Below are 115,343 nucleotides of genomic sequence, written 5' to 3' on the forward strand. Positions count from 1 at the left end.
GCGCTCGACCTGCTCGCCCTTGATGAACTTGGTGTCCCCGGGGTCCAGCACATTTACCCGGCGCAGCATCTGGCGAACGATCACTTCGATGTGTTTGTCGTTGATCTTGACGCCCTGCAGGCGGTACACGTCCTGAACCTCGTCAGTGATGTAGACCGCCAGCGCCTCAACGCCGAGCAAACGCAGAATGTCGTGCGGGTCGGGCGCACCATCGACGATCGACTCACCTTTATTTACCACCTGTCCATCATGAACCAGAACGTGCTTGTCTTTCAGAATCAGGTACTCGTGGGTGTCACCGTCAAGATCGGTAATCACCAGGCGCTGCTTGCCCTTGGTGTCCTTGCCAAAGGACATGGTGCCGGTAAACTCGGCCAGCATGCCGGCATCCTTCGGCGTGCGCGCCTCGAACAGTTCCGCTACGCGCGGCAAGCCGCCGGTAATGTCCCTTGTCTTCGCCGACTCCTGGGGAAGGCGAGCGAGCACGTCGCCCACCGAAATCGTTTGTCCGTCGAAAACATTGATGATCGCCCCCACCTGGAAGGTGATGGTCACCGCCTGATCGCTGCCGTGCATCTTCACTTCCTCGCCGCTCGGCTCGAACAGCCTGACCTGCGGGCGCAGCCCTTTGCTCGGCACCTTGCCACCGCGTTTTGGATCGATAACCACCAGCGTAGACAGGCCGGTGACTTCGTCGATCTGCTTGGCGACGGTGACGCCTTCGTCGACGTTCTCGAACTTCACCAGGCCGGAGTACTCGGCGATGATCGGCCGTGTATGGGGATCCCACGCCGCCAGGCGAGTACCGGCCTTGACCGCCTCGCCGTCGACGACGCGCAGCGTCGCCCCGTAGGGAACCTTGTGCTTTTCACGTTCGCGCCCGCTGTCATCGGTAATCAGAATCTCGCCGGAACGCGTGATGACGATTTTCTCGCCCTTGGCGCTGGTTACGTAGCGCATGGTCGACGTGAAGCGCACGACGCCGATGCTGTGCGTCTCGACATGGCTGGCGACGGCCGCACGCGAGGCGGCGCCGCCGACGTGAAACGTACGCATGGTCAGCTGCGTTCCCGGCTCGCCAATCGACTGTGCGGCCATGACCCCCACCGCTTCGCCGACGTTGACGGGTGAACCGCGACCGAGGTCTCGACCGTAGCACATGGCACACAGACCATAGCGCGTATCGCAGGTCAGCGGCGTACGCACCTTGACCTCGTCGATTCCCAGACGGTCGATCAGATCGCAATGATCCTCGCAGATCAGCGTTCCCTGCTCGATGATGGTTTCTTCCGAATCAGGGTCGATCACGTCGGCAGCGGTCACGCGGCCAAGAACGCGCTCACGAATCGCCTCGATCACCTCACCGCCTTCGATCAGCGCTTTCCTGGTCACGCCGTTGCTCGTCCCGCAATCATCCTCAATAACCACCAGATCCTGCGTCACGTCGACCAGTCGCCGCGTCAGGTAGCCCGAGTTGGCGGTCTTCAAAGCCGTATCGGCAAGACCCTTGCGGGCACCGTGCGTGGAGATGAAGTACTGGAGAACGTTCAGACCCTCGCGGAAGTTCGTGGTAATCGGCGTTTCGATGATCGAGCCATCCGGCTTGGCCATCAGACCACGCATGCCGGCCAGCTGACGAATCTGGGCGGCAGAACCGCGCGCGCCGGAATCGGCCATCATGAAGATCGAGTTGAACGATTCCTGCCGTTCCGTAACGCCCTGGCGGTTGACGACTTCCTCGTGACCGAGTTGATCCATCATCACCTTGGCCACCTGATCGCCGGTTCGTCCCCAGATATCGACAACCTTGTTGTAGCGCTCGCCGTTGGTGACCAGTCCATTGGTGTACTGGTTCTCGATTTCCTTGACCTCCTCTTCGGCAGCAGCGATGATCTCGCGCTTCTGTGACGGTACCAACATGTCGTCGGAGCAGATCGAAATGCCCGCACGGGTCGCCAGGCGATAGCCATTTTGCATCAGCTTGTCGGCAAAAACGACGGTTTCCTTGAGACCACAGCGGCGGAACGCGGCGTTGATCAGCTTCGAGATTTCCTTCTTCTTGAGCGTCTTGTCGATCAGGCTGTAGGGCAGGCCTTTGGGCAGGATCTCGGAGAGCAGCGCGCGACCGGCGGTGGTCTTGTAGCGCGTGACCTTTTCCTGCCAGCCGTTCTCGCCGTCACTCTCGTACTCGGTGATGCGCACGGAAACACGCGCGTGCAGATCGAGTTCGCCGGCCTGCATGGCGCGCGTCACTTCGGCGAGATCGGGGAAGATCATTCCCTCGCCCTTGGCGTTGATATCCTCGCGGGTGGCATAGTAGAGGCCGAGAACGATGTCCTGCGAAGGAACGATGATCGGCTCGCCGTTGGCCGGCGACAGGACGTTGTTCGAGGCCAGCATCAAGGTCCGCGCTTCCATCTGCGCTTCCAGCGACAGAGGCACGTGAACGGCCATCTGGTCGCCGTCGAAGTCGGCGTTGAAGGCTGCGCAAACCAGCGGGTGCAGCTGGATCGCCTTGCCTTCGATCAGCGTCGGCTCGAAAGCCTGAATACCCAGACGGTGCAGCGTCGGCGCACGGTTGAGCATGATCGGATGCTCGCGGATCACCTCTTCCAGGATGTCCCAGACGACGGCTTCCTGGGTCTCGACCATTTTCTTCGCCTGCTTGATGGTCGTCGCCAGACCCATGCCTTCGAGGCGGTTGAAGATAAAGGGCTTGAACAACTCGAGAGCCATCAGCTTCGGCAGACCGCACTGATGCAGCTTGAGCTGCGGACCGACGACGATGACCGAACGACCCGAGTAGTCGACACGTTTGCCGAGCAGGTTCTGGCGAAAACGACCGCCCTTGCCCTTGATCATGTCGGCCAGCGACTTCAGCGGACGCTTGTTGGCGCCGGTCATTGCCTTGCCACGGCGACCGTTGTCGAGCAGGGAGTCAACAGCCTCCTGGAGCATGCGCTTTTCGTTGCGCACGATGATCTCCGGCGCCTTCAATTCGAGCAGGCGCTTCAGGCGGTTGTTACGGTTGATGACGCGGCGATAGAGATCGTTGAGGTCCGAGGTGGCGAAGCGGCCACCGTCCAGCGGCACCAGCGGACGCAGATCGGGCGGGAGGACTGGCAAGACTTCGAGCACCATCCACTCGGGCTTGATGCCCGACTTCTGGAAGCCCTCGAGAATTTTCAGGCGCTTGGAGAACTTCTTGCTCTTGGTCTCCGAAGTGGTGGTCTCGAGTTCGGAGCGCAGAGTCTCGACTTCGCGGGCGAGATCGATGGAACGTAGCAGTTCGCGGATGCCTTCGGCACCCATCGCCGCGTAGAAGTCGTCGCCATACTCTTCGACTTTCGCCAGGTAGTCGTCCTCGGTCAACAGCTGCGCACGTGCGAGCGGCGTCATGCCCGGATCGTAGACCACGAAGGCCTCGAAGTAGAGCACGCGCTCGATGTCACGCAGGGTCATGTCAAGAACCATGCCCAGACGGCTGGGCAGGCTTTTCAGGAACCAGATATGGGCAACCGGGCTGGCCAGGTCGATGTGTGCCATGCGCTCACGGCGAACCTTGGCCAGCGTGACCTCGACACCGCACTTCTCGCAGATCACGCCACGATGCTTGAGCCGCTTGTACTTGCCGCAAAGGCACTCGTAGTCCTTGATCGGGCCGAAGATCTTGGCGCAGAACAGGCCATCACGCTCCGGCTTGAAGGTACGATAGTTGATCGTCTCTGGTTTCTTCACTTCGCCGTAGGACCAGGAGCGGATCTTGTCCGGCGAGGCGAGACCAATGGTGATCGCATCGAACTGCTCTTCCTGCGTCACCTGCCTAAACAAATCAAGCAGTGCTTTCATCTTTTGCTCCAGTGAGGAGTGGGGTGTCAGGGGCCGGGAGCGCAACGGTCGGCAAACCGACCGCGACGCTCACCCCTCGGCAAACAATCAGAAACGTTCGAGATCGATGTCAATCGCCAACGAACGGATTTCCTTGACCAGGACGTTGAAAGATTCGGGCATCCCGGCCTCGATCTTGTGGTCACCCTTGACGATGTTCTCGTACACCTTGGTCCGGCCATTCACATCGTCGGACTTGACGGTCAGCATTTCCTGCAGCACGTACGAAGCACCGTAGGCTTCAAGGGCCCACACTTCCATTTCTCCGAAACGCTGGCCACCAAACTGGGCCTTGCCGCCCAGTGGCTGCTGGGTAACCAGCGAGTACGGGCCCGTCGAACGCGCGTGCATCTTGTCATCAACCAGGTGGTGCAGCTTCAATACGTGCATGTAGCCGACCGTCACCTGACGCTCGAAGCGCTCGCCGGTGCGACCATCGTACAAGGTCATTTGCCCGGACTCCGGCATCCCGGCCAGCGCCAGCATGCCCTTGATCTCGGATTCCTTGGCGCCGTCGAAAACCGGCGTCGCAAACGGCACGCCTGCCTCGAGGTTGCCGGCCATTTCCAGAACCTCACCGTCGCTCAGCTGATCGATATCCTCGGATTTTCCGGTACTGTTGTAGATCTGATCAAGGAAGCCGCGCACCTCCGTTGCCGTCGCCTGGCGACGCAACATTTCGCCAATTCGGAAACCCAGGCCTTTGGCGGCCAGCCCGAGGTGGACCTCGAGAATCTGTCCAACGTTCATCCGCGACGGAACGCCAAGCGGGTTGAGGACGATATCGACCGGGTGACCGTCGGCCATGTAGGGCATGTCTTCGACGGGAACGATGCGGGAAACGACGCCCTTGTTGCCGTGCCGGCCGGCCATCTTGTCGCCCGCCTGCAGGCGACGCTTGACGGCGACGTAGACCTTGACCATTTTCTGCACACCCGGCGGCAATTCGTCGCCCTGGGTAAGCTTCTTGCGCTTTTCTTCGAACGCGACGTCGAAGCCCTTGCGCGTCTGCTCGAGGCCATCGCGGAGCGACTCCAGCTGATGCGCGACTTCGTCGTCGGCCATGCGGATGTCGAACCAGTGATGGGGCTCGATACCGTCCAGGTACTCCTGAGTTACCGCCGATCCCTTGGCCAGCCGCTTCGGACCGCCGTTGGCAGGCTTGCCAACGATCATCCTCTCGACCCGGGCAAATGCGTCGCGTTCGACAATGCGCAGCTGGTCGGCAAGGTCCAGTTTGTAGCTGCGCAGATGATCGTCGATGATCGACTGCGCACGCCGGTCACGCTCGATTCCCTCACGGGTAAACACCTGCACATCGATGACCGTGCCGGCAATTCCCGACTGCACGCGCAGCGACGTATCTTTCACGTCGGACGCTTTTTCACCAAAGATCGCGCGCAACAGCTTCTCTTCCGGGGTCAGCTGGGTCTCGCCTTTCGGCGTCACCTTGCCGACCAGGACGTCGCCGGCTTCGACCTCGGCACCGATGTAGACAATCCCCGATTCGTCGAGGCGCGCCAGTTGCGACTCACCGAGCGACGCAATATCGCGGGTGATTTCCTCGGGACCTAGCTTGGTATCGCGGGCAACGACCGTCAGCTCCTCGATGTGGATCGAAGTGAAACGGTCCTCGGCAACCACCCGCTCCGAGATCAGGATCGAATCCTCGAAGTTATAGCCGTTCCACGGCATGAACGCGACCAGCATGTTCTGGCCAAGCGCCAGCTCGCCCTTGTCGGTCGACGCCCCATCGGCGACCACATCGCCCCTGGCGATCACATCTCCGACGCGCACCAGCGGCCGCTGGTTGATGTTGGTGTTCTGGTTGGAACGGATGTATTTCACCAGGTTGTAGATATCGACGCCCACTTCACCGGGCCCGGTTTCGTTGTCGTTGACGCGCACCACGACCCGCGAGGCGTCGACGTAGTCGACCACCCCACCGCGCAGGGCCTGCACTGCGGTTCCCGAGTCCACCGCCACCGTGCGCTCGATGCCGGTACCGACCAGCGGCTTTTCCGGTCGCAGGCAAGGAACCGCCTGCCGTTGCATGTTGGCGCCCATCAAGGCGCGGTTGGCGTCGTCGTGCTCAAGGAAGGGAATCAGCGAAGCCGCCACCGAAACGATCTGGCTCGGCGCAACGTCCATGTACTGCACACGCGCCGGCTCGGCGAGAATCGTTTCGCCTTTCTCGCGACAGGTCACCAGTTCGTCGGTGAGCACGCCCGCCTCGCCAAGCTCGGAGTTGGCCTGGGCAATGATGTACGCCCCCTCTTCGATCGCCGAGAGGTACTCGATCTGATTGGTCACCTTGCCGTCGACCACCGTGCGGTAAGGCGTTTCGAGAAAGCCGTACTCGTTGGTCCGGGCATAGAGCGCCAGCGAGTTGATCAGACCGATGTTCGGACCTTCCGGTGTTTCGATCGGACAGACCCGGCCGTAGTGCGTGGGATGCACGTCGCGCACTTCGAAACCGGCACGCTCGCGCGTCAGGCCGCCCGGGCCAAGGGCCGAAACACGGCGCTTGTGGGTGATCTCGGAGAGCGGGTTGGTCTGATCCATGAACTGCGACAGTTGGCTGGAACCGAAGAACTCCCTGACCGCGGCGCTGATCGGCTTGGCGTTGATCAGGTCGTGCGGCATCAGATTGTCCGACTCAGCCTGCGACAAGCGCTCCTTGACGGCACGCTCGACGCGTACCAGGCCAGCCCGGAACTGGTTCTCGGCCAACTCGCCGACCGAGCGAACACGGCGATTACCCAGATGGTCGATGTCATCGACTTCGCCACGACCATTGCGCAACTCGACCAGCAACTTGATCACTTCGACGATATCGCGCGGTGACAAGGTCAATTGCTCGCGCACTTCACCGCTGGCACCGGCAGCCTTGAGCTGCTCGAACAAGGCCAGCGCCGCCGTTTCGGTCATGTTCTCGGCGATCGCCCGCGCCCCGTGGTTCAACTCGCCGAGAAGCTCGATACCTGGCGCCGCTGCACCCAGGGCCTCGGTGAGCAGATTGACGATAGCTTCACGCTTGGAAGGCACATGCTTGAGCATGATCTTGTGTTCGACGACGTCCTTGCGGGCCACACGCCGGTTGAACTTCATGCGACCGACGGCGGAAAGATCGTAACGGTCGTCCGAGTAGAACAGACCGTTGAACAGAATCTCAACCGCTTCTTCCGTGGGCGGCTCGCCAGGGCGCATCATGCGGTAGATGGCAACGCGTGCTGCCTGCCTGGATATCGTATCGTCTGCGCGCAGGGTCTGCGAGATGAAGCCACCGCGGTCGAGGTCGTTGATATACAGGGTGTGCAGCGACTCGATACCGGACTCGACGAGCTTCGCCAGCAGCGACTCGGTAATCTCGTCGTTGGCATTGGCGAGAATTTCGCCGCTGCTCTGGTCGATGACGTCCTCGGCGACAACCCGTCCAATCAGGAAGTCGTCCGGAACGGCGACCTGCTGGATTCCGGCGGCGTCGAGTTCGCGGATGTGCTTGGCCGTGATGCGCTTGTCCTTGGCGATGATCAGCGCCCCGGAGGAATCGTTGAAGTCGAAGCGTGCCACTTCGCCGCGCAAGCGCTCGGGAACCAGCGCGAATTCAATCACGCTCTTGCCGAGAATGAAGGTGTCAAAGTCGAAGAACTCGCGCAGAATCATCTGCGGCGTCAGTCCGATGGCCTTCAGCAAGGTCGTCACCGGCATCTTGCGACGTCGGTCTACGCGGAAGAAGAGCAGATCCTTGGGATCGAACTCGAAGTCCAGCCATGAACCGCGGTAGGGAATCACCCGCGCCGAAAAGAGCAGTTTCCCGGAACTATGGGTCTTGCCGCGATCATGCTCGAAGAACACCCCGGGCGAGCGGTGAAGCTGCGAGACGATGACCCGCTCGGTACCGTTGATGACGAAGGAGCCGGTTGTCGTCATCAAGGGGATTTCACCCATGTAGACTTCCTGCTCCTTGACCTCCTTGATCGTATCGGGAGTCTCGCGATCGAGGATGACCAGGCGCACCTTTGCGCGCAGGGCCGAGGCAAAGGTCAGACCACGCTGGTGGCATTCCTTGACGTCGAAAGCCGGCTCCGAAAGCGCAAAGCTGACGAACTCCAGGCGCGCATTGCCACTATGGCTGACGATTGGAAAAATAGAGGAAAACGCAGCCTGCAAACCCTGATTCTTGCGTTGCGCTACGGGCGTCGTCTTCTGCAGGAAAGCAGAAAAAGACTCCAACTGGGTAGCCAGCAAGTACGGCACTTCAAGCACGCTGGCGCGCTTGGCGAAGCTCTTGCGGATACGCTTTTTCTCGGTGTAGGAGTAGTTCATGGTCGCTCCGAACTCAGACGGCAAAACCTCTAGCGCGCACCGGCGAGAGTCGCAAGACCCGCCAGTCCGCAACGGACAAAAGCAATTCGATTAGCAGCACAACGAGTACTCGGGCACTCATTTCTCTGTCGCTACTCGGCATTGCGTTTGCACGCTGCACCGCCCTGCGCCCGCGGCGCAAAGCCGTTTCCAGAAAAGCACAAAAGGGCTGACAGCCGAAAAGCTGCCAGCCCAGGCGCAGGGTCGAAATTACTTGACCTCGACCTTGGCTCCCGCATCCTCAAGAAGCTTCCTGAGAGCGTCGGCGTCGGCTTTGGAAACGCCTTCCTTGATCGCCTTCGGCGCGCCATCAACGAGGTCCTTGGCCTCCTTCAGGCCCAGGCCGGTCGCTGCACGAACAACCTTGATCGTCTCGACCTTCTTCTCGCCGCTGGCCATCAGCATGACCGTAAACTCGGTCTGCTCTTCAACCACCGCCGCGGCTGCCCCAGGCGCAGCAACCGCCATGGAAGCGGCCGAGACGCCAAACTTCTCTTCGAACGCCTTGACCAGGTCGTTCAGGTCCATCACCGTCATCGTGCCAACGGCTTCCAGGATGTCTTCTTTGCTAATCGCCATAATCAATAAACTCCTAAATCTGAATACTTGTAAAAGCTGACAGCGCGGTCAGGCAACCGCATCTTCACGTTGTTTAGCCAAGGCAGCGAGCGCACAGGCAAAGCCGGTCACCGGCGCCTGCATCATGCCCAGCAACTGGGCGAGCAGTTCGTCGCGACTCGGAATCGCGGCAAGCCTCTGTACGCCAGCGACGTCGAGAAGCTCACCCGCGTAGCTGCCAGCCTTCACGACCAGTTTGTCGTTGGTCTTCGCGAAGTCATGCAGCACTTTGGCCGCTGCTACCGGATCCTCCGAGATGCTGTAAATCAGGGGCCCGGTCAATTGCCCGGACAACTCGGCAAACGCACTACCCTGCACCGCCCGACGCACCAAGGTGTTTTTCAGTACGCGCAGATAAACACCGGCAGCACGCGCCTGCGCCCGCAAGCGCGTCAGGTGAGCCACCTGCAAACCGCTGTACTCGGCGACGACTATCGTCTGTGCACCAGCCACCTTGGCCGACACCTCGGCCACGACAGCTTTCTTTTCATCAAGATTAAGACCCACAGGCCCTTCCTCCCTTCAAGTCAACAAACGGCGCCTCAATCAGCCTGCGCCGCACCCACGGCGACCTTGGATCAGGGGTGGCAACGACGGCCTTGGCGGGTCGCTGCGAATTCCTTTTCTGGGCACACCATCTCTGCAGGCTGCTTGCACACTTAAGCTTCCGGCGAAAAGCCCTCGGCACCTGCGGTCTTTGACGATCCATCGACGGCGCCAGCACGGCACCGCAAACGGCCCAACAAAGTTCCTGGCCGGAGCACGTCACGAAGCGACGTACGCCGGCTCTCTATATCGCTTGTTTCGATTCTCTACAGCGTCGTAGCATCGACGCGAATACCCGGTCCCATGGTGCTGGAGACGGCAATGCGCAGCAGATACTGCCCTTTGGAGGTGGCCGGCTTGGCCTTGATCAGCGCATCGACCAGCGCCTTGAGGTTGAGCAGCAATTTGTCCGCGTCAAACGACGCTCGCCCGATCGTGCTGTGGATGATGCCGGCCTTGTCGGTGCGATACTGAACCTGCCCGGCCTTGGCGTTCCTGACCGCCGTCGCCACGTCCATGGTCACCGTGCCGACCTTGGGGTTTGGCATCAGCCCGCGCGGCCCCAGGATCTGACCCAGTTGGCCAACGACGCGCATCGCGTCGGGCGTGGCAATCACGCGGTCAAAGTTCATCACTCCGGACTTGATCTCTGCGGCCAGGTCTTCAAAACCGACGATGTCGGCACCGGCTTCGAGGGCCGCCGCCGCCTTGTCACCCTGCGCGAAGACAGCAACCCGGATCGTCTTGCCGGTACCGGCGGGCAAAACGACCGAGCCGCGGACGATCTGGTCAGACTTGCGAGGATCGACCCCAAGACCTACGGCAACATCGATCGATTCGTCGAATTTGGCTGTGGCAAACTCCTTGGCCAGCTTCAGCGCTTCGCCAACCGCCAGGCTGGCCGTGCGATCGACCTTGCCCTTGACCGCTTTTTGACGCTTGCTCAACTTCGCCATCTCAAACACCCTCCACCGTGACGCCCATCGCTCGGGCACTGCCGGCGATCGTGCGAACTGCTGCATCCATGTCGGCCGCCGTCAGGTCAGGCATTTTCTGCGTGGCAATGGCCTCGCATTGTGCCCGGGTCAGCGTGCCAACCTTGTTGGTCAATGGCTTGGGACTACCCTTCTGCAGGCCAATGGCCTTCTTGATCAGAATGGTCGCCGGCGGCGTCTTCATGATGAAGGTGAAGCTCTTGTCGGCAAAGGCGGTGATCACCACCGGAATCGGCAGGCCCGGCTCCATGCCCTGCGTCTGGGCATTGAACGCCTTGCAGAACTCCATGATATTCAGGCCGCGTTGTCCAAGCGCCGGTCCAATGGGAGGCGATGGATTCGCCTTACCCGCAGGCACCTGCAGTTTGATGTAGCCAGTGATTTTTTTTGCCACGGTAGGAATCTCCTTTAGACGGGTTCAAACGCGCTCGTGACAGCGCTCCCCAAACGACAAAGGCGGCCCGGGAGCCGCACTACTGCGGCGCGCCAGGAAACTCACGCACCGCGACTCAACTGCAGGATCAGGCTTTCTCGACTTGAGCGAACTCGAGTTCGACCGGCGTCGGACGGCCGAAGATGGTCACCGAGACGCGAAGACGGTTCTTCTCGTAATTCACCTGCTCGACCGCGCCGTGAAAATCGGTAAAAGGACCGTCCTTGACGCGAACGACTTCGCCCGGCTCAAAAAGCACTTTGGGGCGCGGCTTTTCAACGCCTTCCTGGATTTGCTGCATAATCTTGTCGACCTCCTTTTCGGAGATCGGCGTCGGCTTGTTGGCCGTGCCACCGACAAAACCGGTGACCTTTGGCGTGCTCTTGACGAGGTGCCAGGAATCGTCGTTCATTTCCATTTCCACCAGCACGTAGCCGGGGAAGAACTTTCGCTCGGAAATGCTCTTCTGACCCATCTTGAGCTCAACCACCTCCTCGACCGGCACCAGAATCCGGCCAAAGGAATGCTCCATCGCCTGTCGCTGGATGCGTTCGAGCAGTGCGCGCTGCACACTCTTCTCGAAGCCTGAATAGGCGTGTACAACGTACCAGCGCATGCTCATGATTGCCTCCAGCCAAGAACCAAGTCGTAGAGAACCCACTCAAGGCCCTTGTCGGTCAACCAGAGAAAGATCGCCATCACCACCACAAACGCGAACACCAGACCAGTGGTCTGGACGGTTTCTTTGCGCGACGGCCAGACTACCTTTTTCGCCTCGGTGGTGGCATCCTTGGCAAAACCAAAAAACTGACGCCCGGGCTCGGTCTGCCAGGCGACGACGACAGCCAGCGCCGCCCCGGCCAAGACGGCAAGGACACGCAGGATCATCGCCTGCTCGACGAGCAGGTAGAAGCCAGCGATGCCGGCGACGAGCAGCAATACCGCCAACGCAAACTTTAACTTATCGGCCATGTGGTCCGCTTTGTTTACTTCTTTGATTACTGGTTGGCAGGGGCAGAGGGAATCGAACCCCCAACCTTCGGTTTTGGAGACCGACGCTCTGCCAGTTGAGCTATGCCCCTGCGGCAGAGACCGGGGGCGCCCCGCGATGGAGCAACCCCTTGTCTTTACTGAACCTACTCGATGATTTTTGCGACAACGCCGGCGCCGACGGTACGGCCGCCTTCGCGAATGGCGAAGCGCAGACCTTCCTCCATGGCGATCGGCGCGATCAGCTTGACCGTCATCTGGATGTTGTCACCCGGCATGACCATTTCAACGCCTTCAGGCATCGAGATGGCACCGGTAACGTCCGTCGTGCGGAAGTAGAACTGCGGCCGGTAGTTGTTGAAGAACGGCGTGTGACGACCCCCCTCTTCTTTCGACAGCACATACACCTCACCCGAAAAGTGGGTGTGCGGCTTGATCGAACCCGGCTTGGCCAGCACCTGACCACGCTCGACGTCTTCACGCTTGACGCCGCGCAGGAGAACACCGACATTGTCGCCCGCCTGACCCTGGTCGAGCAGCTTGCGGAACATCTCGACACCGGTGCAGATGGTCTTCACGGTCGGCTTGATACCGACAATCTCGACTTCCTCACCCACCTTGACAATGCCGCGCTCAACACGACCGGTGACCACCGTACCGCGACCGGAAATCGAGAAAACGTCCTCGATCGGCAGCAGGAAGGGCTTGTCAATGGCACGCTCCGGCGTCGGAATGTAGGAATCCAGCGCATCCGCCAGCGCCATCACCGAAGCCTCACCCTGCTCGCCCAGGTCGCCCTCGAGCGCCTTCAGGGCAGAACCCTGAATGATCGGCACGTCGTCGCCAGGAAAATCGTACTTGGAAAGCAGCTCGCGTACTTCCATATCCACCAGCTCGAGCAGTTCGGCGTCGTCAACCATGTCGCACTTGTTCAGATAGACGATGATGTACGGAACACCCACCTGGCGGGCGAGCAGGATGTGCTCGCGCGTCTGCGGCATCGGACCGTCGGCGGCAGAGACCACCAGAATGGCGCCGTCCATCTGCGCCGCACCGGTAATCATGTTCTTCACGTAGTCGGCGTGACCCGGGCAGTCGACATGCGCGTAGTGGCGCTTGGACGTCTCGTACTCGACGTGCGCGGTATTGATCGTGATCCCGCGCGCCTTTTCTTCCGGCGCTGCGTCAATCTGGTCGTAGGCCTTGGCGGTACCGCCAAACTTCTTCGACAGAATGGTCGTGATCGCCGCCGTCAGCGTTGTCTTGCCGTGGTCAACGTGCCCAATCGTGCCAACGTTGACGTGCGGCTTCGTACGTTCAAATTTTCCCTTGGCCATTACCGGTACCTCAAGACGTTAAAAATTAGTGAATCTATGGCACCAAACAGTGGTGCCCATGGACAGAATTGAACTGTCGACCTCTCCCTTACCAAGGGAGTGCTCTACCGCTGAGCTACATGGGCGGCGTGCGCGATGCCTGAAGCTGTTCTGCGACCGCAACGTGGAGCGGGTGAAGGGAATCGAACCCTCGTCATAAGCTTGGAAGGCTTCAGCTCTACCATTGAGCTACACCCGCAAAACCATTACCCGAAGCACGCTAAAGCTAGGCCACCAACAGCGGCATTTTGGTGGAGGGAGAAGGATTCGAACCTTCGAAGGCAGAGCCGTCAGATTTACAGTCTGATCCCGTTGGCCACTTGGGTATCCCTCCAGCTCAGAACCCAGGATTTTGACACCTGAGCAATACACTGTCAAATTGTTTTTCGAGCAGCGCGAGAGTATATACCATAAGGCAGGCCTTCGCACGCCTCTTTCGACACTTTCGCGCGCTGGAGGGCGTAAAATCGCTGCGTCACGGTCCTTGGCGCTAGCGAAGGGATCCTTTCGGCGCGACGCCCCCCTGATGAGCCACCCGATGAGTAGCTTCTACCGGAACCACCCGCCGCTGGCGGACGATCTCGTTGCCGCCCTCAAGAACCGCGTTGGCGCGCGCTCCTCAAATTCCACGGCAGCCCCGTGGCGGGCAGGGAGCAAGCGCAGATCGTGCAGGGAATTGCTGCCAGTTTCGGCGGCCAGGAGGTTCGCTTGGGCGACACGCAACGAGGACCGCTCGCGCCTCCCGCTAGCGCGCCACGACGCCTATTTTGCCTGCCTGCCACTCAAACCGGGGAAGGTTCTCCCACCAGGCGCAGGCACCTGAGCCGGCAAAGCAGCCGGCAGCGCACTGAACCGCCAGCAGCCCGACACCCCTGCCCTTTCAACCCGGCGCTCGATCCTCTGGAGCAAGGCCTTGTCTTTACCCCCGCCCGAAAGCGCTGACGCCGCAGCACCCGTGGTCGGGTCGCAGCGTCGTCAGCTTGCCCTGCAGCTCGCCGCGACGCTCGCCGTACTGTCGCTGGCCTGGCCGTACTACGGCCTGCGTAATGAGCAGCTGCCGTGGCCGCAGACCGCCCTGGCGATTGGCGCCGTCGCCCTGCTCTTCGCCAGCATCACGCGACAGGCCTGGTGGTGGCGGCTGATGCACGCGCTCTTCGTACCGCTGGCATGGGCCGCTTCGACGCTCGCCATCGACCCGGGCTGGTACCTTCTGCTGTTCATCTTGCTGCTGCTCGTCTATCGCGGCGCACTTGGTGGACAGGTACCGCTCTACCTGTCCAACAGAGCTAGCGCCGCAGCCCTCGCCGAACTGACCAGCGACCTCCCCGCAATGCGCTTTCTCGACCTTGGTGCCGGCGTCGGCAGCGTGCTCGGTCCGCTGGCCAGGCAGCGGCCGGAGGCGCGCTTCACCGGCGTCGAAAACGCGCCGGCGACCTGGGCCGTCGGACGCCTGCGCACGGTTGGCCTGGCCAACTGCGACTGGCGCTGGGGTGACATCTGGCATACCGAACTGAGCGCTTACGACGTCGTCTATGCCTTTCTGTCGCCGGCCCCGATGGCTGCCCTCTGGGAAAAGGCGCAGCGCGAGATGCGACCGGGAGCGCTGTTCATCAGCAACAGTTTTGCCGTGCCCGACGTCGCTGCCGAGCGGATCGTCGAAGTCAACGACGTGCGCCAGACGCGCCTGTTCTGCTACCGCCTGTGAGTGGTGAACGCGCCTCATGCGCCCGCCCTGCCTGGCCACCACGCCCGCCAGCGGCAAGTGATTCCAATAATCGGCGCCCTGCCCCGAAGAGCGCCAAACTTTGCTAACATGGCCGATTCCACCACCACCGGAGCCGCAAAATGTCCAGTAACGATTCTCTAACCGATCCGATGAGCTTTGCCAAGAAAATGTGGGGCAACATGGGCTTTTCGTTGCCAGGCATGGTCACCCCTACGCTGGACGTCGAGGAAATCGAGAAGAAGGTCAGGGATCTCAAAGCGGTCGAGAGCTGGCTGAAAATGAACCTGTCGATGCTGCAGATGACCATCCAGGGCCTGGAGATGCAATGTGTGACACTCAACGCCGTGCGCGCGATGGGGCACATGGGCAGCAATCTCACAACGGCTGCCAGCGGCGGCAACGACGACACGCAGACCAATGCGCTTGGCATTCCAGGCGGCGCCGATGCGCTCAAGCAGGCGACGATGTGGCCCTGGACGATGATGCAGCAGATGCAGGAACAGATGAAGCAGGCCGCAGCCGCAGCGCAACAGGCCGCTCCAAGCGACGACGAGCCCAAGAAGAAGCCCTGAGCCGGGTCACGCCGGCCACCCGCCAGCGTGCCCTGCGCGCGGCGTCAGATGACCGACGCCGCGCGCAGGGCGGCGATCTCGTCGGCTGAGAATCCCGCCTCAAGCAGAACCTCCTCACCGTGCTCGCCGGCGGCGGGTGCCGCGCGCTCGACGGCAAAAACCCAGCCCGAGAGTTTCACCGGTGGCGCGTACTGGGTGACCCCGTCGGCGTGCACGGCCATCTCTCGAGCGACGAACTGCGCGTGTTCAAGCGCCTCTGCGACGCCGAGCACAGGCGTAACGCAACAATCGATAGCGGCAAAGAAAGCACACCAGTCGGCCTGCTTGCGGCTGACAAAGAGGCTTTCAATCTCCCGCCGCAAGGCGACGGCAGCCGCCCCGCGCGCACCATGCAGTGGCTTCCAGTCGGGGCGCTGCAGGGCAGCGCAGAAGACGTCCCAGAACTTCTTCTCGAGCGGTGCGACGGCCATGTAGCGTCCATCCGCGGTGGCATAGACGCCATAGCCAGGATCGCCGCCGGTGGGCACGTCGCACCCGCGCTCTGCAACGCCGGCGGAACTGTGCAGCGCAAACAGGGGAAAAAGATTGTGCGCCAGAACCGCGTCGCTCATGGCCACGTCGACCAGGCGGCCCTGGCTGGTGCGTTGCGCATCGAACAAGGCAGCAAGGATTCCCATCACCGCACTCATCGCACCGCCCAGCAAGTCGCCGATCTGCAGATTCGGAATCGCCGGTGGCCCACCATCGACGCCGATCTGGTCGAGGACTCCGGCCAGGCCTATGTAGTTGAGATCATGTCCTGCGGCCATCGCCAGCGGACCACTCTGTCCGTAACCGGTGATCGCGCAATAGACGAGCTTTGCGTTGATGGCACGCAGCGCCTGATAGCCAATGCCGAGCCGGTCGCTGACACCGGGCCGGAAGCTCTCGACCAACACGTCGGCAGTGGCCACCAGGCGCAGGAACGCCGCCCGCCCTTGCGGCTGCTTGAGGTCGAGGCGCAAGCCACACTTGTTGCGATTGACACTGCGATAGAAAGCGCTGACACCGCCCGGGCCCTCGCCGAGCGGGCGCGCGTAGTCGCCAGCACCCCGATCTTCGATCTTGATCACATCGGCGCCCAGATCGGCCAGATGCAGGGTAGCGACCGGACCGGGAAGCAGCCGGCTGAGGTCGAGAACGCGAACCCCGTGCAACGGCGCGCCGCTCACCGCTCGGCCTCACAACGCTCGAGCCAGGCGGCGTCCATGTCGATCACCGCTCCCTTCGCCAGGATCTGCTCGAGGAAGCGACCGCGGAACAGCCATCCTGTCGTGCCGTGCTGGTGCGACCATGGCGTTTCCCAATCAGCGACCGCCACCTGTACACGCGTCACCTCCACCTCGCGAGGTAGAGTGGCCAAAGCGCTTGCCGAAGTCTGCTCCACGCAAGGCATCGCCGCCGCCAGCCGCGCCTGGTCGGCTGGCGTAAAGGCGGATGAGGGTTTGCCGATGTGCGGACAGCGATCAAGCTGCCGCCGCTGCCGGGAGAGCGCGGCGATCGAGCCTTTCAGCCAATAGGTCGGCGCCGTCAGGAGCCGGCCCGCGCCGCCCTCACGAAAAATTACGCAGTCGCCGACTTGCGGCCCGGAAGCGCGCGCCGAACTCGCCGTGCCCGGCGCGGCGTCGTCGGCGCAAAGCGAAGCAGCCAGCAGGGAGGCGACGATCGCGGCAAGCGCGTGCCTCACGCGTAGCTGCGCCGGTCTTCGATCACCGTGCCGTCGTTGGCCAAGGTCCCCGCAGGCAGGAAAGCCACTTCACCACGCAGCTTGGTGAACTCGCGCATGCTGGCCACCACGGCCGCCTGCAGCGCGGCCGAGGGATCAGCGACCTCGCAGTGCAAGGTCATCCGATCGTGGCCACTGGCATCGTCGACCACCAGCCGCGCGCGGCCGATTTCGCCGTGCCGCGCGACAAGCGCAGCGACCTGCGAGGGGTGTACGAACATCCCCTTGACCTTGGTCGTCTGATCCGCGCGTCCCAGCCAGCCCCTGATACGGACGTTGGTCCGCCCGCAGGGGCTGATCCCCGGCAGCAGTGCCGACAGGTCGCCGGTGGCAAAGCGAATCAGCGGGTAATCGGCATTGAAACTGGTCACCACCACTTCGCCAACCTCGCCTTCGGCAACCGGATCACCGGTCCCCGGGCGAACGATTTCGAGCAGCACGTCTTCCTCGACGACCAGGCCCCCCTCGCTCGGCGTTTCATAGGCGATCAAGCCCAGGTCGGCAGACGCATACGCCTGGCGAACGACGACGCCGCGGTCGCTGAGCAGCTTGCGCAGAGTCACCGGCAGGGCCTCTCCCGAAACAACTGCCTTGCGCAGCGAGCTGACGTCGGCACCGAGTTCGTCCGCTTTCTCGAGGATGATGCGCAGAAACGACGGCGTGCCGACGTAGGCTGCCGGCTTGAGGTGGGCAATCGCCTGCACCTGCATGTCGGTCTGTCCGACGCCGGCCGGAAACACCGGACAACCGAGCTTGTGTGCCGCGCCTTCAAGCATGAAGCCGGCCGGCGTGAAATGGTACGAGAAAGTGTTGTGCACCAGGTCGCCGGCGCGGAAACCGGCGGCGAACAGGGCGCGTGCAAAGCGCCACCAGTCCTGCCCCCGCCCTTCGGGATCGTAGATCGGGCCAGGCGAGGCAAAGACGCGCGACAGGCCGCCCATCGGCGTCGCCGTCAGACCCCCGAAAGGCGGCGCAGCGCATTGCAGTTCGCCAAGCTCGCTCTTGCGAATCAGTGGCAGCGTCGCCAGTGCTGCGCGCGAGGCGATGCTGTTGACCGCCACGTCGGCCAGCCGCTGGCGCCAATACGCCGACTTCCTCCTGGCCAGGGCGAGTTGCTGCGGCAAGCGCGCCATCAGCCACGCTTCGCGCTCGGCCGGCGAACGCGTTTCCAAAGAATCGTAATAGGTCATGGGTGGTCACTCACACGGTAAGTCGGTTCGCGCCAGACAGCGAAGACACTCCGTCAGTGCGAGAGAAGAGATGGCCGCCCCGGCAGCCGGCGAGGGCCGGCAGGGCGCGGGCAGCCCCGGACCGGCTCAGGACAGCCAGCGCTTGCGACGACGATAGTGCTTGACGTCCTTGAAGCTCTTGCGCCCGGCGGAAGACAGGCCGAGATAGAACTCCTTGACGTCTTCGTTGGCCGCCAGATCCCTGGCCGCACCCTCCATCACCACACGACCGTTTTCGAGGATGTAGCCGAAGTCTGCATAGCGCAGCGCCATATTGGTGTTCTGTTCGGCGAGCAGGAAGGTGACGCCTTCCTTCTGATTGAGATCCTTGACGATGCCGAATACCTCGTCGACGATCTGTGGAGCGAGGCCCATCGACGGTTCGTCGAGCAGCACCATGCGCGGACTGGCCATCAGCGCCCGCCCGACGGCACACATCTGTTGTTCGCCGCCCGAGGTGTAAGCCGCCTGGCTGCTGCGGCGGGTTTTCAACCTTGGAAAATACGCATAGACCTTCTCCAGCGTCTCGTTGATCGCTGCTTTTCCATCGCTGCGCGTGTACGCACCGGTGAGCAGGTTTTCTTCGATACTCAGGTGACCAAAGCAGTGCCGCCCCTCCATCACCTGAATGACGCCACGTTTGACCAGTTCGGCCGGTGTCAGCGCCTCGATGCGCTCGTCGCGCAACTCGATGGTGCCCTTGGTGACTTCACCGCGTTCACCGTGCAGCAGATTACTGACCGCGCGCAGGGTCGTCGTCTTGCCAGCGCCGTTGCCGCCGAGAAGCGCCACGACGCCTCCTTCAGGAACGCTGAAGGAAACGCCCTTGAGAACCAGGATCACATGGTTGTAGATCACCTCGATGCTATTGACTCGGAGAAGGATGTTGGCAGTGCTCATGGCGTCTCTTCGCTAAGCGGGTCGCCCTCCCGCAAGCGGGAGGGCTGACAAAGGACTCGCGGTGACGAGTCCGCGGGACCTTACTTGTTGCACTCCTCAGGCGTGCGCGGCTTCAGCTTCTTTTCTTCCGCGTACTTGCCGGAGGCGAGCATGACCATCGGACGCAAGGTGTTGGCATCGGCCTGGTACCAGTCTGGGGAAGAAAACTCCCAGTTCTTGCCGTTCCAGGTGTGAACGCGAACCCATGACGAGCCCATATGGTCCAGGCAGGAAGTCTGCACCGGACGCATCACGCCAGCAAAGCCCATTCCATCGAGCGTCTTCTGGTCGAGATCAAGGTTCTCCAGCCCCCAGCGCACCTGCTCGCCGGTCATCACCTTGCCCTTGCCATAGCGCTCCTGCGCCTTGCGAACGCCTTCGATGCCGAGCATCGCCGACAGCACACCGCGCATGTAGAGCACGCTGCCAACGTCCTCTTTCGGCCCAGTGCCCTGACCCTTGGCATACAGCGCAGCGAGGATGTCCTTGACCACCTTCGAATTGCGCTCGGCGCCATGCTGCAAGGTCAGCGCGCTGTAGCCCTTTGCACCTTCACCGACATCGGCGACATCGGGTTCGGCGCCTGACCACCAGTTGCCCAGCATCTTGTCGCGCGGGTACCCGGTGGCCTGTGCCTCGCGCAGCGCGGTCAGGTTCATCACCCCCCAACCGGAGAGCAGAACGAAGTCTGGCCTGTTCTGGCGGATCTGTAACCAGGTCGCTTTCTGTTCAACGCCTGGTGCGGCGACAGGCAGGAGCTGCACGCTGTAACCGTATTTCTTGCTCAACTCCTCGAGCACCGGGATGGCCTCTTTCCCGTACGGGCTGTCGTGGTACACCAGCGCGATCTTCTTGCCTTTCAGGTTGGCGACACCCCCCAGTTTCTTGGCGATGTACTGGATGGCCACATCGGAGCCAACCCAGTAGGTTCCGAGCAGGGGAAAGTTCCAGGTGAATACTGCACCGTTCTGCGATTCGCTACGACCATAACCAGCCGTAATCAAGGGAATCTTGTCGATCGGCGCTTTTTCCGTGAGAGCAAACGTCCCGCCAGTCGACAGAGGCTGGAACGCTGTCGCACCGCCATGCATGCCTTTCAGGCGCTCGTAGCATTCGACGATTCGGTCGGTGAGGTAACCCGTCTCGCATTCCTCGAAAACGGTCTTGACGCCGTTGATCCCCCCCTTGGCGTTCACCAGTTTCAGATAATCGATAAAGCCGTTGGCCCAAGGTGTCGCATTGGGAGCAATGGGGCCGGTACGAGTAACCAGGACCGGAAAGAACTGCTCCTTGGCGGTCGCTGCGACCGCCGACGTCGACGCTATCGCCGACAGCATGACGGCGCCGAGTGAAGCAGTTAATGCAAGCTTGCGTAAGTTCATTAATGTCTCCTCTTATTAAAATGGCAACACCACTGCAACTACAACTGCGACTCAGAAAAACTCCGCTACGAGCGTGAAACGATCCCCACCACCCGAGTCAGTGCGGGAATGGCCAGAGCCGAAGCTTCTCCTTGCCGGTCGACCACAGGCGGGCAAGGCCGTGCGGCTCCTTGATCAGGAAGAAGATGATCAGCCCCCCGAAAATGATCAACTCGGCGTGCGAGATCCCGGCAGTCGATATCTCGACCCCGACCAGGTCACCAATTTCCGGCAGCAGGCGATTCAGTACGATCGGCAGGATGACGATGAAGGCCGCGCCGAAGAAACTGCCCATGACCGAACCGAGGCCGCCAATGATGACCATGAACAGGAGCTGGAACGAACGGTCGACCGAGAAAGCCGCCGGCTCCCACGACGCCAGATGAACGAACGCCCACAAGGCGCCCGCCGTCCCGACGAAAAACGAACTGACGGCAAACGCCGAGAGTTTGGCAAACAGCGGCCGGATTCCGATCACCTCGGCAGCCACATCCATGTCACGGATCGCCATCCACTGCCGGCCGATGGCGCTACGCGTCATGTTCTTCGCCAGCAACGCGAAGACCGTCAGGAACGCCAGGCAGAACAGATACTTGTTGAGCGGGTTGTTAACCTGCCAGCCCATCACCTGCAGGTTGGAAACCGAAACGTTGCCCGACAGGGAGTTGTCGGTAAACCAGGGGATGCGCAGAAACACCCAGTCGGTGAAGAACTGCGCTGCCAGGGTTGCAACCGCCAGGTAGAGGCCGCGCACGCGCAAGCTCGGTATTCCGAAAACGATCCCGACAAGGGCCGAAGTGAAGCCGCCGAGCAGCAAAGAGAGCAGTAGCGGCATGCCTTCGACACGGATGTGGAAGTTGTACGCGGCGTACGCCCCGACAGCCATGAATGCGCCGGCGCCAAGCGTGATCTGCCCGCAGTAGCCGACCAGAATATTGACGCCGAGAGCGGCCAGCGAGAGGATCAAAAAGGGGATGAGGATGGCGCGGAACATGTATTCGTCGACCAGCAGAGGGACAGCGACGAAAGCAAACACCAGGATCCCGACAACCGCCCAGCGGTCCTGGGCAATCGGAAAAACCTGCTGATCGGCGGCGTAGGAAGTCTTGAATTGACCGTTTTCTCTATAGAGCATTTGCCCTCTCCCCGATCAGACGCGGTCGATGATCTTCTCGCCGAACAGGCCTTGCGGCCTGAACAGGAGAACGACCAGCGCCAGTACGTAGGCAAACCAGATCTCGATGCCGCCGCCGACCATCGGCCCGAGATAGACTTCCGACAGCTTCTCGCCGACGCCGATGATCAGGCCGCCGAGGATGGCACCAGGAACCGAAGTCAGCCCGCCAAGGATGACGACCGGCAATGCGCGCAGCGCCACCGTCGACAAGGAAAACTGGACGCCGAGCTTGGAACCCCAGATCACACCGGCGACCAGCGCGACCAGGCCGGCGACGCACCAGACGATTACCCAGATACGATTCAGCGGGATGCCGATCGACTGCGCCGCCTGATGGTCGTCGGCCACTGCCCGCAGCGCCCGCCCGGTTGTCGTCTTCTGGAAGAAAAGAGTCAACAGGCCGACCAGCACGGCCGCAATCAAGGCGGCGATGAAGTCTTCCTTGTTGATCAGCAGCCCACCCGGAAACACCTCCTCGAAGAGAAACACCGGGTCCTTGGGCATACCCACGTCAATCTTGTAGATGTCATTGCCAAAAAGGGTTGAACCGATGCCTTCAAGGACATAGGCAATGCCCAGCGTGGCCATCAGAAGCGTCGCGCCCTCCTGGTTGACCAGATGGCGCAGGACCAAGCGCTCGATCAGCCAGGCGACGACGAACATCAGCGCGCCCGCCACGACGAAGGCAGCAGCGGTCCCGAGATAGGAACCCTCGAGGCCGAACCAGCCCGGAATCCACTCGGAAAAACGGGCCATCGCCAGAGCGGCGAAAAGCACCATCGCTCCCTGTGCGAAGTTGAATACGCCGGAGGCCTTGAAGATCAGCACGAAACCAAGCGCCACCAGCGAATAGAGCATGCCGGCCATCAGCCCGCCGATCAATGTTTCCAGGAAGAAACCCATCGCCTCACTCCTCAGTGACTGGCGCCAAGATAGGCGCTGATGACGTCCGGATTGGCGCGCACCGCGTCCGGGTCGCCGTCGCCGATCTTCTTGCCATAATCGAGAACGACGACACGGTCGGAGATATCCATGACCACCGCCATGTCGTGCTCGATCAGGACGATGGTCGTCCCGAACTGGTCATTGACGTCGAGAATGAAGCGGCACATGTCCTGCTTTTCCTCGACATTCATCCCGGCCATCGGCTCGTCGAGCAGCAGGATGCTCGGCTCCATGGCCAGCGCCCGGCCGAGGTCTACGCGCTTCTGCAAACCGTAAGGCAGGCGCCCGACCGGTGTCTTGCGAATGTGCTGGATTTCGAGAAAGTCGATCACCTCCTCAACCTTGGCGCGATGTTCGAGTTCCTCGCGTCGCGCCGGCCCCCACCAGAAGGCCTGCTGAATCAGGTTGCTTCTGATTTTCATGTTGCGCCCGGTCATCAGGTTGTCGATCACGTTCATCCCCTTGAACAGGGCAATGTTCTGGAAAGTCCGCGAGATCCCGGCCCGCGCAGCTTTGTAGGGGCTCATTTTCGTGAAGTGCTGACCGCGCAGAATGATCTCTCCCTCCTGCGGCCGATAGACGCCGTTGATGACATTGAGCATCGAGCTCTTGCCGGCACCGTTCGGGCCGATGATCGCCCGAATCTCGTGCTCGCGAACGTCGAACGAGATGTCGGTCAGTGCCTTGACGCCGCCGAAGGACAGGGAAACCTTCTTCAGGTCGAGGATGACCTCGCCGATCTTCCGACTCATGACGCCTCCCTCCCGGCGGCGCCGAAAACCTTCAGGTTCCGGATGGCCAGATCGGCCGTCACCTTGCCTTGCCGTCCGTCCTCGAACTTCACCGCCGTCTCGATGAACTGGCTGTCCCTGCCGCTGTACAGCGCGTCGATCAATACCGCGTATTTCTCGGCGACGAAGCCGCGACGCACCTTGCGTGTGCGCGTCAACTCGTCGTCATCGGGATCGAGTTCCTTGTGCAGGATCAGGAAACGATGAATCTGCGAATCGGCCAGCACGCCTTCGCCACGGAGTTCGGAATTCACCTGTTCGATCGACTCCTGGATCAGACCATAGACCTCCCCTTTGGCGGCCAGATCGGTATAGCCCGAGTAGGCGATGCCGCGCCGCTCGGCCCAGTTGCCCACCGCACCGATGTCGATGTTGATGAACGCGCAGACCATCTCGCGACCATCGCCGAAAGCCACCGCCTCCTTGACGAAGGGGAAGAACTTGAGCTTGTTCTCGATGAAATTGGGCGCAAACATCGCACCATTGACCAGCTTGCCGACGTCCTTGGCGCGATCGATGATCTTGAGATGCCCCTCGTCGTCGAACAGACCCGCGTCGCCGGTCATGAAATAGCCGTCGGCGTTGATCGCTTCGGCGGTGGCGTCGGGTCGCTTGTAATACTCCCTGAGCAGCATCGGCCCCTTGACCAGAATTTCGCCGTTGTCGGCGATCTTCACCTCGACGCCCGGCGCCGGCTTGCCGACGCTGTCAAACTTGATTTCACCATCGGGCTGCAGGCAGACATAGGCGCAGGTTTCGGTCTGACCGTAGAGCTGCTTCAGATTGATGCCGATCGAGCGGTAGAAACGGAAGAGATCGGGACCGATCGCCGCGCCGGCGGTGTAGGCGACGCGCACCCGGCTCAGGCCGAGGACGTTCTTCAGCGGCCCGAAAACAAAGAAATTGCCCAGGGCATAGAGCACGCGATCACCGAGCGCAACGGCCTTGCCATCGAGAATCTCGGCGCCGCTGCGCCGCGCCACAGCCATGAAGAAGTGAAACATCTTCTGTTTGATGGCGCTGGCGTCCTCCATGCGAATCATCACCTGCGTCAGCAGGTTCTCGAAAACACGCGGTGGCGCAAAATAATAGGTCGGCCCGATTTCGCGCAAATCGTTCATCACCGTCTCGGCCGACTCGGGGCAGTTGATCGTGAACCCGGTCAGCATCGCCTGCGCAAAAGAGAAGAGATGGTCGCCCACCCAGGCCATCGGCAAATACGAGAGGATGTTTTCGTCGGCAGTCAGACGATCGAAATCGACGCCGCCGCGGGCGGCGCTGATGAAGGCGTTGTGCGTCAGGCACACCCCTTTTGGCTTGCCGGTCGTCCCCGAGGTATACAGCATGACGCTGACGTCGTCGGCGTTGCCGGCGGCGACCTTGCGGATGAGCAGATCGGGATGGTTGCGGTTGTGAATCCGCCCCATTTCCATCAGCTCGCGAACATCGTGAATAAACGGCTGCGTGTAGTGACGCATGCCGTGCGGATCGTCGTAGAAGAGGTGCCGCAGCTGCGGCAACTGCGCCTGCAGTTCGAGCACCTTGTCGACCTGCTCCTGATCTTCGACGAACAGGAAGCGGATTTCGGCGTCGACCAGAACGAAAAGCATCTCGTTGGCCACCGCATCCTGGTAGAGCGGCACGGGCACCCCGCCGAGACACTGTACGGCGCTCATCATCATGTACATGCGCGGACGATTGTCGCCGACGATGGCCACGTTCTCGCCGCGCTTGAAACCCATCTCGGCAAGGCCGCAGGCCAGTGCGCGCACCTCGTCGGCAACATCCTGCCAGGTCCAGCACTGCCAGATCCCCAGGTCCTTTTCGCGCATTGCCGGCTTGTCACCGCGAACCCGAGCGTGGTTCAAGAGCAGGCGTGGAAAGGTATCCAGCGCTTGCGACGACGCAGTTTCCGGCATCTCGTCTCCTCCGGTGCATTAAGCGCCGTTATCGTGACGGCAGGCTCTTATTTATGTTGTGTTGCGCGATTCTATTCTTTTTCTTCTGCCAGCCATTGTGCAACGCAGTATCGGAAGCAGAACCACGATCGACTGCGTGGAGGCGGCAGGACAGTGCTTGGCGGCAGTCTATTCGCCGTGGGCAAGGAGAATTGTCGTCCGTGCGACAATTCTCCATCTTTTCTGATCGCGGGTTCACGGATGCACGAACTGGACGCCATGCTGCACGCTTCCTGCTGGGCACGGAAGCTGAGCGCCGACGAGCTGGAACAGGTCAAGCGCGACATCGTCGTACGCACCGTTCCCGCCGGAGGATACGTGTGCATGAAGGGAGAAACCGTCGGGCACTGGTTGGGGGTGGTCAATGGGCTGGTCAAGATGGCCAGCAACCGGAGTACCGGCAAGGCCACCAGCTTCGTTGGCCTGTCCGATGGCAGCTGGTTCGGTGAGGGCTCCCTGCTCAAGGATGAAGCACGCCGTTATGACGTCATCGCGCTGCGCGACTCGCGCATCGCCTACATGAAGCGCAGCCGATTTCAGAATCTGCTCGACAACAGCATTCCTTTCAACCGTTTCCTGCTCATCCAGATCAACGAACGCCTTGGCCAGTTCATCGGCATGATCGAACACGAACGTCTGCTCGATACCGACGCCCGCCTCGCTCGCTGCCTGGCGTCGATGTTCAATCCGCTGCTCTACCCGGGCAGCAGTCTCGAACTGCGCATTTCGCAGGAAGAGATCGGATTGCTCGCCGGCGTCTCGCGCCAGCGCGTCAATCAGGCGTTGCAGACCCTCGAACAGGGCGGACTGTTACGTGCCGATTACGGCACCCTGACCATCCTCGACCTCGACGGGCTACGCAATTTCGGCGCCTAGCGTAAGGCACCGGACTACGCGGCGTCGTCAGCCGAGCCCCTGCACCGGCAAAAAACGCGAAAAAACACTGCATTGAACGATGAATCGATCTGGGTTAGTATTCAACGCCCCGAGGGGAGTGGTCTTGTCAATTCTTGAAAAATTGGTCTCACAATTCTTTCGCAAGACAAATCAGGAGGAAAAGAAAAATGAGTAGTGTTATCTACGAGCGACTTCGGCGCAATCCGAAGTTCGACGAACTGGTGCAGAAGCGAGGAAGCTTCGCCTGGACCTTGTCGGCCATTGTGCTGATTCTGTTCTACGGCTTCTTCATGCTGATCGCCTTCAACCCCAAGATGCTCGGGCAACCGATCGCCGAGGGATCGATGTGGGCCATCGGCTACACCATTGAATTGGTCCTCTTCGTCTTCTTCTGGCTGCTGACAGTGGTTTACGTCCGTCGTGCCAACGGCGAGTTTGACGACCTGACGGCAGAAATCATCAAAGAAGCTCAGAAGGAGACGAAATGATCAAGCGATTTACAACGGCACTCGCACTGCTAGCGTTCTCCGGCATGGCTACTGCCGCTGGGCCGGCACTGCAAGGTAACATCCAGACGCAGCCCACCAACTGGCACGCGATCATCATGTTCATGATCTTCGTGACCATGACCATGGGCATCACCTACTGGGCGGCTGGGCGCACCAAGTCCACCGCCGACTTCTATACCGCCGGCGGTGGCATAACCGGCTTCCAGAACGGTCTGGCAATCGCCGGCGACTACATGTCGGCGGCAACCCTGCTCGGTCTCACGGCGATGACCTTCAGCCGCGGCTACGATGCCTACATCTACATGATGGCATTCTTCGCCGGCTGGCCGATCATCCTCTTCCTGATGGCTGAGCGGCTGCGTAACCTGGGCCGGTTCACCTTCTCGGACATCACCTCGTATCGCCTCGACCCCAGCGTGCGCACCATGGCGGCACTTTCATCGCTGGTCGTCGTGGTCTTCTACCTGATCGCCCAGATGGTCGGCGCCGGGCAGTTGATCAAGCTGCTCTTCGGCCTCGAGTACAACGTCGCGATCTTCGCCGTTGGCGTTCTGATGATGGTCTATGTGACCGTCGGCGGAATGGTCGCCACGACCTGGGTGCAGATCATCAAGGCCTGCCTGCTGCTCTTCGGCGGGACGCTGGTGCTGATCCTCGGCTTCTCGCAGTTCGGCTTTTCGCTGACCACCCTGCTCGAAAAGGCGCAGGCGGTTCATAAGCAGGGTACCTCGCTGATGGCGCCGGGCAGCCTGCTCTCCGATCCGGTCACGGCGCTCTCCCTCGGCCTAGGCCTGATGTTCGGTACCGCCGGTCTGCCGCACATCCTGATGCGCTTCTTTACCGTCGGTAACGCCAAGGAAGCCCGCAAGTCGGTGCTCTACGCGTCCGGTTTCGTCGGTTTCTTCTTCAACGTCATCTTCCTGATGGGCCTGGTTGCGATCCTGCTGGTCGGTCAGAACCCCGAGTACTTCGAGGGCGGTGACATCAACGGAGCGCTGATCGGTGGTGGCAACATGGTCGCCATGCACCTGGCACACGCGGTCGGCGGCAACATGCTGCTCGGCTTCCTGGCGGCGGTCGCTTTCGCCACCATCCTGGCTGTCGTCTCGGGCCTGGCGCTGGCCGGCGCTTCGGCGATTGCGCACGACATCTACGCACGCGTGATCCGCAAGGGTGAATGCACCGACAAGGAAGAGATCAAGGTTTCCCGGATGGCGACCATCGCTCTCGGCATCCTGGCGATCATCCTCGGTATCGCGTTCGAGAAGATGAACATCGCGTTCATGGTCGGCCTGGCCTTCGGCGTCGCTGCCGCTGCCAACTTCCCGGTCCTGATTCTCTCGATGTACTGGAAAGGACTGACCACCCGCGGTGCGCTGTGGGGGGGTTACAGCGGCGTCACTTCCGCAGTCCTCTTCGTCGTCTTCTCGAAGTCGGTATGGGTCGACGTCCTGCACAATGCAGCGCCGTTGTTCCCCTACACGCAACCGGCGCTGTTCGCGATGCCCATCGCCTTCATCTGCGCTTACGTTTTCTCGGTATCGGACAGCAGTGCCCGTGCGGCCAAGGAACGTGACGCGTTCGAAGATCAGTACGTGCGTGCCCAGACCGGCTTTGGCGCTTCCGGTGCCAGCCACTGAGTAGTCCGAGCATTGCCTCGCAAGCAAACCCTGGCGGCGCCAAACGGCCCGCCAGGGTTTTTTCTTGCCTGCCGGCCAGTTCTCCCGACGCGACCCGACAGGGAAATGCAGGGCCGCGACCACCGATCGCCGCACAAGAAACGGGCCCACCGCTCGCCAGATCCGCTAAAGTTTTACCGTAAATGTCCGTGAATACACTGACGCGCTGCACGAACCAAGGGACTCCCGCATGCTTTCAGACCTCAGGCTTCTGGCCATTTCTCTGCTGGCCATCGTGCCGGCAACGGCTTGCGCAAGCTGGCAGCTGATTTCCGACGAGCCTGGCAGGCGCATCGAGATCGACAAGGCAAGCATCAAGAAGGTCGCTAACGGGAAAACCGAAGCCCACGGGCGAATCGTCCTCGACAAACCCATTGTCGATCCGCGCACCTCGTCGTCGTACCGCATCGTCGAGGCGGTCAACCACTATGACTGCGCGACGCGTAGCTACAGCACGCTGCAACGGCGCTACTTCAAGGACGAAGGTGAGTTGCTTCGCGAAGAGGACGTCAAGGTGCAGATCGAAATGCCGGTACGCAGCGGAATGCTCGACGACAAGCTGCTGCGCGAAGTCTGCCGACCGAGGCCAGGAAACGAAGCAGTCCTGGCGGCCAGGAAAACCGCCGAGAAAGTCAGCGAGGCCGCCGGCGAACTGCGCAAGGCCAACGAGGCCCTGGTGCGCCAGGAAGTGAAGCGCGCCAACCTGCAGACACGGGCTGCGGAAAGAACAGAGCGCGAAGAAGCGAGCCCACCCGCCCGAAAACCCACCCCCACAGCCGCTGCACGCCGGCCGCCCGTGCAGATCGCCGCCCGCCAGGGAGCACACCAGCCAGCGCACGCGCCAGCAGGGAGCAGCGACGCAGACGACCTTCTTGCCGCCTACGCACACGCGCAGATTCCATGGTCCTACGAAGGAGAGGGCCGGCCCGAGAACTGGGGCAAGCTGCGACCCGATTACGCGCTTTGCGCGAGCGGCAAGCGGCAATCGCCCATCGACATCCGCGACGGCTTTCGTGTCGATCTCGAACCGATTCGCTTCACCTACCGCCCGTCGCAGTTTCGCGTCATCGACAACGGCCACACGGTGCAGGTTGATGTCGGCGGCAGCAACATCGGGCTGCTCGGCAAGTCCTACGATCTGGTCCAGTTCCATTTCCATCGACCGTCCGAAGAACGCGTAAACGGTCAGTCCTTCGACATGGTCGTCCACCTGGTACACCAGGCCGAGGATGGCGATCTGGCGGTCGTCGCCGTGCTGCTCGAACAGGGCGCCGAAAATCCGCTCATCCAGAGCGTGTGGAACAACCTGCCGCTGGAGAAGAATGAATACGTGCAGCCGCCGGAGCAGGCCCTGGACCTGGCCACTTTGCTTCCCGAGGACCGCAGTTACTACACCTACATGGGATCGCTGACCACGCCGCCGTGCAGCGAAGATGTCCTCTGGCTGGTACTCAAGAAGCCACAGCAACTCTCTCCCGAACAACTGAAAATCTTCTCGCGCCTCTACCCGTACAACGCCCGACCCGTGCAGCCTAAGCATTCGCGGATGATCAAGGAGTCACGCTGATCACGACCCTGCCACGACGGACGGCGCGACAGCGCCACTCCGCCGCCACGCGGACCACCTCGACCAAGGCCGCTCCACGGTACGCGCCCGCCCGCTGGCGCCTGCGCCTGCCGCTTCGCTGATCCGCGCGCGCGCTGCTAGTTTCCTCTGCCGAAACCGGCCACGCGCGCCTTGCTTCCCGCGCGGAACTTGTCGATACTCGCCCTTCCCAATCGCATCTTGACCGGAGAGACAGCGCATGAACGAGCAGCAACAGGAAGCCATCCTCACCCTCAGCCTAATGGCTGCCTTCGCCGACGGCGGCAAGAACGAGAGCGAACGTGCGGAGATCAAGCGCATCGCCGACGCGCTGGCCGGCGAAGGCTCGCTCAACATCGCAGCGCTGTATCAGGACGTCCTGCTCAAGCGGGTCTCGATGGCCGCGGCTGCGGCAGCACTGACCACCCCCGAGACGCGGCAACTGGCTTTTGAAATGGCCGTCTGCGTGTGTGACGCCGATGGCGTCCAATCGGCTGCCGAAAAGGCCTTTCTCGACGACCTGCGCGCTGCCCTGGCACTCGACGAGCAGCAGGCCAGCGCCTACAGCGAGCAGGCCGAAGCCATCGCCGCACTGCCGGTGGCCACCGGCAGTGCGGCGCCGCCGACACCCGGCACGACCCCGACCGTCCCTGCACCGGGGCCGGCGGCCGCCGGCCTGGCCTCGACAATGAGCGACGCCGAGATTGACCAGGCCATTCTCAACGCCTCGATCCTCAATGGCGCGCTCGAACTGCTTCCCGAATCGCTATCGACGATGGCCATCATTCCGCTGCAGATGAAACTCGTCTATCGCATCGGCAAGTCCTACGGTTTCGAACTCGACCGCGGGCACATCAAGGACTTTCTCGCCACCCTCGGCGTCGGCCTGACTTCCCAGTATCTCGAACAGGCAGGTCGCAAGCTCCTCGGTGGCCTGCTCGGCAAGGTCGGCGGTGGCTTCCTGGGCGGTCTGGGCAAGCAGGCGGTGAGCTCGGGAATGAGTTTCGCCAGCACTTACGCCCTCGGCCACGTGGCCAGACGCTACTACGCCGGCGGCCGCAGCTTTTCCAGCGAGATGCTGCGCAGCAGCTTCGACAGCATGCTCGGCGAGGCCAAGAGCCTGCACAGCCGTTACCTGCCCGAAATACAGGCGCGCGCACGCACGCTGGACAGCGCCAAGATCATCGACATGGTTCGCCAGGGCTGATGCGCCGACCGCGAATGGGTCGTCGCCCTGCCCCGTCGCGCTGCCCACCTGGCAAGCGCGCCGGGCGGCGCCGATGCTGAACTTCGATAACCGCTTCGTCCGCGAGCTGCCGGGCGACACCGAGCTGCGCAACCAACCGCGGCAAGTCTACGCCGCCTGCTGGTCACCGGTAACTCCGACACCCGTCGCAGCACCAACGCTGCTCGCCCATTCGCGGGAAGTCGCGGCGGACCTCGACCTCGACGATCAGGACATGGCGTCGGCGGAGATGCTTGCCGCCCTCTCCGGCAACCGCTTGCTGCCGGGAATGGTCAGCTACGCGAGCTGTTACGGCGGACATCAGTTCGGGCAATGGGCCGGACAGCTTGGCGACGGCCGGGCAATTCTGCTCGGTGAGGCAGTCAATCGGCGCGGGCAGCGCTTCGAACTGCAACTCAAAGGCGCCGGCCCGACACCGTACGCCCGCCGGGCCGACGGCCGCGCAGTCCTGCGCTCGTCGATCCGCGAGTTCCTGTGCAGCGAGGCGATGCATCACCTGGGCGTGCCAACGACGCGAGCACTGAGTCTCGTCGGCAGCGGTGAAAGCGTCGTCCGCGACATGTTCTACGATGGCCATCCGATCGCCGAGCCCGGCGCCGTGGTCTGCCGCGTCGCGCCTTCGTTCACCCGCTTCGGTCATTTCGAACTGCTCGCCGCACGCGGCGAGCACGCACTGCTGCAGCGCCTGGTCGACTTCACCATCGCCCGTGACTTCCCTGCACTGCTGGCCGCACCCGGACAAAAGCTGGCCGTGTGGTTCCGCGAAGTCTGCGAGCGCACCGCCCGCCTGATGGCGCACTGGTTGCGCGTCGGATTTGTCCACGGGGTGATGAACACCGACAACATGTCGATCCTCGGTCTGACCATCGACTACGGGCCCTACGGCTGGGTCGACAACTTCGACCCCGCCTGGACACCAAACACAACTGACGCCTCGAGCCGCCGCTACTGCTTTGCCCGGCAGCCGGACATCGCCCGCTGGAACCTCGAACGGCTGGCCGACGCCCTGGCCCCGTTGCTGCCCAAGCCGGCCACGGCAGAGAAAGCGGCGCGCTCGGCGGAGCTGGCGGCGGCACTCGAGCATTACGACGAAGTCTATTCGGCCGAGTTCGGCGCGGCTTTCGCCGGCAAGCTCGGATTGCGCAGCTGGACACCCGCCGATGGCGAGTTGCTTGGCGAGCTGTTCGAAGTGATGCGTCTGGCCGAAATCGACATGACCGAGTTCTTCCGCCAGCTGGCGCAGCTGGACATCGACCAGCCCGATGCGGAAGTCCTGCGTGAATCCTTCTATCGCGAAGACCTCAGGCAACGCTTTGCGCCCGACCTCGCACGCTGGTTGGCGCGCTACAGCGCTCGCCTGCGTCACGACGGACAGCCCGCAGAGCGCCGCATCGCTGCCATGAACCAGGGCAACCCGCGTTACGTCCTGCGCAACTACCTGGCACAACAGGCCATCGAGCGGGCCGAGCAGGGCGACACGCAGACCATTCACGAGCTGCTCGAAGTCCTCCGCCGCCCCTACCAGGAGCAACCGGGGCGGGCGGCGTTCAGCGCCCGGCGCCCCGACTGGGCGCGCCACAAGGCCGGCTGCTCGATGCTCTCGTGCAGTTCCTGAGAGCGCCGCGTCCAGCGCGCGCTAGAATGTAGCCCCAAGCGCAACCGCGCCTTAACGCTCGCTCCACCGAGGACTCGCCATGCCCTTCACGCCCGACCTGGTCGATGAACTGAACATCCTGGCCCGCTTTGACCTGGCAAGCCCGCTGCACGGGCTGAAGATCCACAAGACCGCTGCTCCCGAAGTCGTCGCCGCCACCCAGCGCCTGCACGCCAAAGGGCTGCTGACGCAGGTCGACGGCGGCTACCTCACCAGCCTTGGCCGCGATGCCGCCGAGAATGCCCAGGCCGCGCTGACCATTCTCGACTCGCTCCCGATGGCTGCTCACGGATAGCTCGCTCTAAAACCACCCGCAGGAGGCCCCCATGAAATTGACCGACAAGGCATGGCGAACGGTGCCAGCCCTTCTCGCGCTGCTCACGGTGTCCTGTGCGACAGGCAGCGGGCAGTCGAAAGTCGACCCGGCGATCGAGGCGCGGCGTCAAGTGCTGCTTGAGCTGCGTGCGCAGACGGTCGCCGACCTGGTCGCCAGAAAACCCGAGATCAGGGAGGAAATCGCCAACGCCGTGGGCTATGGCGTTTTCGCCTCGACGCAGTACAACATCGTCCTGCTGGTGATGGGCGACGGTGCCGGCGTGCTCACCGACAACAGGACCGGCAAGACGACGTACATGAAGATGGCTCGCGTCGGCACCGGTCCCGGCGTCGGCTACAAGCGCTTCCGACAACTGATCATCTTCCGCAACCGCGATCTGTTCGACACCTTCGGCGCCGTCGGCGCCGACGTCAGCGCATCGGGCGACGCCACCTTCAAGCCCGGTACCGGAAAAGGGCTGGTCCTCGACGGTAGCATCTCGTTCAATCCAATGTTGTCGAGTTATCAGCTCACCGACCGGGGCGTCGTTCTCCAGGCCAACTGGGGCGGCGTCGGCTACCTTCCCGACGAGGCGCTGAACCAGTAGAAGCATTGCGTAGGCTGCGCGGCGAGCGGGGATCGCGCGCAGCTTCCGCCTGCCGGCAGCGGTTTCGTTGACCGGTTACCAAGACAAGGAGTAGGGAGTGAGGAGAGAGGCGTTCGCATCGACCGCTGCGGGCAAACTGGGGCGCATGGCCCTTGCCGCGTGGCTGTTTTTTTTCGCGGCCGGCGCGGTGGCGCAGACTGCCACCGATGACCCGACCAGGCCGCGCGTCGGCCTGGTCCTCGGCGGTGGGGGCGCACGCGGTGCGGCGCACATTGGCGTTCTCGAAGTGCTCGAGAAGATGCGCGTACCGGTCGACTGCGTTGCCGGCACCAGCATGGGGGCACTGGTCGCCGGCGTTTACGCCAGCGGCCTGACGCCAGCGACCATGCGCGACAAGCTGGCGGAAGCCGATTGGGACGACCTGTTCCGCGACGATCCACCTCTGAGCCAGCAGAATTTTCGCAAGAAGGCCCTCGACAAGCGCTTCCTGCCGGGTTCGGAGACGGGCGTTGGGCCACAGGGAGTGAAGGGACAGCCTGGAATCGTCATGGGACAGAAGATCAAACTGTTCTTCAACGTGCTCGTCCGCGACTATCTGGGTGAGCGTGAAATCGGAGCGCTTCCCCTGCCCCTGTCGATCATCGCCACCGATATCGTCAGCGGTGATCGGGTGGTCTTTCGCAAGGGCAGCCTTTCCGAGGCGATGCGCGCCAGCATGTCGGTTCCCGGCCTGATGGCGCCGGTCGAGTCCGATGGCAGGAAACTGGTCGATGGCGGCCTGGTGGACAACGTGCCGATCGACGAAGCGCGCGCCCGCTGCCAGGCCGACGTCATCATCGCCGTCAACGTCGGCTCGCCGCTGCTCAAGGCCGAGGACATCAGCGGCCTGTTGAGCGTTTCCGCACAGATGGTGAACATCCTGACCGAGCAGAACGTGACGCGCTCGCTGGCCACGCTCAAGCCCACCGACATCTATATCAAACCCGATCTCGAGGGGATCACGGCGGGCGATTTCAAGCGCAGTTCGGAAACGGCAGATCGCGGTGCAAAAGCCGCCGAAGCGGTCGCCGACCGCCTGCGCGCGCTGGCCGTCAGTGATACCGCTTACGCCGCATGGGTGGCGCAGATGCAGCCACCCGTGCACGCAGCGCCACGGGTCGACGAGGTGCAGGTCGCCGGGCTCAAGCTGGTCAACCCGGCTGTGGTCAAACGCTATCTGGAGATCAAACCGGGCGACACCGTCAACCCGTCCAAGGTGGACGCCGATCTGATGCGCGCGTATGGCGATGGCTACTACGAGCACGTCGATTACGCGCTGGACACCACCCTGCGCGAACGCAACATTCTGCGCGTGACGCCGGTCGAGAAGGGCTGGGGACCGGACTACATGCGCTTCGGCGTCAACCTCGACAGCAATTTCCGCACCGACTCGACCTACATCCTGCGCGCCGCCTACCAGAAAACCTGGCTCAACACGCTCGGCGGCGAATTCCTCGCCTACGGCGAAATCGGCTCGCAATCCGGCTTCGGTGCCGACCTCTACCAACCGGTCGACGCGCAGCAGCGCTTCTTCCTCGAAGCCAACGCCAGCTACCTGAACCGCATAAGCGGCGTCTACCAGAACGACAACAAGCTTGCCGAGTACAGGATTTCCCAGACCACCCTTCGCCTTGGTGGTGGAGCGAACATCGGCCTCCTTGGTCAGGCGCGCCTGGGCTGGCAGGAGAACTGGCGAAAAAGCGAGCTAGACACCGGCTCGCCATTCCTCCCCGAGGAGGCGAAGACCTATGGCGGCTGGTTTGCGGCATTGGACATCGACCAGACCGATCGACTGTACTTTCCGACCAGTGGCTGGTCGAGCAACGTGAAGTACTTCGACTCTGCAGCCGAGGGCTACAGTCGGCTCGACGCCGGTGCCAGCGGTTACTGGAATGTCGGCGACTGGGTCATGGCCAGCCGCCTGTCGTACCAGGGCTCGCCAATCGGCCAACTGCCCGTCTACGACCTCGGACAATTGGGCGGCATGCTGAACATGACCGCCTTTGCCGTCGGACAGTTGAAGGGGGACAACATGAGCTACGGCAGTATCCGTGCCGAGCGGATCATCGGTCGCCTGCCGCTCGGCCTGCGCGGAGACCTGCGCGTCGGCGCCGCCTTCGAGGCGGCCAGGGTTGGCCAGGCGTTTACGGAAACCGAACTCAAGGGCTGGATCCCGGGCGTTGCGGTCTATCTTGGCGGCGAGACGCCACTGGGTCCGGTTTACCTGGGTTACGGCTACTCGAACGCCGGGTCGACTGGCGGTTATTCCAATTTCTACCTGTTCCTCGGAACCCCCTGAACTGCAGACATTCACATGTGCGGAGCTGAAGCATGAAACCCCAAGGTAAATGGCAAACAACAAGGATTCTCGGCGCCCTGTCGCTGGCGACGGCGTTCGCCTCGCCGGCGAGCGCCGAAATGAGCGCCGAGGAACTCGCCAAACTGGCGCAGAATCCGGTCGGCAACCTGATCAGCGTGCCCTTCCAGAACAATACCAACTTCAATGTCGGGCCGCGCGACGGCACGCAGAACATCCTCAACATCCAGCCGGTGATCCCGATCGAGGTCAACTCGCAGTGGAACGTCATCACCCGCACCATCGTGCCGGTAATTTCGCAGCCGGCCTTGGTCTCCGGCGAAGATCGGATCAATGGCATCGGCGACCTGCAGTTTACCGCCTTCCTCTCGCCGGCGATTCCCAAGGGTGCGATCTGGGGTGCGGGCGCGGTCCTCCAGATGCCGACCAACAGCAACGACGCCCTGGGCAACGACCGCTGGGGACTCGGCCCTTCGTTCGTGATGCTCAACCTCAAGAAGGGCGATCCCTGGGTGTATGGCTTTCTGGTCAACAACGTCTGGTCGGTCGGGTCGGGCAGCGACGCGAGCTACAACAACTTCCTGCTCCAGCCCTTCCTCAACTACAACTTCGAGGGTGGCCTGTACCTGACTTCGGCGCCGATCGTCACCGCCGACTGGAAGGCCGACAGCAGCCAGCGCTGGACCGTGCCCCTGGGCGGCGGTGTCGGCAAGATCTTCCACTTCGGAAAATTGCCGGTGAACACCCAGCTCAGCGCTTACTACAACGTCGCCCATCCCGACAACGCCGCCAACTGGCAGCTGCGCCTGCAGGTGCAGTTGATGTTTCCGAAGTAGGCGCGCCGCGCCGCGCGCCGCCTGACGGTTGATGAGGGCAATGCTGGCGGCGCCGGGTACCGGATCTCGCGATCCGTGTCCAATGACCGCGTCAGGAGACGAGGCTAAGGACAAGAGCGAGAAGGGCCCGTCTTCATCGTTGTCATACTGCTCCCAGGTAGATGCTCAGGCACCAGCCAGGCAGCAAAGCGCCGGTCGGCGGGGAAAAAAGCCGCTGCCATGACCGGGCGACACGCTCCGCTGGCGGATGCGCGAGGGGGCGTGTCGGAAGTGCATCGACGGTCGTTGGCCAGCGACGGCGCTACTTGTCGCCCGCACCTTTGCTGATGGCTTCCATCACCCGGTCGAGGTTGAAGCTGCCGGGCTTCTGGCGTGGCGGAAACTCGCGGAAACTCTGCAGCCATTGGCCAATGTAGGCGCCAGCGGGCGCAAACATGAACATGTGATCGACCCACCATCTGTTGTAACCGATGCTTTCATGCTCGGCGCGCTCGAAAGGATCCATCCGCAAGTTGGTCAGCATCGGCGCACGCAGAGCCGTGTAGGGCTGTCGCCAGACATCGATTCCATTGGCATCCTGCCTCAGGAAGGTGGCCTTCCAGTCGTTGTAGCGCAGCGCAGCGATCTGGCCATCGTCGGTCCAGTAGACAAACTCATGGCGCGGCCACTCCGCCTCTCCCTTGAGCGCGGGCATCAGGTTATAGCCGTCGAGGTGGACCTTGTAGGTCATGTCGCCGACCGTCTTGCCCTTCAACAGCTCTTCCTTGACGTTCGGCTGTCCCGCCGCAGCGAGCAGCGTGACCAGCATGTCCTCATGCGCACCGATGTCGTTGATGACGCTGCCGGGCTTGATCACGCCGGGCCAGCGGATCATCGTCGGCACGCGGAAGCCGCCTTCCCACTGCGTCGCTTTCTCGTTGCGAAACATCGTCGTGCCGCCATCGGGCCAGGAGAAGAACTCCGCGCCGTTGTCGGTTGAATACATCACGATGGTGTTATCTTCGACGCCCAGTTCCTTGAGCTTGGCGAGCAATTGGCCCACCATCACGTCGTGCTCAACCATGCCGTCGGCGTAAACACCGAGACCGGTCTTGCCTTTGGACGCGGCCTTGAGGTGCGTCCAGATGTGCATGCGAGTGCTGTTCCACCAGACGAAGAATGGCTTCTTGTCCTTGACCGCCTTGTCCATGAACTTGAGCGCCTCGGCGGTGACTTCCTCGTCGACTGTTTCCATGCGCTTGATCGTCAACGGACCGGTGTCTGTAATCGCGCCGCCAGCGAAGCTGTGGATGACACCGCGCGGGCCGAACTGCTTCCTGAATTCCGGGCCCTTCGGGTAGTCGGGGTGCTCAGGCTCCTGCTCTGCATTCAAATGATAGAGGTTGCCAAGGAACTCGTCGAAGCCGTGTGCGGTGGGCAGCATCTCATCGCGGTCACCAAGGTGGTTCTTGCCAAACTGGCCGGTCGCGTAGCCCTCGGCCTTGAGCAGCACGGCGATCGTCGGATCCTCCTTCTTCATGCCTTCCGGAGCGCCCGGCAGTCCGACCTTGGTCAGGCCGGTGCGCATGGGCGACTGGCCGGTGATGAATGCGGCGCGGCCGGCCGTGCAACTCTGCTGGCCATACCAGTCGGTAAACAGAGCGCCTTCTTTGGCGATGCTGTCGATGTTGGGCGTCCTGTAACCCATCATGCCCTGGTTGTTGGCACTGATATTGAAGCCGCCAATGTCGTCACCCCAGATGACGAGGATATTCGGTCGTTTTGTGGTTGTCGGTGTGCTGGCGGCGGGGGTGCTGGCCGTCGGTGTGCTGGCTGCTGGTGTGCTGGCTGCCGGTGTGCTGGCGGCCGGTGTGCTGGCGGCCGGTGTGCTGGCGGCCGGTGTGCTGGCGGCCGGTGTGCTGGCCGTCGGTGTGATGGTCGCCTGTGCGGCGGCATCCGTTCCCAGGGCCTCTGGCACCAAGCCGGCCTGCGCGTTGACGGCCAGTAGCAGCGTGGCCGTCAACAAGCCATTGGCCAGGAAATTTTTCCAGTTCGGACTTTTTTCCATCTCTTTCTCCTTTCTTGCGACGTGGTGTGGCTACACACCCCATGCCTTTCCGGCATCTGACGTGCGACGAGGGACGAGCGGACTGCACCCAGACATGGCCCCGTCGGGGCAGCATTCAAGGTCATGTCGGAAACCCGAAGCGAACTGCAACGTACCCTTCCGGCATGGCACCGACTCGAGCTTGCCGACATGGCAGCAAAGCTGCATCCTATCATCTGTCCACTGTCTACCAAGCCCTCCCCGTCGGCGCCGCAGGGTCAGGCTTGCAGCCGGCCCGCCATTCTTGAGCCAGAGCAGGAGAGGTAAGAGGCCCATCATGGCGCACGCAGCGGTCGCCATGGAGCGCGCGATAACAGGCCACGCGCAGACCTGAGGAATCAGATAGCCCTAGCGGCCTTCCAGTTCTCTCACCAACTGCTCCACGTTCTGGTCATTTGGCAGGATCTCGGCGGCTTGCCTCGCATAGCGCAGGGCCGCGCGCTGGTCACCCGTTTCACGGCTGATCGAAATCAGCGCACTCAGTATCTCCAGGTCATTGGCATGACGCTTGTTGGCCTCGCGCAGCACCGCCAGCGCTGCCTCGCGCTTGCCGGCCGAGTGCAGCGCGATGGCCTGGACGTAGGCGTAACGCGCATTGTCCGGGGCCAGCCTGACGGCCTCGATAAATTCCTTCAGCGCTGCGCCGCTCTCGCCCTTGCGGGTCAGGAGCAGGCCAAGTACATGGTGCAGATCGGCGTCGCCGGGCAGAACGGCCAGGCCCGCGCGCAGGACCTCCTCCGCCTCGGACTCGCGCCCCTGCTGTCGCCAGGCATCGGCCAGGTTGACATACCCGCCGGTAAAACTCTTGTCCAGGACGATCGCCCGCTGGAAAGCGGCGATCGCCGCGTCGAAACGACCCTGACGTAGGCGCAAGTTGCCAAGATTTACGTTCACCGCCGGCCAGTCGGCCTCCTGTTCAAGGGCCGCCACGTACTCCTGCAAAGCCGCCTCGCGAGCCGCCTGCCGACCAGCCGGCAGCTGGCTATCCGGCACATCGGCGAGGACTCGTGCCGCCTCGATGCGCACGCCACGGACGGGGTCCACCAGCAAAGGCGAGGCACTCAGCGCGCGATTCAGCGGGTCGGCACGCTCGAGCATGCCCAGCGCAGCGCTGCGCACCAGGGGATCGGAATCGAGCAGCAGCGTCCGCGCGGCCGGCAAGGTGGCGGGGCCGGCGTAAGGCTGCGCCAGCGTCAGCGCGGTCGCCCGAACGATCGCTGGCTGAGCGGTGCTGCTGGCCAGTTCGAGCAGACTCGGCAAGGCACGCACACCCTGTGTCTCGCCGGCGTGCAGGGTGGAACCGTAATGCGGACGGTCGCGCCAGGTCTTGCCGTACCACTTGTCCATTACGACGGCGGCCCAGGCGGGCTGTTTGTCGGCATGACACTGCGTACAGGCATTCGGGCTGCCAAGCGCCGTCGACAGATCGGGACGGGGAATGCGCAGGCTGTGATCCGGCCGCGCGTGGACGACCATGTAGTTCTGTGACGGCATGTGGCAAGTGACGCACTGCGCGCCCTTGCCACCGTCCTGGTGCTGATGGTGTTTGGGCACGTCGAACTCGCTTGCCTGATGGCAGCGCGTACACAGCGCATTGCCTTCGGCGCGCAGCTTCTGCGAGTGCGGTTCGTGGCAGTCCATGCAGGTCACGCCGCGCTGATGCATCTTGCTCTGCAGGAACGAGCCCCAGACATAGACCTCTTCACGCTGCTGGCCGTCCGGGTAATAGTTGGGCGCGGTGAGCATCGCCAGGCGGTGGCTATCCGACAGCGGGGCACCCGCCTGGCGGGCCTCGCTCAGGGTCGCGCGCCGTGAATGACACGCGCCGCAGCTGTTCATCCCGGCCGGATCGGCGGGCTGATCGCGAACGGCAAACCTTGCTTCCCGGTCAGGAAAGTGCCAGGCCCCGCTGCCGCCGCTCTTCAGCGACGGCAGGCCTTTGTCGTCGTGCGCGGCGTACGGCGCCTTGGCTTTGCTGGCCCAGCTGAGATGCGCCGAAGCCGGGCCGTGGCAGGACTCGCAAGCGACGTTGATCTCGCTGAACGTCGTCTGGTAGCTATTGCTGGCCGCGTCGTAGGCCTTGCGCAGATTGGTCGAGTGGCACTCGGCGCACTGTAGCGCCCAGTTCTGATAGAGGCCGGTCCAGTGCAGCGGATCTTTATGGTCGAGCTTCTGGTCGGGATAAAGATGGAACCAGCGCTGCCCGCCTTCGCTTTCTGGCCGGCTATCCCAGGCGATCGGCAGTACCTGGTAACGGCCACCGGGGAAGGCGATCAGGTACTGCTGCAGCGGGTACACGCCGAAGGTGTAGCTGATCGGGTAGTCGGCAAGCTTGCCGTCCGGGCCATCGGTACGCACCATGAAGCGGCCGTCGGGGCTCTTGAAAAACCTTGACTCGACGCCATTCTGCGTAAACTCGACGTTGGCGAAGTCGCCCAGGACCGAACTGTCCGTGGCGTCCTGCATGGCCAACTGGTGGTGCGAACCGGTCCACGCCGCGAACTCGCTTTGGTGACAGGTCTGGCAGCTGTTTGCCCCGACGTAGCTGGCAGGAGCCGCGACGGAAGCGGTGGCCGGCGGCGGCAGTGCGACAGGTCGGGTGACCAGGACGATGATCCCGGCGATCGCCAGGAGCAAGGCCAAGCCGACGGCCAGCCAGAGATGGCGTCGCTTCGCCGGGCTGGCAGCGCTCGGGCTGGCGGCCGAGGGCGCCGGCGTTTCGGCTGACCGCCTGACGGCGCCTCGCGATTTTCGGGTCATTAGGCGCTCTGCGGCAGGTCAGTCACACCACGACTGCGAGGTGTCACTTCGAGACAGCCCGCCAGCACAGCCTGCAAGGCCTCGCGAGACGCACAAGCCAGCATTTTGCGCGCGCAGGTAACACGCCCGTCCGCACGGACTAGCGCCAAGCGGTCGTTCCCGGTGCGTCAGGGCCACCCCGCTGCGGCATCTGACCAAGCAGACAGCGCACGCCAGGCGAATCCGGCTGGGCATCGTAGGCGCCTTGAAGGTTGGCTACGAAAGCTGCCTGGGGAATCCTGCCATTGTAGAAACGTGAGGTCAGGTCCAGGAAATAGGGGTCCTGCAGGGAGTCCGCGTTGATTTCCATGCGCCCGATGCGCTCGTACAGACACTTGTTCTGGACCCGTGTGAGAAAAGCCTCATAGGGATCGTCCGAGCGCCATGCGTCGGGGGCACAGGCGCTAACGGAAAGCAGGGCGAACACGGCGAGCACGGCACTGGCCAGTGAACGAGGCTGGCGCCGCGGTCGCCGGCAGCCCTTCGCAGCGGTGGTCGATAGGAGATTGGTCATGTTACCTGTCCGCCATCTTGTGTCGGGAGTTGTCGCTTGTCGGGCGGACCTGCCACCCGACAAGCGACGATCGCTTCTCGCTCAGCGCGGAACGACGCGGGCGTCTTCGCCGCTGCCTTCGATGTAAACGCGCTGACCCTTGCTGATGGCCGGGTTGACCGGCTGCGTCACCGAAACCAGGACACCGCTGCTGACACGAACGATCACCTGCTGCGCCGGTACCGGCTGGTCGTATTTCTTCTGGATCTCGTGCCCGGCGACTGCACCGCCGACAGCTCCCAGGACCATTGCCACGTCGCGACCGGTACCGGCACCAATCAGGCTGCCGACCCCGAGACCGGCAAGACCACCGACGACGGCGCCAACGCCGGAGTGATGGTCGCTCGACAACTCGGTGTGGATGATCTGCTCGACGACGCCGGTGCGTATTTCCATCTGACCCGGCTGCGCTCCGGGTGCGGCGCAAGCAGCAAGTGCCAGAGCCAGCACCAGAGTCGAAACATAGGACGAAATTTTCTTGAACATGTGGACCTCCTTGGGGTTATTTTGACGTGCAAGGCACGCCGCATTGTACGTCAGGTTTCCGCCGCGTTTGTGTCAGTCCGGCGACTGCACCGCGGGCGCGGTGATCTCTTCGGGCGAAAGCGCTGCGTCGGGCGCCACCGCCTCGGGCGCAAGCACGGCCGGCCCCTGATCCCGCTCCGGCGCCAACGCCGCGCCGGGCTGCACGGCATCCGGCGAGCGGACTGGCGGCGGGGTCATCTGTTCGGGCGACAGCGCCGCGTCAGGCGCAACCGCGTCCACCGACAGCGCCGGGTCTGGAGCGGTGCTTCCTGCCTGTGCGACAGCACCGCCCGCCGTGAGCAGGCAGACGAGCAGGGCCGGCAGCGCCACGCCCGTACGACAGCGATCAGCGATTCTCATAGTGGGTCTCCCATTGTTGATCGCCCGCTCAGCGCCCGACCGACTCGCTTTCCAGCGGAGCCGGCGCCGGTTCGGCGGGCGCTGCATACCAGTTGGCCCGCTCGACCAGCTTGGGCCGATCGGTATCGGTCTCGTAGTTTGGCGTCATGATCTGCACGCCGTACTCGTTGAAGACGTCGAGGATGTTGCGCTGCAGCTGCGCATGCAGGCGCGGTACGGCGTGTGCGTCGCGGCAATGGGCATTGATCTCGTAGCTGACGCAGAAATCGCCCAGTTCGCCATAGAGCACGAAAGGGGGCGGTTCGGCGAGCAAGCCCGGGGTGCGCGCCACAGCCATCAGCAATAGCGCCTCGACCTGACGCCAGGGCGTCTCGTAGCCGATGCCGACCTTGCTATGCACGATCAGTCCGGACTCCTCGGCCAGGGAGCTGTAGTTCACCACGTGTCCGTTGAGAATCTGCGAGTTGGCAATGGTGACCTCCTCGTTCTTCAAGGTGCGCAGATGCGTCACCTGGGCGTGGATATCGATCACATCGCCGGTCACGTCGCCAATCATCACCCGATCACCGAGCTTGAAGGAACGCCGGTAGGTGATCATCAAACCGGCGACGAGGTTGGCGATCGCCGACGACGAGCCGATCGAAACGACCAGCCCGACGAGCAGGGAAATGCCCTTGAACGCTTCCGAATCCGATCCCGGGATATACGGATAAGCGACGATTACGGCGAAGGTCAGCACTGCGAAGCGAACGATCTTGTAGGTTGGCCAGGCCCATTCCGTCTCGAAATCCTCCAGGGTCACCGAACCGCGCGCGACAGCGTCGAAGAAGAGCCGGATCAGGCGCAGGAAAAAACGCACGACTAGCGCCAGAATGACCAAGAAAACCAGGTCCGGCAGATAGTCGACAAAAGCCTGGCCCATGGTTTTCAAGGGGCTGATCACGACCGTGGCCAGATCTCTGGCAAAGGCGCGCGTCCACGGAAAGCCGCCGAGCACGAAATCGAGGCCGGCAAAGACGGCGACCGCGATCGCCAGAAAACCGAGCGCCGACACCGCGGCGCGAAGCGCAGCCCAGATGCGCTCGGCACGCACGATCTCGAAGGACTGGATCTCCACGGCGCCAATGCGGAAGCGGAGGCGCTTCGCCAGCAATGCGTGCAGCCGACGCGTCAGCCAGATCAGCGCCGCGACAACCACTGCCAGTGCGGCCATCGCCAGCGCTGCCGCGACGGCGTGTTTGCGCAACGCCTCGGGAGTACGCTCGTGGCGATAGTCGTCGATGGCCGTGCGGATCCGCTCGCTGGTGGCAACGGCCAGGTCCTCGCGCTCGACCTGCTCGATACGCGCGTCGGCGTCGAACAGCGTCATCACCGGTCTTTCCGCAACGCTGATCGTGCTGTGAGTCGTCGAGTCGGCCACCTGCACCGAGTCGGGGGCCACCTTCGGATCACTTGCCAGGCGCTCGATGCGCGCACTGATCGCTGCCGCACGTGCCTCGGCCGGAAAGCTGGTCACGCCGCGCACGCGGAACAGGACGCGCCCATCGAGCTCGACCGCTGCGGTGGCGATTTCAGCATCGGGGTGGACGTCGGCGAGCAGATTCTCCAGGCCCGGCGCAGAGGCGAGCGAAGCGCCACCGGCGGTCGTCAGCAGCACGAACAGCGACACGGAGAGAACGCGAAGCAAGCTGCAGGCCACCGTCCCGCTACCCCCCGGCAGCGGCAGTGGCCACCTGCCGATAAGGCTCGAGAAATTCAACGGCCCCCTGGAAAATCAAGCCCATGCCCATTGCCGCGACGAAAAACCCTACGATCCGGGTCGCTGCATCGATGCCCTGCTTGCCGATCTTGCGCAGGATCGGCTTGGCGTAGGCCAGCGACAGATAGACGGTGGCCATGCAGGCAACGATGGCCGCGCTGGCGGCGGCAAAGTGCATCAACTCGGCGGACGACTGCTTGATCGTCGAGGCCATGCTGATCAGCGTGGCGATCGCCCCGGGCCCGAACATGATCGGCATCGCCAGCGGGACGAACGCCACGTCGGTGTCGGACGCATCCGCATGCGGAAGCATGCCGCCGGACGGTGGCGGCGCAAACAGCTCGAAACCGACGCGAGTGAGGATCACGCCGCCCACTACCCGCACCATGCTCAGCGGCACCTCGAAAATGCGTAACAGCAGCGTGCCGAAGATCAGGAAGAAGAAACACAGCAACAAGGCATAGAGACACGCGCGTCGCGCCACCTGGCGCTGTTCGTTCGTTTCCTTGTTGCCCATCAGGCCGAGATAGACCGGGATCGCCTCGAGGGGATTGATGATCGCCACCAGGGTGGTGAACAGACTGATGAACAGGGTAAGCGTTGGCTCCATGCCTAAAGCATTCCTCTGAAAAAAGCAACTCCGCGCCGCTCTCGCGGCAGCGGCCAGCACCTCCGCGGCACTGCGAAACGCCGGCAGACTATCATGAATGCCCCCGTGCTCGGCACTTGCCTGACGAACTTTGCACGCGCCGAACGGCACACCCCGGTGCGTCCCCGCAGAGGGCCCCGCGCGGGCGGCCCTGTCTGCCTGAACTGACCCGCCAGCCGGGAGTAGCGGCCGCGGCGATCTTCCTTGACCGGTTTGCTACGCTCGCCGCATACTCCGACGCATGGTCTTCAACTATCTGACTGTCCTGCATATCGTCGTCCTGCTGGCGGTTTCGCTACGCATCTTTTCGCGTCGGACGGCGCACGGCACGGCGCTGGCGTGGCTGCTGCTGGTCATCCTTCTGCCGGCGGTTGGCGTCCTGATGTACCTGCTGATCGGCGAGCGCCGTCTCGGCAAGACCTGGATGGAGCGGGCAATCGCCCTGCAGCCGCAGATATTGCGCTGGGCGCAGGACATCCCGGCTTCGGCTCTGGCTGATCCCGGCGAGCTGAACACCGGAGCGGAGAGCGTCAGCCGACTGGCCACCGGCTCGGTCGGCCTGCCGCTGATGGGTGGCCATCGCCTGCAGCTGCTGGCCGACAGCAGCGTCAGCATGCGCGCCCTGATCGCCGACATCGACGCCGCCCGCAGCTCGGTCCACCTCGAGTTCTACATCTGGAACCCCGGCGGCTTTGTCGACGATCTGGTCGCCGCGCTGATCCGTGCAGCGCAGCGCGGCATCCCCTGCTCGACGCTGATGGATTCGCTCGGCAGCCGGCCTTTCTTCAAGAGCGAGGCGATCGACCGACTGCGCAAGGCGGGAGTGACTATCGTCGAGATTCTGCCGGTCAACCCCTTGCGCGCGCTGCTCGTCCGCCTTGACCTGCGCGACCACCGCAAGATAGCGGTCATCGACCGCCGCATCGCCTACACCGGCAGCATGAACATCGCCGACCCCCGTTTTTTCAAGCAGGATGCCGGCGTCGGCGAGTGGGTCGACGCCATGGTGCGCATCGAAGGACCGGCAGCATGGATTCTCGAAGCGGTTTCCCTGTCGCTGACTGCGCTGCAGACGGGAAGCGACTTCGCACCACCGCCGCCACCGGATCTGGCGCCCGCCGGCAGCAGTCAGGTGCAGATCTTCCCCTCCGGGCCGCAGTCGTCCACCCGGCACATCGAGCAACTGCTGCTGGCTGCAATCTACGCCGCCAGGCGCGAAATCGTTCTGACCACGCCGTATTTCGTGCCCAGCGAAACACTGCTCGTTGCGCTGCGCTCGGCCGCCATCCGCGGCGTGCGCGTGATCCTCATCGTCCCGGAAAAGATCGACTCGCTGCTGGTCCGCTACGCAAGCAACGCCTACGTCGAGGATCTGCTCGCCGTCGGGATCACCATCCAGCGTTTCGGCGCCGGCCTGCTGCACACCAAGAGCATGGTCGTTGATGAAGAGTTCACCATATTCGGAACGGTCAATCTCGACCTGCGCAGTTTCGAACTGAACTTCGAAGTGTCGATGATCACCTACGACCGGGAGTTTTCGATTGCCACGCGAGACATGCAACGGCGTTACGAAAGCAAATCACAGCCGCTGCAACTCGACCGCTGGCGCGCCCGGCCAAAATGGCGCCGCCTGACCGAGAACGCGGTACAGGTGCTCAGCCCGCTGCTCTGAGGACGGCTCGCTGAAGCGGGCAACTGCCATCAATTCAACACTTGAAGCGACAAGGAGATGGTCATGGTACGAAGCCTTTTACCGCGCGCCGTTCTGGCTCTTGCGCTGCTGACGATGTTCGTCAGTACGCCGGGCCGGGCGCAGGAACCGAGTCAGCGCAGCGCGCTGGAAGCACAGAGGATCGGCGTAGAAGCCGCCATCTACGGCTTGCCGCTGGTGCTCATGGACCTTACCCGGCAGCTGTCGACCAACGTGCCCAGCCCACAGGCGAATGCGCACGCGCCGATCAACCAGTTCGGCAGCATGAGCAGCTACCCGCCAGCGTCCGATCACAGTATCGTGCGCATGAACGTCGACACGCTCTATTCGTTCGCCTGGCTCGACCTGTCGAAGGAACCAATGATCCTGTCGGTGCCGGATACTGGCGAGCGTTACTACCTGATGCCCATGATCGACGCCTGGACCAACGTCTTCGCCTCGCCGGGAAAACGCACCAGCGGCACGCAGGCCGGCAATTTCGTCGTCACCGGCCCCGATTGGAGCGGGACGCTGCCCGAGGGTGTCGAGGAAATCAAGGCGCCGACCAACACGGTATGGATCGCCGGTCGCACCCAGACCAACGGCGCAAAGGACTATGCGGCGGTGCACCGCATCCAGAAGCAGTACAGGATCACCCCGCTCAGCGCATTCGGCAAACGCTACACCCCCCCGCCAGGGGTCGTCGACACGTCCATCGAGAACAAGCTGGCACCGGTCGATCAGCTCGCACAGATGGACACCACGACTTTCTTCAACAGGCTGGCGCAGTTGATGGCGGCCAATCCGCCACCGGCAGCAGACGCGCCGCTGCTCGATCGCCTGGCCAGGATCGGTCTGGTCCCCGGAGAAAAGTTCACCGCCAGCAAGCTTGACCCGGCCGTCGCCAGGGGCGTGGAGGGATCGCTGGCCATCGCCCTGGAGAAACTTCACGCCGCGGCAAAGCACGCCGGCAAGCCGGTCAATGGCTGGTATATCCCGCCCAGGGAAGTCGGTGACTTCGGCACCGATTACGATCTGCGCGCGGTGGTCGCCCTGATTGGCCTGGGCGCCAACATCCCCGCCGATGCGATCTATCCGAATGCGTTCACCGATGGCGACGGCAAGCCGCTGAACGGCGCCCAGCGTTACGTGATCCACTTCGACAAGGGCCAGACGCCACCGGCCAAAGCCTTCTGGTCACTGACCATGTACGACGCGCAATCGTTCTTTGTCGATAATCCGGTCAACCGTTACAACGTCGCCAGCTGGATGCCGCTCAAGTACAACCGGGACGGCTCGCTCGACGTCTTTATTCAGAAGGAGTCGCCAGGCAAGGGCAAGGAAGCCAACTGGCTGCCGGCAGCGAGCGGGGACTTCAGCGTCACCATGCGTGTTTACTGGCCGAACGAGGAAATGCTCGACGGCAGCTGGTTGCCAGCGCCGCTGAAGCGGCTCGACTGAGGCGCAAGCAATGCCGGACAACTCACTGCCCGCCGGTCACCTGGCTGGCCTGCCCGCCACGCTCGCGCACGAGCGCCGCGGGTCTTTGCGGCCTGGCGTCAGCGTTCGCGCGAGCGCAGGCGCTGCAGATCAGTAGCGATCTCGCGCAATTGCGCTGGATGCTGATCGAGCAACGGGCCACGTCGTTGCCGACGAGCTTGCTGGTGGTCCTGGTCGTCTGGCTGGCAGTGCTGTTTGCCAGCTTCGGCATGTTCGCCCCGCGCAACGCAACGGTGATCGCCGTCCTGTGTATCTCGGCACTCTCCGTTTCCGGCGCGCTGTTCATCATTCTGGAGATGACCCAGCCACTCGACGGCATGATCAAGGTTTCCAGTGCCCCCTTGCACAAGGCCATCGAGCTTCTTGGCAAATAGATCAGAGCGCAGCGACGGCGACGACTTCGGCCATCCCTCGCCCGCCCTTAGATGCCCCCTCGGATCAGAGAAAGGTAATTCAATATGAGAGTAGCGACGACTTCACTGGCCCTTGCCCTGGCGCTGGCTTTTGCGGCAGCGGCGGCGGTGAGCACGGCCACCGCCGCACCCACCGCCACGGCACGATCGTCCACCGCCGAACTTGACGCCGAGAGCAAGGTACTGAAGGGGACATGGGTCCGGCCCGACGGCGGCTACACGATTGTCATCGCCAACGGCGCTGCCGGCGGTCAGCTCGAGGCGACCTACTTCAACCCGCGCCAGCTTCCGTTTGCCAGGGCAGAGGCATCGCGGCAAGGCAGCGATCTGCGGGTTTTCCTCGAATTGCGCGCGGGCGGCTACGACGGCTCGACCTACGACCTGCGCTACGACCCGGCCAGCGATCGGCTCACCGGCGTCTACTATCAGGCCGTGGCCAAGCAGAAGTACGACATCTTCTTCGTGCGCAAGAACTGAACGACCGCTGCTGCTGCCGCCGCCGAGGGCCTCGTCGGCTTGCCTGCTTCGGCGGCATGCGCCGAAGCAGGCCGGAGAAGGAACGTCCGCCGGGCGGCCAGTTCGCCACGCGCTCTGCTGGCGAAGATGGTTACCGTGGCGGGTTAACCACCACGTAGGTCACCGAACTGCCCGCATACTGCGGCTGGTAGTAGGCACCGCCACATTGCTGGTAGGTGATTCCGGCAGAGACGTAGGGCACGCAGCTCGGCGGCAAGGTCGCGACCATCGAGCCGACGACCGCTGCCGTGACCGCTACGGCGGCGCCGACGGCCACTCCGGTTGCCACCGGGTGATAGCCGCCGCGGCCATTCACATCGACGTCGACGTTGCGGTTCACATTGACGTTGGTGTTGCGATTGACGTTGGTGTTGCGGTTCACATTGGTGTTGTGATTGATGCTGGTGCGTGTGGCGCCGCGCGCATATGCCTGCGAAGCGGCAAAGAAGTCATGCGCCCCTACCGCCAGCAGCGACATCAATACGGCACGCGACCAGCGACCGGACAAGCGTTTCTTGGATTGGACTTGGCTCATCATCTCACCTCACTTCTCGTTGCCGGGCTGGACTTCCAGCTCGCGCAGGACGATCTTGCCGGCCCGCTTGGGCGGAACGAAACGGAACACGCTATCGGCCAGGCTGGGCGACAGATTCCAGCTCAGCACGGCCGCATATTGTGGTGCCGCGTCCTCGTTCTTGGTCGTGATGACGATCTTCCTTGGCAGCGGCGTCTTGCCTTCCTGGATCCAGATCTGCCAGTCGACGTCGTCCTGGCGAAAGGCATAGTGGTCACAGAGAACACCGCGAACGCGGCTCTTGCCCAGATAGAAGCCTGATCTTATGTTCGCCGCAAGCGATTCCGGCGCCAGCAGGTCGGCCAATGGCCATTCCAGGCCATATTTGGTTTCGGCGAAGGCCAACATCTCCCTGATGGTTTTTGGCGCCTTCACCGAGGCGTAGTAGTTCACCAGCTTGCCATAGATGGTCAGTGTCCTGCCGTCGTAGTAGAACTGGCGCTGCTTGTCGTCGTCGATCACGTCCACCCGCAAGCGATTGGGCTTGACCACCGAGATATCCGCGAGCGAGCCGAACTGCACTTTCTGACCGCTATCGAGTACCTCGTCGGTACTCGCGTCAACGCGCAAACTGAAGGTCTTCAGTTCCTGCAGGAATTCGCTGCTGCGCTTGAGCGCTGCGGCGGCCTCCGGCTCAATGAGCGGCGGCGGCGCCGGGGCAGCGGCCGGTGTTGCGGGAGTGGCAGCCGTCGCGCTGTCTGCTACGGGCGCAGGGGTAGCAGCGGCATCGGCGGCATCCGCCTTGGCCACAGCGGCGGCGACCGCCGCAGCAGTTTTCGCCTCGGCGGCCGTCGGGGCAATGGTCACCGCCGCAGCCTTGCTCGCCTTGCCTGCTGCAGAAACGGCAGGTACGCTGGCTTTGTCTGCTCCTGGGCTGGGCGGCTGCGCGGCGGCGCTGAAAACAGGAAACAGCAGCAGCGCGACAGCGCTCACTACTATCGGAAAACGCTCTGGTCTCATCAACAAGTTTCTCCTCAATTGGCATTGCAAACGCAAGCAGCGTACGGTAGCAGGGAAGCCGCGGCCCTTGCTGCTCAAAACTCCCTGCTCACGAAGTTGCGCTCGCAGTAGTGATCATAAAGTGCGTCGAGCTTGGCCGCGGGATCATCGCAGAGCGCGAAGCGCTGTTGGTCGAAGTAGAACATGCCGTCGTGAGGGCGAACCAGTTCGGCAAAGCGCTTGCTCGCCAGAAGCAGATTCGGCTCGCGCCTGGCACCGTCCAGCGCGTCGCGACGCAGATCGCTGGCGAAGCGCTGCAGATCTTCCTTGAACAGCTCACGCCCGTTCACGAAGATCTCCCGGTCGAACGGGTAAAAGAACTGCATGATCCGACCGTAACGTTTCAACAGGCGGAAGTCAAAAAAGCCGGCCTCCGCGGCCATCAGAACGACGCCCACATTGGCGAATTCACCCGTTTCAGCGAAGGGGCGAAAACGAAGCAAGGCGTATTGGCAGGCGAACTCATTCATGGTGGACCCATCAGCAGTGTTCCAGACCCGGGCCGCCGCCAGCGACGCTTCCATCGCTGTCATCGCCAAGCGGGCCTGCCGATAGCGGCAGGGCGTCCGGGAATCGCCGGAAAAAAATCCAACGTCATTGTACGATAGCACGGGCGGTAGCAGAAGGGCGACAAAGTCTCGCCAGCCGGCAAGTGAGCGAACCTGCAGGTCCGACGGCCACTGGCGATAGGCCAAGCCAGCTGCAACTGCGCTGGTCAAGTCGCGCGGCGTTCGTTCGCCGCTGATCGTGCGCCGCAGAACGCTCAATTGCCGCAAGCCTGGATGAGGAACTGGCGCAGGGCTTCGGCCGGTTCGGCGAGCGTTGCGTCTTTGGCCCAGATCAAACCGACTTCGAGATGTGGAATGGCGTCAAGGATCGGGCGGGCTTCGATCTTCTTGCCTTCCAGCGACCACGGGCGGTAGACCATGTCGCTGAGAATGGTCACGCCGAAACCGTGTGCGACCAGGCCGCGCAGGGCTTCCATGCCATTGGTACGGAAAGCGACGTTGGGAGCGAGACCGTTGTCGGTCCAGTAGCGGCGATTCGATTCTTCGCCTTCGTCAATAGTCAGCAGGATGTAGGGCTGACGCGCAATATCGGCGAGCGAGGGATAAGGCTGCTCGAGCACGGGGTGGCCGCTGGCCGCCCAGAGCTGACGGCGCGAACGCATCAGGACATGGTGGCCGAAGCGCTCGCGATCCACGACGTTGGAGAGGATCACCACACCGAGTTCCATCTCGCCGCAGAGCACCGCCGCTTCGACCTCGCGCCGGCCCCTGTCGTGCAGATCGAAATCGATGTCCGGGTAGTTGGCACGAAAGCGGGCGAAGAGCGGCGGCAGGAAATAGCCGAGCACCGAATAGGTGGCGGCGATGCGGATCGCGCCGTGCAGATCGTTGATGCGGAAGCGCGGTTCGCGCAAGGCATCCTGCAGCGAGTCGAGGATGTGCCGCGCGTGCTGATAGAAACTGTGCCCCTCGGCAGTGAGTGCGACGCCGTGCGGCTTGCGATCGAACAATTTGACCCCGAGCCGGTCTTCAAGAAGGAGGACGGCGTTGGTGATCGCCGACTGCGAGACGAACACGCTCGCTGCCGCCATCGAGAACTGTCCGGTTTCGGCGGCGGCGGCAAAATAACGCAACTGGCGTAGCGTGACGTCGCTGGTCATCTTATTTTCTGATACCTCGAGTGCGTTTTTGTGATTTTACGATAGCACAAGCATTCCCTATCATCGCGCAAAACCCTAACGGCCGGTCCAGCGAGGAGACAGACAAATGGATGCATCGCAGAAGAATGCCGGAGCCGCCGGAGACGTCACGCTGCGCACCGTCGCGCTGGATGACAAGTACCAGTTGGCCAGCGGTCGTGTCTATCTGAACGGAACCCAGGCGCTGGTGCGCCTGCCCATGCTGCAGCGTGCGCGCGACGAACGCGCCGGATTGAACACCGCCGGCTTTGTCAGCGGCTACCGCGGTTCACCGCTGGGCAACGTCGACCAAGAGTTCTGGCGAGCGAAGAAATTTCTCGAAACCAGGCACATCCGTTTCCAGGCCGGGCTGAACGAAGACCTGGCAGCAACCGCGGTGTGGGGCACGCAGCAGGTGACTCTCGACAAGAACGCCCGCTACGACGGCGTCTTTGCCATGTGGTACGGCAAGGGACCGGGCGTCGATCGCACCGGCGACGTCTTCCGCCACGCCAACGCAGCGGGTACCTCGAAATACGGCGGCGTGCTGGCGATTGCCGGCGACGACCATGCGGCCAAGTCGTCGACCCTGCCGCACCAGACCGAGCACGTATTCAAGGCGCTGATGATGCCGGTGCTGGCGCCGGCCGACATCCAGGAGTATCTGGAGCTCGGCATTCACGGTTTTGCGCTGTCGCGCTACTCGGGCTGCTGGGTGGCGTTCAAGGCACTCGCCGACACCGTCGAGACCTCGGCTTCGGTGAATGTCGACCCCTTTGCCGTCGAAACCATCATCCCCGGCGAGTTTCCGCTGCCCGCCGACGGCCTCAACCTGCGCTGGCCGGATCCGCCGCTGGTGCAGGAAAAGCGCCTGCTGCACCACAAGCTTTACGCTGCGCTGGCCTATTGCCGCGCCAACCAGCTGAACAGGGTGGTGATCGACAGCCCGACGCCGCGTCTGGGAATCGTTACCAGCGGCAAGAGCTATCTGGATGTGCGCCAGGCCCTGGAAGACCTGGGCATCGACGACGCCGTGGCCGCGAAGATCGGCCTGCGCCTGTACAAGGTGGGTATGGTCTGGCCGCTGGAGGCGGAAGGCGTTCGCCGCTTCGCCGAAGGGCTGGAAGAAATCCTGGTCATCGAGGAGAAGCGCCAGTTCCTCGAATACCAGCTCAAGGAAGAGCTCTACAACTGGAGCGAGTCGGCGCGACCGCGCGTCATCGGCAAGTTCGACGAGAAAGGGGAATGGTCGCTGCCGCACGCGGAATGGCTGCTGCCCGCCGCCGGAGAGCTGACGCCGGCGATGATCGCCCGCGTCATCGCCGCGCGCATCGCCATCTATTACACCTCCGAGCGCGTCGCCGCGCGTCTCGCCTTCCTCGAAGAGAAGGAGGCCGCGCTGGCCAAGCCGAACCGCGCCATCGCGCGCATTCCGCACTACTGCTCGGGCTGCCCGCACAACACTTCGACCAGGGTTCCGCAAGGCTCGCGCGCGCTGGCCGGCATCGGCTGCCACTACATGGCCACCTGGCTGTCGCCCGAATCGACGCAGACCTTCTGCCAGATGGGGGGTGAAGGCGTGGCCTGGGTCGGCCAGTCGCCGTTCACCAGCACCCCGCACGTCTTTGCCAACCTCGGCGACGGCACCTATTTCCACTCCGGGCTGCTGGCCATCCGCCAGTCGATCGCTGCCGGGGTGAACATCACCTACAAGATTCTCTACAACGACGCCGTCGCCATGACCGGTGGGCAGCCGCACGACGGGCCGCTAAGCGTGCCAATCATCGCCCGGCAAATCGCCGCCGAGGGCATCAAGACCATCGTCGTGGTCACCGACGAACCGCAGAAATACCGCGGCGACAGCGGGCTGCCGTCGGCAACGCCGGTGCGTCACCGCGACGAGCTGGACAGCGTGCAGCGCGAGCTGCGCGCCCTGCCGGGCACGACCGCGATCATCTACGACCAGACCTGTGCCGCCGAGAAGCGCCGTCGTCGCAAGCGCGGCAAGTTTCCCGATCCAGCCCGGCGGGTGGTCATCAACGACCTGGTTTGCGAAGGCTGCGGCGACTGCTCGGAGAAATCCAACTGCATGTCGGTGGTCGCCGTCGAGACCGAGTTCGGGCGCAAGCGGGCGATCGATCAGTCGGCCTGCAACAAGGACTTCTCCTGCCTCAAGGGTTTCTGCCCGAGTTTCGTGACCATCGAAGGCGGCGCGCTGAAGAAAGGCAAGGCGGCGACGCCGGGTGCAGCCCTTTTCGCGCAACTGCCCGAAGCCACGCTGCCCGATACGGCGGCGCCGTGGAGCATGCTCGTCACCGGCGTTGGCGGCACCGGCGTGGTGACCATTGGCGCGCTGTTGGGGATGGCGGCGCACCTCGAAAGCAAGGGCGTGCTGGTGCTCGACATGGCCGGCCTGGCGCAGAAAGGCGGTGCTGTCTGGTCGCACGTACGCATCGCCGACCGCCAGGAGCAACTCTACGCGGCGCGCGTCGCCGCCGGCGAAGCCAACGCGGTGATCGCCTGCGACCTGGTCGTCGCCGCCAGCGACGAATCGATCGCCAAGATGCGCGCCGGCCACACGCGCGTGGTGATCAACCGCGACCAGAGCACGACCAGCGATTTCGTGCGCGGCTTTGCCGCGCAGGCACGCAGCGGCGACGTGGCCCGGAACCCGGATCCACAGTTCCCGCAGGACGGCATGGAAGCACGCATTGCCGACGCCGTCGGTAGCGACAGCGCCGATTTCCTGGAAGCTTCGCGCCTGGCGACGGCGATCATGGGCGATGCCATCGCCACCAACCTGTTCATGCTCGGCTTCGCCTGGCAGAAAGGCCTGGTGCCGTTGTCACGCCAGGCCATCCTGCGCGCCATCGAGATCAACGCCGCGGCGGTCGCTGCCAACACCACGGCCTTCCAGTGGGGCCGCGTCGCGGCAGTCGATATGGCGGCCGTGGTCAAGGCCGCGCAACCGGCCCACGTCCCCGACCACCACCGCGTCTCGGCCAGCGTCGACGAGTTGATTGCCCGCCGCCAGGAGCAGCTCGGCGAGTACCAGGACGCCGCCTACGCCGAGCGTTACCTGACGCTGGTCAAGCGCGTGCGCGCGGCCGAAGAGGCGCTGACGCCGGGAGTCTCGCTGCTCGGCGAAGCCGTCGCGCGCGGCTACTACAAGCTGCTGGCGTACAAGGACGAGTATGAAGTGGCCCGCCTGTATACCAACAGCGCCTTCCTCAAGGGCGTCGAGGCACAGTTCGAAGGCGACTACAAGCTGGTCTTCCACCTCGCGCCGCCACTGCTAGCCAGCAAGGACCCGGCCACCGGGCAGCTCAGGAAGCGTACTTTCGGGCCGTGGATGCTCAAGGCGATGCGTATCCTGGCGGGCTGCAAACAGCTGCGCGGCGGCGCCTTCGACATCTTCGCGCGCAGCGCCGAGCGCAAGCTCGACCGGCAATTGATCGCCGAGTACGAGGGGCTCATCGAGGCCGTCCTCGCCGGGCTCAAGACCAGCAATCATGAACTGGCCGTCGAACTGGCCAGCCTGCCCGAGCAAATCCGTGGCTTCGGCCACATCCGTGAGCGCTATGTCGCGCATGCTCGTGAACAGCAGCAGGAGCTGCTGGCACGCTTCAACGGCCAGAGCCCGTCGAGCGTGCAGGTCATGCTACAGCTACCGACGAGCAAGGTCTCGGCCTGAGCGAGCGCCCTTTCAGCGCCACCTCTCATTCCGCGGCCGTTCCGTCCACGTCGCCACAAGCGACCAAGGCGGGATTGCCGCCTCCCTCATTACCAACGAAGGAACTTGCCATGTCCGTTTTTTCCCTGCCCGATTTTGCCGATCACGAACAAGTGGTTTTCTGCAGCGACGATGCCAGCGGTCTGAAAGCGATCATCGCCGTGCACAACTCCAACCTCGGTCCGGCGCTTGGCGGCTGCCGCATGTGGCACTACGCCACCGAGGACGACGCCATCCGCGACGTGCTGCGTCTGTCGCGCGGCATGACCTACAAATCTGCCCTGGCCGGCCTCAAGCTCGGTGGCGGCAAGTCGGTGATCATCGGCAACCCGCGCACCGACAAGACGCCGGCGCTGCTCGACGCCTTCGCCCGCGCGCTCAACCAGCTCAACGGTCGCTACGTCGCCGCCGAAGACTCGGGGACCAGCGTCGCCGACATGAAATATCTCGCCGAACGCACGCCGCACGTCGCCGGCATCGAAGACAAGCCCTCGCACGAGGCCGAGGGAATGCGCAGCGGCGACCCCTCGCCGGCCACCGCCTACGGCACCTTCTTCGGCATCAAGGCAGCGGTCAAGCGCAAGCTCGGACGCGACTCGCTCGACGGCTTGCGGGTGGCGATCCAGGGCGTCGGCAATGTCGGCTTCGACCTCGCCCGCCAGCTCAAGGAAGCCGGCGCGGAATTATGGGTAAGCGACATCCACGAAGAGAACCTGGTCCGGGCGCGCACCGAACTCGGCGCCAGCGCGCTCGCTCCGGAAGCCATCTACGCGGCCAACGTGGACGTCTTCGCGCCCTGCGCGTTGGGCGCCATCCTCAATGACGAAACCATCCCGCAGCTGCACGCCAGCATCGTCGCCGGCGCCGCCAACAACCAGCTGGCCGAGGTCCGCCACGGCAGCGCGCTGATGCATCGCGGCATACTCTACGCGCCGGACTACGTGATCAATGCCGGCGGGATCATCGACATCTATCACGAGCGGATCGGCTTCGAGCGCGCTGCCCTGCTGCGGCACGTCGAAGGCATCCACGACACCCTGCTGGAGATTTTCGAACGCGCCGACAGGGAAGCACGGCCCACCGGAGAGGTCGCCGACGCACTCGCCGAGGAGCGCTTCAGGCGCTGAACCGCAACGCCACCGCGGAAGGGTGGCACGGCCCGCGCCAAAGGGCTGGCGCGGCTGCCTGGCCTTGCCGGCCGCCGTCACCTCAGCCAGGGTACGCGAGCAAGGCGGGTTGCCTTACCCTCCTATACGGAAGCCGGATCGCGATGCGTCACGACTTGCTGGCGCCGGTATCCTTGCCGGCACCCTTCCCGGTGCCATCCTCGCCACCTTCATCCTTAGCCCCGGCAGCGGCTCCAGCCTTTTCGCCGGGCTTCGCCTGCCCTTCCGATGCGGCTTTCACGTCGCCAGCGGGCTTGCTCTCGGCGCCCGCCGGCGTCCTCGATCCTTCGCTGCTGCTCTTCTCGGCCTGCTGTGCCGGTTCACCCTCAGCCGCAGTACCCATCGCCGCTTCAGCGTCCGCGGGGGCGGCGACGTCCTTGGCATCCGCTGCTGCCTCGGCGCCCGCCGCAGCCGATCGTTCCGCCTCGCTACCCTGCCCTGTTGTGGAGAGTTCACGCGGTTGCGCGCCAGCGGCGATCAGGGCCGCCGATACCTTGTCCGAAGAAGTAGCCTCCGCAACCGTCGCACCGCCCGCACTTCCCACCAACAGGCCGACGACGCGGTCTCTGAAGAGCTGACGGGCGGACCCACTGGAAAGTTGTTCGTAACCTGACGACAGATGCTCGAACAAGTCCTTGTAAGAGCCGGCCATCGATGCGACGAGGGTTGCGGTCTTGTCGAAGTGCGACTCGACGTCACGCTTGTAACCGGCGATTTCATCCTGCTGGCGCGAGACTTCCGCCTCCAGCGCCGCGACTCGTTTGGTCTTGCCGCCAAGTGGGCTGCGGCCCACGAAATACCCGATCAACGCAGCGACAATCACCGCCGCCCCACCTATCAGCCACATTGTCTGTTCCGTCATGCCAGGACCTCCCTCTGTGAATGGCAGCGTGCCAGCGTGCAAACCCTGCCGATGCGAGGACTGTCTGCGCGGCGGGCACGACTGCCTTGCCGGATGTGTTCTTCAGTGCTCGGAAGCACATGTCGCAGGAACGAAGTATATCGGCGTTTGGCGAGAACAGAAGGAGTTGTTCACAACCGCCGCCCTCCCGGAACCGTCCGCCATACCCTTGTAGTGCCAATTTCTCCTACGCAAATTTCGCACATTCAAGCGCTTACAGCGACATCTGTCGAACTCTGGAGGAAGCGACGCTGAAAACGGAAAAGCCCGGCCGAAACCGAGCCTCCTCGCTACCCGCAGGAACGCCTCGGTTCTTCTTGCGGCCGGCAACGCCAAACCAGGCTCACCGCCGGCAGCGACAGCATCGCCGGCTCGGGAACGCCATTCGTCACGATGACCTGCACGCCGTTTGTCGCGATGGCCTGCCGGCCGCTAAGCGTCACACTTAGCGCGACAGCGCCCTGGACGCTATCACCAAATGCCTCGCCTACTCCGATCGTGGCCATGCTCCCCATGGTTGCTTGACCAGCGTGCAAGCCGACGAGCGGGCAGCCGCGGCGACTGCCCGCTCGTCAACACACCCTATAGGGGTTGCAGGCCGATGGTCCCCACCAGCCCGGCACGATATTCCGACGAACCGACAAGGACCCGTTCGTCCTGTATCCGAGCACGTCGCGCCGAGAGTCCCAGGCGCGAAGCAACCTCGGCATTCTCGGTACGATCAAGGAAATCGTATAGCGAGGCCAGCGCATGAGTCAGCCGCGTCTCGTCACCGCGTTGCTTGGCGTCCAGGCGTGCCGCATACCAATCACTGGCGAGTACGCTTTCGCGAGAAAACAGCGAACGCACTTCCAGTGACTCAAGTCCATGGCCATCCGCTGTCTGTCCGTGGGCCATGATTTCCAGGACGGCCCGCAAGGGTGGGCAGGCTAGCGAAATGGTGCCATCGGTGAAATAGCTTTCGGCAACCCGCTGGTGGGTAGCGACGATATTCGCCACACCGTCGGCAAAGATGTCCATGTCCTGCAGCTCGGGGCGCAGCATTTCATCGGTGAACACGGCATGCGGATGCAGAAATATTCGGCCAAAGTAGGTGCTCGCCAAACGTGCTGTCATCCGGTAGCCGAGCCGGCTGGCCAGAACAGGCTGACCACGGTGTTCGAAATCGACGACGCGTTCCAGGGCACCCCGGGCAATCAGGTTTTTCGCCTCGCGCTCACTTGGACTCATGCGTGCAAACACCTCGGGCACCAGCAAACTGACGTCATGGTCGACGCGCACATTTGGCCCGACGTAACCGGCAGAGGAAACCCATCCGTCGTAACCAGTGAGAGCGAAGGAGACGAAGGCGGCATTGAGGTCGATGATGGCCGGCAACGCATTGAACGGCCCTTTGGTCAACGCACCCTCTGAACCCGCACCGGTTGTCGAGGGTGACTTGCCGGTCATCGAACTGATGAACTCGATGAAGAGCTCGGGCAGCTCCATGTAGTGCAACGGATTGTAGGGGCATAGCGGCCGAATTCCATCATCCGGCGGGTTGTTGCGGCGACCGGCGGCTACCACATGTACTGGGGTAATGAGCGGCTCGGCGGTTGACTGCCTGCGGAACAAGCGCATCGCCAGGTTGGCAATTGACGTTTCATTCGGGCACGCGATGTCGGGGCGCAGTTGCAGATAGCGCGGGTTTTTCGTCGGTTTCCCATCGACCAGACGCGGGTGTGCCGAGGAGACGAAATAGGCGGGTGACGATCCCTCCGGCGCGCTCGCAGCGGCCTGGATCAAGTCCTGCATCGGTGGGGTAAACTCACTGAATCCGATGGCGTCATCAACCAGCTCACGCGCATCCGATCCGTCAAGCGGCTGGAAGTTGGAGATAAAAGTCCCCGGTGTCGCCAGATCCAGTTCCGCCTGCCGGTCATAGCCGCGATGGATTGCATCGTCCGGCCTTTGAAACAGGCGACGCTCGCAGTTTTGCACGAACTTCTGCGAGAACGCTTCCGCCTCTCCCGCAATCGCTCTGGCGGGGGCTACCACGCTGGCCGTGATGTCGTCCTCGGTCTGCACTTTGCCGGCCGGGTGGAAGTCATGGCGCAACCCGAAGACACGCCAGGCCCCGTCCTTCTCGAAACCGACGCGCAGGGTATTCACGACCAGCGTTCTCCCGTCCAGCTTCAGTGAATTCCCTGGACGACCGTTGATCAGATCTACCGAGTAGTGACTCCGCCAGCAATCGCCCCACTCCGCGCGGTGAAAGCGCTTGACGACGAAGACAAGTTCCTTGATATGCTGTGGAATAGCGCTCAACCATGTGTTGTACGCGTCGTTATAATCGCGGCCCGACGGCGTGAGCAGTTTGATGACGCTACCAATCGAACGGTCACTGCTTAGTATGAGGCGGTTATCAACGCCGTTTCTCTCCTGATCGCTATAGCGTTCGGAGAAATCACGCGCCAGAATGGCTGCAACCGCATCCATGTCCTTTTCGAGGTCGGCGACGTAAACATGGCCGACGAGTATCGCGTCCGAAATCGCTTTGGATATCTCCGATTTCCCCCCCCCGGAAACGGTCGCCGGCTTGTGGCAGGCCGTAACGTCCGCCGAGGTTCCTACGAGATTCCATTGACGATGATCGGCAGTCGATGACTCCATTTGTATCCGGTAACCATTGGGGCCCATATAGGTCTTACCGGCCTGCAATTTTATCGACCGAGTATCGCCATCAAGGGTTGGCCACGAGACGGTCTGCGAGCGCAAACTGAAGGTGGATTTCGCTGGCACCAAGACGACATTGGCCTGAACGCGATCAAGTGCATGCCCGGCCGGCTGCACGGCAAAGCGTTCAGGGTCGCGGGCCAGCACCTCTTTCAGCGAGTAGGCATCGCCCGCCGTCAGGTCGGTATACTCCTGACCCTCGTTATAACGGCTCTATGTCGTTTCGTGTGGAACCGGCGATGGGTTTCGCGTTTTGAGGGAGCGGTGATGTCAAGGGCGGACGCAGTCCGGGCGCAGCCGAACCCTTTACATCGCTGCCCGCTTGCTTACGCTTGCTCCGGGCCGAGGAAGGCAGTCTGCCGCCCTCGGCATGGAGGACAATGGCGGTCTTTCCTCTCGCGACCGGTTCCTCATGATTGAAACGCTGTTCACCCAGGCTCTGGGTCTCGTTGCTCCTTGGCAGGTAGCTGAGGTCATCTTCAAGCCAGAGTCCGGACGGATCGATTTCCAGGTCCGATTTGGCGCAGCCATTCATGCTTGCCCGGCTTGCGGTGCGGCGGCGCAGCCGCTGCATGACCGCTTGGCGCGTTCCTGGCGCCATATGGATTTCTTTCAGTACGAAGCCCACCTGCATGCCGAGGTGCCGCGAGTGGCCTGTGCCGGTTGCGGCAAGGTCACGCAGATTCCTGTTCCCTGGGCGCGTGAAGGGAGCCGCTTCACGCTGCTGTTCGAGGCCTTGACGTTGATGCTGGCGCCGACCATGTCGGTCTTGGCAGCTGGCCGACTGCTGCGCGTGCGCAGTCGCAGACTGTGGCGCGTGATCAATCATCATGTGGGCCGGGCGCGCGCCCAGGAAAGTCATGCTAGGGTTCGCGCGATCGGCGTCGATGAGACCGCCAGTAAACGCGGCCAGACGTATATCTCTGTTTTTTATGACCTCGACGCGCAGCGTCTGCTGTTTGCCACACCGGGCCGGGACAAGGCCACGCTCGGAAAGTTCGCCAGCGACCTTACCGAGCATGGTGGCCAGCCCACCGCGATCACCCATGTCAGCATGGACATGAGCGGCTCGTTCCAGGCCGGCGCCGCCGAGCACTTTCCAGCAGCCGAGGTCTGTTTCGACCGCTTCCACGTGGTCGCTCTGAGCAGCACGGCGCTGGACGAGGTGCGACGCGCCGAGGTCAAGACCGCGCCCGAACTCAAAGGCACCCGCTGGGGCCTGCACAAGAAACCCGCCGACTGGACCGTCAAGCAAACCGACACCATGTACTGGTTGCAGCGCTCGAACCTCAAGACCGCACGGGCCTGGCGGATCAAGCAGGCGCTGCGCTCCATCTACGCCACCGCCACGACACCTGACGAGGCCAAGCCCCTGCTCAAGCGCTGGCTCAGTTGGGCCAGCCGCTGCCGACTCGAACCGTTCAAGCGCCTCGGACGGACGATCAGCAAGCACCTTCCTGGCGTACTCAACGGTTTTCACCCCGGCAAACACAATGGCCGTGTCGAAGCGATGAATCGAGCGCTCCAGGAGGCGCGCGCAAGGGCACGCGGCTATCGCCGCGTCGAAAACTTCATCGCCATGGCCTACCTCATCGCTGGAAAGCTCACTCATTTGCCCGCCTCGCCCTTCGCCCCATTCTTGCCCGTTCCACACGAAACGACCTAAACCCGTTATAACTCGGAAACACGAGCGCCCCGCCGGAATGCTCTTCTTCGGCAGAACCAAACATGTTCGCCGAATAACTGATCTGCGTTTTCACCTCCTTCTTGCAGTAACCGAAATAATTGTCCGCGATGATGGTCACGACTACGCCACGCTGGTCCCGCGCGCACAACTTGAATGCGCTACCACCGTTATACAGCTCGGTTTCACTCTTGTAGCACATGCCGTCACGCCGTTGCAGCGGTGTGGCCGCGTCCCAGTGCGGAAGACCGAGCAGGTGTTTGGGCACATGCGTAAGATGCGGCGCGAGAATCACGCAACCCGTGTGGCCGGTCCAGCCATCCGGGTCCAGCGAGGCATCGTTTTCAGGCAGATAGGGGTCGCCGGCATTGCCGAAGATGCTTTCCACAAAATCGAGATTGGCCACCAGAGCACCGGGAACGAAAAAGCGGGTTTCCATCCGCTTCTCTGTTGTAAAGCCTGGCACGGCAGGCACCACCAACGGACGCAAAAGCAGGGAAACAAAGCACATGGCCGGGGCTTTCTCACCCGCGGTAAACGGTAGCTGCAGTGATTCAGGCGGAGGATTCAGGGCCAAGGCAAGCAGCTTTGAAAAGGCCATCTTCGGCACCGCCAGCTTATCGTCGGGAATCGGCAAACCGCCCTCGGCGATGTGAAAAACGCCCGCAGTGGTACGGCGATCACTGGCGGGATTGTGCAGAACCCCGTTGCGCAGACGGTAGCTGCTGAGCAGCGGCGACTTGAAAAGATCACCATTGGCTGGCAATGAAACGCCACGCGCCAGACCGGACTGATCGAGCACGAGGGTTTTGCCCGGCAAACGAGGCGCCCGACCCACATCCGCGAGATAATCCCTCAGAAAATTCTGAATCCGCGTATCGACAGGACACAGTTTATCCGAAAGCCGACGGCTCAACTCCCGTTGACGCGCCAGAATCGGTGCCATGAGGTCTGTAATGGATGCGCCATCGGCGTCGGCAGCGAGAGGCAATCCGAGAAGGGCAAGTCGAAGATTGATCGCCGCATTCAATTCCCGTTTGTTGACAGATGACGGGACTAAAGCGGCAGGTGAGGGGAAGTCCATATTGTATTCTTTCATAAAGTTAAAAATCAGAATAAGGTGGCCGGCAAGCAGGAATTATTCTCGACAGGTTGTTGATAAAAAACCCCCTGACGAACGCAACCAGGCCGAGACAACCCTGGCCAGCAGACCTTGGGGAATGTCTTAACAAGCACCGCCGAAGGCGGTCGAGAGTGTAAGCCTCCGAAATCCTAGCCCGGGGAATGGAAATCACGCGGAGATGGCGCGAAATCGGGGTTCAGGTCGTTTCGTGTGGAATGGCTGCTTGACGCCAGACGAGCCTTTCGGGGGCCCTCAACACCCGACCCGCCCCCGAGGGCGGGGAGGTCCTCTCCGCCGGACGGGGTCGGAAGCGACAGGTCGTAGAGGGCTTCTCCCACCGCCGCGTTGCAGTAGCCGAACCAGTGCTGCACGAAGTGAATCCGCAGGATGACGGAGAGCGGTGTCCGACACCGGACTTCGAATTCACCGGCTCGATCAGTGCCGGCAGTCGCTGCATGCGGCGTCCGTTGATGACATGGTGTTTTGCACCTGTCCGCTGCACGCTCGGTCAGCGACGGACATGGTCAGAGCTTCCTTAGAGGGGCACACTTTGCGCCATCTTGTTCGTTTGCCTGGTCGGCATAGGCCAGCCTACTGGGTCGACCGGAAAGGTCAGTAAAACATGAACGCACTGAGTCCGGCAAGCGGCCCGTCCGTGGTTGACCAGCACGCTGAAATTGCGGGTGCGCCGCGAGCCAGCCATCGCCGACGTGCCGATTCCCGATCACCAAGCGATCACGTCACCCGTGACCACAAGGCGGCGCCTTGCAAGGGCGAACGTCAGATCGGCCTGGAACCTGCCCATGCCGCGGCACACAGCCTGCCGCCAGCTACCACGCACGCACAGGCCCGTGGCCTTGCCGACGGCGGGCCGCAGACGTGCGCGGACGGCAATGCGAGCGGCCTGGACGCCGCCGGGGCGGCGATGGAGACCCGGGTTCCCGTGCATTCGTGGACTACCTTGGTGTATGCCGGGCACCTGGCGAACCTCAGAGCCACGTCCAATGGAATCAGCACGATAGGCGGGAGGTGGAGCGGGTGAAGGGAACAGCACCCGGTCGCTAACTCGTTTATTACGAACGTCTTTTCCGATCCAAGCGTCACGGAATGGACTCGATTGTGGACTCAAGTCTTCGGCCTGGTCAACGCAGGCCGTTGCGGGTGATCCAAAGCGAGCCAAGCACATCCACTAACAGCCAGAGCATCGGATTTCATACCGAAGTCTATCTGTCCACTGGCACATCACGCCACAGGCCGCAACGGACAGGTGAGCTGCGTCCTCAAAGGATTGACTCATCATCGACAGGCGCGGTCCCGCCCGCCTTTCGCCCGCTCGATGAACCGCTTCATGGGCTCCGAGGGTTCGCCCTGGCGGCGCAGCAGGTAGGTATAGAGCACCGGTGGGGTGCCGGCCAGGGGACGAATGGAGATGTCCGGGCGCTGTAGCGTCTGCACCTGCGAGGCGATGGCGAAGCCGATGCCGTAGCCGGCACCGACCAAGGTCAGCATCACACCCAGGCTGGTCACTTCATCGACCAGCTTGAGGGGCGTGCCTGCGTCCTGCAGCAACGCTTGAATCTGATGGCGGCAGCCCGATCCCGATTCGGGATGGCACAGAACCAGCGGGAACTTCAGGGCTTCGGCCAGCGGCACCTGCACGTGCGCCAGCAAGGGGTGGCGTGCGGGCACGATCACCGACAGCTGATCGGTCCACACCGGCTCGGCGACGAGGCCATCATGTACCGCGTTTGACAAGGCAAAGCCGATGTCCAGCAGATCGTCGTGCAGCATCTTGAGCTGCTGCGCGAACGGCAACTCGAAGACGCGAATCTCCAGCTCGGGCTCATCCTCGCGGCTGCGTGCCAGCAAGGTGGCGATGCGGGGCTGCGCCAGGCTGTCGCAGATCGCGATGCGTAGATTGCCTTGGTAGCCCTGTGCCGCCGCCTTGGCGCTCTTGACTGCCTGCTCCACGGTGGCCTGCACGCGCCGGCATTCGCCGAGGAACACCTGGCCGGCCCAGGTCAGCCGCGTCAGGCGTGTGCTGCGGTCGAACAACTGCACGCCAAGCTGGCTTTCCAGGTCGCGCATCGCACGCGACACAGGCGATTGCTCAATGCCCAGACGCTCGGCTGCCCGGGCCAGATGCAGTTCTTCCGCAACTGCGACGAAGTAGCGCAGCAATCTGAAATCCAAGGCCACCTCCTGTTCGTCTTCTTCTGGTTCGGCCTCTCGGGCGCCAGCATCTCCATCCACATCCCGTCCACTTACGCCCCCGCCAGGCTTGCGATGTGCCGGCGCCCTTCCGCCAATGAGGTGCGGAGGGCGACGTATGCGCCCGCCAGAAATCGACCGTTGGCAGCCGTCTGAGATAGCAGTTCTGCTGTTCATCGAGACCTCCTTTTCGCGCTTCCCCTCTTGCGGCAAGCTTGCATGGTGCTAAGATAGTAATAGATTACTCACTTTCGAAGGCGCAAGCAATGAGTGGACACTCCAAGCATCTACCGGCCGATGAGCGGCGCGCGGCCACAGTCGAGGCGGTGGTCGACTTGGCCGCCGAGCAGAACCCCAGCGACATCACGACCACAGCCATCGCACAGCGTATGGGGCTGACCCAGGGGGCGCTGTTTCGTCACTTCCCGACCAAGGACGCCATCCTGCAGGCGGTGATGTCCTGGGTCACGGAACGCCTGCTGGCTCGGGTGGACAAGGCAGCAGAAGGCACTACGTCTCCGGTCGCAGCCCTTGAGGCGGTCTTCATGACGCATATCGACTTCGTGTCCGAGCACCCGGGTGTGCCGAGGATGCTCTTCGGCGAATTGCAGCGACCTGGAGAGACCCTGCCCAAGCGAATGGTGCAGACCTTGATTCAGCACTACGGCGAGCGGTTGCATCGCCTGCTCGAAGCCGGCAAGGCGCAGGGCGAACTGGATGCGGGACTGGATGTGGATGCCGCCGCCGTGTTGTTCATCGGCACGATCCAGGGACTGGTCATGCAGTCGCTGTTGGCGGGCAAGGTCTGTCGCATCCGCCGTGACGCACCAGCCGTGTTTGCCATCTATCGGCGTGGCATCGAAAGCACCAAATGAAGGATCCGTCTGCTCCGCAAGCGCGACTGCGACCTCCAAACCCTTCGATAAATCGGGAGCAACAAACATGATGGCACACAGCGGACGCGCGATCTGGATGCGTGTGATTTCCTTGATTGCCATCGGATTTGGCCTGCTGACCCTCCAGGAAGGTGGCGCAGTGCTGTTTGTCGACGGTGCGGCGCGCCAGGCCGCCGGCGACTATGTGCCTTTCGTGCTCTGGTTCAATTTTCTGGCCGGTTTCGCCTACATCGTCGCGGGCGTTGGCTTGTGGATGCGCCGGCGCTGGGCTATGTGGTTGGCGGTTGCCATCGCGGTGGCGAGTGCGCTCGTGTTCCTGGCTTTCGGAGTGCATGTGGTTCTGGGTGGCGCCTGGGAGCGGCGGACGGCGGCGGCCATGACGCTGCGCACGCTGGTGTGGGCGGGCATAGCGGCCATGGCTTGGCGCCGGTCAGCGGCGAATGTGCCGGTCGCACGCGAGCACTGAGCACCTTTATCCAGCGGAAACCCATCGATGAAAACTCCAAACCTCCTTTCCAGAAAAACCCGTTGGGCCGTGATCGCTGTCGTCGTGATCGCTCTTGGCGGCGCACTGGCGTTCTGGCTATCGCGCGACCGTAACAAGGAAGATGCGTTGCGCCTCTACGGCAACGTAGACATCCGCGAGGTGCAACTGGCCTTCCGCCAGCCCGGGCGCGTGATGCAGATGGCTTTCGATGAGGGTGATGCCGTCCGCGCCGGCGCGCGCCTGGCCGCGCTCGACGCGCAACCGTATCGGGACGCCCTTGTGGCGGCACAGGCCCAGGTGCAGGTGGCGCAGGCGGAACTGGCCAAGCTGCGCCGTGGCCTGCGGCCGCAGGAAATCACCCAGGCGCGCGAGGCGCTCAAGAAAGCTCAGGCGCTCGTCACCGAGGCCGAGCGCAATTTTCAGCGCCAGAGCGGCCTGCTGGCATCGGGCGCCAGCAGCCAGCGTACGGTCGATGCCGCCCGCACCGCAAGGGATCAGGCCGCCGCGGGCGCCGAAGCAGCCAAGGCCGCCTTGTCGCAAGCATCCGAAGGCTTCCGCAAGGAAGACATCGCCGCGGCAGAAGCTCGCCTTGCGGCCGCACAGGCTGCCGCAGCGCAAGCCACGACAGCCTTGGCGGACACCGAATTGGTGGCGCCCAGTAGTGGCACCGTCATCGCACGGGTGCGCGAGCCCGGCAGCATGGTTGCAAGCCAGAGCGCGGTCTACAGCCTGAGCCTGGACAAGCCAGTTTACGTGCGCGCCTACGTGGGCGAGTCGGACTTGGGGCGCATCGCGCCCGGTACTGTGGTGCGCGTCAAAAGCGATTCATCAGAGAAGGTCTATCGCGGCCAGATCGGCTTCATCTCGCCACGCGCCGAGTTCACCCCCAAGACGGTGGAAACGACGGATTTGCGCACGGATCTGGTGTACCGCCTGCGCATCGTCATCGACGAAGCCGACAGCGACAGTGCCTTGCGCCAGGGCATGCCGGTGACGATCGAGGTCGATGCGAAAGCCGGCACCACTATCCCGGGGGAGCGTTGAGATGCAGGCAAGCCCTGCCATCGCCGCGGTGCCTACGGGTGCGAGCGAAGACGCTGCCGTCGTCATCGAGGGCGTGGACAAGCATTTCGGCGACATAAAGGCGCTGCGGGGCTTGAGCGCGCGCATCCACTATGGGCGGCTGACCGGTCTGGTCGGCCCCGACGGCGCCGGCAAGACGACGCTGATGCGGATTCTGACCGGCCTCCTGGTGCCGAACGCCGGCCACGTCACCTTGGCAGGCTATGACGTGGTCAAGGACAACGACGCCATCCACGTCGCCAGCGGCTACATGCCGCAGCGCTTTGGCCTGTACGAAGACCTGTCGGTGATGGAGAACATGCGCCTGTACGCGCAGTTGCGCGGTATGGATGCGGACTGCAACGCCGCTCTGTTTGCCGAGCTGCTGGACTTCACGCGGCTCGGACCCTTCACCAAACGCCTGGCCGGCAAGCTCTCCGGCGGCATGAAGCAGAAGCTGGGCCTTGCCTGTGCACTCATGGCGCGGCCCAAGGTGCTGCTGCTGGACGAGCCCGGTGTGGGCGTCGACCCGGTCAGCCGCCAGGATTTATGGCGCATGGTGCAGGCGTTGACCGACGAGGGCATGGCCGTGGTGTGGTCCACCGCCTATCTCGACGAAGCCGAGCGCTGCGAGAGCGTGCTGTTGCTGAACCAGGGACAGCTCCTGTTCGATGGTCCGCCGCAGCAACTCACCGCGCAGCTCGAAGGCCGCAGCTTCCGTCTGGAGAACGTCGGCGCCGAGCGCCGGGCGGTGCTGACACAGGCGCTCGACCTGGAGAGCGTGAGCGATGGCGTGATCCAGGGCGCCGGCGTGCGCGTGGTGTTGCGCGAGGGCGCGGACGCAGGGCAGCTCCAGGCCCTGTCCGATCAGGCGCGGGTAGAGCTGGCGCAGGTGCCAGCGCGCTTCGAAGACGCCTTCATCGATCTGCTCGGTGGCGGCCCCGGCGGCACTTCGCAGCTCGCCGAGCGTCTGCCGCCGGTTGAGCTGGGTTCCGACATTGCCGTTTCGTGCCGAAACCTCACCAAGCGCTTCGGCGAGTTCACCGCCACCGACAACGTCAGCTTCGAGGTGCAAAAGGGCGAAATCTTCGGCCTGCTCGGCCCCAACGGCGCCGGCAAGTCCACCACTTTCAAGATGTTGTGCGGCCTGTTGAAACCCACTGCTGGCGAAGCGCATGTAGTGGGCCATGATCTGCGCCGCGCCACCGGCGCGGCCAAGAGCCGGCTCGGCTACATGGCGCAGAAGTTTTCGCTCTACGGCCTGCTCTCGGTGCAGCAGAACCTGGAATTCTCGGCCGGCGTCTACGGACTGGAAGGCAACACCCGGCGCGAGCGCATTGCCGAGATGATCGAAACCTTCGATCTGGGCGACTGGCTGTCCGCCACGCCCGATTCCCTGCCGCTGGGCCACAAGCAGCGCCTGGCATTGGCTTGTTCGCTGATGCACCGGCCGCCCGTGCTGTTCCTGGATGAACCCACTTCGGGCGTGGACCCGATCACCCGGCGCGAATTCTGGACCCACATCAACGGACTGGCCCGCAAGGGCGTGACCATCATGGTCACCACCCACTTCATGGACGAGGCCGAATACTGCGACCGCGTGGCCATGCTGTCGCGTGCGCAACTGATTGCGCTGGATACGCCCGACGCGCTCAAACGCTCGGCGATCAGCCCCGAACGACCCGACCCGACGATGGAGGACGCCTTCATTCACCTGGTGGAGTCGGCGGACCGCGAGCTGGAGGCCGCCATATGAACGGCACCACAAAGCACAAAGACGGGAATGGACCACAGCAGACCGACCTGCGCCATTTTGATCTGCGGCGCTTGATCGCCCTGGTCACCAAGGAAAGCTACCAGGCGCTGCGCGACCCCTCGACGCTGCTGATCGCGTTCGTGCTGCCGGTGGTGTTGTTGCTGTTGTTCGCCTATGCGGTGTCGCTGGATGCGAAGGATGTCCGCGTCGGCGTGGTGCTGGAGTCGCCCGGCGCTGCAGCGCAAGAGCTTGCGGCGGCCTTTGCCGGTACGCGCTTCCTGGATGCCCATTTCGCCCATGACCGGCGCGAAGTGGCCGATCAACTGATCTCCGGCGACCTGCGCGGCTACGTGGTGATCCCGCAGGACTTCGAGCAGCGCCTGGCGCAGCGCGGCAGCGAACCGCTGGTGCAGATCGTCACCGACGGCTCCTACCCCAATACCGCCAACTACGTCGAGAACTACGCCCGCGGCGTGGTCCAGACCTGGCGCGCCGGGCTCGATGTCGCGGCGCCGCCGCAGGCCGTAGTGCTGGAGCCGCGCTACTGGTTCAACCCAGAGCTGGAAAGCCGTCGAGCGCTGATTCCCGGCGCCATCGCCATCGTCATGACCATCATCGGCACCATGCTAACGGCGCTGGTTGTGGCGCGTGAATGGGAGCGCGGCACGATGGAGGCGGTGCTGTCCACACCGGCCTCGGTGGCCGAAATCCTGATCGGCAAGCTGCTGCCGTACTTCGTGCTCGGCATGCTGTCCACGCTGGGCGCGGCGGCGCTGGCGGTATTCGTGTTCGGCGTGCCGATGCGGGGCTCGCTGGCGGCGCTGCTGCTCTTGTCCGCAGTGTTCATGGTACCGGCGCTGGGTCAGGGTCTGTTGATTTCGTCGCTGGCGCGCAACCAGTTTCTGGCGGCGCAGATCGCGCTGTTCACGGGTTTTCTGCCGGCTTTCATGCTGTCGGGGTTTCTATATGAGATCGACGCGATGCCCGCGCCAATCCGGGCCATCACCCGGCTGGTTCCGGCGCGTTACTTCGTCGATTCGCTGAAGACGGTGTTCTTGGCCGGCGACATCTGGGCCGTGTTCCTGCCCAACTTGGCGGCCATGGCGGCGATCGGGGTGCTGTTCTTCGTGATCGCCAAGCGCGCCACGCGCAAGAACCTGGAGTGAAGCGATGTTGACCTCCGCATTCTCGTTCACCCGCCTGCGTGCCCAGTTCATCAAGGAAGTGCTCAGCGTCCTGCGCGACCCGCGCAGCCGCATGGTGGTGTTCGTGCCGCCGATCCTTCAGTTGCTGGTGTTCGCCTTTGCCGCGACGCTGGAAGTGCGCAACGTCGATATCGCCGTCTACGATCAGGATGCGGGGCGCTGGTCGCACGAGTTGGTACAGCGCCTGGACAGCGCCCGCTTCATCACCCACGTCCGGCATGTCGACAGCCAGCAGCAGCTACACGAGCTGATCGACCGTGGCGAGGTGATCGCCGCGCTTGCCATCCCGGTGGATTTTTCGCGCTCCATCGCCGCGGGCGAAAGTGGCCGCGCGCAGGTACTGGTCGATGGCCGGCGCAGCAACTCCGGGCAGATCACCGTAGCCTATCTGTCCACCATCGCCGCCGATGTCGGCGCCGAGGTCGTGCCCGACGCCCAGGCACCAACGCCCGTGGTCGTGCGCCACTGGTTCAACCCGAATCTGGTCTACCGCTGGTTCATCGTGCCCGGCCTCACGGGCATCCTGGCGCTGTTCAGCGCGCTGCTCATCACCTCGCTGTCGATTGCACGCGAACGCGAGCTCGGCACCTTCGACCAGTTGCTGGTGTCCCCCACCTCGACGCCAGAGATCATCATTTCCAAGTCACTGCCGGCACTCGCAATTGGCACCGCGCTGGGCCTGTTCATGATCAGCGCGGGCGTATTCCTGTTCGGCATCCCGTTTACGGGCTCGTTTGCGCTCCTGCTCGCCAGCCTGGTGCTGTTCATCGCCTCGGTGGTCGGCATCGGTCTGATGATTTCCGCGGTCAGCATGACGCAGCAGCAGGCCATCCTGGGGGCGTTCGCCATCGGCGTGCCGGCGGTGCTGATGTCCGGCTTTGCGACGCCTGTGGAAAACATGCCCGTCGTCCTGCAATGGCTGGCCCAGGCCATTCCGCTGACCCACTTCCTCATCATCGTCGAAGGCAGCTTTCTCAAGGCCATGCCGCCCGGCGACATTCTCGCCAGCCTGTGGCCGCTGGCGGTCATCGCCCTGGCCACGCTGACGATGGCCACCGTATTCGTCCGAGGACGCCTGCAATGAAATCCAAGCCCCGCACTTCCTTTCTTCGCGCAACCGTCAGCGGCCCGACCCCTGGGCGCGCGCGTCCGCTCGCGCTGGCCTTGTCCTGCGTGCTGCTGACCGCCTGCGCAAGCGTGGGCCCTGACTACCGCGAGCCGCCGCCGGTCGACGTCGGCAGCGGCTGGAGCTTGCCGTTGGCAAGCGAATCCCAGTCCGCAGACTTGAGCCAATGGTGGTCTGCACTGGACGATCCCATCCTCGATCGCCTGATGGCCACGGCGCTGGCACAGAACCTGGATCTGCGCCAGGCTGCGGCACGCATCGATGAGGCACGCGCCCTGCGCGATCGTGTGGCCGGCGAGGCATTGCCCACCGCCGCCGCTGGCGCGAGCGTCAACCGGCGCCGTCAAAGCGAGAACGGACCCCTGCCCGTAGGCTCCATCCCCGGTCTTGACGCCACGCAGACCATCTACGACGCGGGCTTCGACGCGGCCTGGGAGGCCGACTTGTTCGGGGCCAGGCGGCGCGCCCTGGAGGGCGCCAGCGCTCGCCTGCAGGCGACCGAAGCCGAGGCACAGGGAGTACGCATGCGCATCGTGGCCGAGGTCGCGCGCACCTGGTTCACCGCCGTCGGCGCCCGCTACGAGTTGCACGCACAACAGGCCACACTGGATACGCTGCAGCACACCTTGGAATTGGTGCGCCTGCGGCATGCGCTGGGCGACGCGTCGGCCGCCGACGTGGAGGCGGCGTACGCCCAATGGACAGCAGTCAACGCGCTCATCCCGGATATCCAGGTGCGTCAGCGCGCCGCGATACTCAGCCTGGGCGTGCTGCTGGGCGCGCCGCCGGAGCGGGAGCTGGCACTGCTGGATGGCCCCTTGACGCCGAGCACGCTGCGGGCGCTGCCGGTGGGCGAGCGCGCAGAGATGCTGCGCCGGCGCCCGGACGTGCTGGCTGCGGAACGTCGCCTGGCAGCGAGTTCCGCCGACATCGGCGTGGCCACGGCCGAACTGTTCCCCAAACTCTCCATCGGTATCGGCGGCGGGTTCCAAGCGCTCAGCACGGGCGATTGGTTCGATGCATCCAGCTCGCGTTTTTCCATCCTGCCGCTGATTTCCTGGCGCCTGTTCGACGGTGGCCGTGTGCGAGCCGAAATTCGGGCACGCGAGGCGGCCGAGCGGCAGGCCGCGCTGGCCTATGAGCAGGCGGTGCTGACGGCGCTGGGCGACGCCGAGCGCGCGCTGGGCGACTACCACGGCGGGCTGGACACACTGGAGCGCCGCGGTATGGCACTGGATGCCGCGCGCACCAGCTACGGCCACGCCAAGGCGCGCTATGCGGCAGGCGACATTGCGCTGGTCGAACTGCTGGCTGCCCAGCGCAGCCTGCACGAGGCCGAAACCGCAGCCGCACGCGCGCATACCAACGCCGCCGTGCAACTGGTGGCGCTGTACAAGGCCCTTGGTGGCGGCTGGGACGTATCCACGACGGCATCGACCGCAACCCATCCGCTGCGGGGCGCTGCCGCCCCCGTCGCGTTTTCAAGCCGTTGACTCAACACAAGGAGACCGTAATGCAAATCAACGTTGGAAGTCTCGACCGCATTGTCCGCATCGTCGTCGGACTGGTTCTGCTCAGCCTCCCGCTGTGGCTGGATTCATCCTGGCGTTGGCTGGGACTCATCGGAATCATGCCCCTCATCACCGGCCTGGCTGGCCGCTGTCCGGGCTACCGTCTGCTTGGCCTGAGCACTTGCCCGATACAAAAGAAAAAACCGGAGTGAGCATCCCATGAAACTGCATTTTCTGGGCGCTGCGCGCGAAGTCACCGGGTCGTGTTTCTTGGTGGAAGCGCTCAACGTACGCTTCCTGGTGGATTGCGGCATGGTTCAGGGCGGCCGCACGGCGGCGGCGCGCAACCATGAGCCATTCCCGTTCGACCCGGCGTCGATTGATTTCGTGCTCCTGACCCATGCCCATATCGACCATAGTGGGCTATTGCCCAAACTCACGCGCGCCGGGTTCAAGGGGGCCATCTACGCCACTCCCGCCACGGTTGATCTGCTGGGCGTGATGCTGCCCGACAGTGCCCACATCCAGGAGAGCGATGCAAAACGCAATGCGCAGCGACTCCGCGGAAAGGACGCACTGCCGCCGCTGTATACGCTGCAGGATGCCAGCGACTGCTTGCAGCAGGTGCGAGGCATCGAATACGACCGGGAGTTCGCGCCCCGCGTCGGGGTGCGCGCCCGTTTCCGCGATGCCGGGCACATTCTTGGGTCGGCCATCATCGAGGTCTGGGTCACCGAATATGGCTACCCGACAAAGCTCGTTTTCAGTGGCGACCTCGGCCAGCCGGGGCGCCCGATACTGCGCGACCCGACAACCATCGAGGACGCCGACATCCTCGTCATCGAGTCCACCTACGGCAACCGCCAGCACAAGGATTTCTCGGCGACCGAAGAGGAAATGATCGGCATCGTCGAAAAGACATTGTTCGAACGCGGCGGCAATGTCATCGTGCCGGCCTTCGCGGTCGGCCGAACCCAGGAAATCCTTTATCACCTGCACCGACTCACCTGCGAGGGGCGGCTGCGGCAACCGAAGGTATTCGTCGATTCGCCGATGGCCACGCAGGCCACGCGCATCACGCGCGAGCATCTCGAATTGTTCGACGAACAGGCGAAGCGGTTGGCCGGCTGGCACGCGCGCGGCGAGAACCTCCCATACCTGAGTTTCACAGCGAGCGCTGAGGAGTCCATGGCGCTGAACCGGATCCGCTCCGGAGCCATCATCATTTCTGCCAGCGGCATGTGCGATGCGGGACGCATCCGGCACCACCTGCGGCACAACTTGCCACGCCGCGAATGCAGCATCTTGTTTCCCGGTTTCCAGGCGCAGGGGACGCTTGGCCGGCGCCTGATCGAGGGGGCCGAACGCGTGCGCATCTTCGGTGAGGACATTCCGGTACGTGCTGCGATCCACAGCGTGGATGGCCTCTCGGCGCATGCCGACCAAAAGGCGTTGCTGGATTGGGCTCGGGGTTTTATTCACCCCCCGGCGCAAACCTTCGTGGTGCATGGGGAACTGTCCGCCGCCCAGACCTTCGCCGAACTCTTGCAACAGCAACTCGGCTGGCAGGTCACGGTGCCTGAGTATGGTCATGCGCTGCGCTGGCCGGACTTTCTGGCGCACGAGTGATGAAGCCCGCCGAAGATCTCGATGAACGCCTGCGCGCCATCCGCGAGTCGCCAACGTACCGTCTTGCGTACGAAGACATCGAGCTGCTTGGCCAGGAAGAACTGCGGCCGCTGCGACTGCAGCTCGAACTGCTCAAGCCTGACCGCATCCTGCACGAGCAAGGCATTCGCTCGACGGTAGTGGTCTTCGGCAGCGCACGCGTGAGCGATGCCGAGACGGCAGAAGCCCGTCTTGGCGCGCTGGAGCGTCAGGCGCGCGTCACTCCGGAGGATGTCGGGCTGAGGCAAGAGCTTGCCCGAGCCAATCGCCGGGTCGAACAGGCACGTCACTACGAGCAAGCGAGGCGTTTCTCGGGCCTTATTTCGGCGCGTTTCCAGCAGCAAAACCGCCGTGATTTCGTCGTCGTCACCGGGGGTGGGCCCGGCATCATGGAGGCCGCCAACCGCGGTGCTTTCGAGGTCGGCGCACGTTCGATTGGCCTCAACATCACGCTGCCCCACGAACAGGCACCCAACCCCTACATGTGCCCAAATTTGGCGTTCCGATTCCACTATTTCGCGCTGCGCAAGATGCACTTCTTGTTGCACGCCAAGGGCTTGGTGGCCTTCCCCGGTGGCTATGGAACGCTCGATGAGCTGTTCGAGGTGCTCACCTTGATCCAGACCGGAAAGATGCAGCGTATTCCGGTGGTGCTGGTCGGCCGTGCATTCTGGCGTCGCGTAGTTGATTTCGATCTTCTGCTCGACGAAGGCTATGTCTCTCCATCCGATCTCGACTTGTTCACCTGCGTAGACGAAGCCGAGGAAATCGTTAGTGCCCTCGAACGCTTTTACGTCAACAGGGCAGCAGGCGATGGGGCGACATGATCGGCGTCGACGGGTATTGCCGGAGCCTGTGCGGCACCAAGGTGCAGCAGTCGATGCAGTGCGCCACCTTGTTGATTGCCTGTGCATTGTTCAGCCCGATTTCTGCTTTCGGTTCCGACTTCTCGCTCTCTGCAGATCCTCCCTCCTGCTCGCCAGGGCAATCCCTGCGCTGGCGGGGTGGCACCCTGCGCCTGGAGAACGATCTATTCACCGGCTCCGACCGCAACTACACCAACGGTGTCGCGCTAACAGCAGTCTCACGTGATCTGCAAGGCGAGCTCCGTCCCGAGTGCCTGCCACAGCCGATTGGTTTGTACGCCCGCTTCATCGGCTGGGCCGATCCCGGCTTCTGGCGCGATACCGGCGACCAACCGGCATCGCAGAACCTCGTCGTTCGCTTTGGCCAGTCTATGTACACACCCGAGGACAAGACGCGCACCGATCTGATTCCCGACGATCGGCCGTACGCTGGCCTGGTCTACCTGAGCCTGGCGTGGAATCGCCGAATCCACCCACAGGCTGCCAGCTATGAAATGCTGGACGTACGCGAACTAACCCTGGGCTTGATCGGCCCCTGGTCGCTGGCAGAGAAGTCGCAGGATCTGGTGCATCGGGTGCGTGGCATCGAGCGATTTCGCGGCTGGGACAACCAGTTGCGCAACGAGCCGGCATTTCAGATGGCCATGGAACGCAAGTTCAAGCCGTACACGGAGGGTGCGGTCCGCCCTGGATGGGGCAGCGACGTGATCGGCAGCTATGCCCTGCGGGTCGGAAACATCGAAACCGCCGCCAGTACCGGCGTGGAGTTTCGCGCGGGCTGGAACATACCGAACGACTTCGGCAGCTATCCGATCCGCCCTGGCGCGGAGAACCGCCCGCCCTCTGGTGTTGCCGATCTGCGCACGACAACGCCGCAATCGGTCCTGGCGCCCAAACCTGGGGCACATGTCTTCCTGAACCTGGAGGGTAAAGCCGTCGCCTGGGACTTCTCACTCGACGGAAACATGTTCCGGAATAGCCACCATGTCAGCCGGCGGCCTTGGGTCGCGCAAGCAGCTCTCGGCATCAGCAGCCAATGGATCGTTGCTGGACGTGGCGTGCGGCTTGCCGTGATGCGCGTTTGGAGAACCCGCGAGTTCGACCAGCAGGCGGGCTATCACGCATTCGGATCGATCGCGCTGAGCTTGGAATTTTGAGGACACCTGCAACCATTCGTTAGACCCAAAGCATTCGTCACAACATCAATGGAGAAATTCGTGAACCAGCCCTTGAAACCCAGATCGTTCTTCACAGTCTCGCTGTCCGTGCTCTTGGCAACCTTCGCCACGGCACTCGGTGCGCAGTCCGCAGAGGCGGCAAAGCCAATGGCGCTTCGTACCATAATGGAAAGACTCGGGCGCGACATGCAAGTCGTCACGGGCGCGATCTCCAAAGAAGACTGGCCACTGGTCGCCGAGCTAGCACCACGAATCGCCAAGCATGCCGAGCCGCCCATGTCGGAAAAGATGCGCATCCTTGCCTGGCTTGGGGCAGACGCTGGAAAGTTTCGGGGTCTTGATGGACAGGTGCATGACGCCGCGACCGCCATGGGCGAGGCCGCAAAGCGGAGTGACGGCCAAGCAGTCATCGCGGCTTTCTCCAAGACCCAGCAAAGCTGCCTAGCCTGCCACCAGAGTTACCGTCGCTCGTTCGTGGAAAAGTTCTATGGAAGTCGCTAGCAGGGGATGGCTACACCTGCTGACGGAAGACTAGCCCCTATCCAATCGATATACCTCGACGAGTTCCAGGTTCCCAAGAAGCCACCCGTTCAGCGATCACGGGTTCCTGCTTCACCCGCCGCAGCACTCGTTGGATCTGACGTGCATGACTCCCGCATGCATGTGGGTCACACGGCACCATCGGATAACGCAGCACCTCGTCCAGTGAGATACGTTTGTGCTTGAGCAGCGGATGCCATGCCGGCACCGCGACCATGAGGGGGTCGCTCCAAAGCACCTTAGCCACGATGCCGTCACCCACTTCACCAGACTGGGCCCTAGGTCATACTGGAGTTGGAGTTGGAGTTGACCCGGTTCCGTGGACACATCATTCTTTGTGTTCAAGGAGTCGCAAATGTCAAAAGTACGACCGCCGTACCCGGCGGAATTCCGCCAGCAGATGGTCGAGCTGGTTCGAGCCGGGCGCTCACCCTCGCAGCTCTCTCGTGAGTTCGGTGTCACGGCCCAGTCCATCACCAACTGGGTCCGCCAGGCCGCCATCGACGACGGCAAGCCTTTACCAGGCAAGGAAGGCCTGACCACCGCAGAGCGGGAAGAATTGGTGCGGCTGCGCCGGCAGTTGCGCCAGGTCCAGACGGAGCGCGACATCTTGGCAAAGGCTACGGCCTGGTTCGCCGGTCGCAGCGATGCGACATCCACGAAGTCTTCGGACTCGTGATGGCGAACCAGGCCGACTTATCCGTGCGCACCATGTGCCGCGTCCTTGGTGTCTCAGCCAGCGGGTTCTATGTCTGGCGAGAGCGTGCCCCGTCCCAGCGCAGCATCGCCAACGCGGTGATGACCGAGCGCATCCGCCAGATTCATCAGGACTCCTACGAGTCCTACGGCATGCCCCGGGTGCGTGCCGAGCTCATCGAGCAAGGCGTGTGTATCAGCCGCCAGCGCGTGGCTCGTCTCATGCGGCAAGCCGGCATCCACGGCATCAGCAAGCGCAGAGGCTTCACCGTCACCACCCGCCGTGACAAGCGTCAGACCCCGGCCCATGACCTGGTCAACCGGCGTTTCCACGCCACAGGTCCGAACCAGCTGTGGGTGGCGGACATGACCTACGTGCCCACCTGGATGGGCTTCCTCTATCTGGCCGTGGTCATCGATGTCTGGAGCCGGCGCGTGGTGGGCTGGGCCATGGGAGAGCGCATGACCGCCGACCTCGTGCTCGCGGCGTTGAACATGGCCCTGGAGCAGCGCAAACCCAAGGGTGTCATCCACCACAGTGACCAGGGCAGCCAGTACACGAGCGTGGCCTTCGGCGAGCGCTGCCGGCAGATGCAGGTGCGACCCTCGATGGGAACGGTGGGCGATGCCTACGACAACGCGATGGCCGAGAGCTTCTTTGCCAGCCTGGAAGGCGAACTCATCGAGCGCAGCACCTTCCAGAGCAAAGCACAGGCCCGCATGGCAGTCTTCACCTGGATTGAAGGCTGGTACAACCTCCGGCGCCGGCACAGCGGTCTGGGCTACCTCTCACCCCTGAACTTTGAAAGGAGCAACGACGCGCTGTTTGATGTTGTTGAAGATGCCGTCGTGCATGTCCAGACAACACCCGAAACGGTTTGAGAATCAAACCAATACACGTCCACGGAAGTGGGTCAACTCCAACTCCACGCCATGACCGCCGCCCGCGCTCAAGCAGCGTTGCAATAACTCCGGACACCATTGCCCGCGTGCTGTGAGCCGGCGACGGCAGGCGCTGCAAGACATGCCGGTCTCTTCTCCGCACGCATGCGGCTCCCTACGATCATAAGGACTGGTCACGTCACGAAGGACTGCGCATGAACTTACGTCATCTTCGCTGCTTCATTGCTGTAGCCGAGGAACTGCACTTCGGTCGAGCCGCTCGGCGGCTGCACATAGAACAATCTCCCCTATCACGCACGATCCGCAAGCTGGAGACAACTCTAGGCGTGACGTTGCTCAGTCGCACGCCGCGTGGCGCAACCCTGACCTGGGCAGGGCGAGTCTTCTTGGAGGACGCCCGCCGCGTCATGTTGAGCGTTGAGCAGGCAGTGGCCAGAGCGAAGGCTGCTGCCTCCGGTTTTCAGGGCACTTTGCGCATCGCGCTGTCGAGAGACATAGGGCGGGCGAGGCTATCAGCACTGCTTGCGCTGTGCCGCGAAGAGTCGCCGCAGGTAAACATCCGGCTCTCCGAAGTACCGCTGACCGAACTCGTGCAGGGGCTGAACGCGGATCTGTTCGACGCCGGCTTTGCAATGGTCGATGAAGTGGAGGCCGGGATCATTGCTCAGCCGTTGTGGGCCGACCCCTTGGTAGTGCTCCTGCCCGCACGGCACCCGCTTGTAGCCTTCAAGGAAGTGCCGTTGCAGGAAGTGGTGAGCTATCCGCTGGTACTTTGTGATCCACGGGCATGCCAAGGTTGCGGTCGGCAGAGCGAACGACTGTTCCGCTCTGTCGAGGTCCAACCGATTGTGGCCGAGTACGCCGCTTCTCACGGGCTGATGCTGACGTTGGTGGCCGCAGGGTACGGGCTAGGTTTTTCCACTGCCGCGCACTTGGCAACTTGCCAGCCGGCGGATGTTGTTGTCCGCCCGTTGGCCGATCAGAGCGCATCGATAACCACCTATCTGTTACGAACCGAGGGTGGTATGACGGAGCCGTTGCAGCGGTTCATCGAACGCGCCGAACGTGTATGCCATCAGGACGCAAGCACATCACGCGCGATCTGACGCGGATCTATCGGAAGGTGCGCGGCTAGTTTTCTCGGATTGCGCGATTCATTTTTGGTCTTGCGGCTGACCCGATCTGCATGGCTCATGCGCTGTACTGATTCCAGTTTCGACGCAATTGCTGCGCCCTTCTGTACTCCAGCACCCGCCTGCGGGCTCGCCGCCGCGGTCATTTCACTGACGCGGAACGCATGAGCTTTTGCTGGTTGCAAACCGGCTCATCCGATTGACGCATTGGCACTTTACGCCGTTGGAATTCCTACGGAAAACTTTGACCAGGTTTCGGGTAAAGCGCGGCACCCATGCTTGATTCCAGGGGAGCGCGACCACCAAGCCGCGTGCCGGTCCAAAGGCAAAGCGCCCGCATTATGGTTGAGGAGTTTCAAGCGTAGCAAGATGTAGTTTGCCCTTGGCCGGCCGTCAGCGCCGATGCAACGCCTCCTTCCACGATGCCGGCCGGCCCTGCGCTTCATCCGGATTTCTGGGCAATCGCCTCGCCCACTTGGGCGGTGCGCGTCTGCCGGAGTTCGATCCGACGATGGGACGCACGCGACATGGAGAAATCGAGTTGCCTTGCCTTTGGCGCCAGGATCTACTACCGCCCGATCGAGGCGGCCATCCGTTGGGCGGGCCTGTTGCGCTTTGAGCCGCGGATTCTTGAAACGCTCGGGCCACGGGCCATGCCCGAGCCGAACGACTTTCCGCGCTGGCCCTTACTGCGCCTTTTTTCCGAGCGCATCTTCGACGCACTGGCACACGATGAACTTTCTTATGGCAAGGCAGGCATGGCGCAGGAATCTCAGCGCCCCGCACTCGACGATCCTGCGTTGATCGTGCGCCACGTCGACCTGAAGGCGTGGATGTCGCATTACTACCCCGGTGAGCGGCCTCCGTTCCTGTTCGACGGCATCGAGCGCGAACTGCACCCTGCGGTGAGCGTCGCCATGCTGAACGTGTTGCTGGCCGATCGCGAGGCCGCCAAGCTGCAGCTTGCCGAACTCGCACAACTGCATACGGCGCTGAAGGCGCAGCACGAAGCGTTGGCGAAGGAGCATGCCATTCGCATCCGAGAGGGCGATGCGCGTGAGCCGGGCCTGCGCAGCGAATCGACCTACCTGAACATCATCGGCGGCCTGCTGACATTGCTGTTGGGCAAGTCCCCCGCGGGCTCTGCCTACTCGTCCTTCCGCAACATGGATGCGGTGGTCAGTGCGCTACTGGCCCACCATGAAGGGCGGCCCGGCATCAGCGAGCGGACGCTGTGGAGCAAGCTGGCACAGGCGCGTCGCCACCTGGAGGCATCGCGCTGAGCCTGTAACAGCAGACTGCAATTGCAGTTGCGTGTTCTGCAGTTGCAGTGAATTCCGCAGCAGCAGCATGTGGAATGCGAGGCACTTTCTGAACAACGCCATCGAGCGTCAAGGAGTGCCTCTCATGTCTTCGCAGACCATCGCGCCGGCCTTGCCGCCCGAGCACCGCATCCTGCGCCGCGCCGAGGTCGAAGCCAAGACCGGCTTCAAGCGCGCGCACATCTACAGCCTGATGAAGGAAGGCAAGTTCCCCAAGGCGCTGCGCCTGGGCGTGCGCGCGGTGGGCTGGGACTCGGTGGAGATCGAACAGTGGATCGCTGATCGCCTCAAAGAACGCGCCTGACGCTTCTTCTCGGTTCATGCCATTCGACGAGGAGAAGCTCATGCAGGTGGTGTCCATCATTTCGACCAAGGGCGGCGTGGGCAAGACCACGACGGCGGCCAACCTGGGCGGCTTCATCGCCGATGCCGGGCTGCGCGTGCTGCTGCTGGATCTGGACGTGCAGCCCACGCTGTCGAGCTACTTCACGCTGGACGTGCGCGCGCCCGGCGGCATCTACGAGATGCTGGCCTTCAACGAACGGCGCATCGAGCAACTGGTGTCGCGCACCGCGATCGCGGGCCTGGACCTGGTGCTCTCCAACGACGACCGCGGCGAACTGAACACGCTGCTGCTGCACGCACCGGATGGGCGCCTGCGACTGCGCCATTTGCTTCCCGTCTTCCGCACGCACTATGACTTGCTGCTGGTCGACACCCAGGGCGCGCGCAGCGTGCTGCTGGAGATGGCGGTGCTGGCGTCCGACCTGGCGCTGTCGCCGGTGACGCCGGAGATCCTCGCGGCGCGCGAGCTGCGGCGCGGCACGCTGCAGCTGATCGAGGACATCGCGCCGTATCGGCACCTGGGCATCGAGCCGCCGCCGCTGCGTCTGCTCATCAACCGTGTGCATCCTGTGTCGTCGAATGCGCGGCTGGTCCAGCAGGCGCTGCGACAGGTGTTTCAGGAACAGGCCGGCGTGCAGGTGCTGGGCACCGACGTACCGGCCATCGAAGCCTATCCGCGCGCTGCGACACGAGGATTGCCGGTGCACCGGGTGGAGTACCGGCAGCCGGCTGGGCGCACGGCGCCCGCGGCGTTGGAGACCATGCGCACGCTGGCCGGCGAACTGTTCCCCGTGTGGCGGGAGCGCTTCGCGCTGGTCACCGGTCGGGCCGATGCGGGAGGGGCCGGCCATGGCGAGCGCGCATGAACTGGCGCGCGGCCGCGAACGGCTGCGCGCGCTGATCGAGTTCGCGCTGGGCGAAGGCTGGCGCGTGGTTCGCACGTCCGGCGGGCACCTGAAATTCACGAAGCAAGGCTGCGCGTCGATCTACACCAGCTCGACGGCGAGCGACAACCGTGCCGACCGCAATGCCCGCGCACAGCTTCGCCGCGCCGACCGGCAAGCGCAGGAGAATGGCCGTGGCTGAGCTGACGCCGCAGGACATGGCTGCCAAGCTGCTGGCCACCGGCTTCGAGCGCAGCGGCCCTTCGGCCGCGACCTTGAGCGACCCCATCGCCGACACGCCGATGGTGGTGACGCTGGACCAGTTGCGGCCCTACGACCACGACCCACGCGTGACGCGCAACCCGGCCTATGCGGAGATCAAGGCGTCCATCCGCGAACGTGGGCTGGACGCGCCCCCCGCGATCACGCGCAGGCCGGGCGAGGCGCACTACATCATTCGCAACGGCGGCAACACGCGGCTGGCGATCCTGCGCGAGTTGTGGAGCGAGACCAAGGAGGAGCGCTTTTTCCGCATTGCGTGCCTGTTCCGCCCGTGGCCGGCGCGCGGCGAAATCGTGGCGCTGACCGGGCATCTGGCCGAGAACGAGCTGCGCGGCGGGCTGACCTTCATCGAGCGGGCGTTGGGCATCGAGAAGGCGCGCGAGTTCTACGAGCAGGAAAGCGGCCAGGCGCTGTCGCAGAGCGAACTCGCGCGGCGACTGACTGCCGACGGCTATCCGGTGCCGCAGTCACACATCAGCCGCATGAACGATGCGGTGCGCTATCTACTGCCGGCGATCCCGACGCTGTTGTACGGCGGATTGGGCCGGCATCAGGTGGACCGGCTCGCGGTGCTGCGCAAGGCGTGCGAGCGCACCTGGGAGCGGCGTGCGCTGGGCCGCACCGTGACTGTGGACTTCGCCACCTTGTTTCAGGACGTGCTGACGCAGTTCGACACACAGCCGGACGACTTCTCGCCGCAGCGGGTGCAGGACGAGCTGGTCGGCCAGATGGCCGAGCTGCTGGAGGCGGACTACGACACGCTGGCGCTGGAGATCAACGACAGCGAAAGCCGCCAGCGTGCGCTGACCAGCGAACCGGCGGCACCGACGCCACCGGCAGCGCCTGTCGTGCCTGCTGGTCCTCCCCCGCCGGTCTCCGCGCCTCGGCAGCCACCCGCCTCGTCTGTGCCGCGCGACACCACGCCGGTCGCGCCTTCGGCGCCAGCAGCGACACCGCTTGCATCGCCCGAAGCGCCGGAGGACCAGCACGGGCAACGCGACGAGCGCCTGCAAGGGCACATCGTGACACCGGCACCGACCACCGAGCGCCTGCAGTCCATCCAGCGGATGGTCGCGGACCAGCTCGGCGACAAGCTGCCCGACTTCGAGGCCGATGCGCTGCGTGCGATCCCCGTGCAGGTCGGCGGGCTCTATCCCATCTCGGACGTCTGGTACGTCGAGCCGGGGCTGGACGTGCCGGATCGCCTGCGCGTGCACATCGCGCAGTTCGCGCGCGAGATCGGCGAGGAAGCGGCGGTCGCCGACCACATTGAGGCCAGCGTCGGCGGCATCGGCTTCGTCTGCGTGGCACCGGCCGTGGGCCAGGCGAAGGCGCTGCCGGCGTTCGCGCGGGCGGTGCTGACCCTGCTGCATGTGCTGAGTGCGGCTCCGCCCTCCGCGAATGGATTGGACCGCGCGCGGCTGGCCGACGAGCTGGCGGCGCTGCTGCATGGCCACGGCGGCTCGGCCACACGCCTGAGCGATGCTGCGCTGGTGAAGCTGTTCCGTTTGCTGCGCCTGGCGCGCCGGCTGCTGGATCTGGAAGCCGGCGTAGCGAGCCAGGATTCCTGAGCGCAGGAGGCTCCCGCATGTCGGCACCGCACCCACTCAACCAGGCCGTGATCGCCCAGGCCCTGCATGACCTGCGCAACGGGCAGTTGCGCCGCTGCAAGGCGATGGGCTTCGGCGAGGAGGAGCTGGATGCGCTGAAGCACCCCGAACTCGTGAGCATGCTGGTGAATGCCACGGTGTCGTGGTGCTCGGTGTCAGTGAACCGGGAAGTGTTGAAGCGGCTGCTGAGCCAGGTGCACGACGTGGAGCGGGAGATCGCCACGGTGGACCGCATGCTGCGCCTGGAGGCGAGCACGGAGATGGTCAGCAAGTTCTACGGCCTCACGCATCAAGAAGTGGCGCTGCGCCGCGACATCCTCGGACTGCCCAAGCGCAAGGGCCGGCATCCGGTGCTCGACGAGGCGCAGGACGTGGCCCTGTGGGAACGCTGGAAGGCCGGCATCACGGAGCGGCACATCGCACTGAACGACGACATGGCGATGCTGGCGCTGACCATGGACCTGGCCGAGGCCATGACCCTGCCCATGTCGGTGATCTGGTCGGCGATACGGAACTGGATCGACCAGGGGCTGGTGTAGCCATGACCACGGGCAGCGCATCACGGCGCGATGGCCCGGTTGCGCTGTCGGCGTTGTTCGACGAGGCGCTGCGGCACCTTGAGCCGAAGGAACCGGCGCAGGGCACGGCGCCGGCCGCCGACGGTTTCCTCTACAGCGGCAACCGCCATGAGAGCGTGCCGCGCAGGCTGTTCCTCGACCGGCGCCTGACGCCGCTGGAGCGCAACGCCTGGCAGGTGTTCCGCCTGCAGCTCAACGACGACGGCGTGACCGCCTTTCCCACCTACGACCAGCTCCGCCCCTATCTGGCGTCCATGCCCTGTGCGGCGCAAGCCTCGCACGAGACCGTGGCGCGCGCCTTGACGCTGCTGCGGCTGACGCGCTGGCTCAGCCTGGCGCGGCGGCGGCGCGACCCGAAGACCGGCCGCATCCAAGGCAACCTCTACGTGCTGCACGACGAACCGCTGTCGCCCTTCGAGGCGATGCAGCTCGATGCCGACTACCTCGGCCTGGTCAGCCAGGCGCTGACCCATGCCGCCAAGGCGGTACAGATCGTGGGCATGAACACGCTCAAGGAGATTGCCGAAGACCCGCTGCTCAGCGGCCGCACATTGCCGACCCGCTTGCAGGTGCTGGCGCAGCGCATGGCGCTGCATGGCTGGACGACGCCAGGTTATCCACAGGAGGGTGCGGACCACGAATCCGAAGAAGGCCAGGAAGCCCTTCTTCGGAATGCTGCGCGCCCGTCTTCGGAATCCGAAGCAGGACCGAAACCCGCGCCGGACGGCTCTCTTCGGATTCCGAAGGAGGACCGTACAGTACGTAATGATCGTATAAATGAAGTACGTACAGTACCGCGCGCGAGGGCCTTGCAGAACCTGCGGCTACCCGAGCGTTTCCTGCGCTTGAAGGACGAGCAGCAGGCCGGCGCGCTGGTGGCGCTGCAGCAGGTGGACGAGGCGCAGAGGCAGGCCGTTCTCGACGAGTGGGCGGCACGCTGCCACAACAGCGCGGTACGCAACCCGGCCGGCTACCTGTTTGGCATCATCCAGAAGGCGATCCGCGGGGAGTTCAAGGCCTGGGCCGGAGAAAGTGCATCGGCACCGCCAGCGCCCCCGTCACCTGCGCCCTCGTCACCGCCGGCATCCCGTGCGGCTGACCCCGAGGTCGCACGAGCCTACCTGGCTCAGCTCCGAGAAGCCTTGCGTGATCGCTGATGTTGACTATCCCCAGGGGATAGCTGGAACAGACATCTTTCCGCCGCGCTCGATTGTCGCCCGCCGAATGACAGGCGAAACTGTCGCCTGTGAATCAGACGAGGACAGCCACGCACGAGCCCGGCCGACGATGGACATGACGACTTCCCCCGCCACAAACGCACTGCAACCACTACAGCAAGACGTTCAGCGCTTGCTGGGCAGATGCCTGTTGCGCCTTCAACAATACGAGCGCCTCATGAAAGCCATCGTGGCCCACCACGAGATTTCAGGCCCGGCGCATTCGCTGGAGGCCATTCGCGCAGCGCGGATTGAAGATGCCGCGACCAAGACCCTGGGCACGTTGGTCGGACAACTGTTTGGTTCGTATGTCGTCACCGATGGAAATGGCGGCGAGGAACGCGACGACGATCTTCCCGGCGACGTGATTTCCTTTCGCACGCGCGTGCAACTGAGCCTGTCTGCGCAGGACTACGCCAACACCCAGGCCGACCTCAAAGACCTGGTATCGCTGCGCAACACTCTGGTGCACCACTTCATCGATCAGCACGATCTATGGACCGTGGACGGGTGCCGCGTTGCACAGGACGAACTCGGTTCCGCCTACACGCGCATCGATCAACACTTCGAGCAGCTGCGCGGCTGGGCCGAGCACATGGATCAGGCGCGGCGCCTGGCAGCGGAGTTCGTCCAGTCGGATGTGTTCCACGACCTGGTGGTCAATGGCATCGCGCCGGACGGCACGGTGGACTGGCCGGCCGCCGGCATCGTCCGCGCGCTGCGCGAGGCCGCCGCGCAGTTGGCCGTCGAGGGCTGGACACCCATCGCCGCCGCTGGCCGCTGGATCGCGGACCGGCATCCCGAGCAGCTTCCAGCCAAGTACGGCTGCAGCAGTTGGCGGCAGGTGGTGCATGAGTGCCGCCTGTTCGAGCTTCGCTACCGTGAGGTGGAGGGGCAACGGGCCGCCTGGTACAGACCTCGCGAAGCATAGCCCCGCAACGCGGTCTCACCTCCGCGCGAGCCGCGAACACATCCGCCGAGCTATCCCCAGGGGATAGCCGGCACACACAGCCTTCCGCGCGGAACAAACCGGGCGCGCATGGGCTGCGGTTTGTTGACTGACAGCCTTCCGGCCGATGCCGATGCTGGCGACTCGCCAATTCACCGCGAGTCGCTCCCATGGCCAACGAACGCACAGAACCCCTGCAACTGAATCTCGGATCGCTGCGCAGCGCGATGTCGCTGACGCTGCACACGCACCACGCTTCGCGCATCTGGCACGGCCGCGCGCCGACCGAGGGGCGCCCAGGCATCATCGGTCTCAACGGCTTCATCGGCGCCATGAACAAGATGAAGCGCGGCGCCGAGCAGGACGACCCGTACTCGGACTGGTGGATGTTGCGGATCGAGGACAAGCTCGCCGACACCAAGACCCGTCTGCAGACCCTGCGCGACCAGGTGGATCAGGCCTTGGCCGACGTGCCATCGGCGCTGTCGCTGGGCGAGAACATGAACGTGCAGCCGGTGAAGCTGCCGCTGTTCGTGAACGCCCAGCTCGGCTTCATGGCGGTGTATCTGCTGGCCGACTACGACGACCTGGCACGCAAACTCATCCTGGCGCACCACACGGCGCTGATCGACCGCAGCACCTTGGAGCGCTGGCTCAATGATGGTGCGCACGCGCTGCGCAGCCTGTTCTCGCTGGCCCAGCAGTACCGCTACTCGGGCACGACGCGCGACGACTTCGCGGCGAAGAACGCGGCGGCGCGAGCGGCGCTGGAGAAGTTCGGCGAGTTGCCGCAGGACGTGCTGGAAGGCACGCGCCGCTCGCGCTTCGCGCCACCCATCGCGCGGCGGACGAACAAGCCCGGCACGCCGCCTGCTGCGCCTGCCATCGTGCCCGATGCGCAGGCTTCCACGGGTGGCGCAGCCGATGGTGCGGCGGGCGATGAGGGTGTTGGCGCATGACAGCATCGCCCCCTATCAGCCACTCCACGCGCTTCGTGGCGCTGGAACAGGCGGACTTCCAGCGGCTGGAACACGCAGGCTACCTAAAAGGCCTTTTACAGCCTTTTAAGGGTAAGGGGAGTCTGGAGACCTGGGCCAGCCAGTGCGCAGCGCTGCGCGACGACGTGATTGGCCTGGCGCAGCGGCGCGTGCTGCCCCAGGCGCGCGCCTATCCATTCAGTCTGCTCGACGTGCAACTGGCCCAGCAGGCCACTGGCGCAGGGACGACCTTCCTGCGCTGGCGCAACCTCGACCGTTCCTCCATGGGCGTGGCGTTGTGGGAGGCCCTGCTGGCCAACCCCGCGACGCCGGCCTCGCTGATCGACGAGCTGTACGCGATCGAACTGCAGCGCATCGTGCTGAACATGCAGATCAGTCTGACCCACAGCATCGCTCGCCAAGCCCTGGAATGCGCCAACAAGGCCGCGCAGGCCGAAGCGGCTTACCTGCGGCGCGTCCACGGGCATACCGCGTCCGTTCCACCCACCACCAAGGAGTCACCATGAGCACGCACTTCGTCGGCGAGGGCAACATCGGTTCTGCGCCGGACTACCGCGAATTTCCGAACGGCAACGACGAGCCGCGCCGGCTGCTTCGCCTGAACGTCTACTTCGACAACCCGATCCCGAAGAAGGACGGCGAGTACGAAGATCGCGGCGGCTTCTGGGCGCCCGTGGAGCTGTGGCACCGCGACGCCGAGCACTGGAAGACGCTGTACCAGAAAGGTATGCGGGTGCTGGTCGAGGGCCGCACCGTGCGCGACGAATGGGAGGACGCCGACGAGAACGAGCGCGTGACGTTCAAGGTCGAGGCGCGGCGCGTGGGCATCCTGCCGTACCGCATCGAGTCGGTGGCGCTCAGCGCCAAGCCGGCCGGCGGACAGTAATTCGCCCATCGCCGTTCCCCCGAGGGCGGCTGTAGCAACCGTCATACGCCCGCGATGCACCAGCGAGCTATCCCCAGGGGATAGCTCCAAGGTCGTCCACGGAGTTCCAGCCGCCCTCCCGAAACGACGCTCTTGCTGTGCCAGCTCCTACGATCTATGCACACCGCTGCGGCAACGAACCGCCTGCCAATCACAAAGCGGTGTCTGCATCAATCGACTTCCTTGCTGCCGGCATCTCCTGGCCCCGCCAAGCTGACGCCCATCCGATGAACCGCACATTTCCAAGGAGGCTTCATGCGCGTGTTCCTGTGCGAGAAGCCGTCCCAGGGCAAGGACATCGCCCGTGTGCTGGGTGCCGGTCAACGCGGCAACGGCTGCTACAGCGGCGCGGGTGTCGTTGTGACCTGGTGCATCGGTCATCTGGTGGAGGCGGTTCCGCCCGAAGGCTACGGCGAGCAATACAAGCGCTGGGCCATCGAGCAACTGCCCATTCTTCCTGAGCGTTGGCGTGTCGAGCCCAAGGCGGCGACCGCAGCGCAATTCAAAGTCGTGCAGCAGCTCGTCGCCAAGGCGGGCGAGCTGGTGATTGCGACCGACGCCGACCGCGAGGGCGAGATGATCGCCCGCGAGATCATCGACCTATGCGGCTACCGCGGGCCGATTCAGCGCCTGTGGCTGTCGGCGCTCAACGATGCGTCGATCCGCAAGGCGCTGGGTGCGCTCAAGCCGTCCGCCGAGACGCTGCCGCTGTATTTCTCCGCACTCGCCCGATCGCGCGCCGACTGGCTGATCGGGATGAACCTGAGCCGCTTGTTCACACTGCTGGGGCGCCAGGCCGGCTATAGCGGCGTGCTGTCGGTGGGGCGCGTGCAGACGCCGACGCTGAAGTTGGTCGTGGACCGCGATCGCGAGATCGCGCGCTTCGTCTGCGTACCGTTCTGGGCCATCGAGGTTGCGCTATCGCATGCAGGCCAGCCCTTCGTCGCAAGCTGGACGCCGCCGCAAGGCAGCACCGACGATGCGGGCCGCTGCCTGCAACAGCCGGTGGCGCAGCAGGCCGCCGAGCGCCTGCGCACGGCCGGCTCCGCCCAGGTGCTGTCGGTAGAAACCGAGCGCGTTCGCGAAGGGCCGCCGCTGCCGTTCGACCTGGGCACGCTGCAGGAGGTGTGCTCCAAGCAGTTGGGCCTCGACGTGCAGGAGACGCTGGACATTGCCCAGGCGCTGTACGAGACGCACAAGGCGACAACGTATCCGCGCTCGGATTCGGGCTACCTGCCCGAGAGCATGCTGGCTGAGGTGCCGACCGTACTCGACAGCCTGGTCAAGACCGACCCCAACCTGCGGCCGCTGATCGAGCGCCTGGATCGCCAACTGCGCTCGCGTGCATGGAACGACGGCAAGGTGTCGGCTCACCACGGCATCATCCCGACGCTGGAACCCGCCAACCTGTCGGCCATGAGCGAGAAGGAGCTGGCCGTCTACCGGCTGATCCGCGCCCATTACCTCGCGCAGTTCCTCCCACACCATGAGTTCGACCGCACGATGGCGCAGTTCTCGTGCGGCGGTCAGTCGCTGGCGGCCGTGGGCAAGCAGATCGCCGTCACCGGCTGGCGCGAGGTGCTGGCGACGCCGGGGCCGGACGATGCCGATGGCGAGGATGCGCAGCGCAGCCAGGTGCTGCCCGCCCTGCATGCGGGCCTGTCCTGCCCGGTCGGAAAGGTGGATCTCAAGGCGCTGAAGACGCTGCCGCCCAAACCCTACACGCAGGGCGAGCTGATCAAGGCCATGAAGACCGTCGCCAAGTTCGTGACCGACCCGCGGCTGAAACAGAAGCTGCGAGATACCACCGGCATCGGCACCGAGGCGACACGCGCCAACATCATCAACGGTCTGATCGGTCGCGGCTACCTGGTCAAGAAAGGCCGCGCCGTCCGCGCTTCCGACGCGGCATTCACGCTCATCGACGCGGTGCCCTCGGCCATCGCCGACCCCGGCACCACGGCGGTGTGGGAGCAGGCACTCGACATGATCGAGGCCGGCCAGATGGCGCTGGACACCTTCATCGAGAAGCAGTCCGTGTGGGTCGGCCAGCTCGTGCAGCAGTACCGCGGCGCAACGCTCTCGCTCAAGCTGCCGCCGGCGCCGGCCTGCCCGCAGTGCGGCACACCGATGCAGCAGCGCACGGGCAAGAGCGGCGCGTTCTGGTCCTGCTCGCGCTACCCGGACTGCAAGGGCACGCTGCCGATCGAGTCCCCGACGGGCCGGCGCAGCGCACCGCGCAAGCGGCGCGCTGCCTCCAAGGCGTCCTGATCCTCGCTTTTCCCCTGCCGCGCCGGCCACTTCACTGGCGGCGAGGCAAACGTCCCGCACCGCGCGGGACTCCAAAGCGCGCGTCTCCTTCTGCAACGGTGTGCGCGCCCCGTCTGCCCGGCATCGGGCGACGGGGCGAGAAGGTCATTGCTCCACGAATCGCGCCCGCCGCCATTCCCTTGATCGGTGTGCCTTGCCTCGGCCACGAGGGGCTTCCTGACGCCTTGCCGCCGCGCGAGCCGTGAGGAGGCCACTTGGGCCGAGGGTATTCCGTGCCGGTGCCCGCCGGCGGAACAACGGGCTCCCTTTGTGTGTGGATGCACGCCAGAGGTTTCCGGCCCCAGCCACGAAACGGGCCGGGTGCGATTGCTGACGCAGCGAACGGCTTTGACGACGGCCTGCGCTGACGCAGCCCACAGGTGGTTTTCCTTCCTCTCCAGCCGAAGGCCCGCGTGGCCTTCGGCGCCCTGGTCCTTGCCTTGTCCCGTGACGCGGGCCTGCCCTAAAGCGGGCCGTCCGCGATTCGGTTTTCCCTGCGACGGCAGCCATGCTTCGCGCCCATCCTCACCGATGCGTTGCTGACAGTCGTCAGCGGCATGCCCTGGCAGTCTCGGTCTTCAAGACTGCAACGCGGTTCGCCGCGTTGACCGATCCAGTCCGCTTCGCATCGCCCACCGCGGACGCTCGCCGGTCTGGCGACGATGCACTTTTCTCAACCACCCGAGGGGAACCCCATCCCCTGTGGGATGCGTGCTCCCCGACCCACCAAGGAGCACGGCATGTCTGAACCTTCCGCATCTTCCTCTGCAACCGCAGTGCGCAGTGGTGCGCTGGCGCTGGCCTGGACCGGCAAGCGTCTGCCGCTACAGGTGCTGCGCAGCGCGGCCGGCCAATACATCGGCACGCAAGACGACGAAGGCCCGGTATCGCGGGAGTCCGTCGAGTATTTCCCCACCCACCTCGCAGCACAGCGCGCCCTGGATACCCATGCCTGGACGCAGCGCGCTCAGCCCTGATTCCCCACCCTTCAAGGAGTCCTCTCATGAATCTGTCTTTGCCCGAAGACGTGCTCGATCAGATGGCGCTGGAACAGGCGCACTTCGACGCTGCACCGCAGGCCTTCTTCGAGGCCTGGAAGCGCGGCGCGCAGATCGCCGGCCACGAGTGGTTCGGCGACGGCACACGCGAAGGTCTGCAGCGTGCCACCACCAAGTGGGATCTGCGGCCCAACATGCTGATGCTCAACGACGCCCTGGGCGTGCTGAGCAGCGGTCAACGCATGTTCCTGTCCGCGATGGTGAGCTTCTACAACGCCCGCGAGGGTGGCGCGATGCTCAAGCGTTGCGGCTTCGAGGGGCTGTCCGACTTCGGCGGCCTCGATCTGGAACGGCGCCAGGTCATCGCTGACCTCACGCTGCACTACAACGGCTGGTGAGCCGCGCCTGGCAACCCACCGTCCTTTCATCCCACCCCACGAGGGACATGCGTCCCCGTTCGGGGCCATGTCCCTCCTTCTTTTCGCAGGAGCGGCCATGTCCCGAATCAGCATCTTCCACTGACCCGCACCGCCCGCCACCAGGGCGGTCCGACGCCGCGGCCGGCTGACCGGCTGCCACTTCATCCACCCGCTGGGGTTCAATCCCCGGCAGGGGATTGCCTCGGCCATCCTCTGCTGGAGGAATCCCATGTCCCATTCCAACAACCCCTTCGTCCGCGGCTACGATGGCCTGTCCGTGCAACGGCTGCTGGCGATTTCCTACGACGACGACTGCCCGCTGAGCTATCTGCCGCTGCACGTCTCGCAGTCGCACCTGCCGGACAGCCAGGTCGAGCGCCATGCCTGCGTCTTCTGCGACGACTTCGCGCTGATCACGGAAGGCCAGAACGTGCCGCCCGAGCTGGACGCGCAATGCCGCAGCCACGGCATCGCCCGAAACCTCGTCTACGCCGTCATGGCCGAAGAAGCCGGCCAGCCGCTGCACGTCGGCGATACCTACTCCGAGGAAGCCGCACGCGAGGTGGTGCGGCGCCTGCGCTTCGAGACCGGCTTCTACAGCCGTGCCTGGGAAATCAGCTCGGCGCACATCACCGAGGAGGCCGGCCGCTATCTGGCCAACCTGGCCGACATCGCCACGCCGAGCGGTTTTCTGTTCATCGCCTTCCGCATTCCCTACAGCCCGGCGGTCGGCGTGAAGCTGATCGCCACGCCCTGGACGGATGCGAACGTGCAGCAGGTCGAGGGCATCACCGCCGAAGAACTGCGGCAGGAGCACCGGGCCAAGGGCATGCCGGAGCCCCTCGTGGAAGTGTTGCACCTGGCTGCGCTCGCCGACGTTCGCATGTTGGTGTTCGATGCCGACGCGCCCGTGCTGGACGGGCTGACGCTCTACGACGACGAGTAACCCGCAACCCATTCGAGCCCCCACGTAGGGGCTCTTCTTTTGCGCGGAACGCGGTGCCGGCGCATTGCCGATTCCCAACGGACGGCCGCCGCCATGTGCCGCACGCTGGCCGCATGTTCGCTGGCGTTGCCGGCAGCATGCCCAGGCAGTCGAGACCTTCAAGACTGCGGCGCGGTTCGCCGTGCTGGTTGCTTCGTTCTCCGGGCGCACCCGCGTCCATCCACCTCACCCTCAAGGGATCGACCTCCCTTGCGGGCGGGAGTCCCTTGGTTGCCACAAGGAGTCTCCCCATGGATACCCAAGCCATCCGCGCACAGATGCCGACGCTCGTTGTCGGTCATGTGCCTTCCAACGTCCGTTCGTTCAAATTCAACATCTTCGACGGCCAGCCCAAGGTTTCGACGCTGGGCTTTCACATCGACCCGAAGCCTTTCGAGGGCAAGGTCATCGCCACCACCGACGAGGCCATCGTCGTCAAGACGGGACGGGCCGAGTTCGCGGTGCTCGATCGAACGCTCGTGACCGAGGTGCCCGACGAGGGCGCCAAGGTGCAGGTCGAACCCTATGTCAGACGCCGCTTCGACGGTCAGCGGGCGGACACGCCCGAGGAGCAGACCGAGTTCACCGCCGACGGCCAGCCCTACACGGTGAAGCGGTTCGTGCTCGGTTCCGCACCGGCGAAGCTGCCGATCCCCGAGCCGCGCTGCCCCGAGCTGCAGGAACTGATCGACCAACTGGAGCAGTTGCCCGCTCCCGACGGCTTCCGGCGCATCACCCACATGCTGGTGGATGCCGGTGCGCGGGACATCACCTGGGTCGATCCGCTGCCCGCCGACATCATCCGCACGCCGCCGGCCATCGGCTTCACCGTCGCCACGACGAAGTTCCAGGGTTGCGTCACCGTGCTGTATGAGCGTGGCCTCGACCTCTACGCGGTGGAGCTGCGCCGCGACGGCGAGCTGATTGAACGGGTCGATGAGGTGTTCTTCGACACCCTCGGCGAGACGCTGGAACGGCTGATCGACGACGGGAGCTGGCGCCGCATCCGAGTGCAGTGCCTGTTGTCGGGTCGCAAGGCTGTCCGGCACTGATCTCCCAGCAGCTTCCCGCCTTCGCGGCGGGAAGCCTCTCTTCCTGCATCCCTGGAGATCACACCCATGACTGTTCGATTCAAAGGCACGGAGCTGCGGCCCGTGCTCGCCGAAGCGGTGGCGAATCAATGCCGCGTCATCCTGGTCAAGGATCAGGGCGTGTACTTCCTGGCCGAGCGCGGCGAGCGCCGACCCGATGGTCGCCAGAAGACCATCGCCTATGCCGCTGGCTGCAACCCGGATGTCGATGCGTTCGATGACTGGTGGGAGCTGGCGCGCGCCGAGTTCGGCGGCGATGACTTTGGCGAGTTCTTCGATCCGAAGGAGGGCGTGTTTGCGTGCATCCTGCACAGCGAGGACGATCTCGACGTGTCCGCCACCGCGACACACCTGTCGCTGCAGGCGGTTCCTTCCGCGCCCAGCGGTAACTGACCGCCCATCCCTGGCCCCCGCTCCGGGGGCCTCTTTCTTCCCGGCAATGCGGACAGCCGCGAGTGCCAATTACCGCTCGCATGCGCGCCGCCCCGGCGCCACGCTTCCGCCCATGTTCCGCTGACGTCCGTCAGCGACATGCCCAGGCAGCCACGATCTTCAAGGCTGCGACGCGGTTCCGACCGCGTTGATCACCCCAGTTCGCACCGGCATCCATGCGCGAACGGCCATCGGTTCTCGATGGCGATGCCACCAAGCTGTTCCATCAACCCACGCGGGGGTTCCACACCTTCCCCGCCTTGGGTCGGGTGTGTCTCCGCCTCATTGTTCTCAGGAGATTCACCATGACCACTTCCACCGAAAAGTCCTACTTCGATCTGCACATCACCGGCCTCGGGTATCTCAATCGCATCCGCGAAGTGAAGCCCAAGAAAGGCGATGCGTTCCTGGCCTGCGACATCGCGGCTCTGAACGGTCCCAGCGATGACGTCTCGTATGTGCGTTTCGACACGCGCGTATCGGGTTCGGAAGCGCAGCACCTGGTGCGCCGCTGCATTCAGGCGGTCGACGCCGAGAAGAAGGTGATGATCGGCTTCCGCCTGGGCGACCTGTGGGCCGACACCTTCACCTACTCCAAGGGCAAGCGTGCCGGCGAGCAGGGGGTGAGCCTCAAGGCCCGCCTGCTGTTCGTCAGTTGGATCAAGGTCGACGGCAAGCTCGTCTACAAGGCCGAACCCAAGCCGACCGAGACCGACGAGCGCGACCCGGAAGTCCCTGTGACGTCCGACGCGCCCGCCGCGCAGCAAGCCTCGGCACCGGAGCCTTCCAAGCCCGACGCCGATGCTGCCGACGACGCTGCCGATGCCCCCGCATTGGCCGTTGCCGAGTCGTTCTGATCCGCAAGGCCCCATCCCCGGGGCCTTGTCTTCTCTTCGTCAGCAGGAGACCTTCATGATCACCATCCCCGGCCAACTGGCCATCAAGACCATCCACGGCAGGAACGGCGACTTCAACGTCGGCCGCCTGGCGACCTCGATCGGCGAGTTCGTCGTGAAGAACGCCGAACTCGATCAGTACCGCGAGGGCAAGTACGACGGTGATTTCGTCATCGTCGAGATTCGCCCCTCCACGTACAACGCCAACGGCCGCATGGTCATCGAGATCCGCGCCCATCTGGGCGGGATGACACTGTCCAACATCGACGCCCTGAGCCGCGACGAGGCCCGCCGGCTGAGTCCGCAGGAAGTCGATCCGATCGACGAGGAAGCGCAGACGCCCGCGCCGGCAACGCCCCCGGCCAAGCCGAAGGCGAAGTCGCGCAGTCCGCGTGATCCCCTGGTCGATACCACGCCGTTCGGCAGCGAATCGGCTCCCGTGTCCGCTGCGGCCTCGGCCGAGGCAGACGACGCGGTGCTGTTTGGTGCCTTGTGGCCCCTGGGCGAGACCGTGAAGCTCGATGCGACCGTGGATCGTCGTGTGCTGCGTCAGCAGCGCGACCGTCTCGACAAGCTCGGCTACGAGTTCGCTCCGTTGTCCCAGGACTGGCACCTCAAAGCTGCCTGATCCATCCGCCGCCTTACGCGGCATTCCGCCACCCGCCGGGGTTCTCCCCCGACGGGGAGGGCTCCGGCCTTTGCTTCAAGGAGACCCTCATGGGCTGGACCTTCGTTCGTCAGACGCGCGATCAGTTGATCCGCGAGCTGCTCGCTCCGCAGGCGTCCGAACGCGCTTGCTGCGAAGTCATCGACCACACACTGGACGGCGACGTTCTGTGGACCGTGGTTCGCGTCACCGCCAGGCAGGCGGGCGTCATGGGCCTCGCGGCCGGTGAGTCCGTCTGCTACATCGGCTGCCATCTTCTGGAAAGCTCGGGCGGCGATTGGGGCTACAAGTCCCTCGATGAGTCCGTGCATCCGTACTACTACTCGTGCCCGCTGCGCTATCTCGACATGGCGCCGGTGCAAAGCTCCGAGTGGCGCGAGCGGGTTCACCGCTTCCACGCGGGGCGCGCTGTCTAGCGGCACGCATCTTCCTTCACCCAACCGGGGCGAGCACGGCCCCGCGGGCTGTGGTTGCTCCTTCTTTTCCAAGAGGACATCACCATGCCTGCACCTTCTTCCGCGAAACCGCTGTACCGCATCGACGAATGCCCCGACCTCATGGCTGACGGTTGCGTCGGTGACGAGCAGGGCAATCTCGTCTTTCTCTCGATCTGGGCGCGCGACACCGCCGTTCAGGAGTTCCTCGCCCGCCTGACCCTCGGCCGGGACGAACAGGGACTGGATCAGTTCCACGTCATCACCGAGCAGGGCGCATCCATCTCGGTCTTCGTCGGCAACGTCGAGAACCTGGAAAAGCGCATCACCCGCGCCTATCGGCGAACGCTGTTCGGTTCGCTGACGAACGTGTGGCTGTTCGATCGTCGCTGCGTGAAGCCAGACAAGGCCAACGCCAGCGCGCTGGCGCTTCTGCCCAGGGATTCCGCTCACCGGCTCGACCGGCTGTGGACGCTGGTGCAGGACACCTGCCCGCTGCCACTGCTCGACCACTGGCGCGACACCGTGCTGGAGCTGTTGCAGACACGGCGGATGCTGACCGGTCTTCCCTTGGCCCTCGGGCCGCTGGAAGGCCATCGGCTGGCCCTCGATGTCCCGGCGCTGACGAAGGCGTTGGGCGAGCTGATCCGCAACGGCACCCTTGGCGCCACGCAGTACGAACTGGCCGCGAACGCACCGCTTCGGCGTGTGGCGTGAGCCATCCCCACGGGCATGCGCGCCGCGCGTGCCCGCCTTCCCTCATCCATCACCAGGAGAAATCCATGGCACTCATGTTTCCGCGCCTGGCGCGCAATTTCATCCGTAACGGCTACTTCCCCACCGACGAGCCGACGCTGGAGCGGGCCTTGTCCGCACTGGTGCCGTCTCCCGGCTCCATGTCCCTCCTCGATCCCTGCGCCGGCGAAGGCGTGGCGATTGCCGAAGCCGCCCACGCCCTCGGGCGCGAGCAGGTCCAGGCCTTCGCCGTCGAGTACGACGCCGAGCGTGCCCGCCACGCACGGCAACTTGTCGATCGCTGCATCCAAGGTGATCTGATGGACACGCTGATCTCGCGCCAGTCCTTCGGGCTGCTGTGGCTGAACCCGCCGTATGGCGACCTGAGCAAGGACGTGAACGGCAACATCGGCTATCAGGGCCAGGGCCGTGCGCGGCTGGAAAAGCTCTTCTATCAGCGCGCGCTGCCGCTGCTGCAGTACGGCGGCGTGCTGATCTTCATCGTGCCGTCCTACGTGCTCGACGCCGAGCTGGTCGGATGGCTGACGCGCCACTTCGCCGACCTGCGCATCTACCGTGCGGTGGAAACGCAGTTCAAGCAGGTGGTGATCTTCGGTCGCAGGATTCGTCAACGCGACCAGGCGTCGGAGTCGGCCAAGTCCTTGCGCGGTCTGCTGCTGCAGATCGGACAGGGTGACGCCGAAGCCGAGGAGCTGCCGCCCGAATGGCCGTTCCTGCCGTACACCGTCCCTGCCAGCCCGGCCGAGCCGGAGCACTTCTATCGCGTGACGATGGAGCCCGAGCAGTTCGCCGATGAAGTCGGCCGGCTGCAAGGACTCTGGCCGGCGCTCGATACGCACCTGGGGGCCGCGCAGCAGTCGCTGCGTCCGCCCGCGCGGGCCTTGTCGCACTGGCATCTCGCCCTGGCCTTGGCCGCAGGCGCGATTTCCGGCGTAGTGACGTCCAAGAGCGGGCGCGTGCTCGTCGTCAAAGGTGACACCCACAAGGAGAAGATGCTCCAGACGGAATACACCGAACGCGACGACGGCTCCGTGGCCGAGACACGCATCCTCACCGACAAGTTCGTGCCGGTCATTCGTGCATGGGACTTGACGCTGGGCTCGCCTACGTGGGGCGAAGTGCTGACCATCCGCTGATCGCTGTTCCCTGACGGTTCGCCGTCGCTTTCATCCACCCACCGGGGTCACGTTGCCCCGATGGGGTGCCGTGGCCCCTTCTTCCAGAAGGAGAAACCACCATGGCACTCGCAGTCCTCAACCTCGGGTCACAAGCACGCTTTTCGCCAGGGCAGGTGGTCATGACCGCCGGCGTCGACGAGCTGGTCCGACAGGGCCGGCTCAACCCCTCGCCGTACCTGCGCCGCCATCTTCATGGCGATTGGGGCGACCTGGACGACAGCGATCGACGGCAGAACGACGCCGCGCTGCAATCCGGTGAGGATCGTCTGTTCTCGTCCTACCAGGTCACGCGCGACCTGAAGCTCTGGATCATCACCGAATGGGATCGCAGCGTCACCACACTGCTGTTGCCCAGCGAATACTGATCCAACATCCAGCGGCCTCGCGCCGCTTCTTTCTTCCCACCCAGGGGCATGTCACCGCCCCGTGGGGGAGGTGCATGCCCCATTGCTTTGGAGCATCACCATGTCCCTCGATCTCGAAACCATTCCCGAAACCGCTGTGCAGGGCGACCTGCTCGAAGCGGCCGCTTCACCCCTCACGCTCAGCCTGCAGGACTTCGTATCGGAGTTCGGCGACGAGTTGCTCGATTCGCTCAACCGCGCCAATCCTCCGGTCTACACCGGCCAGGTGCGGGTGCATCGGCAACTGATCCTCGCCGCGCTCAAGCGCAAGCTGTTCCCGGCGCAAGCCGATGTGGTCCATGCCGTCACCGAGCTGTTGGTCGATCGCGGCGAACGCGCCGCGATCGTCAATGGCGAGATGGGTTGCGGCAAGACGACGGTGGGTATTGCCACCGCCGCCGTGCTCAACGCCGAAGGCTACCGCCGTACCCTGGTTCTGTCTCCGCCGCACCTGGTCTACAAGTGGCGGCGCGAAATCCAGGAGACGGTGGCCGGTGCCAAGGTCTGGGTGCTCAATGGCCCGGACACGCTGGTCAAGCTGCTGAAACTGCGCGAGCAGTTGGGCGTGCCGGCCCAGGGCCAGGAGTTCTTCGTCCTGGGCCGCGTGCGGATGCGGATGGGGTTCCACTGGAAGCCTGTCTTCGTTCGGCGGCGCACGCCTCACGGCGACGTGGGGGCCTGCCCGGATTGCGGGCATGTCATCACCGACCTCGACGGCGAGCCGATCAACCCGGTCGAGCTGGAAGCCGAGGAGTCCCGCCGCAAGTGCAGCCACTGCCATGCACCGCTGTGGTCGTTGATCCGTCCCAGAGGCCTGTCCGCCAGCGACCAGTCCTCGACCGTGCTCAAGGCACTGAAGCGTATTCCAACCATCGGGGAAGTCACCGCGCAGAAGCTGATGCAGAAGTTTGGCGACGCCTTCCTCGCGTCGATGCTCGGGGACAACATCCACGAGTTCATCAACCTGATGGATGGCAACGGCGAGCTGGTCTTCTCGGACCGGCAAGCCCATCGCATGGAACGTGCGATGGCCAACATGGAGTTCGGCTTCGGCGAGGGCGGCTACCAGCCGTCCGAGTTCATCAAGAGGCAGCTTCCCCAAGGCACGTTCGACCTGCTCATCGCCGACGAGGCACACGAGTACAAGAACGGCGGCTCCGCACAGGGCCAGGCCATGGGGGTGTTGGCGGCCAAGGCGCGCAAGACACTGCTGCTCACCGGCACACTGATGGGCGGCTACGGCGACGACCTGTTCCACCTGCTGTTCCGAGCCCTGCCGGGGCGGATGATCGAAGACGGCTACCGGCCGACGAAGAGCGGCAGCATGACCTCGGCCGCGATGGCGTTCATGCGCGATCACGGTGTCTTGAAGGACATCTATTCCGAGAGCACCGGCACGGCGCACAAGACGGCCAAGGGCACCAAGGTATCGGTGCGCACGGTCAAGGCGCCGGGTTTCGGTCCCAAGGGCGTACTGCGTTGCGTCCTGCCGTTCACGGTCTTCCTCAAGTTGAAGGACATCGGCGGCAACGTGCTGCCGCCCTACGACGAGGAGTTCCGCGAAGTCGCGATGGATACGGCGCAAGCCGCGGCCTACCGCGATCTGGCGGGTCGGCTGACCCAGGAGCTGAAGCAGGCCCTGGCGAAGCGCGACACGACGCTGCTCGGTGTGGTCCTCAACGTGCTGCTGGCCTGGCCGGACTGCTGCTTCCGGTCGGAAACGGTGGTGCATCCGCGCACGCGCAACACCTTGGCGTTCGTTCCGGCTCAGTTCAACGAGCTGGAGGTGATGCCCAAGGAACGCGAGCTGATCGAGATCTGCAAGCAAGAGAAGGCGGAAGGTCGCAAGACCCTGGTCTATTCGGTCTACACCGGCACGCGCGACACCACGTCGCGCCTGAAGGTGCTGCTGGAGCAGGAGGGCTTCAAGGTGGCGGTACTGCGCGCGAGCGTGGATGCCTCCCGCCGCGAGGACTGGATCGCCGAGCAGTTGGACCGTGGCATCGACGTGCTCGTCACCAATCCCGAGCTGGTGAAAACCGGCCTGGACCTGCTGGAGTTCCCGACCATCGTGTTCCTCCAGAGCGGGTACAACGTGTATTCGCTGCAGCAGGCCGCCCGGCGCTCATGGCGCATCGGCCAGAAGCAGCCGGTGCGCGTGATCTACCTCGGCTACGCCAACTCCTCGCAGATGACCTGCCTGGGGTTGATGGCCAGGAAGATCATGGTCTCGCAGAGCACGTCGGGCGACGTGCCCGAGTCCGGACTCGATGTCCTGAACCAGGACGGCGACTCGGTGGAGGTGGCACTGGCACGGCAGCTTGTCACGGTCTGATCCATGTGCTCATGCCGGCGGCCCCTCGGGGTCGCCGGCTTCTTTCCACGGCCCTTCGGGGCCGTTTTTCTTGGGCGTATGACAGTCCATGGCGCCGCCCGCCATGAATTCGGGCGGGCGTCAGTGCGTTTTGTTTGCTGCCCGCAGGCCAAGCGGCGGCGATGGTGAGCGCTCCGTGTTCCAGGGAAGCGCCATCCATGCAACCATCCATCCGCGCTGTTCACCGCCTGGCCTTCGCCGCTGGCTTGCTGGCCGGCAGTCTGTTGGCCGCCGGGTGCGCCACGACCGCCGCGCCGTCTGCGCCAGCGGTTCCGGCCGCATCGCCAACCGCCGTCGCGCCGGAGCCGGGTTTCGTTCCGGTGGCCCGCTATGGCCGCTACACCCTGGTCGAGCTGGTGCCGGAACCTGCGCAGCGTGATCTCTTGCAACAGGCGGTGGAGGTCTCGATTCCGCCCATGCTCGATGCCAGCGTGGGCGACGCAATGCGCCATGTGCTCCTGCGCTCCGGCTACCGGCGCTGCGATGCGGCCGAAGCCGCCACCCTCTACGCGCTGCCGCTGCCTGCCGCACACCTGCGCCTGGGTCCGCTGATGCTGCGCGATGCCTTGCTGACCCTTGCCGGCCCCGCCTGGGAGCTGTCGGTCGATGACTCGACCCGCCAGGTCTGCTTCAGCCGGCACGGTGCTCCCGCCTTCCTTTCCGCCAACCCGCCCGGCACCGCCACGCCCGCGCCGGACGCCGACCGGCCCGAGGAGATGCAGCCATGACCTTTCCCCAAGCGCCATCCGAGCGCAATTCCCGCACGCGTTGGCTCAAGGTCGCCGCGGCCTTCTGGCTGCTGCTCATCAGTGCTGTAGCACTCATCAACAGCGTCGGCCTGTCGCGGCTCGCCGAACAGACCCAGAGCAGCGCACAGGATGCGCAGGTCAATGCGCTGGGCCTGCGCGTGGCCGATCTCGAACAACGGGCCGATGCGGACAAGCGCCGGCCGGCGCCGATCAGCCAGGCCGAATTCACCACCGCGCGGCAGGCGTTGGACGAACGGATGACGCGCCTCGAAGAGGCCGATGAGGCGAGGACCCTGGCCATCGACCTGCAGACGCTGCAGGCGCGCGTGAATGGAATCGAAACCCGCCTGGAGAAGACCCGGCAGGTTGCATCCGCTGCTCGCCCGCGCGTTCCGGTTGTGACGAAGCCCAAGGTGCCGGAGCCGCCGTTCCGGGTGCTCGGCGTGGAGCTGCGTGGCGGCGAGCGCTTTCTGTCGATCACCTCCACCGCCGCGGCCTCGCTCGCGGGCGCCCGGCTGCTGCGCGAGGGCGATGCCGAGGGGGGCTGGCAACTGCAGTCCATCGAGGCGCAGGCGGGCGTGTTCCAGGTGAACGGTCAGACGCAGCGCGTTGCGGTGCCGTAGGGGGTCGCCATGAACCTGCGGCCGTTGTTCGCTGCCGTCGTCCTGTTCGCCGCTTTCGGCGCATCCGCCCAGCCGGCCCCGGTGACGAACTCGCGCATGGTGCCCGCCCAGGTGCAGCCGGGCGCCGAGGCCGCGCTCGACGAGAGGCAGGCACGGGAATGGGGGCTTCAGCCCGAGGAGTGGGCACGTTACCGACAACTGATGCAGGGGCCGCTCGGGGTCTATTCGCCCCAGCTCGATCCGCTCACGGCGCTGGGCATCGAGGCCCGCAGCGAGGAGGAGCGCAGGCGCTACGCAGAGTTGCAGGTGCAGGCCGAGGCCCGGCGCGTCGGCAAGACGCTGGCCTACCAGCGCGCCTACGACGCGGCGTGGCAGCGCCTGTTTCCCGGCCAGCCGCGCGTGAGCCTGCCCGGCGCCAAGGCGCAGGGTGCCGGCAACACCGGCTCCGGGCGCCTGGCGGTCTTCGTCAAGACCGACTGCGCACCGTGCGCGCAGCGCGTGCAGCAGTTGCAGGCGGCCGGTACGGCCTTCGATCTCTACATGGTCGGCAGCCGTCAGGACGACGCGCGCATCCGGCAGTGGGCCACCCAGGCGGGCATCGACCCGGCCAGGGTGCGCGCCCGCACCATCACGCTCAACCACGATGCGGGGCGCTGGCTGTCGCTCGGCCTGCCCGGCGATCTGCCGGCCGTGGTGCGCGAGGTGAACGGCCAATGGCAGCGGCAATAGGTACTCCGGGCCGGAAGCGTCGGCCATCCGGCATCGCCATCCGCTGCGCCAGCGCCGCGCTGTTGCTCGCCACCGGCGGCTGGGCGTTGGCCGCCCTGGCGCGGGAAGTGCCGCCGCCGGCCTATCAACTGGCGGCACATCGTGCAGACGTGCCGGCGGCGGTGCTGTACGCGGTGGCCTTGCAGGAGAGCGGCGCCATGCTGCGCGGGCGCCTGATCCCCTGGCCGTGGACGCTCAACGTCGCCGGCACGCCGCAGCGCTACGGCACCCGCGCCGAGGCCTGCGTGGGGCTGCGCCGGGCACTCGCCCGCACACCGGCCAATCGCATCGACGCCGGCCTCGGCCAGGTCAATCTCGGCTACCACACGCATCGCTACACACAGCCCTGCGAGCTGCTGGACCCGTACCGCAACCTCGCCATCGCCGCGGAAATCCTGCGCGAACAGCACACGCCGGGCGAGGACTGGCTGCTTGCCATCGGCCGCTACCACCGGCCCGCCGGTGGGGCACCCGCGGCGCGCTACCGGCGCAGTGTGCATCGGCACCTGACCCGCGTGCTCGACCCCGGCGTTCCCGTTCCAACCCTCCAGGCCACCACGCCATGAACCACATCGTTCTCATCGCCGCCATCGGTCTGCTGTCCACGACCACCGTGTTCGCCCAGACCGCCTCCGCGCCGCTGATCGTCGTCGAAGACCGCGGCGGCGACTCCGCGCTGCCGTACTACCGGTCGCTGAATCCTCAGCCGGATCAGGCCACACCGCCGGCCCCGATGCCGACCCCTCGCGTGGGCAACGCGGCCGACGCCGAAGCCGCCATGCTGCCGGTGCGCTCGACGCAACTGTCGCCGGGCGAGGTGCAGCGCCACGTCATCCGGGCGCCGGGCCTGACGGCGCTGTTCCTGATCGGCGACGATGAGCGTTCGCGCGCCTGGCTGCGGCAGCGGCAGGCGGCGCTGCGAGAGCTGCAGGCCGTGGGGCTGGTGGTAAACGTGGAGTCGATGGCCGCGCTGACGGCGCTGCGCAGTCTGGCTCCCGGCCTGACCCTCTCGCCGGCCTCCGGCGACGACCTGGCCCAGCGCCTGGGCCTGCGCCACTACCCGGTGCTCATCACGTCCACCGGCGTCGAGCAGTAGGTGCGCAAATGGCCCATCCGCATGCCGTCGAGGTGCTGCTGCGGCCAGCGGTGGAGCTTCATACCGTGGCGGTCTGCACCGGCGCCGCGATTCTGTGCCTGGTGGCACCGTGGTCGCTCGCGCTGAACCCGCTGCTCGGCCTGGGCTCCGCACTGGCCTTCCTGACCTTCGGCGCGATTCGCCTGCGCGATGCCTGGGCGATCCTGCGCTATCGCCGCAACATCCGCCGCCTGCCGCGCTACGTGATGACCAGCCGCGACGTGCCGGTGAGTCAGCAACGGCTGTTCGTCGGCCGGGGCTTTCGCTGGGAGCAGCGGCACACGCACCGGCTGATGCAGACCTACCGGCCGGAGTTCCGCCGCTATGTCGAGCCGACGACGATCTACCGGGCCGCCCGACGGCTGGAGGAGCGGCTTGAGTTCGCGCCGTTTCCCGTCTCGGCGCTGGCGCGCGCGCTGGCCTGGGACAGCCCGCTCAACCCGGCGCGGCCGCTGCCGCCGGTCGGCGGACTGCCGCGCCTGCATGGCATCGAGCCGCACGAGGTCGACGTCACCCTGCCGCTGGGCGAGCGCGTCGGCCACACCCTGGTGCTGGGCACCACGCGCGTGGGCAAGACGCGGCTGGCCGAGCTGTTCATCACGCAAGACATCCGCCGCAAGGTCCGCGGCGAGCACGAGGTGGTGATCGTCTTCGACCCCAAGGGCGATGCGGACCTGTTGAAGCGCATGTACGTCGAGGCCAAGCGCGCCGGGCGCGAAGGCGAGTTCTACGTGTTCCATCTGGGCTGGCCGGACATCTCGGCGCGCTACAACGCCGTGGGCCGGTTCGGGCGGATCTCCGAGGTGGCCACGCGCATCGCCGGGCAGCTCTCGGGCGAAGGCAACAGCGCGGCGTTCCGCGAATTCGCCTGGCGCTTCGTCAACATCATCGCGCGCGCCCTGGTCGAGCTGGGGCAACGGCCGGACTACCTGCTGATCCAGCGCCACGTCATCAACATCGACGCGCTGTTCATCGAGTACGCCCAGCACTACTTCGCCAAGAACGAGCCGAAGGCCTGGGAGGTCATCGTCCAGCTCGAAGCCAAGCTGAACGACAAGAACATCCCGCGCAACATGATCGGGCGCGAGAAGCGCGTGGTGGCCCTCGAACAGTACCTCTCCCAAGTGCGCGTCTATGACCCGGTGCTCGACGGCCTGCGCAGCGCCGTGCGCTACGACCGGACGTACTTCGACAAGATCGTCGCTTCGCTGCTGCCGCTGCTGGAGAAGCTCACCACCGGCAAGATCGCGCAACTGCTCGCACCGAACTATTCCGACCTGTCCGACCCGCGGCCGATCTTCGACTGGATGCAGGTCATTCGCAAACGCGCGGTGGTCTACGTGGGGTTGGATGCGCTGTCCGACGCCGAAGTCGCGGCGGCGGTGGGCAACTCGATGTTCAGCGACCTGGTCTCGGTGGCCGGCCACATCTACAAGTTCGGCATCGACGACGGGCTGCCCGGCGCCGCGGTGGGCGCCAAGATTCCGATCAACGTCCACGCCGACGAATTCAACGAACTCATGGGCGACGAGTTCATTCCGATGGTCAACAAGGGCGGCGCTGCCGGCGTGCAGGTGACGGCCTACACCCAGACGCTCTCCGACATCGAGGCGCGCATCGGCAATCGTGCCAAGGCCGGCCAGGTGGTCGGCAACTTCAACAACCTGTTCATGCTGCGCGTGCGCGAGACCGCCACCGCCGAGCTGCTGACGCGACAACTGCCCAAGGTCGAGGTCTACGCCACGGCACTGATGAGCGGCGCCACCGACAGCTCCGATCCGCACGGCAATACCGCGTTCACGTCCAACACCCAGGACCGCATCAGCACGACCGGCGTGCCGTTGATCGAGCCGGCGCATGTCGTGGCGCTGCCCAAGGGGCAATGCTTCGCGCTGATCGAGGGCGGCAACCTCTGGAAAGTCCGCATGCCGCTGCCGGCACCCGACTCCGACGAAGCCATGCCGAAGGATCTGCAGGAGCTGGCCGGCTATATGCGACAGCACTACGTCGAGGCAGGAGACTGGTGGGAGAACCAAGGCATCCCTGGCCTGCAGGACAAGGCGCTGCCCGACGACCTGCTGGACGACTTCAAGCAGATGGCCGCGGCCGAAGAGGCCGAAGCATGAGCGATCCGGCCGTCGCGGCCCAGCGCCAGCAGCAAAGACAGCAAGGCCTGATCGCCGGCCTGGTCACGCTGCCGTTCCGCTTCTTCGGCGTGCTGTGCGGCGCGCTGCTGCTGTGCATCCTGATCGAATGCGTCGGCATGTACTTCTTCTGGCCCGATCAGGGCTGGCGCCACGCGCAGGGCATGCTGCACTACGAGCTGGATCAGCTCTCCACGCATTTCACGCGCAGCGCGCTGGTGCAGGAGCCGGGGCGCACCGCGCACCGGCTGGTCGAGCAGGGCTACGACTGGCTGTTCGTGAAAAGCGGTCTGCTGGACTGGATACGCGACGCCTCGGCGCAGGCCAGTGCCGGCAGCCATCGCCCGACCAAGGATTTCCGCTACTACATCGGCTTGCTCTACGTGAACGTGGAGAGCTACCTGATCGCGGCGGCCTACACGACGCTGGTCTTCCTCGTGCGGCTGCTGGTGCTGTGCCTGACCCTGCCGCTGTTCCTGATGGCCGCCTTCGTCGGCCTGGTGGACGGCCTGGTGCGCCGGGACATCCGCCGCTTCGGCGCGGGACGCGAATCGGGGTTCATCTATCACCGCGCCAGGGCCAGCCTGATCCCGCTGGCCGTGCTGCCGTGGGTGACTTACCTGGCACTGCCGGTCAGCGTGAACCCGCTGCTGATCCTGCTGCCCAGCGCCGCACTGCTCGGCGTGGCGGTGTGCATCGCGGCGGCGACGTTCAAGAAGTACTTGTGAAACACCCAGGAGCGTCACTCACGCCGGTTCAGTGGGGCGAACGCGCAGCGGTGCGCCGGGCGCACTGTTGCGCGTGTACCGGCTGGGCTGCGAACTGACCGGGGGATTCTTTCGCTAATTTCGCCGGACAAAATCAGCCGCAAGTGCTTGTCACGGCACTAATTTCACTGGTTCCGCTAGTTTCTCCTTGTGCTTTCGTCGAGTGCTGTACCATCTGAAATCAGCAGGGGTTGCCCAAGGCACGCGGCGCGACTCGCACCTACAGCTTCGGAGGCAGGCCAGATGCAGCAGCTGCGATGCTACGGCGACGACAGAAACAATGGGTTCTGCGTGCATTGCGGCGGGCCAAGCGAAACCATTGATCACGTCCCGTCGAAAGTTCTCTTGGATGAGCCGTATCCAGAGAATCTCATGGCGGCTCCGGCGTGCCGTGAATGCAACAACGGCCTTTCACTCGACGAAGAATATCTGGCCTGTTTGCTCGAATGTGTCATCGCCGGGGACATCGCACCCGAAAAACTGCACAGGGCCAAGATTGGCCGTATCTTGCGTGCGAACTCCTCGCTGTTGACCCGATTGCAGCGGGCACGCACAGATGGTGCAGAAGGCCCTGTCTGGGCAGCCGAAAACGACCGCGTGAGTCGCGTCATCCTCAAATTGGCTCGATGTCATGCCGCATTCGAACTCAACGAGCCACAACTCCACGAACCATCACGCCTCGGATTCAAGCCGCTGTCGCTCATGACGGAAAAAGAGCGCACCGCATTCGAAAGCGATGACGACGCGTTCGATGTCTGGCCGGAAGTCGGGAGCCGTGCGATGCAGAGGCTGCTTGTGGCGGGCACCGACACTTTCACCGAGGGATGGTTGGCCGTGCAAGAAGGAAACTATCGCTTCCATACCAGCCAAGCCAATGGGCTGACCGTGAAAATCGTCCTTCGGGAATATCTCGGCTGCGAAGTCGTCTGGGACTGATCCGGCAGGACGCATTCGTTTCGGCAGGCAGATGGATTTCGAAGTAGCGATTCAGACGGGTGAAACCGTCTTCGTGTCTACCAGCGCCTGCAAATGGTCTAGTAGCAGCTTGGGAATCTGCCCGCCGGTGAGAAGCACACCGGCCTCCATGTTCTGCTCCATCGCGTGGCCGGTCAGGTTGGCGCTGGTGATGAAACACATCTTGCCATCGGCGACGGCGACTTTGGCGTGAACGCGCCCGTCAGAGAACGGGGCGGCTTTGTCTCGCCAGGAATAAAGCCTCGCAGCGGAGACCAGCGTGCTCATCTTGCCAATCGCGTCAAACGAGATGCTGCCGCCGTGGTCCTGAGACAATTCGAGCAGCATGGAGATGACCACTCCGCGATCACTTGCCGCATTCAGCGCCTTGACGATGGTCGAGACGTTGTAGGCCACGAAGCTGGTGATGAACAGGGTCTGCTCAGCGGCGTTGATGACCTGCAGTAGCGTCTGCTCGGTTCGTCGAGCCGAGACGAAGGGTGTCGTCGGTCCCGTCCACACGAGTTCGGTGGATTGTTGATTCGTAGCCTTGGTGAAAACATGGCCGGCGGCGAGCAGCATCGATGCAAGCTCATCGGCGCTGACCTCACTGGCTCGCCAAGCATCGATGAGCTGATCCACAACCTCAGCAGCAACGGGGGTGCTGACCACGCCCGACAGCGCACCGGCTGCTTTGCTGGCATCGGTCCGACGAATCCGGCTAGCTATGGCCTGTACCTTCTCAGGAGAGACCAGACAGACCACGGCTGCGACGGCGTCCAAGAGCCTCTCCATGTCACAAGCCCTTGAAGAAAGCCGCGTCGATACGTTCCAGGGTCGGAACCAGCAATGACCGATCCAGGTAGCGATTGCCGCGCTCGCAGGAGGTCTCAGCCACCAGGCTACAAGCGTGGCACGCCGCAGCATGAAGTGAGCGATCTTTCTCGGGATCGTGCTCGGAGCAAAGCGGGTCAGAGGAGCAGATCTTCGAGCGATTCAAGGCTTGCTCCAATAGGCGACCCAGATTCTCCGGCTTGCCGAGATCGACGAGACCGCCCAGCGTTCCATCGGAGTCCGCCGCTGCCGTGTAGATGAGGATACCGGCCTGCGGACTCTCGCCCGAGGTGTCGGCATAGATTCGCTCGCGGATACTCGCTGCGTTGTAGCCGCACTCCAACGCCAGCTCACGAATCAGCAAGTGCGATAGCGTGTGGAGCATGGCGTAGCGAATGCCGGGGTAGCCCTCGTCAGGATCGAGATGACGTGAATTGCGCCATCCCCTGTGGCCGCCCCGGAGCATCTTGTCGACCTGCGCGACGGCAGGTAGTGCTTCCCAAGCGACGAGCGCCGGTTCATCGAACTGGATGAAGATACCCTCACCATGTACCTGGTTCGCGGGAACCCAATCCGGTTTGCTTCGTGAGAGGTTGGCCATCTGGGGCCGTTCGTTCGGGTCGCCAGTTTCTTCGGGCGCCTCCACCCGAGTAAAACCGAGCAAGGCATTGACCTCTCGCAGTCGCTCCAGAAGCAGCACTCTGCCGATGTGCTTCGCAAAAGCCGGTGGCGTGCCGACCTTCTTGCTCATGAAGTGCGGGTAGTCCGTGGGCGGATTCGCTTCTGTCAGCACGTCCCATTCGGGGCCCTTGATATCGGCCTCACCCACGACCTCCTGTCCGCCACCGCTACGGTGCGCCTCAATAGCCGACCAGATCGACGCCGCAGGATATTTGTCGATCCCTGGCAGCGCTCCGGTCTTTTTAAGCGTCTTCGCCGTCACCAACACTTCCGCTTCGGACTCCAGCTCCTCAAAGAACTCCCAGCCATCCTGGATCAGTTGACTGAGTGGGTCCTTGGTCTGGGGAATCGCGAGCGCCGAAAGTGTGATTGGGAACCAACTGTTCGTGGCGCCCAACAGAACCGCCCGCGCTTCCTCGTCACATTCGTTGTCGAAGTGGTCGAGGTGGGGATGTCGTCCTCGGCAACCCGGCAGATTCTCTTTTCCGGCCTTGCCGAAGGCGTGGGCCATGCTCCTCGACGCACCACACGTATCGCATTTCGCCCATAGATTCTCCGTCTGCAGCGAGGCGCCGCTCTCGAAGAAGCGTAGCGTGCCCTTGCATGAACTGTTTCCACCGTGGACGAAGTAGTGCCAAGGGAAGTCGTCGAGGTGACCATCGCGACAGGCCAACAGGAAACGTGCCGGTACGGCATCGGCGTCCTTGGCGGGTTGATCGCCCTTCGAACCCCGACATCCTTTGTGGACGAACCGGGTTCGCTCGGGCCTGAAGCGGTTCTCCTTGATCTCGAACAGTCCGGCATCGAAGGGGGACAGCAGGCCGCATTTCACGCAGCGCATCCAGCGCGGGAATGGCCGGACGGGAACGCCGATGTTGGCCTCGGCCGACCAGACATCGACGAGCTCGCTTTTCTGGAACGGCGGCATCCGCAAGTTCTCGACCTGTGCTCCAAGCACCTTCCGAACGGCGGCCAGCAGTCTGGCTTCCTGGATCGGTTGGCAGCGGTCCTTTTCCCATCGGTCGATGCCAAGCGTCACGACGGACAGGCTCGGCAGATCGATCAACGCCCCTGGCCCGTAGGTCCAGAGCAACTGGCTGGGTCTTACTTCTCCGACTGGAGTCTTATTACTCGCCGTCATGTTCAGTCCTCATCCTTCGTCGCGGGACGAGGCTTCCAATCGTGGTCGTCCGTGATGTGGCTTGTATTCATGATCAAACGCACGCCGGGCTCCACTTCGCGCATCGACATTGGTACGGTCCAGTTGTCCCAGGCCTGGATGCCCGGTGACCTGATCAATGCAACTGTCTTGTCCTTCTCGGGGCCGCGCTTCTCATAGGCCAGGATGCGGCCACCTTTGCCTACTTCCTTGGCCCACTCATCTGCGCGCTCCTTGAGTTCCTGTTCGGCCAGGCCCTTGGTGCTGGACAGCTCGCTGACATTCCAGGCTCGTCTGACGAGCACATCGATGGCATCGGTGATCTCGGTCTGGTCTGACTTGTCCAACTTGCCTGCCCCCTCGTTGGGGCTGAAAACATCGTTCTCCAGACGCATCAGGCTCAGCAGCGAGCCGGTCAGGCCACGGTCCATCGCGCGCGGCGAGAACGGCGTCACCGACTGCGCTTCGACGTGCTTGTAGAAAGTGGCGTGGTAATGCTCGAAGGTTTCGTAGTGCGAGAGATCTCGTGGTCGTGCCCAGGTGAGCACTGTGCAGACCAAGCCGGGGAAGGAACGACCCACTCGGCTGGTGGCCTGGATGTACTCCGCCGTGCCTTTGGGCTGGCCGTTGACCGCCATCAGTCCCAGCCGATTGACGTCGACCCCCACCGACAGCATGTTGGTGGCCAGCACGACATCAATCGCCCGGGTGTCGCCCTCTTGCCACTTGGTCACGTACTTGCCGGCTGCGGCATCGAACTCGGACTTGAACTTCACCTCGAGGTTGTCGAGGTACTTCGGGATGTCTTGGCTGGAGACCCGTGAGGTCAGCTCGCGGATGTTGCTGACGCTGCGTTGCGCCAACGCGGGCCGCTCGACCATGCTCATCTGCACCCGGTAGGAACGCGTCTGCACGTCGTCCTCGGCCAAGCGCTTCATGCCCCCCAGCTCGCGCAGCGAGTTGAAGTAGCCGACCATGGTCATGTACGGATCTGCTGGCTCGCCGAAGTGATCGAACAGTGCCTGAGCAGCAGTCAGGAACGCCGTGTAGACGCGGATCAGCATCGCAGGTCGTGAACTTCCGGGAGAGCAGACCCCGAGGTAGCGCCGTCCCGGCTTATCCTCGATCGGTCGCTGGACCGAGAAATAGTTGTCTTCCACGTCCAGCCCGTGCGGCGGGAACACCGACACACGCCGCATGAAGACGTTGTTCACCTGCTCGCGGGCCTTACGCACCGTGGCGGTCGACGCGATGATCTTCGGCTTGACCATATGTTCGCCGAGCTTCCAGCCGCACAGCTCGTCCACGGCCGTCTCGTACAGGCCAACCATGGTGCCGAGCGGCCCGCTGATCAGATGAAACTCGTCCTGGATGATCAGGTCC

Annotated in this window: 99 protein-coding genes, 4 tRNA genes and 3 pseudogenes (2 of these 106 only partly in view); 65 read left to right on the forward strand and 41 right to left on the reverse strand. The window is 63.9% G+C overall.

What is annotated here, in order from left to right; genetic code table 11:
• The 13 genes from rpoC to QZ634_RS09100 all read right to left on the reverse strand — a co-directional run.
• Window positions 1-3,849 carry the 5' portion of a DNA-directed RNA polymerase subunit beta' gene (gene rpoC, locus QZ634_RS09040; RefSeq protein ID WP_291987364.1) on the reverse strand. 363 nt of this gene lie to the left of the window's left edge, so the window shows 3,849 of its 4,212 coding nt (coding positions 1-3,849); the start codon lies at window positions 3,847-3,849; its stop codon lies beyond the left edge, outside the window.
• A gap of 87 nt (window positions 3,850-3,936) precedes the next feature.
• Window positions 3,937-8,217, reverse strand: a complete 4,281-nt coding sequence (gene rpoB / locus QZ634_RS09045) for a DNA-directed RNA polymerase subunit beta (protein ID WP_291987366.1) — start codon at window positions 8,215-8,217, stop codon at window positions 3,937-3,939.
• Between the two features lie 249 nt (window positions 8,218-8,466).
• A complete protein-coding gene (gene rplL, locus QZ634_RS09050; protein ID WP_043565809.1) occupies window positions 8,467-8,835 on the reverse strand; it encodes a 50S ribosomal protein L7/L12 in 369 nt (122 codons plus the stop codon).
• 48 nt (window positions 8,836-8,883) lie between these two features.
• Entirely contained in the window at window positions 8,884-9,381 is a 498-nt protein-coding gene (rplJ, locus tag QZ634_RS09055) for a 50S ribosomal protein L10 (RefSeq protein WP_291987368.1), read from the reverse strand.
• Between the two features lie 305 nt (window positions 9,382-9,686).
• Window positions 9,687-10,376 carry a 50S ribosomal protein L1 gene (gene rplA / locus QZ634_RS09060; protein ID WP_043565815.1) on the reverse strand — a complete coding sequence of 230 codons (690 nt, stop codon included), beginning with the start codon at window positions 10,374-10,376 and terminating at the stop codon, window positions 9,687-9,689.
• Between the two features lies 1 nt (window position 10,377).
• Window positions 10,378-10,809 (reverse strand): 50S ribosomal protein L11, encoded by a 432-nt coding sequence (gene rplK / locus QZ634_RS09065; protein WP_291987370.1) that lies wholly within the window; start codon window positions 10,807-10,809, stop codon window positions 10,378-10,380.
• 127 nt (window positions 10,810-10,936) lie between these two features.
• The gene (nusG, locus tag QZ634_RS09070) at window positions 10,937-11,470 is read right to left on the reverse strand and encodes a transcription termination/antitermination protein NusG (RefSeq protein WP_043565819.1); all 534 of its coding nucleotides are present in this window, start codon (window positions 11,468-11,470) and stop codon (window positions 10,937-10,939) included.
• Window positions 11,467-11,796, reverse strand: a complete 330-nt coding sequence (gene secE, locus QZ634_RS09075) for a preprotein translocase subunit SecE (protein ID WP_291987372.1) — start codon at window positions 11,794-11,796, stop codon at window positions 11,467-11,469. The genes nusG and secE overlap by 4 nt, the downstream gene beginning before the upstream one ends.
• 58 nt (window positions 11,797-11,854) lie before the next feature.
• A tRNA-Trp gene (locus tag QZ634_RS09080) sits at window positions 11,855-11,930 on the reverse strand.
• A 54-nt stretch (window positions 11,931-11,984) separates the two neighbouring features.
• On the reverse strand, window positions 11,985-13,175 hold the full coding sequence (tuf, locus tag QZ634_RS09085; RefSeq protein WP_291987374.1) for an elongation factor Tu: 1,191 nt from the start codon (window positions 13,173-13,175) through the stop codon (window positions 11,985-11,987).
• Window positions 13,176-13,225: 50 nt separating this feature from the next.
• A tRNA-Thr gene (locus QZ634_RS09090) sits at window positions 13,226-13,300 on the reverse strand.
• Window positions 13,301-13,339: 39 nt separating this feature from the next.
• A tRNA-Gly gene (locus QZ634_RS09095) sits at window positions 13,340-13,413 on the reverse strand.
• 50 nt (window positions 13,414-13,463) lie between these two features.
• Window positions 13,464-13,548, reverse strand: a tRNA-Tyr gene (locus tag QZ634_RS09100).
• Between the two features lie 579 nt (window positions 13,549-14,127).
• Here QZ634_RS09100 and QZ634_RS09110 point away from each other — a divergent pair.
• Window positions 14,128-14,919: a class I SAM-dependent methyltransferase gene (locus QZ634_RS09110; protein WP_291987377.1), complete on the forward strand. Its 792-nt coding sequence runs from the start codon at window positions 14,128-14,130 to the stop codon at window positions 14,917-14,919.
• 140 nt (window positions 14,920-15,059) lie between these two features.
• Window positions 15,060-15,512 (forward strand): PhaM family polyhydroxyalkanoate granule multifunctional regulatory protein, encoded by a 453-nt coding sequence (locus QZ634_RS09115; RefSeq protein WP_291987379.1) that lies wholly within the window; start codon window positions 15,060-15,062, stop codon window positions 15,510-15,512.
• A gap of 44 nt (window positions 15,513-15,556) precedes the next feature.
• Here QZ634_RS09115 and QZ634_RS09120 read toward each other — a convergent pair whose 3' ends face one another.
• From QZ634_RS09120 to QZ634_RS09160, 9 genes are all read right to left on the reverse strand, one after another.
• On the reverse strand, window positions 15,557-16,723 hold the full coding sequence (locus QZ634_RS09120) for a CaiB/BaiF CoA-transferase family protein (protein ID WP_291987381.1): 1,167 nt from the start codon (window positions 16,721-16,723) through the stop codon (window positions 15,557-15,559).
• Window positions 16,720-17,238, reverse strand: a complete 519-nt coding sequence (locus tag QZ634_RS09125) for a hypothetical protein (protein WP_291987383.1) — start codon at window positions 17,236-17,238, stop codon at window positions 16,720-16,722. Before QZ634_RS09125 ends, QZ634_RS09120 begins: the two co-directional genes overlap by 4 nt.
• Window positions 17,235-18,467, reverse strand: a complete 1,233-nt coding sequence (locus QZ634_RS09130; RefSeq protein WP_291987385.1) for an AMP-binding protein — start codon at window positions 18,465-18,467, stop codon at window positions 17,235-17,237. Before QZ634_RS09130 ends, QZ634_RS09125 begins: the two co-directional genes overlap by 4 nt.
• Before the next feature lie 126 nt (window positions 18,468-18,593).
• Complete coding sequence (locus QZ634_RS09135; RefSeq protein ID WP_291987387.1) at window positions 18,594-19,406, reverse strand: ABC transporter ATP-binding protein; 813 nt, start codon at window positions 19,404-19,406, stop codon at window positions 18,594-18,596.
• Between the two features lie 80 nt (window positions 19,407-19,486).
• Entirely contained in the window at window positions 19,487-20,827 is a 1,341-nt protein-coding gene (locus QZ634_RS09140) for an ABC transporter substrate-binding protein (protein ID WP_291987389.1), read from the reverse strand.
• 97 nt (window positions 20,828-20,924) lie between these two features.
• A complete protein-coding gene (locus QZ634_RS09145) occupies window positions 20,925-22,001 on the reverse strand; it encodes a branched-chain amino acid ABC transporter permease (RefSeq protein ID WP_291987391.1) in 1,077 nt (358 codons plus the stop codon).
• Between the two features lie 15 nt (window positions 22,002-22,016).
• Entirely contained in the window at window positions 22,017-22,946 is a 930-nt protein-coding gene (locus QZ634_RS09150) for a branched-chain amino acid ABC transporter permease (protein WP_291987393.1), read from the reverse strand.
• An 11-nt stretch (window positions 22,947-22,957) separates the two neighbouring features.
• Window positions 22,958-23,740 carry an ABC transporter ATP-binding protein gene (locus QZ634_RS09155; protein ID WP_291987394.1) on the reverse strand — a complete coding sequence of 261 codons (783 nt, stop codon included), beginning with the start codon at window positions 23,738-23,740 and terminating at the stop codon, window positions 22,958-22,960.
• The gene (locus QZ634_RS09160; protein ID WP_291987396.1) at window positions 23,737-25,698 is read right to left on the reverse strand and encodes an AMP-binding protein; all 1,962 of its coding nucleotides are present in this window, start codon (window positions 25,696-25,698) and stop codon (window positions 23,737-23,739) included. The genes QZ634_RS09155 and QZ634_RS09160 overlap by 4 nt, the downstream gene beginning before the upstream one ends.
• Window positions 25,699-25,938: 240 nt before the next feature.
• On the opposite strand from QZ634_RS09160, the gene QZ634_RS09165 reads away from it, so the two are divergent.
• The 10 genes from QZ634_RS09165 (at window position 25,939) to QZ634_RS09210 (ending at window position 37,422) form a co-directional block, all read left to right on the forward strand.
• The gene (locus QZ634_RS09165; protein ID WP_291987398.1) at window positions 25,939-26,613 is read left to right on the forward strand and encodes a Crp/Fnr family transcriptional regulator; all 675 of its coding nucleotides are present in this window, start codon (window positions 25,939-25,941) and stop codon (window positions 26,611-26,613) included.
• 188 nt (window positions 26,614-26,801) lie between these two features.
• A complete protein-coding gene (locus QZ634_RS09170; RefSeq protein WP_291987400.1) occupies window positions 26,802-27,122 on the forward strand; it encodes a DUF485 domain-containing protein in 321 nt (106 codons plus the stop codon).
• A complete protein-coding gene (locus QZ634_RS09175; RefSeq protein ID WP_291987402.1) occupies window positions 27,119-28,783 on the forward strand; it encodes a cation acetate symporter in 1,665 nt (554 codons plus the stop codon). The genes QZ634_RS09170 and QZ634_RS09175 overlap by 4 nt, the downstream gene beginning before the upstream one ends.
• Window positions 28,784-29,012: 229 nt before the next feature.
• The gene (locus QZ634_RS09180) at window positions 29,013-30,389 is read left to right on the forward strand and encodes a surface-adhesin E family protein (RefSeq protein WP_291987404.1); all 1,377 of its coding nucleotides are present in this window, start codon (window positions 29,013-29,015) and stop codon (window positions 30,387-30,389) included.
• A 238-nt stretch (window positions 30,390-30,627) separates the two neighbouring features.
• Window positions 30,628-31,614 (forward strand): DUF533 domain-containing protein, encoded by a 987-nt coding sequence (locus QZ634_RS09185; protein WP_291987406.1) that lies wholly within the window; start codon window positions 30,628-30,630, stop codon window positions 31,612-31,614.
• Window positions 31,615-31,687: 73 nt separating this feature from the next.
• On the forward strand, window positions 31,688-33,268 hold the full coding sequence (locus QZ634_RS09190; protein WP_291987408.1) for a protein adenylyltransferase SelO: 1,581 nt from the start codon (window positions 31,688-31,690) through the stop codon (window positions 33,266-33,268).
• 79 nt (window positions 33,269-33,347) lie between these two features.
• Complete coding sequence (locus QZ634_RS09195) at window positions 33,348-33,602, forward strand: TIGR02647 family protein (protein WP_043562867.1); 255 nt, start codon at window positions 33,348-33,350, stop codon at window positions 33,600-33,602.
• Window positions 33,603-33,633: 31 nt separating this feature from the next.
• Window positions 33,634-34,230 (forward strand): hypothetical protein, encoded by a 597-nt coding sequence (locus QZ634_RS09200; RefSeq protein ID WP_291987410.1) that lies wholly within the window; start codon window positions 33,634-33,636, stop codon window positions 34,228-34,230.
• Window positions 34,231-34,327: 97 nt separating this feature from the next.
• Complete coding sequence (locus QZ634_RS09205) at window positions 34,328-36,568, forward strand: patatin-like phospholipase family protein (RefSeq protein ID WP_291987412.1); 2,241 nt, start codon at window positions 34,328-34,330, stop codon at window positions 36,566-36,568.
• Between the two features lie 32 nt (window positions 36,569-36,600).
• Window positions 36,601-37,422 carry a neuromedin U gene (locus QZ634_RS09210; protein ID WP_291987414.1) on the forward strand — a complete coding sequence of 274 codons (822 nt, stop codon included), beginning with the start codon at window positions 36,601-36,603 and terminating at the stop codon, window positions 37,420-37,422.
• Between the two features lie 301 nt (window positions 37,423-37,723).
• On the opposite strand, the gene QZ634_RS09215 is transcribed toward QZ634_RS09210, so the two are convergent.
• The 7 genes from QZ634_RS09215 to QZ634_RS09245 form a co-directional block, all read right to left on the reverse strand.
• Window positions 37,724-39,469, reverse strand: a complete 1,746-nt coding sequence (locus tag QZ634_RS09215; RefSeq protein ID WP_291987416.1) for an arylsulfatase — start codon at window positions 39,467-39,469, stop codon at window positions 37,724-37,726.
• A gap of 387 nt (window positions 39,470-39,856) precedes the next feature.
• On the reverse strand, window positions 39,857-42,268 hold the full coding sequence (locus QZ634_RS09220; protein WP_291987418.1) for a tetratricopeptide repeat protein: 2,412 nt from the start codon (window positions 42,266-42,268) through the stop codon (window positions 39,857-39,859).
• A gap of 139 nt (window positions 42,269-42,407) precedes the next feature.
• On the reverse strand, window positions 42,408-42,821 hold the full coding sequence (locus tag QZ634_RS09225) for a hypothetical protein (protein ID WP_291987420.1): 414 nt from the start codon (window positions 42,819-42,821) through the stop codon (window positions 42,408-42,410).
• 81 nt (window positions 42,822-42,902) lie between these two features.
• A complete protein-coding gene (locus tag QZ634_RS09230) occupies window positions 42,903-43,346 on the reverse strand; it encodes a glycine zipper 2TM domain-containing protein (RefSeq protein WP_291987422.1) in 444 nt (147 codons plus the stop codon).
• A 72-nt stretch (window positions 43,347-43,418) separates the two neighbouring features.
• On the reverse strand, window positions 43,419-43,745 hold the full coding sequence (locus QZ634_RS09235; protein WP_291987425.1) for a hypothetical protein: 327 nt from the start codon (window positions 43,743-43,745) through the stop codon (window positions 43,419-43,421).
• A gap of 28 nt (window positions 43,746-43,773) precedes the next feature.
• Entirely contained in the window at window positions 43,774-45,432 is a 1,659-nt protein-coding gene (locus QZ634_RS09240) for a mechanosensitive ion channel domain-containing protein (RefSeq protein ID WP_291987427.1), read from the reverse strand.
• 19 nt (window positions 45,433-45,451) lie between these two features.
• Window positions 45,452-46,114 (reverse strand): MarC family protein, encoded by a 663-nt coding sequence (locus QZ634_RS09245; protein ID WP_291987429.1) that lies wholly within the window; start codon window positions 46,112-46,114, stop codon window positions 45,452-45,454.
• Between the two features lie 280 nt (window positions 46,115-46,394).
• On the opposite strand from QZ634_RS09245, the gene cls reads away from it, so the two are divergent.
• From cls to QZ634_RS09265, 4 genes are all read left to right on the forward strand, one after another.
• On the forward strand, window positions 46,395-47,825 hold the full coding sequence (gene cls / locus QZ634_RS09250) for a cardiolipin synthase (protein WP_291987431.1): 1,431 nt from the start codon (window positions 46,395-46,397) through the stop codon (window positions 47,823-47,825).
• 63 nt (window positions 47,826-47,888) lie between these two features.
• Window positions 47,889-49,304, forward strand: coding sequence for a DUF1254 domain-containing protein (locus QZ634_RS09255; RefSeq protein ID WP_291987433.1), 1,416 nt, complete (start codon window positions 47,889-47,891; stop codon window positions 49,302-49,304).
• A 158-nt stretch (window positions 49,305-49,462) separates the two neighbouring features.
• Window positions 49,463-49,717: a hypothetical protein gene (locus tag QZ634_RS09260; protein ID WP_291987435.1), complete on the forward strand. Its 255-nt coding sequence runs from the start codon at window positions 49,463-49,465 to the stop codon at window positions 49,715-49,717.
• 84 nt (window positions 49,718-49,801) lie between these two features.
• Entirely contained in the window at window positions 49,802-50,233 is a 432-nt protein-coding gene (locus QZ634_RS09265; RefSeq protein WP_291987437.1) for a hypothetical protein, read from the forward strand.
• 130 nt (window positions 50,234-50,363) lie between these two features.
• Here the strand turns inward: QZ634_RS09265 and QZ634_RS09270 are convergent, their stop codons facing one another.
• The 4 genes from QZ634_RS09270 to QZ634_RS09285 form a co-directional block, all read right to left on the reverse strand.
• Entirely contained in the window at window positions 50,364-50,810 is a 447-nt protein-coding gene (locus QZ634_RS09270; RefSeq protein ID WP_291987439.1) for a hypothetical protein, read from the reverse strand.
• Between the two features lie 6 nt (window positions 50,811-50,816).
• On the reverse strand, window positions 50,817-51,806 hold the full coding sequence (locus QZ634_RS09275) for a DUF2092 domain-containing protein (protein WP_291987441.1): 990 nt from the start codon (window positions 51,804-51,806) through the stop codon (window positions 50,817-50,819).
• 74 nt (window positions 51,807-51,880) lie between these two features.
• Window positions 51,881-52,612 carry a DUF3037 domain-containing protein gene (locus tag QZ634_RS09280; protein ID WP_291987443.1) on the reverse strand — a complete coding sequence of 244 codons (732 nt, stop codon included), beginning with the start codon at window positions 52,610-52,612 and terminating at the stop codon, window positions 51,881-51,883.
• Window positions 52,609-53,514: a LysR substrate-binding domain-containing protein gene (locus QZ634_RS09285; protein ID WP_291987446.1), complete on the reverse strand. Its 906-nt coding sequence runs from the start codon at window positions 53,512-53,514 to the stop codon at window positions 52,609-52,611. Before QZ634_RS09285 ends, QZ634_RS09280 begins: the two co-directional genes overlap by 4 nt.
• A 106-nt stretch (window positions 53,515-53,620) precedes the next feature.
• Here QZ634_RS09285 and QZ634_RS09290 point away from each other — a divergent pair, with 106 nt between their 5' ends.
• A complete protein-coding gene (locus QZ634_RS09290) occupies window positions 53,621-57,226 on the forward strand; it encodes an indolepyruvate ferredoxin oxidoreductase family protein (RefSeq protein WP_291987448.1) in 3,606 nt (1,201 codons plus the stop codon).
• A 110-nt stretch (window positions 57,227-57,336) separates the two neighbouring features.
• Window positions 57,337-58,392: a Glu/Leu/Phe/Val dehydrogenase gene (locus QZ634_RS09295; RefSeq protein ID WP_291987450.1), complete on the forward strand. Its 1,056-nt coding sequence runs from the start codon at window positions 57,337-57,339 to the stop codon at window positions 58,390-58,392.
• Window positions 58,393-58,540: 148 nt separating this feature from the next.
• Here QZ634_RS09295 and QZ634_RS09300 read toward each other — a convergent pair whose 3' ends face one another.
• Window positions 58,541-59,293, reverse strand: a complete 753-nt coding sequence (locus tag QZ634_RS09300) for a DUF1043 family protein (protein ID WP_291987453.1) — start codon at window positions 59,291-59,293, stop codon at window positions 58,541-58,543.
• A 621-nt stretch (window positions 59,294-59,914) separates the two neighbouring features.
• A pseudogene (locus QZ634_RS09305) lies at window positions 59,915-62,257 on the reverse strand (hypothetical protein); the annotation flags it as partial.
• Window positions 62,258-62,417: 160 nt separating this feature from the next.
• Between QZ634_RS09305 and QZ634_RS09310 the strand changes: the two are divergent.
• Window positions 62,418-63,713 (forward strand): ISL3 family transposase, encoded by a 1,296-nt coding sequence (locus QZ634_RS09310; RefSeq protein ID WP_291985253.1) that lies wholly within the window; start codon window positions 62,418-62,420, stop codon window positions 63,711-63,713.
• 4 nt (window positions 63,714-63,717) lie between these two features.
• Here QZ634_RS09310 and QZ634_RS09315 read toward each other — a convergent pair.
• Window positions 63,718-64,815: pseudogene (locus QZ634_RS09315) on the reverse strand (hypothetical protein); the annotation flags it as partial.
• 1,335 nt (window positions 64,816-66,150) lie between these two features.
• Window positions 66,151-67,047, reverse strand: a complete 897-nt coding sequence (locus QZ634_RS09320; protein WP_065086167.1) for a LysR family transcriptional regulator — start codon at window positions 67,045-67,047, stop codon at window positions 66,151-66,153.
• A 284-nt stretch (window positions 67,048-67,331) separates the two neighbouring features.
• Between QZ634_RS09320 and QZ634_RS09325 the strand changes: the two genes are divergently transcribed.
• The 12 genes from QZ634_RS09325 to QZ634_RS09380 all read left to right on the forward strand — a co-directional run bounded on the left by QZ634_RS09325 (window position 67,332) and on the right by QZ634_RS09380 (window position 79,321).
• Window positions 67,332-67,940, forward strand: a complete 609-nt coding sequence (locus QZ634_RS09325; RefSeq protein WP_291987458.1) for a TetR/AcrR family transcriptional regulator — start codon at window positions 67,332-67,334, stop codon at window positions 67,938-67,940.
• A gap of 67 nt (window positions 67,941-68,007) precedes the next feature.
• Window positions 68,008-68,427 (forward strand): hypothetical protein, encoded by a 420-nt coding sequence (locus QZ634_RS09330; protein ID WP_291987459.1) that lies wholly within the window; start codon window positions 68,008-68,010, stop codon window positions 68,425-68,427.
• A gap of 27 nt (window positions 68,428-68,454) precedes the next feature.
• Window positions 68,455-69,492 (forward strand): secretion protein HlyD, encoded by a 1,038-nt coding sequence (hlyD, locus tag QZ634_RS09335; protein ID WP_291987461.1) that lies wholly within the window; start codon window positions 68,455-68,457, stop codon window positions 69,490-69,492.
• A gap of 1 nt (window position 69,493) precedes the next feature.
• Window positions 69,494-71,266, forward strand: a complete 1,773-nt coding sequence (locus tag QZ634_RS09340) for an ATP-binding cassette domain-containing protein (RefSeq protein WP_291987463.1) — start codon at window positions 69,494-69,496, stop codon at window positions 71,264-71,266.
• Window positions 71,263-72,432 carry an ABC transporter permease gene (locus tag QZ634_RS09345; RefSeq protein WP_017244798.1) on the forward strand — a complete coding sequence of 390 codons (1,170 nt, stop codon included), beginning with the start codon at window positions 71,263-71,265 and terminating at the stop codon, window positions 72,430-72,432. The genes QZ634_RS09340 and QZ634_RS09345 overlap by 4 nt, the downstream gene beginning before the upstream one ends.
• Before the next feature lie 4 nt (window positions 72,433-72,436).
• Window positions 72,437-73,555: an ABC transporter permease gene (locus QZ634_RS09350; protein ID WP_291987467.1), complete on the forward strand. Its 1,119-nt coding sequence runs from the start codon at window positions 72,437-72,439 to the stop codon at window positions 73,553-73,555.
• Window positions 73,552-75,090, forward strand: a complete 1,539-nt coding sequence (locus tag QZ634_RS09355) for an efflux transporter outer membrane subunit (protein ID WP_263476982.1) — start codon at window positions 73,552-73,554, stop codon at window positions 75,088-75,090. Before QZ634_RS09350 ends, QZ634_RS09355 begins: the two co-directional genes overlap by 4 nt.
• 20 nt (window positions 75,091-75,110) lie before the next feature.
• Entirely contained in the window at window positions 75,111-75,320 is a 210-nt protein-coding gene (locus QZ634_RS09360; protein WP_017244801.1) for a DUF2892 domain-containing protein, read from the forward strand.
• Between the two features lie 7 nt (window positions 75,321-75,327).
• Window positions 75,328-76,737 carry an MBL fold metallo-hydrolase gene (locus QZ634_RS09365; protein WP_065086171.1) on the forward strand — a complete coding sequence of 470 codons (1,410 nt, stop codon included), beginning with the start codon at window positions 75,328-75,330 and terminating at the stop codon, window positions 76,735-76,737.
• Complete coding sequence (locus QZ634_RS09370) at window positions 76,737-77,603, forward strand: TIGR00730 family Rossman fold protein (RefSeq protein WP_023125212.1); 867 nt, start codon at window positions 76,737-76,739, stop codon at window positions 77,601-77,603. Before QZ634_RS09365 ends, QZ634_RS09370 begins: the two co-directional genes overlap by 1 nt.
• A complete protein-coding gene (locus QZ634_RS09375; protein WP_291987477.1) occupies window positions 77,600-78,799 on the forward strand; it encodes a lipid A deacylase LpxR family protein in 1,200 nt (399 codons plus the stop codon). Before QZ634_RS09370 ends, QZ634_RS09375 begins: the two co-directional genes overlap by 4 nt.
• Window positions 78,800-78,847: 48 nt before the next feature.
• Window positions 78,848-79,321: a cytochrome c gene (locus tag QZ634_RS09380; RefSeq protein ID WP_031323743.1), complete on the forward strand. Its 474-nt coding sequence runs from the start codon at window positions 78,848-78,850 to the stop codon at window positions 79,319-79,321.
• A gap of 70 nt (window positions 79,322-79,391) precedes the next feature.
• Here the strand turns inward: QZ634_RS09380 and QZ634_RS09385 are convergent.
• Window positions 79,392-79,637, reverse strand: a pseudogene (locus QZ634_RS09385) (LysR substrate-binding domain-containing protein); the annotation flags it as partial.
• A gap of 78 nt (window positions 79,638-79,715) precedes the next feature.
• Here QZ634_RS09385 and QZ634_RS09390 point away from each other — a divergent pair.
• The 34 genes from QZ634_RS09390 to QZ634_RS09555 all read left to right on the forward strand — a co-directional run bounded on the left by QZ634_RS09390 (window position 79,716) and on the right by QZ634_RS09555 (window position 111,268).
• Window positions 79,716-80,938, forward strand: a protein-coding gene (locus tag QZ634_RS09390) for an IS3 family transposase (protein ID WP_291987479.1) whose coding sequence is annotated in 2 segments (ribosomal slippage) — window positions 79,716-79,983 and window positions 79,983-80,938 — 1,224 coding nt in all. Because the reading frame shifts where the segments join, the coding sequence is not laid out codon by codon here.
• Window positions 80,939-81,153: 215 nt separating this feature from the next.
• Complete coding sequence (locus QZ634_RS09395) at window positions 81,154-82,065, forward strand: LysR substrate-binding domain-containing protein (protein WP_291987481.1); 912 nt, start codon at window positions 81,154-81,156, stop codon at window positions 82,063-82,065.
• Window positions 82,066-82,619: 554 nt separating this feature from the next.
• Entirely contained in the window at window positions 82,620-83,375 is a 756-nt protein-coding gene (locus QZ634_RS09400) for a hypothetical protein (protein ID WP_017244805.1), read from the forward strand.
• Window positions 83,376-83,499: 124 nt separating this feature from the next.
• The gene (locus QZ634_RS09405; protein ID WP_004255100.1) at window positions 83,500-83,718 is read left to right on the forward strand and encodes an AlpA family transcriptional regulator; all 219 of its coding nucleotides are present in this window, start codon (window positions 83,500-83,502) and stop codon (window positions 83,716-83,718) included.
• Window positions 83,719-83,758: 40 nt separating this feature from the next.
• A complete protein-coding gene (locus QZ634_RS09410; protein ID WP_012584780.1) occupies window positions 83,759-84,625 on the forward strand; it encodes a ParA family protein in 867 nt (288 codons plus the stop codon).
• Window positions 84,609-84,845 carry a hypothetical protein gene (locus QZ634_RS09415; RefSeq protein WP_023124360.1) on the forward strand — a complete coding sequence of 79 codons (237 nt, stop codon included), beginning with the start codon at window positions 84,609-84,611 and terminating at the stop codon, window positions 84,843-84,845. Before QZ634_RS09410 ends, QZ634_RS09415 begins: the two co-directional genes overlap by 17 nt.
• Complete coding sequence (locus QZ634_RS09420; RefSeq protein ID WP_023124359.1) at window positions 84,838-86,496, forward strand: ParB family protein; 1,659 nt, start codon at window positions 84,838-84,840, stop codon at window positions 86,494-86,496. Before QZ634_RS09415 ends, QZ634_RS09420 begins: the two co-directional genes overlap by 8 nt.
• A gap of 17 nt (window positions 86,497-86,513) precedes the next feature.
• The gene (locus tag QZ634_RS09425) at window positions 86,514-87,074 is read left to right on the forward strand and encodes a DUF2857 domain-containing protein (RefSeq protein ID WP_023124358.1); all 561 of its coding nucleotides are present in this window, start codon (window positions 86,514-86,516) and stop codon (window positions 87,072-87,074) included.
• A gap of 2 nt (window positions 87,075-87,076) precedes the next feature.
• The gene (locus QZ634_RS09430) at window positions 87,077-88,270 is read left to right on the forward strand and encodes an STY4528 family pathogenicity island replication protein (RefSeq protein WP_004255084.1); all 1,194 of its coding nucleotides are present in this window, start codon (window positions 87,077-87,079) and stop codon (window positions 88,268-88,270) included.
• 238 nt (window positions 88,271-88,508) lie between these two features.
• The gene (locus QZ634_RS09435) at window positions 88,509-89,261 is read left to right on the forward strand and encodes an OST-HTH/LOTUS domain-containing protein (RefSeq protein ID WP_023101518.1); all 753 of its coding nucleotides are present in this window, start codon (window positions 88,509-88,511) and stop codon (window positions 89,259-89,261) included.
• A 188-nt stretch (window positions 89,262-89,449) separates the two neighbouring features.
• Complete coding sequence (locus QZ634_RS09440; protein WP_023101517.1) at window positions 89,450-90,238, forward strand: PFL_4669 family integrating conjugative element protein; 789 nt, start codon at window positions 89,450-89,452, stop codon at window positions 90,236-90,238.
• Complete coding sequence (locus QZ634_RS09445) at window positions 90,235-90,783, forward strand: DUF3158 family protein (RefSeq protein ID WP_004362273.1); 549 nt, start codon at window positions 90,235-90,237, stop codon at window positions 90,781-90,783. The genes QZ634_RS09440 and QZ634_RS09445 overlap by 4 nt, the downstream gene beginning before the upstream one ends.
• Window positions 90,780-91,163 carry a single-stranded DNA-binding protein gene (locus QZ634_RS09450; protein WP_004362284.1) on the forward strand — a complete coding sequence of 128 codons (384 nt, stop codon included), beginning with the start codon at window positions 90,780-90,782 and terminating at the stop codon, window positions 91,161-91,163. The genes QZ634_RS09445 and QZ634_RS09450 overlap by 4 nt, the downstream gene beginning before the upstream one ends.
• Before the next feature lie 294 nt (window positions 91,164-91,457).
• The gene (locus tag QZ634_RS09455; RefSeq protein WP_291987503.1) at window positions 91,458-93,473 is read left to right on the forward strand and encodes a DNA topoisomerase III; all 2,016 of its coding nucleotides are present in this window, start codon (window positions 91,458-91,460) and stop codon (window positions 93,471-93,473) included.
• A 779-nt stretch (window positions 93,474-94,252) separates the two neighbouring features.
• On the forward strand, window positions 94,253-94,489 hold the full coding sequence (locus QZ634_RS09460) for a hypothetical protein (RefSeq protein ID WP_011829940.1): 237 nt from the start codon (window positions 94,253-94,255) through the stop codon (window positions 94,487-94,489).
• Between the two features lie 26 nt (window positions 94,490-94,515).
• Window positions 94,516-94,908 (forward strand): hypothetical protein, encoded by a 393-nt coding sequence (locus QZ634_RS09465; RefSeq protein ID WP_011829941.1) that lies wholly within the window; start codon window positions 94,516-94,518, stop codon window positions 94,906-94,908.
• 250 nt (window positions 94,909-95,158) lie between these two features.
• Window positions 95,159-95,875, forward strand: a complete 717-nt coding sequence (locus QZ634_RS09470) for a hypothetical protein (RefSeq protein ID WP_023124355.1) — start codon at window positions 95,159-95,161, stop codon at window positions 95,873-95,875.
• A gap of 290 nt (window positions 95,876-96,165) precedes the next feature.
• The gene (locus QZ634_RS09475; protein WP_023124354.1) at window positions 96,166-96,966 is read left to right on the forward strand and encodes a hypothetical protein; all 801 of its coding nucleotides are present in this window, start codon (window positions 96,166-96,168) and stop codon (window positions 96,964-96,966) included.
• Window positions 96,967-97,032: 66 nt separating this feature from the next.
• Entirely contained in the window at window positions 97,033-97,398 is a 366-nt protein-coding gene (locus tag QZ634_RS09480; protein ID WP_023124353.1) for a DUF3085 domain-containing protein, read from the forward strand.
• A 344-nt stretch (window positions 97,399-97,742) separates the two neighbouring features.
• The gene (locus tag QZ634_RS09485; RefSeq protein WP_023124352.1) at window positions 97,743-98,294 is read left to right on the forward strand and encodes an STY4534 family ICE replication protein; all 552 of its coding nucleotides are present in this window, start codon (window positions 97,743-97,745) and stop codon (window positions 98,292-98,294) included.
• 55 nt (window positions 98,295-98,349) lie between these two features.
• Window positions 98,350-98,961: a DUF3275 family protein gene (locus QZ634_RS09490; protein ID WP_023124351.1), complete on the forward strand. Its 612-nt coding sequence runs from the start codon at window positions 98,350-98,352 to the stop codon at window positions 98,959-98,961.
• An 89-nt stretch (window positions 98,962-99,050) separates the two neighbouring features.
• Window positions 99,051-99,416, forward strand: a complete 366-nt coding sequence (locus QZ634_RS09495) for a hypothetical protein (RefSeq protein ID WP_013982123.1) — start codon at window positions 99,051-99,053, stop codon at window positions 99,414-99,416.
• Between the two features lie 84 nt (window positions 99,417-99,500).
• A complete protein-coding gene (locus tag QZ634_RS09500) occupies window positions 99,501-100,151 on the forward strand; it encodes a hypothetical protein (RefSeq protein WP_034031706.1) in 651 nt (216 codons plus the stop codon).
• A 65-nt stretch (window positions 100,152-100,216) separates the two neighbouring features.
• On the forward strand, window positions 100,217-101,326 hold the full coding sequence (locus QZ634_RS09505) for a DUF6094 domain-containing protein (RefSeq protein ID WP_023657726.1): 1,110 nt from the start codon (window positions 100,217-100,219) through the stop codon (window positions 101,324-101,326).
• Between the two features lie 101 nt (window positions 101,327-101,427).
• The gene (locus QZ634_RS09510; RefSeq protein WP_013721855.1) at window positions 101,428-101,733 is read left to right on the forward strand and encodes a hypothetical protein; all 306 of its coding nucleotides are present in this window, start codon (window positions 101,428-101,430) and stop codon (window positions 101,731-101,733) included.
• Window positions 101,734-101,833: 100 nt separating this feature from the next.
• Complete coding sequence (locus QZ634_RS09515) at window positions 101,834-104,107, forward strand: helicase-related protein (RefSeq protein WP_291987531.1); 2,274 nt, start codon at window positions 101,834-101,836, stop codon at window positions 104,105-104,107.
• Window positions 104,108-104,304: 197 nt separating this feature from the next.
• A complete protein-coding gene (locus QZ634_RS09520) occupies window positions 104,305-104,874 on the forward strand; it encodes a PilL N-terminal domain-containing protein (RefSeq protein WP_034031710.1) in 570 nt (189 codons plus the stop codon).
• Window positions 104,871-105,518: a hypothetical protein gene (locus tag QZ634_RS09525; RefSeq protein ID WP_212181378.1), complete on the forward strand. Its 648-nt coding sequence runs from the start codon at window positions 104,871-104,873 to the stop codon at window positions 105,516-105,518. The genes QZ634_RS09520 and QZ634_RS09525 overlap by 4 nt, the downstream gene beginning before the upstream one ends.
• 9 nt (window positions 105,519-105,527) lie before the next feature.
• Window positions 105,528-106,247, forward strand: coding sequence for a TIGR03759 family integrating conjugative element protein (locus QZ634_RS09530; RefSeq protein WP_212181379.1), 720 nt, complete (start codon window positions 105,528-105,530; stop codon window positions 106,245-106,247).
• A complete protein-coding gene (locus QZ634_RS09535; RefSeq protein ID WP_291987536.1) occupies window positions 106,232-106,852 on the forward strand; it encodes a lytic transglycosylase domain-containing protein in 621 nt (206 codons plus the stop codon). Before QZ634_RS09530 ends, QZ634_RS09535 begins: the two co-directional genes overlap by 16 nt.
• Window positions 106,849-107,382 (forward strand): integrating conjugative element protein, encoded by a 534-nt coding sequence (locus tag QZ634_RS09540; protein WP_291987538.1) that lies wholly within the window; start codon window positions 106,849-106,851, stop codon window positions 107,380-107,382. Before QZ634_RS09535 ends, QZ634_RS09540 begins: the two co-directional genes overlap by 4 nt.
• Window positions 107,383-107,390: 8 nt before the next feature.
• Window positions 107,391-109,547, forward strand: a complete 2,157-nt coding sequence (gene traD, locus QZ634_RS09545; protein WP_291987540.1) for a type IV conjugative transfer system coupling protein TraD — start codon at window positions 107,391-107,393, stop codon at window positions 109,545-109,547.
• Entirely contained in the window at window positions 109,544-110,293 is a 750-nt protein-coding gene (locus QZ634_RS09550; protein ID WP_174217420.1) for a TIGR03747 family integrating conjugative element membrane protein, read from the forward strand. Before traD ends, QZ634_RS09550 begins: the two co-directional genes overlap by 4 nt.
• A gap of 282 nt (window positions 110,294-110,575) precedes the next feature.
• Window positions 110,576-111,268 (forward strand): hypothetical protein, encoded by a 693-nt coding sequence (locus tag QZ634_RS09555; protein WP_033895037.1) that lies wholly within the window; start codon window positions 110,576-110,578, stop codon window positions 111,266-111,268.
• A gap of 51 nt (window positions 111,269-111,319) precedes the next feature.
• Here the strand turns inward: QZ634_RS09555 and drmC are convergent, their stop codons facing one another.
• The 3 genes in view from drmC to drmA are tightly spaced (at most 2 nt apart) and all read right to left on the reverse strand, a layout consistent with a single transcriptional unit that may run on beyond the window.
• Window positions 111,320-112,081 carry a DISARM system phospholipase D-like protein DrmC gene (gene drmC, locus QZ634_RS09560; protein WP_023657719.1) on the reverse strand — a complete coding sequence of 254 codons (762 nt, stop codon included), beginning with the start codon at window positions 112,079-112,081 and terminating at the stop codon, window positions 111,320-111,322.
• Between the two features lies 1 nt (window position 112,082).
• Window positions 112,083-113,942, reverse strand: coding sequence for a DUF1998 domain-containing protein (locus tag QZ634_RS09565; RefSeq protein WP_291987551.1), 1,860 nt, complete (start codon window positions 113,940-113,942; stop codon window positions 112,083-112,085).
• A 2-nt stretch (window positions 113,943-113,944) separates the two neighbouring features.
• Window positions 113,945-115,343, reverse strand: partial view of a DISARM system helicase DrmA gene (drmA, locus tag QZ634_RS09570; protein ID WP_291987552.1) — the 3' portion only. Its footprint extends 2,621 nt past the window's final position; 1,399 of the gene's 4,020 nt are visible here — the last part of the coding sequence; the start codon falls outside the window, past its right edge — the gene reads right to left on this strand; the stop codon is at window positions 113,945-113,947.

The organism is Candidatus Accumulibacter sp. ACC007 (assembly GCF_907163205.1).
Classification (GTDB): Bacteria; Pseudomonadota; Gammaproteobacteria; order Burkholderiales; family Rhodocyclaceae; genus Accumulibacter; species Accumulibacter regalis.

Bases quoted from the DNA above. Each gene is read 5' to 3' on its own strand.
- QZ634_RS09495 (WP_013982123.1), top strand. From the start codon at position 99,051: ATGGGCTGGACCTTCGTTCGTCAGACGCGCGATCAGTTGATCCGCGAG.
- QZ634_RS09430 (WP_004255084.1), top strand. From the start codon at position 87,077: ATGACCACGGGCAGCGCATCACGGCGCGATGGCCCGGTTGCGCTGTCG.
- QZ634_RS09460 (WP_011829940.1), top strand. From the start codon at position 94,253: ATGTCTGAACCTTCCGCATCTTCCTCTGCAACCGCAGTGCGCAGTGGT.
- QZ634_RS09445 (WP_004362273.1), top strand. From the start codon at position 90,235: ATGACAGCATCGCCCCCTATCAGCCACTCCACGCGCTTCGTGGCGCTG.
- rplL (WP_043565809.1), bottom strand. From the start codon at position 8,835: ATGGCGATTAGCAAAGAAGACATCCTGGAAGCCGTTGGCACGATGACG.
- QZ634_RS09395 (WP_291987481.1), top strand. From the start codon at position 81,154: ATGAACTTACGTCATCTTCGCTGCTTCATTGCTGTAGCCGAGGAACTG.
- QZ634_RS09260 (WP_291987435.1), top strand. From the start codon at position 49,463: ATGCTGATCGAGCAACGGGCCACGTCGTTGCCGACGAGCTTGCTGGTG.
- nusG (WP_043565819.1), bottom strand. From the start codon at position 11,470: ATGAGCATGCGCTGGTACGTTGTACACGCCTATTCAGGCTTCGAGAAG.
- QZ634_RS09215 (WP_291987416.1), bottom strand. From the start codon at position 39,469: ATGGAAAAAAGTCCGAACTGGAAAAATTTCCTGGCCAATGGCTTGTTG.
- cls (WP_291987431.1), top strand. From the start codon at position 46,395: ATGGTCTTCAACTATCTGACTGTCCTGCATATCGTCGTCCTGCTGGCG.
- QZ634_RS09465 (WP_011829941.1), top strand. From the start codon at position 94,516: ATGAATCTGTCTTTGCCCGAAGACGTGCTCGATCAGATGGCGCTGGAA.
- rpoB (WP_291987366.1), bottom strand. From the start codon at position 8,217: ATGAACTACTCCTACACCGAGAAAAAGCGTATCCGCAAGAGCTTCGCC.
- QZ634_RS09475 (WP_023124354.1), top strand. From the start codon at position 96,166: ATGGATACCCAAGCCATCCGCGCACAGATGCCGACGCTCGTTGTCGGT.
- QZ634_RS09300 (WP_291987453.1), bottom strand. From the start codon at position 59,293: ATGACGGAACAGACAATGTGGCTGATAGGTGGGGCGGCGGTGATTGTC.
- QZ634_RS09200 (WP_291987410.1), top strand. From the start codon at position 33,634: ATGAAATTGACCGACAAGGCATGGCGAACGGTGCCAGCCCTTCTCGCG.
- QZ634_RS09435 (WP_023101518.1), top strand. From the start codon at position 88,509: ATGAAAGCCATCGTGGCCCACCACGAGATTTCAGGCCCGGCGCATTCG.
- QZ634_RS09275 (WP_291987441.1), bottom strand. From the start codon at position 51,806: ATGAGACCAGAGCGTTTTCCGATAGTAGTGAGCGCTGTCGCGCTGCTG.
- QZ634_RS09155 (WP_291987394.1), bottom strand. From the start codon at position 23,740: ATGAGTCGGAAGATCGGCGAGGTCATCCTCGACCTGAAGAAGGTTTCC.
- QZ634_RS09350 (WP_291987467.1), top strand. From the start codon at position 72,437: ATGTTGACCTCCGCATTCTCGTTCACCCGCCTGCGTGCCCAGTTCATC.
- QZ634_RS09565 (WP_291987551.1), bottom strand. From the start codon at position 113,942: ATGACGGCGAGTAATAAGACTCCAGTCGGAGAAGTAAGACCCAGCCAG.
- QZ634_RS09520 (WP_034031710.1), top strand. From the start codon at position 104,305: ATGCAACCATCCATCCGCGCTGTTCACCGCCTGGCCTTCGCCGCTGGC.
- QZ634_RS09370 (WP_023125212.1), top strand. From the start codon at position 76,737: ATGAAGCCCGCCGAAGATCTCGATGAACGCCTGCGCGCCATCCGCGAG.
- QZ634_RS09455 (WP_291987503.1), top strand. From the start codon at position 91,458: ATGCGCGTGTTCCTGTGCGAGAAGCCGTCCCAGGGCAAGGACATCGCC.
- QZ634_RS09265 (WP_291987437.1), top strand. From the start codon at position 49,802: ATGAGAGTAGCGACGACTTCACTGGCCCTTGCCCTGGCGCTGGCTTTT.
- QZ634_RS09340 (WP_291987463.1), top strand. From the start codon at position 69,494: ATGCAGGCAAGCCCTGCCATCGCCGCGGTGCCTACGGGTGCGAGCGAA.
- QZ634_RS09195 (WP_043562867.1), top strand. From the start codon at position 33,348: ATGCCCTTCACGCCCGACCTGGTCGATGAACTGAACATCCTGGCCCGC.
- QZ634_RS09220 (WP_291987418.1), bottom strand. From the start codon at position 42,268: ATGACCCGAAAATCGCGAGGCGCCGTCAGGCGGTCAGCCGAAACGCCG.
- QZ634_RS09230 (WP_291987422.1), bottom strand. From the start codon at position 43,346: ATGTTCAAGAAAATTTCGTCCTATGTTTCGACTCTGGTGCTGGCTCTG.
- QZ634_RS09325 (WP_291987458.1), top strand. From the start codon at position 67,332: ATGAGTGGACACTCCAAGCATCTACCGGCCGATGAGCGGCGCGCGGCC.
- QZ634_RS09405 (WP_004255100.1), top strand. From the start codon at position 83,500: ATGTCTTCGCAGACCATCGCGCCGGCCTTGCCGCCCGAGCACCGCATC.
- QZ634_RS09170 (WP_291987400.1), top strand. From the start codon at position 26,802: ATGAGTAGTGTTATCTACGAGCGACTTCGGCGCAATCCGAAGTTCGAC.
- QZ634_RS09510 (WP_013721855.1), top strand. From the start codon at position 101,428: ATGGCACTCGCAGTCCTCAACCTCGGGTCACAAGCACGCTTTTCGCCA.
- QZ634_RS09415 (WP_023124360.1), top strand. From the start codon at position 84,609: ATGGCGAGCGCGCATGAACTGGCGCGCGGCCGCGAACGGCTGCGCGCG.
- QZ634_RS09470 (WP_023124355.1), top strand. From the start codon at position 95,159: ATGTCCCATTCCAACAACCCCTTCGTCCGCGGCTACGATGGCCTGTCC.
- QZ634_RS09490 (WP_023124351.1), top strand. From the start codon at position 98,350: ATGATCACCATCCCCGGCCAACTGGCCATCAAGACCATCCACGGCAGG.
- QZ634_RS09550 (WP_174217420.1), top strand. From the start codon at position 109,544: ATGAGCGATCCGGCCGTCGCGGCCCAGCGCCAGCAGCAAAGACAGCAA.
- QZ634_RS09425 (WP_023124358.1), top strand. From the start codon at position 86,514: ATGTCGGCACCGCACCCACTCAACCAGGCCGTGATCGCCCAGGCCCTG.
- QZ634_RS09375 (WP_291987477.1), top strand. From the start codon at position 77,600: ATGATCGGCGTCGACGGGTATTGCCGGAGCCTGTGCGGCACCAAGGTG.
- QZ634_RS09285 (WP_291987446.1), bottom strand. From the start codon at position 53,514: ATGACCAGCGACGTCACGCTACGCCAGTTGCGTTATTTTGCCGCCGCC.
- QZ634_RS09310 (WP_291985253.1), top strand. From the start codon at position 62,418: ATGGAGGACAATGGCGGTCTTTCCTCTCGCGACCGGTTCCTCATGATT.
- QZ634_RS09345 (WP_017244798.1), top strand. From the start codon at position 71,263: ATGAACGGCACCACAAAGCACAAAGACGGGAATGGACCACAGCAGACC.
- QZ634_RS09295 (WP_291987450.1), top strand. From the start codon at position 57,337: ATGTCCGTTTTTTCCCTGCCCGATTTTGCCGATCACGAACAAGTGGTT.
- QZ634_RS09365 (WP_065086171.1), top strand. From the start codon at position 75,328: ATGAAACTGCATTTTCTGGGCGCTGCGCGCGAAGTCACCGGGTCGTGT.
- hlyD (WP_291987461.1), top strand. From the start codon at position 68,455: ATGAAAACTCCAAACCTCCTTTCCAGAAAAACCCGTTGGGCCGTGATC.
- QZ634_RS09555 (WP_033895037.1), top strand. From the start codon at position 110,576: ATGCAGCAGCTGCGATGCTACGGCGACGACAGAAACAATGGGTTCTGC.
- QZ634_RS09290 (WP_291987448.1), top strand. From the start codon at position 53,621: ATGGATGCATCGCAGAAGAATGCCGGAGCCGCCGGAGACGTCACGCTG.
- QZ634_RS09180 (WP_291987404.1), top strand. From the start codon at position 29,013: ATGCTTTCAGACCTCAGGCTTCTGGCCATTTCTCTGCTGGCCATCGTG.
- QZ634_RS09540 (WP_291987538.1), top strand. From the start codon at position 106,849: ATGAACCACATCGTTCTCATCGCCGCCATCGGTCTGCTGTCCACGACC.
- QZ634_RS09245 (WP_291987429.1), bottom strand. From the start codon at position 46,114: ATGGAGCCAACGCTTACCCTGTTCATCAGTCTGTTCACCACCCTGGTG.
- QZ634_RS09360 (WP_017244801.1), top strand. From the start codon at position 75,111: ATGCAAATCAACGTTGGAAGTCTCGACCGCATTGTCCGCATCGTCGTC.
- QZ634_RS09380 (WP_031323743.1), top strand. From the start codon at position 78,848: ATGGAGAAATTCGTGAACCAGCCCTTGAAACCCAGATCGTTCTTCACA.
- QZ634_RS09515 (WP_291987531.1), top strand. From the start codon at position 101,834: ATGTCCCTCGATCTCGAAACCATTCCCGAAACCGCTGTGCAGGGCGAC.
- QZ634_RS09500 (WP_034031706.1), top strand. From the start codon at position 99,501: ATGCCTGCACCTTCTTCCGCGAAACCGCTGTACCGCATCGACGAATGC.
- tuf (WP_291987374.1), bottom strand. From the start codon at position 13,175: ATGGCCAAGGGAAAATTTGAACGTACGAAGCCGCACGTCAACGTTGGC.
- QZ634_RS09525 (WP_212181378.1), top strand. From the start codon at position 104,871: ATGACCTTTCCCCAAGCGCCATCCGAGCGCAATTCCCGCACGCGTTGG.
- QZ634_RS09175 (WP_291987402.1), top strand. From the start codon at position 27,119: ATGATCAAGCGATTTACAACGGCACTCGCACTGCTAGCGTTCTCCGGC.
- QZ634_RS09450 (WP_004362284.1), top strand. From the start codon at position 90,780: ATGAGCACGCACTTCGTCGGCGAGGGCAACATCGGTTCTGCGCCGGAC.
- QZ634_RS09115 (WP_291987379.1), top strand. From the start codon at position 15,060: ATGTCCAGTAACGATTCTCTAACCGATCCGATGAGCTTTGCCAAGAAA.
- QZ634_RS09185 (WP_291987406.1), top strand. From the start codon at position 30,628: ATGAACGAGCAGCAACAGGAAGCCATCCTCACCCTCAGCCTAATGGCT.
- QZ634_RS09235 (WP_291987425.1), bottom strand. From the start codon at position 43,745: ATGAGAATCGCTGATCGCTGTCGTACGGGCGTGGCGCTGCCGGCCCTG.
- drmC (WP_023657719.1), bottom strand. From the start codon at position 112,081: ATGGAGAGGCTCTTGGACGCCGTCGCAGCCGTGGTCTGTCTGGTCTCT.
- QZ634_RS09535 (WP_291987536.1), top strand. From the start codon at position 106,232: ATGGCAGCGGCAATAGGTACTCCGGGCCGGAAGCGTCGGCCATCCGGC.
- QZ634_RS09255 (WP_291987433.1), top strand. From the start codon at position 47,889: ATGGTACGAAGCCTTTTACCGCGCGCCGTTCTGGCTCTTGCGCTGCTG.
- traD (WP_291987540.1), top strand. From the start codon at position 107,391: ATGGCCCATCCGCATGCCGTCGAGGTGCTGCTGCGGCCAGCGGTGGAG.
- QZ634_RS09355 (WP_263476982.1), top strand. From the start codon at position 73,552: ATGAAATCCAAGCCCCGCACTTCCTTTCTTCGCGCAACCGTCAGCGGC.
- QZ634_RS09530 (WP_212181379.1), top strand. From the start codon at position 105,528: ATGAACCTGCGGCCGTTGTTCGCTGCCGTCGTCCTGTTCGCCGCTTTC.
- QZ634_RS09160 (WP_291987396.1), bottom strand. From the start codon at position 25,698: ATGCCGGAAACTGCGTCGTCGCAAGCGCTGGATACCTTTCCACGCCTG.
- QZ634_RS09135 (WP_291987387.1), bottom strand. From the start codon at position 19,406: ATGAGCACTGCCAACATCCTTCTCCGAGTCAATAGCATCGAGGTGATC.
- QZ634_RS09440 (WP_023101517.1), top strand. From the start codon at position 89,450: ATGGCCAACGAACGCACAGAACCCCTGCAACTGAATCTCGGATCGCTG.
- QZ634_RS09505 (WP_023657726.1), top strand. From the start codon at position 100,217: ATGGCACTCATGTTTCCGCGCCTGGCGCGCAATTTCATCCGTAACGGC.
- QZ634_RS09330 (WP_291987459.1), top strand. From the start codon at position 68,008: ATGATGGCACACAGCGGACGCGCGATCTGGATGCGTGTGATTTCCTTG.
- QZ634_RS09210 (WP_291987414.1), top strand. From the start codon at position 36,601: ATGAAACCCCAAGGTAAATGGCAAACAACAAGGATTCTCGGCGCCCTG.
- QZ634_RS09190 (WP_291987408.1), top strand. From the start codon at position 31,688: ATGCTGAACTTCGATAACCGCTTCGTCCGCGAGCTGCCGGGCGACACC.
- rplA (WP_043565815.1), bottom strand. From the start codon at position 10,376: ATGGCGAAGTTGAGCAAGCGTCAAAAAGCGGTCAAGGGCAAGGTCGAT.
- QZ634_RS09130 (WP_291987385.1), bottom strand. From the start codon at position 18,467: ATGACCTATTACGATTCTTTGGAAACGCGTTCGCCGGCCGAGCGCGAA.
- QZ634_RS09140 (WP_291987389.1), bottom strand. From the start codon at position 20,827: ATGAACTTACGCAAGCTTGCATTAACTGCTTCACTCGGCGCCGTCATG.
- QZ634_RS09480 (WP_023124353.1), top strand. From the start codon at position 97,033: ATGACTGTTCGATTCAAAGGCACGGAGCTGCGGCCCGTGCTCGCCGAA.
- QZ634_RS09485 (WP_023124352.1), top strand. From the start codon at position 97,743: ATGACCACTTCCACCGAAAAGTCCTACTTCGATCTGCACATCACCGGC.
- QZ634_RS09145 (WP_291987391.1), bottom strand. From the start codon at position 22,001: ATGCTCTATAGAGAAAACGGTCAATTCAAGACTTCCTACGCCGCCGAT.
- QZ634_RS09150 (WP_291987393.1), bottom strand. From the start codon at position 22,946: ATGGGTTTCTTCCTGGAAACATTGATCGGCGGGCTGATGGCCGGCATG.
- QZ634_RS09270 (WP_291987439.1), bottom strand. From the start codon at position 50,810: ATGATGAGCCAAGTCCAATCCAAGAAACGCTTGTCCGGTCGCTGGTCG.
- QZ634_RS09225 (WP_291987420.1), bottom strand. From the start codon at position 42,821: ATGACCAATCTCCTATCGACCACCGCTGCGAAGGGCTGCCGGCGACCG.
- QZ634_RS09410 (WP_012584780.1), top strand. From the start codon at position 83,759: ATGCAGGTGGTGTCCATCATTTCGACCAAGGGCGGCGTGGGCAAGACC.
- QZ634_RS09165 (WP_291987398.1), top strand. From the start codon at position 25,939: ATGCACGAACTGGACGCCATGCTGCACGCTTCCTGCTGGGCACGGAAG.
- QZ634_RS09400 (WP_017244805.1), top strand. From the start codon at position 82,620: ATGGAGAAATCGAGTTGCCTTGCCTTTGGCGCCAGGATCTACTACCGC.